This window comes from Ruegeria sp. K11, from assembly GCF_056531905.1.
The window spans coordinates 448,335-540,918 of the sequence record NZ_JBQFMP010000001.1; the positions used below are offsets into that span (position 1 = coordinate 448,335).

Here is a 92,584-nt window from a genome sequence, read left to right on the forward strand (position 1 = left end):
CGTCAGGATGTCGTCCGGTCGGAAGAACAGACTGAAAACGGGTTTGAAATCACCGTGCTGTGGACAGACAAGCAGGCCGCGCAGTTTGCCGCGATCTGATGTCTTAGGCCCGATAGCAAGGACCGTTCGTGACTGAAAAGAAAACTGCCAGAGTGTTTCTGAAAGGGCATATCACGGTGCCCGGTGACCGTCTGGAACAGGTGCGCGCTGCCTTACCTGCCCATATCGCGCTGACCCGCGCAGAACCCGGATGTCATCTGTTCGAAGTTACCGGGGATCCGGTTCACCCCGGACGGTTCAATGTCTCGGAAGTGTTTGAGGATCAGGCCGCTTTTGACGCTCATCAACAGCGCACGCAGGCCTCGGACTGGTTCAGGATCACGCAGGGCTTGCCCCGAAACTACAAGATGACAACCGAGTAGGCGCGTCAGTTTCCGTCGATCTGGCGTTGATAATCTTCTGCATCAAACCAGCCCAATGAGGTCTGAACCTTGAAATCCGGAGTCAGGTCCCATTCTTCCCAACCGCGCGCAACGACGTGATTGCCGGTTTCGGAATGGTGGCCTTCAAGGGTCCAGACAAAGATCGCATGTGTTCCTGCCCACCGCATCATATCGCAGCGAAATTCCATATCCGGCAGCTCTGCAAAGTTGCTTTGTGCCATTTCGGCGATCGCCGGGCGTCCGACGACGGGTTCGGCCCTGTTGATCGAGACTTGTCCGTCAGGCGCATAAAACCCGGCCACGGCATCAGGATCACCTGAACTCCACGCGATGGCATAGTCCCGTGCAAGATTGTTCAGCGTATCTTGAATGCTGGCCATTTGCGCCCCCGAAAAAGACCCTCTGCCTTTGGATCGTAGGCAAATCGCCGCGTTACGTCCACGACTGCGCCAAAAAGGGGCGGGGTCTTGCCGAACGGGGGAACACTACCGGGGCACGAGCGTGGTGACACCAACAGCGGCGGCGCGGGCCAGGTCAATATCCAGTGACATCGGTATGTATTCGCCGCGTCGCCACAGCTGTGCCTGATCGTCATAGTAGCGCGACAGGAAGTGGCCGGACTGGCCGGTTGCGGTGATGAACACCGAACTGTCGGGATCGGCAAAATCGTAGACCCCCCGATAGCCTGCGCCATGGACGTTTTGAAACGGATCCGGCCCTTCGCCCGAAGTGCGTCCCCGCAACAGCGTGTTGTCCCCGCCGCTGGTCGACTGGCGGATGTTGACGAAGAACCGCAATACCGGCACTTCGCCCAGAACGGGGTGATCGTGGGTCGCCTGATGGGCATCACCCCACCGCAGAGATTCCAGCGCGCTGCCATAGCGTTCGGAAATCCAGATCAGCGCGTCATCCAGCGCCAGCCGGGCCATGTCGGTGCAGGTCTCGACCGGCGCGCTTTGCTGGACATCGCACCAGGCGGATGCGCCGTCTATGTCGCGGTAGACACGTTCGATGAATAGCGGTTCGACATGTTTGTAATCGCTGGCCAACGGCCCCAGCTCATCAGCGATCAGACGGATTTGCAACGCGCGCAGCCACGCGGCGTAAATCAGAGGCTCGGGCAGATGTTCGTTCATCTCGCCATTCCAGTTGGCCAACAGGTCCAGCGCGATCTGACGTTGGCGTTCGGGCGTGCCGTCCGGCGCGGATTCGCCGGTGAACCACAGGTCGGCCCCGATGAGCGGAAGCAGCGAGCGGGCGGTGAAGCTGACCGTGTCCAGCTGCGCCTCGATAAAGCTGTCGCGGGTGTGGACCTCGCGGGATTGCATCAGCCGTTCCCATCGATTCACCCGTTGCGTGTCGCCCCATTCGAACGAGACGTGATTGGGAAACGGGCGGTCGATGATCTTATTGTTCGTGTTGCCCAAAACGCCGCCGACAGGGGCCACGAATTCGGGATTGTCGGCATAGGGCAGGCGGCCTTGCCAGCGGTTTCGGTTCAACCAGCCGGGTGTCGGAATGCGGCCCCGGCTTTGGTTGTTCAGATCCCGCTGCGGCATCGCGCCGATCAGCTTCATGCCGATCGTGGTCTTGTCCACCAGCGACAGGTTCTGTGATGGCGCAAGAAAATCCTCGGCCACCACAATGGCCTGCCGCACAGTATCGGCGTTCATCAGCGCCATCGATGCGGTCATCGAGGTGTCGCGCGGGCTGAGTGCGCTCCATGACAGCGAGACCACGTGGCCGGGCGGAGTGATCGTATCCAGATCGTAATGCGTGCCCGGCAGGACCGGGCCGTTTTCGGTCCAGCGCAGTGTCAGGGTCACCGGGGCAGCATCCTTGATCTCGATGATCGAGGGGCGGCTGCGGAAGGTCTTGTACCCTTCTGGCGTCAGGTATTCTTCGGGATTGTCGGGATTCAGCCGCTCAATATGGAGGTCCTGATCATCCAGATAGGATGAGGTCAGCCCCCATCCCAGACGGTCGCTGCGTCCGGTCATGATCGCCGGGACTCCCGGGATCGTCGCGCCGATCACGCCTCCCTTGGCCAGTTCCAGCCGGGCCAGATACCATGTGCCGGGGGCCGTGAATCCCAGATGCGGGTCATTGGCCAGAAGCGTGCCGCCGGTAGCAGATCGCGAGGGCGCTGCAGACCATGCGTTGGACGCGCCGGCCAGCCCGCGGCGGGGAAACGGTGACAAAGGCGTATCAGGCATAGGTGTCCCCGAAGCGTATCGGGGCAGGTTGGGAAACAAGGCTGCATATTCGGGCAGAGCAGCGATCCCTGGGCCGGGTACATCCGGAAGGATATCAACCAACCGGGCCGGGTCATCCAACATCAGCGACGTCCGCGCGCGCAGCACCTCATCCTGAAGATGGCCGGACAGCTGCAGACCCATCAGCTTGATGATCGCCAGACTGTCTCCGGGCTGCCAGGGCGGAACCGGGACGTTGAACAGGAACATCTCGGGTGCACCACGTCCAAGCGCCATCTCGTTGATCTCGTCCAGCCGGGCGTTCACTCCGGCGGCATAGCCGCGCAAAGCAGCCTTGGTGTAGTCGTCCTGAACCTCGACCGAGCGATGCGCCAATCCGTAAAGATCGAACCGCCGCAGCAATTTGTCGATGGGCACCGTGCGCTGGCCAAAAATCTCGGACAAGCGGCCCTGCGCCGTGCGCCTCAGAATGGTCATCTGCCACAACCGGTCCTGCGCATGGGCATATCCTAACCCGAAGAACACGTCGGGGTCATTCTGCGCCAGCACATGCGGGACGTTGGCTGTGTCTCGGACAATCTCGACGGGGGCGTTCAGGCCGGAAACCTCAAGCGACTGGTCGTAGTCGGGCAGGGATTGGCTGGCGAGGAAATAGACCAGACCCACCGCTGCCACGATCAGTAGGATCAGGCCGGTGGCAATACGTATCAGCCAGCGAAAGACAAGACCCATCGGTGTACCCAGTTCCCAGTTTGCTCTTGCCCGGAGGTTAGTGGATGCCCCGGCGGATCAAAAGGGGCTGCTACAGGAATTTGCGTCTGAAAGCCGGAAAAACGTAACCCCGCCACAAGATGTAGCGGGGCACTTTGAAAAGGGTGGCGATCAGGGAATGATGCGGGTGTATTTGGTTCCGTCGACGGTCGCGCCGATTTGAAGGCCGGCCTGACCAAAAACGGCCGCCAGAACGGGGTTCAGCAATGTCGTCGTGTCGGTCGATATGTTCTCGCCCTGATCGGTCAGCACATATCCAACATCTGCCCCGGCAGTCCAGCCGCTGGAGCGGCGGAAGTCGTTCAGCGCCTCTTCCGTCATGAAGAACAGCACATGGGCGTATTGCTGTGCGCCGATTTGCAGACCGGCGGTGCCTTTTACAGCCGAGTAATAATCGACCGTCGCGCCCTGAATGCGCAATGCGCCGCGCCCGTATCCGCCGCCGAACACGAACCCGGCTTCGGTGATCAGGGGCATGACCAGCATGCCGTTGGCTTTGTTCGCCAGCTCAACCGTGTTGGGATAGCGGCTGTACATCTCGTTCAGGGTGGAATCGACGCGCGCATCAATCGTGGCGGCGTTCGAGTTTCCGACGCCATTGCCGCAGGCGGCGGTCACTGTCAAACCGGCCATGCCGAAAGCAAAGCCGCGACGGCTCAGTCGAGGGGAAGTGGAACTGCTCATGGTTTTTATGTCTCTGTATATAGCTGCCTGAAGTGTCGGGTGGACCCGATCTTGTGTGCGAGATTACGCCGAATACGACCTCGTGTCACGGGAAACTGTGGTTTCACCCGCTCTCAATCGGCAAAAATTCGCAGGAAATTCAGCTTTTAACCCTGCATCAGCCGGGCGACTTCGGGTGCGAAATAGGTCAGGATACCGTCACAGCCCGCACGCTTGAAGGCCAGCAGGCTTTCCAGCATGACCTTTTCGCCATCGATCCAGCCATTCTGCGCCGCTGCCTGGATCATCGCGTATTCTCCGGATACCTGATAGGCATATGTCGGCGCGCCGAACGTGTCTTTTACTCGGCGACAGATGTCCAGATAGGGCATTCCGGGCTTGATCATGACCATATCGGCACCTTCGGTCAGATCACGCTCGATCAGCCGCAGCGCCTCGTTCGAATTTGCCGGATCCATCTGATAGGTTTTCTTGTCCCCCGTAAGCGCGCCGGATGCGCCGACCGCATCGCGGAACGGGCCATAAAAGGCGCTGGCATATTTCGCGGCATAGCTCAGGATCATTACATTCTTATGCCCGGCGGCTTCCAACGCGCGGCGCATCTGACCGATGCGACCGTCCATCATGTCCGATGGCCCGATGATATCGGCCCCGGCCTCGGCCTGTGCCAGCGTCATTTTCACCAGCGCATCGAGGGTCTGGTCATTCACAATCTCGCCATCGACCACATACCCGTCATGGCCATTAATGTTATAGGGGTCCAGGGCCACGTCGGTCATGACCGCGATGTCCGGAGTCGCGGCCTTGATCGCGCGGATCGCCCGGTTTGACAGGTTGTCGGGGTTCCACGCCTCGGCGCAGTCTTCGGTTTTCAGACTGGCATCGGTATAAGGAAAGATGCAGATCGCAGGGATTCCAAGCGCCTGCGCCTCGACCGCCGCCTTGGCAATCAGGTCAACTGACCGACGGACAACACCGGGCATCGAGGGGACGGGCTCCTCGATCCCTTCACCGTCGCGTACGAAAACCGGCCAGATCAGATCATCTGTGGTCAGGGTATTTTCGCGCACCAACCGCCGGATCGGATCAGACTGCCGCGCCCTGCGGAAGCGGGTCAGGGGATAGGGGGCAATGGTCGGTTTCATGGCGCGCTCTCCTTGAATATTCCTGCATTGGGTGGCATGAAATGCCGGTAGTCTCAAGGGTAACGATAGTCGCGTGTGTGCAAGGAAGCTCCCTAAAGACAAAATGCAAAAGGGCTGACGCTTGGACATTTACTCTTCGATTTTTGAAATCATCGACATGCGCAGTTTTTCGAATCTGTGGTTCTGGATCGGATTGGCGGTGTTGTGGTCTTCGGCAAGTCATTGGGCCATGGGGGTTCCCTATGACCTGGTGGTGCGCGCCCGCCGGGTTGGCGGGCAGACCGAGCGGGATTTGCTGGACATCGTGCGGATCAACGTGAACCGGCTGCTCTATATCGTGGATGCGTCCGGCTTGGTGATTCTGGCGATCTGCTGCTTTTTGTTCACCGGGCTGGCGACAATGGGTTTCTATTATGGCCTCGAATTTGCGCAGGCGGTGTTTTTGTTGCTGTTTCCGCTATGTTTGGTGACGTTGGTCAATATCGGTGCCGCCCGAAAGTTGCAGCGGCAGGAAGCCACGCTTGAGATCGTGTCCAAGACGCTGACGCGGTGTCGAATTTATACGCAAATCATCGGTATGATTTCGATTTTGATCACCTCACTGTGGGGCATGTATCAGAACTTTACGATTGGCGTTCTGGGGTTGTGAGATCAGAAAGGCTGAGCGATGACGGCTCCGAACCACGTAACAGTTGGCGGCGCCCCCGAGGGGTTTGACGCGCAGCTTGTCCTGACCGAGATCGCCCGTTCCGGCGGTCCTGTGTGCCATGTCGCGCGGGACGACAAACGGATGGAGGCGATGCGCGCCGCGCTGGCTTTCTTTGCCCCCGACATGCCGGTCTTTGTCTTTCCCGGCTGGGATTGTCTGCCCTATGACCGGGTGTCACCCAATGCCGATATCTCGGCCGCGCGGGTGGCGACACTGGCGGCGCTGGTGCATCAGATGCCCGATCGGTTCGTTCTGCTGACCACGCTGAACGCAGCAGCCCAGCGTGTGCCCGCGCGCGAGGTGCTGCGCGAGGCGGCGTTTACCGCGCGCGTGGATCACCGAATCGATGAAGAGGCGCTGCGGAATTTCCTTGTCCGCATGGGATTTATTCAAAGCCCAACGGTGATGGAGCCCGGCGATTATGCAATTCGCGGCGGCATCATCGACATCTTCCCTCCGGGCGATTCCGGGCCTGTGCGTCTGGACCTGTTCGGAGACGTTCTGGACGGTGTCCGCCGCTTTGACCCGGTGTCACAGCGCACCACCGAAAAGCTTGATGTTGTGGAACTGGCTCCGGTCTCCGAAGTCATTCTGGACGAAGCGGCCATTACCCGGTTCCGCCAGAATTATCGTATCGAATTCGGCGCTGCAGGCACGGACGATCCCCTGTACGAGGCGGTCAGCGCAGGTCGCAAGCATCAGGGCATCGAACACTGGCTGCCGTTTTTTCATGAAAAACTGGAAACCCTGTTCGATTATTTGCCCGATGCGACGATCACCGTGGATGATCAGGTGACACCTGCGCGGCTGGCGCGGTGGGACACGATTGCAGATCAGTATGAGACGCGAAAGCTGGCGCTCGAAAACCGCTCGCGCATGGATACGGTCTATAAACCGACCCCGCCCGGATTGCTGTATCTGGATGACGCCGCGTGGGAACAGGCGGTGGGCGACCGGCGGGTGCTGCAGTTCAGCCCTTTGCCGCAGGCCAGCGGGCCGGGAGTGATCGACGCTGGCGGACGGATTGGGCGCAACTTTGCGCCCGAACGCCAGCAGGAAAGCATCAGCCTGTTTGGTGCTTTGGCGGCGCATATCACGGACAAGATGGCCAAGGGGCCGGTGCTGATCGCCTCTTATTCCGAAGGCGCGCGGGAACGCCTGACAGGCTTGATCGAAGATGAGGGGCTGGCCGAGGCGATCCCCGTTTCGGATGGCACCCGCGTCGGCAAGCGGGGGCTGCATCTGGCTGTCTGGGCGTTGGAGCACGGCTTCGAAACGCCCGATTTGACGGTGATCTCAGAACAGGACGTTCTGGGCGACCGCCTGATCCGTCAGCCCAAAAAACGCCGCAAGGCCGAGAATTTCCTGACCGAAACGCAATCGCTATCCCCCGGTGATCTGGTGGTGCACGTGGATCACGGGATCGGGCGGTATCAGGGGATGGAGGTCGTCACCGCCGCCGGGGCCGCGCATGAATGCCTGCTGTTGGAATATGCGGAACAGGCCAAGCTGTACCTGCCGGTCGAGAATATCGAACTGCTGTCCAAGTATGGTCATGACGAAGGTCTGCTGGACCGGCTGGGCGGCGGCGCATGGCAGGCCAAGAAGGCCAAGCTGAAGGAACGCATCCGCGAGATGGCGGATAAGCTGATCCGCATCGCGGCCGAACGCGCCTTGCGCAAGGCCCCGGTCATGGACCCGCCGCCCCACGCATGGGAGGAGTTCAGCGCGCGCTTCCCCTATCAGGAAACCGACGACCAGTTGCGGGCGATTTCCGAGGTGATGGAGGACATGCACTCTGGCGCGCCGATGGACCGTCTGATCTGCGGTGATGTGGGCTTTGGCAAAACCGAAGTCGCCATGCGCGCCGCCTTTGTCGCCGCCATGTCTGGCGTGCAGGTAGCGGTGATTGCGCCGACAACGCTGCTGGCGCGCCAACACGCGGCCAGCTTCAAGGAACGTTTCCGGGGTTTCCCGCTTGAGGTCCGGCAATTGTCCCGTTTTGTGTCCGCGAAAGAGGCCCAGCAAACTCGCGACGGAATGGCGCGCGGAACGGTCGATATCGTGATTGGAACCCACGCGCTGCTGGCCAAGGGGGTTCGGTTTCAAAATCTCGGCCTGCTGATCATCGACGAAGAACAGCATTTTGGCGTTGGCCACAAGGAACGCCTGAAACAGCTGCGCTCAGATGTGCATGTTCTGACCCTGACCGCCACGCCGATCCCGCGCACGCTGCAACTGTCCCTGACCGGTGTGCGCGATCTGTCGATCATCGGCACACCGCCCATAGACCGTCTGGCGATCCGCACCTATGTCAGCGAGTTCGACGCGGTGACGATCCGCGAGGCGTTGCTGCGCGAGCATTACCGTGGTGGACAGAGCTTCTATGTGGTCCCGCGCATCTCGGATCTGCCCGAGATCGAGGAATTCCTGAAAGAACAACTGCCGGAACTGACCTATGTGGTTGCGCATGGACAGATGGCAGCGGGTGAACTCGATGACCGGATGAACGCCTTTTACGACGGTAAGTATGACGTTCTGCTGGCCACGACAATTGTGGAAAGCGGGCTGGATATTCCGACGGCAAACACGATGGTTGTGCACCGGGCGGATATGTTCGGGTTGGCACAGTTGTACCAAATCCGGGGCCGGGTGGGGCGGTCCAAGACGCGCGCCTACGCTTATCTTACCACCAAACCCCGTGCGCGGCTGACCGCGACCGCTGAGAAACGTCTGCGCGTTCTGGGCTCGCTGGATACGCTTGGGGCGGGGTTCACGCTGGCTTCGCAGGATCTGGACATTCGTGGCGCGGGTAACCTGCTGGGCGAGGAACAGTCGGGCCAGATGCGCGACGTGGGCTATGAACTCTACCAGTCGATGCTGGAAGAAGCGATTGCCAAGATCAAGGCGGGCGAGATGGAGGGTCTGTCTGATGCAGACGACCAATGGGCCCCGCAGATCAATCTGGGTGTTCCCGTGCTGATCCCCGAGGATTACGTGCCCGATCTTGACGTGCGTCTGGGGCTCTATCGCCGTCTGTCCTCGCTTTCGACCAAGGTCGAGTTGGAAGGCTTTGCTGCTGAACTGATCGACCGGTTCGGTACGCTGCCGAAAGAGGTGAACACCCTGATGTTGGTCGTGCGTATCAAAGCGATGTGCAAACGGGCGGGGATTGCCAAGCTGGACGGCGGGCCAAAAGGCGCGACGATTCAGTTTCACAACGACAAATTCGCCTCACCCGAAGGGCTGGTCGAGTTTATCCAGAACCAGCGCGGGCTGGCCAAGGTTAAGGACAACAAGATCGTGGTGCGGCGCGATTGGAAGAAGGACAGCGACAAGATTAAGGGGGCCTTTGCCATCGCCCGTGATCTGGCCGAGAAAGTTGTGGCCGTAAAGAAGAAGGCGAAAGCCTAGTCGCCAGTGACAAAGGTACACAGCTGCCAGTTACCAGCGTCCGATTTGACGAAGGCAGCGCGGTACCCAACCATGGACCAGAGCGAGTCGCTGAGCATATGTCCGGCTGTGCCGTCCGTCAGACGGACACTTTGGTATTCACTGTCCGGCACGTAATCTGGGATAATGACCACCTCATGGCTGATTAGCGCCAGGATGGGCCCAGCCCGGGATGGGGTCTGACGCAGGGTGACATTTTCGGCGGCGACAAAGAACGCAGTGAATGGATCCAGAGAGGCGGGCAGCGACAAGCGCCAATGATGGGGCATCCAGAACTCACCCTGATCATCAAAGTATCCCGGTTGGGACAGGGTTTTCTGCAATTCGCTCCAGTAAAACTCGCTTAGGTCGTCCGCTTCGGCCTGGTATTCTTCCGCCAGTGTTTCAGGGGGGACGGTCAGGTTCAGGCGAAATTCTTCAGGGCCACCATTGCTGCCGTGGCTCAGGTAAATCTCCGGGCAGGCCGCGGCCACAACGGCATCCGCGTTTCGGTCGGCGATATGTCTGAGCAATTCGCTGCGAAACGCCACCAGCGACGGGTCACGATCTGCTTCATCCACAGGAGGAAAAGTCTGTCGGTCTGCCAAAGCAGGTCCGCAGATGGCTATGGCACATAGAAAGGCCCAAACCCTCATTCCGCCGCCCTCATCGCGGCCTGTGCGCAAAAGCACGAGGCGCCAACCGCCCGGTCTGCCCGCGCCAGAGCAAGATCAAGACGCTGTTTGATCTGCCTGATCTCGACCGTTTCGCCACGGGATTTGAGACAATCATGCAGACCCTTCAGGCTCCAAACGTTATCAGGGTGGATCGAGGCGCGGCTGAGTGAGCCGCCAAGGCCCAGATCCTCGCGATAGACCTGTTCGGCTTCGTCCGTGTGCCCTTGTTCGAACAGCAGCGCGCCAAGGGCATGGCGCGTTGGCTGCATCCATCCCCAGGGCTCGTCATAGGGCAAATTGTCGTCCAGCTCGACCGAGCGCCGCAGATGCACAAATGCCGCCTCAAAGTTACCTTTGCGATATTCGATCTCGCCGCGCAGCATTTCACGGGCGATGTCGAGCAGGTCAATCACCCGGTTGTTGTGCAGCAGCCGGGTTTCGGGCACGCGGGCCTTGGCGGCCAGGAACACCTGTTCTTCGGCCTCGGCTTCAGCCACCTGATCTGTGGCGGCAAAAGCGATGGCGCGTGCATAATGCGTGGTGGCCGTGACCGTCAGGTAGAGGTCCGGGTCTTCTGGCAGCTCCAGCGCTTTGGCCTCTTCCCAGCGACCGAACCGGATTAGGATATGCGGCCCCATCGACATGTAGCTTTCAAAGTAATCGGCCATAGGCGGGCTTTCGATGCGCAGCATCTCCTCGGGTGTGGTGTCCCACAGCCCCTTGTTGGCGCGCAGCGCCGGTTCCATCTGGCCCAGAAACAGCGCGCCGTAGATGGCGAAGTGATAGTCGTGCTGGCGATACCCGGTGTAGATGTTGAACGCCCCTTCGCGCTCGTAATATTTCAAGTCTGCTTCGGTGGCTTTCTCGTTCCAGTAGACGACATCATGGTAATGGCCGCACAGAACGTCGATATGCGTGGGCATATGCACAAGATGCCCAGCATCGGGGACCAGAGTGCGCAAAATGTCTCCGGCTCTCAGGGCTTTTTCCGGTGTGGGCGACATCTCCATCAGATGAACGTACAGGTGCAGCAAACCCGGATGCTGCATCGCGTTCGGGTCGTCGGACATGGCGTCTTCCAGCGCCTTTTGCGCCTCAAGCGTCGCAGCCCCCTTGGCGGGCTGGCCGGATTTAAGATCCCACATCTGCCAGGGGGTCAGATTCATCAGCGCCTCGACAAAGATCGTGCGCAGGTCCAGATGATCGGGATGCCGGGCAAAAGCCGCGCGCATGGCATCGGCATAATTGTGATCCCAGCCGTTCATGTCCTCGATCGGGTCGCGCTGAGGATAACGGGCGGGCAGGGCGTTGATCAGGGCTTGTTCGACCTCAGTGCATCCTTCGGCGCAGACCAGCGCCTGTTGCGTGGCATCATAGGCCAGCGCCAAAGATTTCTGCTGTCCTTTGACGTCGCGCAGGTCCCAGGGCAGGTTGTAATTTGGCCCGGCTGCATAGGCGACGCCCCAATGAGCCATGGCACAAGCAGGGTCAAACTCCAGCGCGCGCTGAAAGCACACAACCGCCTCGTCATGGTTGTAGCCATAGGTCCAGACCAGCCCCCGGTCGAACCACAGCTGCGCCTCGGTCGAGGATGTCGTGACCGGGCAGGAATAGGTGCCCAGATCATAATAGTCGGTCATCTTTCATCTCCCCCACGTTCTGCGAGGCAGATTAGCGTGATTCACCGGGTCTGCACAGATCAGGCGGGCAGTCGGTTTTCCACACGGCCCATATGCAGCATGAGGCCAAACCCAACGATGCACATGATCAGGATGCCTGCGGTCAGCGGCGTGATCGAGCCGTCAAACAACAGCCCGATCGGCGCGGCAATGGCTGCGGCCAGCACGGTCGCGACCGACCCGATGACCGAGGCCGCCATGCCCGCAATATGGCCCATGGGCTCCATCGCGATGGCGTTGAGGTTGCCCATGGTGACGCCGGCCATGAAGAACACGGCGGTCTGCCAAGAGACAAACAGGGCAAATGAGGCGTCCGCCGACAGGGGGGCCATATTCAGCAAAATGACGCAGCTTGTTACCAATATCTGTATCCCCAGCGCCCATGTCACCATGCGTCGCATGCCAACACGCACCACTAGGGCGGCGTTCAGCAGGCTGGCCGATCCGGACATCAGGGCGACAAAGCCGAACCAGAACGGGAAGCTGTCGCCGCGATCATGGATCACGTCATAGACGGGCTGCACCATGGTCAACATGGTGAACAGAATGCCCATGCACAGCGTTTGTACCAGAATGGACAGGCGTACCGTGGGATGCGCGAACATCTCTTGCGCGGCCGAGATCATCAGCGGCAGACGGAACGGACGCCGGTTTTCACGCGGCAGAGACTCGGGCAGGCGGGTGCCCATCCACACAACGGTAATCAGGGCAAACAGGATGAACGAGATGAAGATTCCCCGCCAACCGACAAGGGCGATCACACCAGCACCCAGCATCGGGGCAGCGGCGGGGACCAGTGTGAAGATCATCATGGCAATTGAGATGATCCGGGCCATCTCGCGCCCGGAATACAGGTCGCGGATGATGGCCATGGCAACGACACGCGGACCAGCCGCGCCCAGACCTTGTGCGACGCGCGCGGCCAGAACGAGCTCGAGCGAGGAGCTCGCCCAGGCAACGATGGATGCCAGAATATAGAGGGCGGCGCCTCCATAAATCACCGGTTTGCGCCCGACCGCGTCTGAAATCGGGCCGGTAAAGAAGGTCCCGATCCCCATCCCCAGCACAAAAGATGTCAGGATCAACTGCGCCTTGTTCACATCATCCGGGCTCAGTTGCGCGCCGATTTCCGGCAGCGCAGGCAGCATGGAATCGATCGAAAACGCGATCGTGGCGAACATCATTGCGATCAGCGCAATGAACTCGCCGCGCGACATACGGTTGGACATGAGGGGCTCCTTCCCCGATGCGCTATCACGGCAACGGGTAAGGGGCTAGATCGGAAATTTGCACAAGGGTCTGTGCTATTCTGCAGGAGAAGTCTCAAGTTGAGACATAATTTCGTTGATCACTTTACCCCATAATTCAGGGGGTTGAGCACCCGGAACCGCGTGCTGGTTGGCAACGATGAAGGTCGGGACCGAGTTGATGCCCATCTGCCGCGAATGCGTGTCACGCCCCCGAATATCCTCGCGGTCGGCATCCGATTGCAACAGCTTCAACACAACTGCGGCGTCCATGCCAACACTGTCGGCAATGTCGGCCAGAACCTCGTGATCGCCGATATCGCGTGTTTCGACGAAATAGGCTTTGAACAGCGCGTCCACGACGGCGTTCTGCTTGCCCTCGATCCCGGCCCAGTGAATCAGACGGTGAGCATCCAGTGTGTTCGGGGTGCGTTTCATCCCTTCGAAATCAATGCTCAGCCCGGCAGTCTCGGCATGTTCGACAACCGGCGCATATGCGCGCACCGCCCCGTCCTTGCCGCCGAATTTCCGCTCAAGATATTCACGGCGATCCATGCCTGCATCGGGCATGTCAGGGTTCAGCTGGAACGGGTGCCATTCGATCACAAACGGATGGCCGGGCACTGCGGCCAGCGCCTTGTCCAAATGGGTCTTGCCGATATAGCACCACGGGCAGATCGGGTCGGACATGATGTCCAGCTTGACGGTTTGGGTCATTCGGGCGTCGCCTTGAAATAGGCCGGCAGGGCACGGCGCAGGAGTTTTCCGTTACCTCCGGTGGGCAACGTGGGAAGATGAACAAAGGCGCGCGGCTGTTTGTAGCGCGCCAGCTTGTCAGAGACATAGGTGTGCAGGGTCGCTTCGTCCAGTTTTTCCGGGCCGGTATAGAAGGCGGCGATTACGTATGTGTCCGGTTTGACCTCGACTGCGGCTGCTCCGGCCTGTGTGATCCCGGGGTGATGAGACAAAACGTTCTCGACCTCGACGGGGGACACACGATAGCCGCCCGCGTTCATCATGTCGTCGTCCCGGCCCAGATAGGTGATTTGCCCGTCGATGGCCATCGCGCCCTGATCACCGGTCAGAAACCAGTCACCCTGCATCCGCGCCTGCGCCTCGTCAGGCGCATTGAGGTAGGTTAGCATCAGCCCGGGGTCCGACCGATGCACCGCAATCGTCCCTTCCTGGCCCTGCGGCACCGGCCCGTCTGGTCCCAAGATCGCAACCCGACGACCCGGCTGTGGTTGCCCCAGGGCCATACTTCGAGCGGGGTGGTCGGGACTGGAAGAAATGAAGGTCGAGCATTCGGACATGCCATAAGCCTCGTACAGCTCGGTCCCCGTCGCGCGTATCCAGTCTTCGTGCAGGGATCGTGACAGTTTTTCACCCGCGCTCAGCCCGTGGCGCAGCGCCGGCAGGTCGATCCGATCCTTTCCATCCAGCATCTTGCGGTAGACACCCGGCGCGGCGGCAAAAATGGTTGCCTTGCTTTGGCGCAACAGGTCTGGCAGGTCCGCGGTGTCGGTTCCCGGTTGTGGGATCAGCGCGGTGGCGCCAATGGTCCAGGGGTCCATCAAACCGGTGCCCAACGTATAGGTCCAGTTGAACGCCCCCGCGTGGCACAAGCGATCCGTCGAGTGCAGCCCGTACCAGCCGTCCACCATCATCTGCCGCGCCCAGATCGCCCGATGTGCATGGGCCACCGCGCGTGGATTGCCAGAGGTGCCCGAGGTATAGACGACATAGGCCAGACGATCAGGATCACCGAACGTGTAGCGGGCGGGTGGCAGGCTGCGCATCGCCGCCAGTTCGTCCAGCATAATCTGCTTGGGGTGCGGGGCGCTTGTCACGTCCGGGTCGCGCAGGATGGCGGCGGGCGCGAGCTCTGCAATGAGCTTGGCGGTCTCCGGTTCGGTCAACTGCGATGATGTAGGCACCGGAACAAGGGCTACGGCGATAGCCGCCAGATAGGCGATGGGGAAATCAACGGTGTTGCCCAGACGTAAAAGGACAATGTCGCCGGGGATAAGGCCCGTGCGCAACAGTCCGGTCCCCGTCGCCAGAATCGACCTTTCCAGTTCCGCAAACGTCCAGTTCTGCGCCCCATTCTGCCCCAGGATAGACAGTGCGGTTTTCTCGGCGCAGTCCGAGGCATGGCGCAGCACATGTGCGGCCAAATTGAACGGGGATGGGCAGGGGGGCGGCGGGCCCTGATCGAAGATCGACAACATCCGAACTGGCTACCGTCGGCAGCGGTGCGTTGCAAGCCCGGCACCGCCGCCCTATAGAATGGCGCATGACCAGTCGAGATCACAAATCTATCGTCCGTATTGCCCGGGATAACGGTGTGGATACGGAATTGGAGCCCGTCGATCTGGGGGCACGGGTGCGTGAACTGCGCAAGGCCCGCAAATGGACGTTGGAGCAGGCCGCCAATCAGGCCGGGCTGGCGCGCTCGACGCTGAGCAAGATTGAGAACGGCCAGATGTCTCCCACATATGACGCGCTCAAGAAGCTGGCGGTGGGGCTTGAGATTTCCGTGCCGCAACTGTTCACACCGCCGCAGCGCGAACAGGTGATCGGGCGGATGGCCGTTACCAGAATGGGTGAGGGCGCTGCCCACCCCACGACGACATATGAGCATGAGCTTTTGGCTGAAACGCTGACCAAAAAGCAGATGCTACCCTACCGTGCCCGTGTTCGCGCCCGTTCCATGGAAGAATTCGAAGGCTGGGTGCGTCACGACGGCGAAGAATTTCTGTATGTGCTGACTGGCGTCGTGCGCCTGTTTACCGAATTCTATGAGCCCGTGGAGATGCGTCGCGGCGACAGTGCCTATTATGACGGCAGCATGGGCCACAACGTTATTTCGGTCAGTGATGAGGACGCGACGATCCTGTGGGTGACGTCACTTGCTTAAGGGTAGCCCGGCCTCGCGGTTCAGGCTTTCGGTGAACAGAAAATCCTCAAGTTCTTCGCGGGCTTCGTTTACCGTCAGCTGATGGCGTTCGGCCAGATAGGCCTCGAACTGTTTGCGGTCCCGTGGAACCAACGCCATGTCTGTGTCACGCAGGTTTGGAAAGCGTCGCTTGGCGCGCGCGTAAGACGCAGCCCAGTCCTGCGTCAGATCGTTCCAGTTCAACATCTGCGAGCCTCCCTTGTCAGGTTTCAGGATTGCTCTCCCCAACACCAGAGTACGAACGGGCCGTCGAGATCACGGACATGACAAAATGTCGCAGGTTGAGCACATGATTGGAGATGAAAAAACCCGCTGCGGCGTTGCGCAACGGGCTAACGGACATGCTTTGGAGTGAGTGGCGGCCTGTCCGTTTTGATCGCAGGCAAAAACAGCCCGGACTGAGTAGTGTCCAACCTTTAAGATCTTAAACCTTAAGAACTATTTGGTTAGTTCATTTGTTAGGAATTTATATGCTAAAGATCGGATATGTAAAGTTCTTTGTTTATGCATGTTTCAGTTTTACAAGATTTTCGATTTTCGCCCAAATATTGGGGATGACACAAGCAAGCCCACAGTTTGTGGTGGGCTCCGGCCGATGCGCCGAATTTCGCCGATTGTCCTTAACATGTCTTTGGAACAGACAATCATCGCCTGTGTCTGACGGTCGCATGACCGTAGATGATCCACCTATGTCAGCCGATCACTCCTCGTACCACCAAACCTGCGGCATGTACTCGGGGCCATCGCCGTAAATCGGCAAAGTCTGCGGCTGTTTAAGCTGCTTGGCATGGGCGATGCGACCGACATCAAAATTCCAGATCGGAATGACATACCGACCTGCTGTCAGAACCCGGTCCAGCGCGCGGGTTGCGGCCACGAAATCCGCGCGGCTTTCCGAAGCCAGCATCGCATCAATCAACCCGTCTACGGCGGGCGAGGCTACGCCCATCAGATTGCGCGTCCCCGGTGTATCAGCGTTTTCGCTGCCCCAATACAGGCGCTGTTCGTTACCGGGTGACAAGGACAGCGCGCGGCGGAAGAAGGTCACGTCGAAATCCAGATCGGACGTGCGACCGGTGAACTGAGCGCTGTCGACCTGTTCTGTCGATACGTTGATGCCCAGGCGTTCCAGCGCGCGGGCGTAGATTTCGATGGCCGTTTCACTTTCGGTATCACCCTGTTGCAGCAATACGGTGATTGTGAACGGCTCGCCATTCTGGTTGCGCAATTGCCCGTTCTGAATGGTCCAGCCCGCCTCGGCCAAAAGTTGCGTGGCCTTGCGGATGTTCGCACGGTTGCGCGCCGAGCCGTCGCTGACGGGCAGGGTGTACCCTTCCATCGCTCCCGGGGGCAGATCGTCCGCGAACCTGGTCAATAGCTCCTGCACCCGACCCGAGGCTGGTCCGGGTTGCATGGCGAGATCAGAACCCGAGAAATATGAGGTGATGCGCGGTTGCGCCCCGCCGGTGATCGTGTCGTTGATGAATTCGAAATTGAACGCTTGGGTCAGGGCCTCGCGCACGCGCCAGTCGTCAAAGGGCGCTTTGCGGGTGTTCATCACAAAGCCGGTCATGCCCGAGGGTTTGCCATGCGGTATCTCGGTCTTGATCACATCGCCACGGTCGATTGCCGGGAACCTGTATTGGGTGTCCCATTTATCGGCGTTGAATTCACGAACCGCGGTCAATTCCCCGGCCTTGAACGCTTCAAACAGAACCGTGCCATCGCCATAAAACTCGAGGCGGATTTCATCGAGGTTCATCGTGCCCTTGCGGAACGGTATATCGCTGCCCCAGTACTCTGGATTGCGACGCAGGGTGACATAGCGCCCGGCCTCATAATCGTCGATGACGTAAGGGCCGGTGCCGATTGGAATGTCTTGCAGGGGGGCGTCGGCAAAATCCTTACCCTCCCATTGCGCCTTTTGCAGGATGGGCCGCAATCCGGCGATCAGCGCGAGTTCTCGGTCGGGTTCATTAAAAGTGATCCGAACGCTGCGCGGACCGGTTTGCTCGATGCTGTCGATCTTGCCCCAAAGTCCGCGATAGCGCAGGTGACCTTCGGTGCCCAAAGTCTCGTACGACCAGATCACGTCATCGATGGTGACTGGCGTGCCATCCGAGAATCGGGCGTCTTCGCGCAGGGTGAATTCGACCCATGTCCGGTCCGAATCCGTCTCAACTGATTCGGCTAACAACCCGTAAAGAGTGAAAGGTTCGTCCCAGGATCGGCCCATCAGGCTTTCATGGGTCCAAAATCGCAATTGCCACGGAGGGGTGCCTTTTTGCACAAACGGGTTCAAACTGTTATAGCCGCCGATATTCCCGAAAACGACTTTGCCACCTTTCGGCGCATTCGGATTGGCGTAAGGTAGCGACACAAAATCCGGTGGTAGGGCCGGGTCGCCATACATAGCTATGCCATGAGCCGATTCTGCGTTAGCGATAGCACCCAGAAAAATGCAGTTGATTCCCGCGATCAGAGAACGAACGGGGCGGAGATAATAGGGGCTCATTTTGGAAACAATCCTGCTCTGGCCTTATTTTGTTGGGGATCACCGTAGCGATGATTTTTCTTATTATCAAACTTTTAGCTTGGACGAAGGCGTGGAATTGCTTATAAAGGGTGCACTGCTCGATAGGTTTCTTGCCTGTATGAAACCTGCCTCAATAACTTAACGCCCGCTTCGTGCGGGCGTTTTTTTTGGCCGTAATCGGGCCAGATGTCGCCCCCGGATCATTCCCCGTTTTCTTTGCAGGTGCAGCATGGCACTGTGCGGATGACGAGGTTTAGACAGAGAGGGCAGCCATGAGCGTGGCAGGCAAGACAGCGATCATCACGGGGTCGAACTCCGGCATCGGTTTGGGTATCGCGCGTGAATTGGCAAAGGCGGGGGCGCATGTCGTTTTGAACTCGTTCACCGACCGGGACGAGGATCATGCGCTGGCCGATGAGATATCGACAGAGACCGGAACCCGGGCGCGCTATATCAAGGCGGATATGTCGAAGGGCGAAGAGTGCCGGGCCCTGATCGAACAGGCCGGGTCTTGCGACATTCTGGTGAACAATGCGGGTATCCAGCATGTCTCGCCCATTGATCAGTTCCCGACGGACAAGTGGGATGCGATCATTGCGATCAACATGAACTCGGCCTTTCATACCACGGCGGCGGCCTTGCCGATGATGCGTGCGGCTGGCTGGGGACGGGTGGTGAACATCGCCTCGGCCCATGGGTTGACAGCATCGCCCTACAAGGCAGCCTATATCGCGGCCAAGCACGGTGTGGTGGGCATGACCAAGACCGTTGCGCTGGAAACCGCGCAGGAGCCGATCACCTGCAACGCCATCTGTCCGGGCTATGTGCTGACGCCTTTGATCGATTCCCAGATCCCCAACACGATGAAGGAATACGACATGACCCGGGACGAGGTCATAAAGAACGTGTTGCTGGAGCGGCAGCCGTCGAAAGAGTTTGCGACGATCGAGCAATTGGGTGGCACCACCATATTCCTGTGTTCCGATGCAGCAGCGCAGATCACCGGGACCACGATTTCGGTGGATGGCGGCTGGACCGCGCTGTGATGTTTTGTGGGGGCGCTGCCCCCACGCCCCCGGAGTATTTGGGAAAAGATGAAGGGGTTGGGACGTGAAGAAGGTTAATCTGGCATTGCAAGGTGGCGGCGCGCACGGCGCTTTTACCTGGGGGGTCCTGGACCGGTTTCTGGATGAAGAGGATATCGAGGTTGCGGCGATCACCGGCACCTCGGCCGGGGCGTTGAACGGGGCTGCGTTCAAATCCGGGATGGTGCGCGATGGGCGCGACGGAGCGCGGGCCAATCTGGAGGATCTGTGGGCGCGGATGGGCGCCGTCGGGGATATGCGTCTGGCCAATTGGATGCAGGCCATCGAGCCCGCGCAGATTGCCCAGGCCATGGAGTATTCGTTGCCGTTTTCCGTGGGCGATGCGTGGTCGCGGCTGGTTTCGCCTTATGCCTATGGCCCGTTTTATCGCAACCCGCTGGAGCCTGTTGTGGAGCGGTTCAATTTCGATGCGATTTGTGCGGATGAAGGACCGCAACTGTTCGTGTGCGCAACCTGCGTGCGCAGCGGCAAAATCCGTGTGTTTACGGGTGAGGATGTCTCGACGGCGGCGATTTTGGCTTCGGCCTGTTTGCCCAACCTGTTTCAGGCGGTTGAGATATTCGATCCGAAATCGGGTCGGACCGAGGCCTATTGGGATGGCGGATATACCGGGAATCCCGCGCTGTATCCCTTGTTTAACGGAGATTTGCCCGACGATCTGGTGATCGTGAATATCAATCCGCTGGAGCGGGATGAGGTGCCGAAAACCCCGCAGCAGATTCAGAATCGGATCAACGAGATCAGTTTCAACTCATCCCTGTTTCGTGAGTTGCGTGCGATCAGTTTCGTGCAGCGCCTGTTGGCGGAAGGTAAGCTGAAGGCGGGCGAGATGAGCCGGGTTCTGGTTCACATGATCGCCGATGATGCGTTAATGAACGACCTGTCGGTGGCAACCAAGACGGTGCCCAACCCGGTGATCCTGCACAAGCTCAAGGATGCCGGGCGCAGGGCTGCGGATCGGTTTCTGAAGGAAAATAAAGACGATCTGGGGGTGCGTAGTACCGTGGATCTGCCTGAAATGTTTGGATAATTATTCCGGCGGCTCGGTCGGGTCTTTTTCGTTGGGATAAACAAGACCTGCGGAAATCACCAGTTTTGCCGCCTCTTCGATGGACATGTCCAGCAGGATCACGTCCTCGGCGGGGAAAAACAGCAAAAAGCCTGAGGTCGGGTTGGGGGTTGTGGGGACAAAAACGCTCAGCAATTCGCCGCCGGTTTCGGCGCGTGCGCTCACCTCGCCCCGGGCTGTGGTCGATACAAATCCAATGGCCCAGATGCCGCGGCGGGGATATTGGATCAGGCAGGCTTTTTCAAAGGAGCGTTCTGTCTGTGCAAACACCGTTTCCGAGATTTGCTTGATGCCGGAATAGACCGAACGGACAACGGGCATCCGATCCACCAGGCTTTCGGCAAAATGGATCAGCGAGCGGCCCAGAATCCCTTTGGCGACCCAACCGACAATGATGGTGAACAGCAGGAAGATGACCACGCCAACGCCGCGCAGGTTGATGCCGACATATTGTTCGGGCTGAAAGCGTTGCGGAATCAATGGCAGAACGGCGCTGTCGATCCAGCCCACAACGGACCAGATCAGCCAGACGGTCAGCCAGACAGGTGCAATAACGACAATGCCCGTCAGAAAAGACGCGCGCAGCCGGGAAAACAGGCCCGGTCGGCGGTGGGGTTCTTCGTCAAACGGCGTGTTCATTATAGTCCTGAGTGGTTTGCGGAGTTAGTTAAGCAGTCGGATGCCGCGGTACAATAGGTTTATATCACGCAGGTCATTTGGCCAGCGCACGCGCGATTCCGGCGGCCAATTTTGCGTTATTACGTACCAACGCGATATTGGCGGTCAGCGAACGGCCCTCGGTTTGTTCATAGATGCGCTGTAGCAGGTAAGGGGTTACACCTTTGCCGGTAATCCGGTGAGTCTCTGCGTCGGCCTGGGCCGAGGCGATAATCGGGGCCAGTTCTTCGGCGGGGATCTGGTCGGCTTGCGGGATCGGGTTGGCGACCAGCTGTCCGCCCGGCAAGCCCAACGCGCGGCGTGTGGCGTGTGCTTTGGCGATATCGGTCGCGTCGTCCATCCGTAGCGGAGCGGCGAGGGGGGACTTTGCCGACCAGAAGGCCGGGAACTCGTCCTGTCCGTGGGCGATGACGGGCACGCCCAGCGTTTCCAGAACCTCAAGCGTTTTGGCGAGGTCGAGGATGGCTTTCGCCCCGGCTGCGACCACGGTTACCGGGGTCTGAGCAAGCTCGTGCAGATCGGCGGAGATGTCGAAAGAGGTTTCAGCGCCTTGATGTACGCCTCCGATGCCGCCGGTGGCGAAAACCTCGATACCTGCGTAATTTGCAGCGATCATCGTGGCGGCGACGGTGGTAGCCCCTGTGCCGCCAGTGGCAAGGCAGGCGGCCATGTCGGCGCGTGACAGCTTGGCGACGCCCTGCGCCTGACCCAGTGCTTTTAGCTGATCTGCCTCCAGACCGACTTTCAGAACCCCGTCAATGACCGCGATGGTGGCCGGAACTGCGCCCGCATCGCGGATGTCCTGTTCAACCTGCGCTGCGACCTCGATGTTCTGCGGGTAGGGCATGCCGTGGGTGATAATGGTGCTTTCCAACGCAACGATGGGTTGGCCTGCGTCCTTGGCGGCGCGCACCTCGGCGGAAGAGTGGATAGTGATCACAGTGGGGTTTCTCCGGAAACGTAAGTGGCGGCGGCGTGCAGCGCGCGGCCGAGCGCCGCGTCGCTGTCGGCCCCATTCGCCTCGGCGGCGATATGGGCGGCCATGAAAGTGTCCCCCGCGCCGGTCACGCGGGTGACCAGAACGGACGGGGGTGTTTGGGTCAGGAGGCTGTCAGCGTCCCCAACAGTGGCCGAGTTGCCGCCATCGGTGACCAGAACCCGCAGCGCGCCTCGGTCGAGCAGGCCTTTCGCGGCGCTTTCGGAATCGGTGAACTCGCGCTGGCACAGCAGTCCCGCTTCTTCGAGGTTCACATAGAGCGTGGCGCGGGCATGTTTGAGGAAAGGCAGCAAACGTTCCGCCTTGCCGGGCGAGGCCGGGGCGACACGCAGATCGGCTTTGGCAAAAGCAGGACTTTGCGCGATCTCTTCCAGCAGGGTCAGCGTCAGGTTGCCGTCCAGAGCAATAGGGCCTTCGAACGGTGTGTTCTCGTACCCCAGCGGCCCGTGCATGAGGGGGCGCAGGATTTTGGCTCCGGCGGCCTCAAGCGAATGGGCGTCGGCAATGGCGGCGATCAGGCCATTGGCCCCTTCGACGGCCATGTACCGGTCGGTTGGCAGGTCCTGCGAGCGATAGATGTGATCGGTGACCATCCCCAATCGCGCGCAGGACTGGACCAGTTCATCGCCCTCGGGGTCGCGGCCAATCGCGGTCAGCAGTGTTGGCGTCATGCCAAACCGCACCAGTGTCATGGCGATGTTCATGGCAACGCCACCGGGCAGCCGGGTTATCCGCCCCGGCACGTCCGAGCCCTGCCGCATGACGCTGGCAGACCGACCTATCACGTCCCACAGGACCGAGCCGATACACAGGATTGTGCTGTTGTAGTTCATGTCCCGTGTCATGCCGCAGCCCCGGCGCGGGTGCAAGGGTTAACGCCGCCTGCGCTCAACCCATGGCGGCAATCAGAGAGTTCAGCGTGTCCAGAGGGTTATCCTGCGACCAGATTTCCTCGCCAATGCCGAAGAAATCGGTGCAGGGGGCGAGATCCCGGATCAGGTCGGGCGTCAGGCCGCCTTCGGCCACGACGGGAACCTCGATCATCTCGGACCACCATTGGAACAGGTCCTTTTCCGCCTGCGTGCCGTCGCCGAGCGTTGCCGTGCCAACCGGTCCGAAGGCCACGTAATCCGCGCCGTTCTCGCCAGCTGTCATACCATCATGGCTGGACGCACCGCAAAAGCTGCCGACAATCGCATCCGCGCCCAGTTCCTTGCGCGCGGCGCGCACCGAGCGCGCGGCGTCGTCCAGATGTACCCCGTCCAGGCCCAACCGCTGCGCCAGCAGAACATGGTTCGAGATCACGATGGCCACGTCACGCGCATGGGCCACCTCGCGGCAGACATCGGCGGCACGGGCGATGGTGTCTTCGTCGCTGCCCGCCAGAGCAAGGCGGATGCAGGCGATCTCGGCCCCATCTAGCACGCGGCCCAGTTGGTCTGGAAAGGTGCTCAGCGCGATGGTCGGGGGCGTGATCAGGTAAATCTGCGGCTGCTCTTGGGTGTCCATGGCGCGTCCTTTGGGTGTTCCGTCTTGGGCGCGGTTTAGCGGATTGGGCGGGGGAAGCAAACTTTTATGCCTGCCGCGCGGGTATTTGGGAACAGAAGAAGGGGATCGGGTTGCTCTGACCCCGCAGGCGGATTAGAGCGGGCGCAGTTTTTTGGAGTGTGCCATGCCCAGCCAGACATCCCAGCCTTCTTTCGTGCTCGTGCGCCCGCAGATGGGCGAGAATATCGGCGCCGCCGCGCGCGCGATGTGGAATTTCGGGCTGGACCGGATGCGGATCGTGGCTCCTCGGGATGGGTGGCCCAACCCCAAGGCAGTGGCCATGTCCAGCGGCGCGGGGCGACTGTTGGATGAGGCGCAGCTGTTTGACGATCTGGCCGGGTCGTTGGCCGACTGCACCTTTGTTTTTGCGACCACGGCGCGGCAACGCGGATTGACCAAACCGGTCTACAGCCCAGAACGCGCCATGCAGATCGCCGCCGAAAAAGTTGCGACCGGCGAAAAGGTCGCCGTGTTGTTCGGCCCCGAACGCGCGGGGTTGGAGAATGAGGACATCGCCAAGGCCAACGCGATCATCTCAGTACCGGTGAACCCTGAATATGCTTCGCTTAACCTCGGGCAATGCGTGCTTCTGACCGCTTATGAATGGATGCGCCAGACCGGAGATGTTGTCCATGAGGCCACCGATCTGGGCAAGGGCGACTGGGCCACGGGGATCGAGGTCGAGAAACTGGTCGAACATTACGAAGACCGGCTGGAGGAGGCGGGGTTCTTCTACCCGCCCGAAAAGGCCGAAGGCATGAAGGTGAACCTGCGCAATCTGTGGTCGCGGATGCGGATGACGCGGGCGGATGTTCAGATGATGCATGGCGTCATGCGGCAGATGGTCCGCTGGAAGGATAGGGGCTGAGGCTGGACCTATCTGCCTTCACACCCTAGCTTGCGACGAAATCAGGACATGAGGACAGCATGAGCGCCAAGCGCAGCATCTTCGAAGAGGTCTCGGACACAGAAAAACAACAGGCCGCGCAACCCGGTATGATCGACCGGGGACGCGGTGGCGCGCGGTCGGCGATCCGCGTCTGGCTGATGATCCTGTTTGCTCTGGTCGTTGTGATGATCGCCGTGGGAGGGCTGACACGGCTCACCGACAGCGGGTTATCGATCACCGAATGGCGCCCGATCACCGGGGCGATCCCGCCGATGAACGAGGCCGACTGGCAGGCCGAGTTCGACAAGTATAAAGAGATCGACCAGTGGCGCATTCAGAACCAATGGATGGAACTGGATGATTTCAAAACAATCTATTGGTGGGAATGGGGCCACCGCCAACTGGGCCGCGTGATTGGTCTGGTCTGGGCGGTCGGATTCTTCGGATTCCTCGCCATGCGCAAAATCCCGACCGGTTGGACCGGCAAACTGCTGATCCCCGGCCTGTTGGGCGGCGTGCAGGGCGCGGTCGGGTGGTGGATGGTCGCCTCGGGCGTTACGCAGGGCGAAGGTATGACGGCCGTTGCCAGCTATCGCCTCGCGACCCATCTGGGACTGGCCTTTGTAATCCTGGGCTTTCTGGCGTGGTACATCTTTGAGCTAGGCCGCGACGAAAGGGACCTGATGCAGGCCCGCCGCGCGAAGGAGGCAAAGCTGTTCTCACTCTCGACCGGCCTGCTGCACTTCACCTTTTTACAAATACTCATCGGCGCGCTTGTCGCCGGGATCGACGCCGGGAGGTCGTACACGGACTGGCCCCTGATCGGAGGCCAACTGCTGCCACCGGACGCGACGATACTGGAGCCGATGTGGCGCAACTTTTTCGAAAGCCCCGGTTTGGTGCAGTTCATCCACCGCTGTGCGGGCTATCTGCTGCTGATCTTCGCTGTCATCGTCTGGCGGCGCGGCAGCACCAGCGCGCATCCGCAGACGCGGTTCGCGTTCAACGCGGCTTTCGCGGCCCTGTCGCTGCAAGTCGTCATCGGCATTGTCACAGTGGTCTACGCAGCCCCATGGCAGATCGCCATCTTCCATCAATTCATGGCCGTCGTCGTCTGGACGCTGATCCTGCGCGCCCGGTTCCTGACAGCCTATCCTATCGCAACCTCACTGCGCGGAGTTTGATCCCTATGACTGCATTCAACGACCTGATGGCCTTTCAGCGCGAAACCTCGGCCTTGGGCCAGATCGCCGGACGGTTGGGCTGGGATCAGGAAACAGTGATGCCGCGCGGGGCCGCCGCGCAACGGGCCGAGGAGATGGCGGCAATCGAGGCTGTTCTGCACGCGCGCCGGTCGGACCGCCGGGTGGCGGAATGGCTGGATCAGGCCGCGCCGCAGGATGAGGTTGGCAAGGCGCAACTGCGCGAAATCCGCCGGGCCTATGACCGAGCCGTCAAGGTACCCGCCGATCTGGCGACCGCGATTGCCCGGGTGACCTCGGGGGCGCAAGGCACATGGGCGCAGGCACGCGCGGATGAGGATGTCTCGGCCTTCCTGCCTGTTCTGGAAGAGGTCGTCTCGCTGAAACGTCAAGAAGGTGAGGCGCTTGCGCAGGGCGGCGACATCTATGACGCGATGGTCGAGGATTATGAGCCCTACACGACCGGCGCGCAGATCGCGGCGATCTTCGACCACATGCGCCCGCGTCTGGTTGCCCTGCGCGCGGCCGTTCTGGACTGCCCGGAACCCGCCGCTTTGCATGGCAATTTCGACGAACTCACCCAGATGCGCCTGTCGCAGAAACTGGCGGTGGCCTTTGGCTATGACCTCAACAATGGCCGTGTGGACAAGGCCGTGCACCCGTTCAGCTCGGGCAGCGGTCTGGATGTCCGCATCACCACGCGCACCAGCGAGACCGACCCGTTCAACTGTTTCTACTCGACCATTCACGAGGTCGGCCACGCCGCCTATGAACAGGGCATCAACCGGGATTACCTGCTGACCCCATTGGGTTGCGGCGTTTCGATGGGCGTGCATGAAAGTCAAAGCCGGATCTATGAAAACCAGTTGGGTCGCTCGCGCGCTTTCACGGGCTGGCTGTTCGAGCAGATGAAAGACGCGTTCGGCGATTTCGGCATTGGTGACGCGGATGCGTTCTATTCCACAGTCAACCGTGTCCATAACGGCTATATCCGGACCGAGGCGGATGAGGTGCAGTATAACCTGCACATCATGCTGCGCTTCGATCTGGAACGGGCGCTGATGGCTGGGGACTTGCAGGTTGGTGATGTTGAGGCCGCGTGGAATGACCGGTTCAAGGCGGATTTCGGCTATGCGGTTGATAAACCGTCCAATGGCTGTTTGCAGGATGTGCACTGGTCGGTGGGGCTGTTTGGATACTTTCCGACCTATTCGCTGGGCAATGTGTATGCCGGGTGTCTTTATCAAGCATTGCGCGCAGCTGTTCCCGGATTGGATGCTCAATTGGCGGATGGCGATACCTCGGGCGCGACCACGTGGCTGCGCGAAAAGGTACAGCAGCACGGCGGCTTGTATGCCCCGCGCGATGTGATCCAGCGTGCCAGTGGCGTGGAACCGGGACCCGGCCCTTTGCTGGACTATCTTGAACAGAAATTCGGCGCGCTTTACGGGCTGTAACGTCCGCTCTCACATTGCTGTGCATGCGCGTGGCATTCGGAACGGCGGCGGCTAAAATGGGGACGACTGAACCATTCGGAGGCGCGCTTGTCCTTTGACAGCCAAGTGAAATCCCGGCTGGCCGCCTTGGTGACCAGCCAACACCTGCAGAGTGTGCAGCGACGGGCACAAGAGGTCCGTCGCCGATTGCGCGGCGCTGATCACGAGGTACATTATTTCCACGATGTCGCAGACCCGTATTGCCACCTGACCGCCCAGGTGCTGGAGGGATTTCAGGCGCGCTACAATGTCCGGCTGCGCCCACATCTGATCTTGGGACCACCGGCAGATGCGGTGCCCGAGCCGCACGCTCATCGCCAAAACGCACTGACCGACGCGGTGCGTTTGGCGCAAAAGCTGGGGTTGAAGGCGCCGCAACACCCTAACGAAGATGCGATTGGCCGAGCGATGGGAGCGGTCGCGGCCATCCTGGATACGCCTGACTTTCCCAAGCGCCTAAGCGCGATCAGCGTTGCCCTTTGGTCAGGTCAGAAGAGTCCGGATCAGGACGTCGTCGACCCCTCGCACGCGTTGCAAGAGGGTGACCAGACGCTGGCTGCGCTGGGTCACTATCTGGGCGGGACCTTTTTCTACGGCGGGGAATGGTATTGGGGTGTTGATCGGCTGCACTATCTGGAAGGCCGGTTGCAGCAGGCGGGGTTGGGTGCACACACCGCACCTCTGGTCGCTGTGCCCCAATTGTCGTCAGATGCGGCTGACGTCGCAGGCAAGGAGCTGGAGTTCTTTTTCTCATTCCGCAGCCCGTATTCCTATCTGGCCTTCGATCGGGTTCAAACCCTGGCAAGCCGTCTTGGTGCGCGTCTGAACCTGCGCCCGGTCCTGCCGATGCTGATGCGCGGGCTGCCGGTTCCGAAAGACAAATCAGGGTACATCCTGCATGATTGCGTGCGCGAGGCGCGGCGGCTGGGGATTCCGTTCGGACGTATTTGCGACCCGTTGGGCGCAGGGGTCGAGCGGGGTTATGCCTTGTTTGACTATGCCGATGATCAGGACCAGATGGCCGCGTATTGCTCGGCCTTCATGCGGTGCGTGTGGTCCGAAGGGGTTGACGCCGCGACGGACAAGGGCATGGCGCGCATCGTGTCCGAGGCGGGTCTGGACTGGGATCACGCACGCCCGCTGCTGACCGGGCAAGACTGGCGCAGTCGGGTCGAGATCAATCAGAACAGGCTGCAACAGATCGGCTTGTGGGGAGTGCCCAGTTTTCACGTCAATGGTCACAGCGTCTGGGGGCAGGATCGGCTGTGGGTCGTCGATGATGTTCTGAGGACATGAAAAAGGCGCCGCACCGTGTCCGGGCAGCGCCTTTGAACCTGAGGCCGGGTCCTATTCCTCGGCTTCCTCGTCACCCTGATCGGCGATCCACGCGACGCTGACGACCTCTTCGCCTTTGCCGGTGTTGAACACTTTCACTCCGCCCGCACTGCGTGACCGGAACGAGATGCCGTCGACAGGCACCCGAATCGACTGCCCTTTTGAAGTGGCCAGCATGATCTGGTCGTCAATTTCGACCGGGAACGAGGCCACAAGCGCGCCGCCGCGCATCGCCTTGTCCATCGCGGCCACGCCCATCCCGCCGCGCCCGCGAACGGGATAATCATGGCTGGAACTCAGCTTGCCCGCGCCGCCCGACGTGATGGTCAGGATCAGGTTCTCGGCAGCCGACATCTCGGCATATCGTTCCTGCGTGATGGTGCCCGGTGTGGCTTCGTCCTCGTCTGTTTCGCCATCGTCAGCGATCCCGGCAACGGCGCGGCGCATCTTGAGATAGGCGGCGCGTTCATCCGGGTCGGCCTCGAAGTGTCGGATCACGGACATTGAGACAACGCGGTCTCCGTTGGTCAGCTTGATACCGCGGACACCGGTGGATTCGCGCGAGTTGAACACACGCACGTCGGTGGTTCGGAAGCGGATCGCGCGACCCGAATTGGTCACCAGCATCACATCTTCATCTTCCGAACAGATGCGGGCGTTTACCAGTTCCACATCCTCGGGCAATTTCATTGCAATTTTGCCGTTGCGGCGGACATTGGTGAAGTCCGACAGGCGGTTGCGCCGCACGTCACCTGCGCTGGTGGCAAAGACGATCTGCAGGTTTTCCCATTCTTCATCGGGTACATCCACGGGCATGATCGCGGCAATGGACACCCCGGTCGGGATCGGCAGGATGTTGACGATGGCCTTGCCCTTGCCGGTGCGGCTTGACTGCGGCAGACGCCAGGTCTTGAGCTTGTAGACCATGCCTTCGGTGGTGAAGAACAGCAGTTGGGTATGGGTGTTGGCGACGAAGAGGTTGGTGACCACATCCTCTTCCTTGGTCTGCATCCCCGACAGGCCCTTGCCGCCGCGCTTCTGAGCGCGGAAATCGGCCAGCGGCGTACGCTTGATGTAACCGCCAGATGTCACGGTCACGACCATATCTTCACGTTCGATCAGGTCCTCGTCTTCCATATCGCCGGACCAGTCGACGATCTCGGTGCGGCGCGGCACGGCGAACTGATCGCGGACTTCGCGCAATTCATTGCCGATGATCGACATGATGCTTTCGCGCGAGGACAGAATGTCCAGATATTCCTTGATCTTGGCCGCCAGTTGCTCCAGCTCGTCCGTGACCTCTTTGACGCCCAGTTGGGTCAGACGCTGCAGGCGCAGTTCCAGGATTGCACGGGCCTGAACCTCGGTCAGGTTATAGGTGCCATCGTCGTTCATCTTGGACAGAGGATCATCGATCAGGCGCAGATAACCTTCGATCTCAGCGGCAGGCCAGCGACGCGTCATCAGTTTCTCGCGCGCCTCGGCGGCGTCCGCTGAGGATCGAATGGTGGCAACCACTTCGTCCACGTTCGACACGGCCACGGCCAGGCCACACAGGATATGGCTGCGTTCGCGCGCTTTGCGCAGATCGTATGCGGTGCGTCGGGCGACCACGTCCTCACGGAAGTCAATGAACGAGGTCAGGAACCGGCGTAAGGTCAGTTGCTCGGGCCGGCCACCATTCAACGCCAGCATGTTACAACCGAAGGAAGTTTGCATCGGTGAGAAACGATAAAGCTGGTTCAGCACCACCTCGGGCGTTGCGTCACGTTTCAGTTCCACAACCACGCGCACGCCGTTCCGGTCGGATTCGTCCTGCACGTGGGCGACACCTTCGATGCGTTTTTCACGCACGGCTTCGGCAATCTTTTCGATCATCGAGGCCTTGTTCACCTGATAAGGGATCTCGTCGACGACGATAGCATACCGATCCTTGCGCAGTTCCTCGACACGGGTCTTGGCGCGGATGATGACGCTGCCACGACCCTCAAGATAGGCCTTGCGCGCGCCCGAACGGCCCAGCATCACACCGCCGGTCGGGAAGTCGGGGCCGGGGACGTATTCGATCAGCTGCTCGGAGGTCAGGTCCGGGTCGTCGATCAACGCCAGTGTGGCATCGACCACCTCGCCCAGATTGTGCGGCGGAATGTTCGTCGCCATACCCACGGCGATACCACCGGCACCATTGACCAGCATGTTCGGGAATCGGGCGGGCAGGACGGTTGGTTCCTGATCCTTGCCGTCATAGTTGTCCTGAAAATCGACCGTCTCTTTTTCGATATCGGCCAGCAAGGATGCGGCGGGTTTGTCCATCCGCACTTCGGTATACCGCATGGCCGCCGGGTTATCGCCGTCCATTGAGCCGAAGTTGCCCTGACCGTCCAGCAGCGGCAGCGACATCGAGAAATCCTGCGCCATCCGCACCAGCGCGTCATAGATTGCGCTGTCACCGTGCGGGTGGTACTTACCCATCACATCACCCACTGGACGGGCCGACTTGCGATAGGCCTTGTCATGGGTGTTGCCGGTTTCGTGCATGGCGTACAGAATCCGGCGGTGCACCGGCTTCAGCCCGTCGCGCAGATCGGGGATTGCGCGGGAGACGATAACCGACATCGCATAGTCCAGATAGGACGTGCGCATCTCGGATTCGATCGAAACCGTCGGACCGTCATAAACGGGGCGCTCGGGCGGGGTTTCATCCATGTTTTCTGGGGTTTCTGGCGTATCGCTCACGTAAACGGCCCGATCTTTGGCTTGGGTCTATATCTTGTGGATGCACCTTATCAGACCCGGCATATAAGGTGCAAGCAAGCTGATCATTTCACGAAAAATACTGCGGTAACACCGGGGTAACATATTGTTATCCAAGTATTAGGTGGTTCGCATGTTATGCTGAAGAGACCTTGTAACCAAATCGGAGGTCTGAATGACGCAAAGTGAAACCGAGCTGATGCTGAAAGGGTACGGGCTGACCACGGCGGAATTCTTCTATCACATGCCCGACTATATCCACGTCCTGAATACGTTCATCTGGCAGGAATACGATCTTGCCCCGGACCATCCAAAGCTGTTCAATTTCATCGATTTCTGGAAGCGTGAGATCGAGGGCCCTTTGCACTCGGTCCGGTTCACCCATCGCAAGATGATTGCTCCTGGCGAATGGCGCAACATGGTGGGTGAGTTCCGGGTGAACTGAAGAACCCGTTTCCATTGGGCTGATATCGGTTAGAGTAGCGGCCAGATATTGGTCATTTGGAGCCGTTTCATGCCCCGAGGAGTGTTTATAGCCGTTACTGCGGCGTTGATTTGCGGCCCTGTCGCGGCTGAAGGAGTTCTCGACAAGATCAAGAAAGGCGCCGAGAGCACCGCAGACGCAATTGGTCGTGGTGCAGAGAGCGTTGGCAAGACTGTAGGAAAAGGCGTGGATGCGGTTGACAATACGGTCACCTCTACTGCCGATCTGGTAAAAAACGAAGCCACCCCAGAAGAGACCCGCGCAAAGCTGAACGTCATGGCCGATGAGGTTCTGAACCAGCTTATGACCGAAAACCCCGAGGCGTCAGAATTATACGAGGTCAGCGCTGGCTATGCAGTCTTCGATTCCCGCAAAGTGACCGTGTTTCCGGTCTCGGCAGGATATGGGCGCGGCGTCGCGGTGTCGAAGGACACCGAACAGCATACATACATGAACATGGGCACCGGAGGTGTCGGCGGTGCAATCGGGATTGGAGGGTTCGAATCCAAGTTCGTCATCCTGTTCGAAACGCCTGCCGATCTTGAGAAATTCATAACCCGTGGATATGACGCCACGGCCGAAACCGGCGCAATGTATGGCGACGAACGCAGTGACGAAACGCTGAGATTTACCGATGGCCGGTCTTTCTTTGTCCTGAGCAAAAAAGGGTGGCGCGTCTCGGCTGGCGCGTCGGGAACAAAATACTGGACCGCGCCCGAATTGAACTGATCAGCCCGAGCAACTGGCCCCGCCCAGCACGCAGAACTTGGCGCAGTGGGGGTGGTTCAGATGCACGTCGGCTTCGGCCTCGGCCAGGGTGGTACCCATTTCGAACTCGGGCTCATAGGCCAGAAGGGTGCAGGCCAAAACCGCCGGACGGTCGGCCCCTTTGCGCTTGACCACCATCCGGGCGTTCGAACACATGACCGCCTCGGGTGATTTGTCCAGTATGTCCCAACAGGCGGTGGTTATTTCGGGCACTTCGACGGTTTCATCCATTTCGGGGAACAGAACTGTCTGGCCCGGGTTCTGCGGATCAATGTCGAAATCATGCGCCTTGAAAAATGCCGCGTACCCTGCGCGGCTTTCTGCATCGCTGTCACCCCAGACGGTGCGCCCGGCAATTGCCATTTTGAACCCGTTGTCACGCAGCCATTCCATACCGGCGATTGTCTTCTCAAAACTGCCTTTCCCGCGTTCCTCGTCATGTAACTCGGGCCGGTAGTGATCAACCGACACACGTAAGGTCAGCTTGTCTCCAAACGCGTGATTGAGCGACAGCAAACCTTCGCGCATGTTTTTTCGCATCATGGGGCGCATTGCGTTGGTCAGAATCAGAACTTCATATCCACGCTCCAGCGCAGCGCGGGCCATCTCGATCATTTCGGGATTCATGAACGGTTCGCCACCGGTAAAGCCGATTTCGCGAACGGGCCAGTTGCGGGCTTCGATCTGATTCAGATAATCGCGCACTTCATCGGCACTGATATAGACCAGCGCATCATTGGTGGGGCTGCTGGCAATGTAACAGTTGACGCATTCGATATTACAAAGGGTGCCGGTGTTGAACCACAGCGTTTCCGGGTTCTTTAACGCCACGGATGCGCGGGTCTGCCCGTCTGCTGTCACCAATTTGTCCTGAAACTTGCCGATATTGGCGCTCTGAGGGGCGTTGTCTTTCATTCCGGTATCCGGTTTTGTGCAGCGACTGACCTCATCTAGTCTTTTGATTGACAAGAGTTAAGAGGCCGAAATGATCCTGACAGAGTTTTGATGAAGGGAAAAATCACAATCATGATTGCGCTAACATTGGACATGTCTGATCGGGCAAGGTAAGGAAAACGCATGGTTTCTCGCGTTATACCAGTTGATCCATTTGATCTGGTCATTTTTGGCGGCACCGGTGATCTTGCGCAGCGCAAGATTCTGCCTGCGCTGTTTCGCCGCTTTAGTGCGGGGCAATGGCCTGACGACGTGCGGATCATCGGTGCCGCCCGGGCAGCGCATGACCAGGAATCGTTTCAAACCATCGTTGCCGAATCGTTGCGAGATCACGCAGCCACGTCCTGCCAGGACGCTGGCAGGCTGGCTGCGTTCTTGCGACGGGTCGATTATGTGCCGTTGGATGCGTCCTCGGAATCTGGGTGGACGGAACTGGCCAGTAAGCTGAGTGTGGATCGGGTGCGGGCGTTTTATTTCTCGGTCGGGCCGCGACTGTTCGGGCCATTGGCGGAAAGTATCAAATCGCATGATCTGGCAACACCAAGTACACGCATTGTTGTCGAAAAACCCTTTGGTCACGATCTGGACAGCGCACGCGCGTTGAACGCGACTCTGGCCGCACATTTCAGCGAAAACCAGATCTATCGGATCGATCATTATCTGGGCAAGGAAACGGTTCAAAACCTCATGGCGGTCCGGTTTGGGAATATGCTGTTCGAGCCGTTGTGGAACAGCCAATATGTCGATCACATCCAGATCACCGTGGCCGAATCCGTAGGAATCGACGGGCGGGAAGAATATTATGAGCGCGCAGGGGCGATGCGCGACATGATGCAGAACCATCTAATGCAGCTGTTATGCCTGATCGCGATGGAGCCTCCGGCCAAGTTCGACCCGGATGCGGTGCGGGATGAAAAGCTGAAAGTGATCCGCGCACTGGACCCGGTCGAGCCGCATCACATCGTGCGCGGCCAGTTCGAAGGCGATGGGCCAAGCTATCGCGATGCGGTTGGAAATCCACGCTCGACCACCGAAAGTTATGTCGCTCTGCGGGCGCATGTCAGCAACTGGCGATGGGCCGGAACGCCGTTTTATCTGCGCACGGGTAAGCGGCTGGTGGCGCGGTCTTCGGTGATTAACGTGATGTTCAAGGACGCGCCGCATTCGATTTTCGGCGAAGAGGCCGGTCGCCACGCGAATGTGCTTTCGATTCGCTTGCAGCCCAACGAGGGCATCACCCTCAAAGTCACCATCAAAGAGCCGGGACCGGGTGGAATGCGTCTGGTCGATGTGCCTCTGGACATGAGCTTTGCCGAGGCGTTGGGCCCGGAAAGCCAGAACCCGCCGGACGCGTATGAGCGCCTGGTGATGGATGTGATCCGGGGCAACCAGACCCTGTTCATGCGGGGTGACGAGGTCGAGGCCGCTTGGGCCTGGACCGATCCGATCATTGCAGGCTGGCAGGCGCGCGGCGATGTGCCAAAACCATATGAAAGTGGCAGCACAGGTCCGGGCGACGCCGAGCTGCTGATGAAACGGGACGGTCGCCGCTGGCAGGGGATCAACCCATGAATATCAAAGAATACGCCGACCGGGATATGCTGGCCATCGATGTGGCAAATGATTTGGCCGGAGACCTTGAGGCCGCGCTCTTGCACCATGACACGGTTTCGCTGGCGGTGCCGGGTGGAACCACTCCGGGCCCGGTGTTCGACGGGTTATGTGCCGCTGATTTGGAGTGGGACCGTATCACGGTTCTGCCCACCGATGAACGCTGTGTGCCCGGGGATCACGAGCGTTCGAATGAACGCCTGATCCGTGACAGGTTACTGACGAACCGCGCCTCGGTGGCGCAGTACATTCCGCTATACGTGCCCGGCAAGGACCCCGAAGAAGTGTTGCCCGAGATCGAAAGCCTGATTACCCCGATCCGTCCTTTGTCGGTGCTGGTGTTGGGGATGGGCGAAGACATGCATACGGCATCGCTGTTTCCGGGCATGGACGGGATCGAAGCCGCGCTGGACAGCCACGCGCGGCCTTTGGCCGTTGCGCGCCCTGATGTTCAACCGGAACCGCGCATTACCCTGACCGCACCTGTGCTGGACGGCGCGCTATCAAAGCATCTCATCATCTTCGGATCGGCCAAGCGCGACGCCCTCGAACGCGCGATGTCCCTGCCACCCGAGGATGCACCAATCGCCGCGGTGCTGAGCGGAATGACCGTACATTGGGCGGAGTGACACGTATGAACCTCGATACCCTCACATCTCTGGCGGCGAAAAGTCAGACCCGGGCCATTCTGGACCTGTTCGAAGCAGACCCGGGCAGGGCGCAAAACTTTGCCGCCTCAACTGGTGATCTGCTGTTCGATTATTCCAAAACCCGGATCGACGCGGAGATCCGCCAAGCTCTGACCCGGCTGTGTGATGAAGCTGGTCTTGCCGAGCGGCGCGAGGCGATGTTTGCCGGGGAAAAGATCAACGAAACCGAAAGACGGGCGGTTCTTCATACCGCTTTGCGCAATCTTGATGGCGGCCCGGTCGAGGTTGATGGGCTGGATGTGATGCCCGATGTTCTGGGCACACTGCAGCGTATGCGTGTCTTTGCCGAGGAGGTGCGCGGGGGCGCCATCGTCGGGGCAGGGGGCAGCTTTACCGATGTGGTCAATATCGGCATCGGAGGGTCCGACCTTGGGCCAGTCATGGCGACCCATGCGCTGTCGCCTTATCATGACGGGCCCCGGCTGCATTATGTGTCGAACGTCGATGGCGCGCATATTGCCGATACTCTGCGTCAGCTTGATCCCACCCGTACGCTGGTGATTGTGGCGTCCAAGACGTTTACCACCATAGAAACCATGACAAACGCGCGTACTGCGCGGGCATGGATGAGTGATGGCGGTGGTGATCCGTCCCGGCAGTTTGCGGCCGTATCCAGTGCGGTCGACAAAACCGCTGCGTTTGGCATCCCTGTCGAGCGTGTGTTCGGGTTCGCCGATTGGGTCGGAGGGCGCTATTCCGTCTGGGGGCCTGTTGGTCTGCCGGTGATGATCGCGGTTGGGTCAACCGCGTTTGACGCCTTCCTGCGCGGCGGTCAGGCGATGGACGTGCATTTCCGGGCCGCAGACTGGGTCGAGAATATGCCGGTGATGCTGGCCTTGGTTGGGGTTTGGCATCGGCAGGTTCTGGGCCATGCCAGCCGGGCCGTGCTGCCATACGATCAGCGCTTGCTGCGATTGCCCGCCTATTTCCAACAGCTCGAGATGGAGTCGAACGGAAAATCCGTGGCAATGGACGGGAGCGATTTGACCCTGCCATCAGGACCGGTGGTCTGGGGCGAACCCGGTACCAACGGGCAGCACGCCTTTTACCAGCTGATCCATCAGGGCACCGATGTTATCCCTTGCGAATTCATGGTCGCGGCCGAAGGTCATGAGCCCGAGCTGACGCACCATCACCGCCTGCTGCTCGCCAATTGCTTCGCTCAATCCGAGGCGCTGATGCGGGGTCGCACACTGGACGAGGCGCGGCACCGTATGGCTGAGAAAGGCTTGCAGGGCGATGAGTTAGAACGGCAGGCGCGTCACCGGGTATTTGTGGGCAACCGGCCTTCGACAACTCTGATCTATCCCAAACTTACCCCGTTTGTTCTGGGCCAGATCATCGCTTTGTATGAACATCGCGTTTTTGTCGAAGGGGTTTTGCTGGGTATCAACTCGTTTGATCAATGGGGCGTCGAATTGGGCAAGGAACTGGCGACCTCACTGGGCCCCATCGTTGACGGAGAGGCCAGCGCCGCGGCCAAGGATGGATCAACCGCTGCACTGGTCGCGTTTGCGATGCTTCACCGGGATTGAAGGCGGATACATCCGGCTTGCGGGGCGGCAAAGTGCAATCTTTTATTGTCAGACAATTGATTGCTTGGCAGGATTTGAAACTAGAATATGTCGTAAAGCGTCACGGCGGTCATTTGGCCGTGTGCTGACGACAATCACGCGCACCGCCGATCAGAAGTGGTGCCGACCAAGGGAGGATACCCATGCTGGGACAGATGATGACGCAGCCGCTGCTGATCTCGTCGCTGATCGAACACGCGGATCGGTTTCACGGCCAGACCGAGATTGTCTCGGTCGAAACCGACGGGACGGTTACCGAAACCAATTGGTCCGGGATCGCGCGCAACGCGCGCAAACTGGCCTCGGCCCTCACCAAATTGGGGTTGGAGCCGCAGGATCGAGTGGGAACGCTGGCCTGGAACAACCGGCGACATCTTGAGATTTATTATGCCACCTCGGGTGCGGGCTATGTCTGCCACACTGTAAATCCGCGCCTGTTTCCCGAACAGCTGACCTACATCATCAATCACGCCAAGGACCGGGTGCTGTTCTTTGACGCGACCTTCATCCCGCTGGTTGCAGCACTGCAGGAGTCACTGACCGAGGTTCAGCACTTCGTCCTCATGGGACCCGATAACGCGGACGCTGCGGCGCAGATTCCGGGCGTACAGTTTTTTGACACGCTGATCGAGACCGGGGACGCAGATTTCCAATGGCCCAGCTTCGACGAAAACATCGCTTCCAGCCTGTGCTACACCTCGGGTACGACCGGGCATCCGAAGGGCGTGCTGTATTCTCACCGCTCGACCTTGTTGCACAGCTTTGCGTCCAATACCCGCGACGTGATCGGGTATTCTGCGATGGATGTGGTGATGCCGGTGGTGCCGATGTTCCACGTGAACGCCTGGGGATCGCCTTATGCCTGTGCCATGTCGGGATCGCGCATGGTGCTGCCCGGGCCGGATTTGCATGGTGAGGCTTTGGTCAAGCTGATCGACACCTATGGCGTGACGCTGGCCATGGGGGTTCCGACCATCTGGCAAGGCCTGCTGGCGTTTGCTGAAAGTTCTGGCAGCAAACTGGACAGTCTGGATCGCACCGTGATCGGCGGAGCGGCTTGTCCGCCATCGATGATCGAAACCTTCCGTGAAACCTATGGCGTGGATACCGTGCACGCCTGGGGGATGAGCGAAATGAGCCCTCTGGGCACCGCAAACTATCCGCTGGCAAAGCACCTGGACCTGCCCTTGGCCGAACAGCACCGAGTGAGGGAAAGCCAGGGGCGTCCTCCCTTTGGTGTCGACCTGAAGATCGTCGATGATGACGGCAAGGCTCTGCCGCATGACGGAGAGACACAGGGCGACCTGATGGTAAGAGGGCCATGGGTTCTGGACAGCTATTTTCAGATGCAGGATCAGGACCTGCTGCAGGATGATTGGTTCGCCACAGGTGACGTCGCCACGGTGGACGCGGATGGCTATATGACGATCCGCGACCGGTCCAAGGACATCATCAAATCAGGCGGCGAGTGGATCAGTTCCGTCGAGCTGGAAAACATCGCCGTGGCGCATCCGCAACTGGCGACGGCCGCTGTGGTGGGTGTTCCACATCCGAAGTGGGATGAACGCCCGCTGCTGGTCGCTGTAAAAGCAGAAGGTCAGGACCCTTCCGAGCAGGAGCTGCTATCCTTCTTTGATGGAAAAATCGCCAAGTGGCAGGTGCCGGACAAGGTGGTGTTTGTCGATGCGTTGCCCTTGAATGCCACAGGCAAAGTTCTCAAGCGCACATTGCGCGCCGACTTCAAAGACACACTGATGGGGTGACCTTGGATGAGAAGATTGGCTCCGGCGGTAGGGATCGAACCTACGACCAATTGATTAACAGTCAACTGCTCTACCGCTGAGCTACGCCGGAACGGTTTGCGCCGTATAGCAACCGGATTTGTCGCCGTCCAGAGGGCACGGTGACATTTTTTAACTAATCGATTCAAGGCCGAGAGTGACCCAAATCAGTGATGTGTCTGGGCCCGGGATTTAGCGGTTTACGACGCTGAGTTATCCATTTCGGCGGCTTTTTGTTCTTCGCGTTCCTGCCTGGTAAAGACGGGGGCTGCATCGGTGTCGATATTGTGTTTGTTAAGAAGCGTTTCCAGATAACTGCCCGGTTCAGGCAGGCCACCGATCGTTGCAAGAAACTGCCGCACCCTGCGCCCATAAAAATGCACTGAAAAGGTGTCATCCGTTACAGCGCGCGCCACTTTACGCGCCATTTTCGTCCGCATTAAGTGGCGGCGGTTTTTGAAACTGATCGGGTAGAGCGCTTCAATCGGCAGCGCATATTTAGACTCACCCGTTTTTTCAAGGTAATGCGTGATCGCGTGAGGCCCCCAAACGCCCCAGGGCATCTCTCCGACATGGACGGGAGTTCCTTGGTCTTTAAGTGTTTTCAGTCGGACCTGATCTCGTTGCGGGTACCATTCCGGGATGCCATATTCGTCTCGGGACATTTCAAGCAATTGTCCCAATGCGTCGCTGTCAGAAGGAAGACCCAGCACACCTCCGTTGATGTGGAATTCGGATTCCCATCCAAAGAAATGACCGGTTTCCGAAGTAAATGGTCTGACGCAATAGGCGTCCAGATCGGCCCAGATCATTCGGTCATACTTCTGAAGCAGATGGTATCGAAATATGTCAGAAAACAGCGCCAAGCTGCCTGTGCGCTCATGCTTGATTAATTTGTCACTTTTCAGGACCTCATCGCCGTGGACGAGTTCAACGCCGTCGGGAACGTTCTGAACATCTTCGTAGTGAAAAAGCTTGACGTGATGACCAGCGTCCAGAAAAGACTGCGCGCAAAGGACTTCGACGTAGCTAAGCGGTCCTTCGACCCACAACATTCCGATTTCGTATTCCCGGCCCATAACCCAAGTGTTTCCTGCTCGTGGAGTGACGGCCGTTAGGCGCAATCAAATTGACTATTTTTTGATTATTATTTTCCATTTCTGATCGCAGCAAGCAATTGCGGGATCAGAAATCAAACTGTGGCAGTTCCGCCCTTGAGGCGAATCCAGCTACGGACCAGAAAGCCCGAGCCTGAAGTATGGCTTTTGCGATCGGTAAGGTTGATTTTTTGGTGGATTTGGCTCCGGCGGTAGGGATCGAACCTACGACCAATTGATTAACAGTCAACTGCTCTACCGCTGAGCTACGCCGGAACTGAGGGGCATATAACAATCCGGATTTTCGGCGTCCAGAGGGGAACCGCATTCCGCATGGATTTTTTCACGGTCAGTCAAGACGGTGAAACGTAACCGTATCCGACAGTTTGCCGAGGGCGGCTGTTTTGGATCGTCGGGTCAAATCAATCAGATGGGCAAAAACATTGCGCTCTGCCGCGGGCAAAAGCGCGTTTGGCGTGTCGGTGTAGATCATGCGGGCAAGGCGTTGTGCGGTGGCTGGTCCTTGCGCCAGTGCATCCAGAATCTGCGCTTCGCGGGTCAGCCGGTGCTGAATCAGCCAATCAAGCCGGGTGGCGGGATCTGCGACCGGGGCCCCGTGGCCGGGATGAAAGACGGACCACTGGCGTTTGCGCAACTTGCGGCAGGACATCATAAAATCGGTCAGATTTCCGTCTGGCGGAGACACCAGAGAACTCGCCCATCCCATGACATGGTCTGCGGTGAAACAGACATCGTCCCAGGCCAAGGCAATGTGGTTACCCAAATGGCCAGGTGTGTGGATGACCTCGAAGTCCCAGCCATCTGTGGTGATGCGCTGACCGTCCTTCAGCTCGATATCGGGTTTGAAATCCACATCTATACCTTCGCCGCCGCCCGACAGCCCGTCTTGCGCCAACTGATGCATGATATCACTGCGGCCGGCCTCGGGACCACCAAAGGCCAGTATCGGCGCGCCCGTACGTTGCGATAGAGGAGCCGCAAGAGGCGAATGATCCAGATGGCTGTGCGTGACAAAGATATGGCTGATGTTCTGGTCCGGGCCCAGAGCATTCAGGATCGCCTCGAGGTGCTCGTCGCTCATTGGGCCGGGATCGATGATGGCGATTTCTTTAGAGCCGACAAGATACGTGTTTGTGCCGCGATAGGTCATCGGCGAGGGGTTGGGCGCCACGATGCGCCGAATCCCTTCGGACAGGTCCACAATCACACCCGGGGTCGGGTTGAATTCGTCAGGTGGCCGCATTCTGTCCTCTTTCTCTTCGCTGGGCAGCCCGCTAGGTTTAGACCATGACGACCCAATGGCTCAAACCTTATATGCCACGCAGCTTGTATACCCGGGCGGCGCTGATCCTTGCGTTGCCGGTTATCGTGGTTTTGTTGGTCGTGTCGATCGCCTTTCTGCAAAAGCACCTGGAAGATGTAACCGGGCAAATGACCCGTGCCGCTGCGCGCGAGGTTGAGTTGATACTGGACGCGATCGATGGCACCGAAACGCATCAACAGGCCTTTGCCGCATTTCGTATGGATCTGTCTGCACTTGAGATGCAGGCGCGGTTCCTACCGTTTGGTGAAATGCCCGTTCCGGATCGCCGTCGCTGGTACGATTTCATTGCCCCGCGGGTTGAAACGGACATGCGGGCGCTTTTGCCGTCACTGCTGGAAATCTCGTTACCCAGTAGCCAGGTGGCCGAGTTGTATCTGGATACCGATCTGGGCGTTTTGGAATTGTCCTTCGACCGGCGGCGCTTGTCCCCGACCGCCCCGCACCAGTTGATCGTGACGATGGTGTTTTTTGCTGCGCTGATGACGACGATTTCGTTCTTGTATATGCGCAATCAGCTACGTCCGATCTCGCGCCTTGCGGATGCTGCGCAGGCTTTCGGGCGCGGGCGAACTGTGCCTTACACTCCGGGCGGCGCGACCGAGGTCCGCGCTGCGGGCAGTGCGTTTGTCGACATGCGGGCCCGGATCGAGCGGCAAATCGAACAGCGCACGCTGATGCTGTCGGGCGTCAGTCACGATTTGCGAACACCGCTGACGCGGCTGAAACTGGGGTTGTCTTTGTTGCCCGAAGACGACGCCGCACCGCTGTTGAAAGACGTTGATGAGATGCAATCCTTGTTGGACGCGTTTCTGGAGTTTTCACGGGGGGCCGCGGAAGGAGTTCCCGAAGAAATTGAGCCCGATGCCTGGTTGGGCCAAATCGTCAGCGACGCAAAAAGGGCAGGGCATAATGTGGAGTTGCGCACGGTCGAGGGCACCGGTTCGACCCTGCTGCGCCCGATGTCCATGCGCCGCGCGGTTGAAAATCTGATCGGGAATGCCGTGCGGTATGGCACCCGCGCAGAGGTCAGCCTGAACCTGTCGCCCAAATCCCTGCGTATCCGGGTCGAGGATGACGGGCCCGGCATTCCTCCGGACCAGCGCACCGAGGCCGTCAAGCCCTTTACCCGTCTCGACCCTGCGCGCAATCAGAACAAGGGCAGTGGGGTGGGCTTGGGGCTGGCCATCGTCGCAGATATTGCCCGGGTCCATGGCGGTGTGTTGAGGCTGGGCCAGAGTGAGCGCTTGGGTGGTTTATGCGCCGATATCGTTGTGGCGCGGTAACTTCATCAAGTTGGAAAACGTGCTTTGCAGACCGACAATTGATGTATTGCGCTGTCGATCACCCTGGCTGATTATCGTGCCGGAAACGGCCAATGTGCACGAAATCGTTAAAATGTGCTATGATACCCTCATTTATTTCGAAAGAGGGTATAATTATGGCGTTGAAACGAATTGTAATGCACTGGTCTGCCGGCTCACATCGGGCCAGCGCTTCGGACAGGAAGCATTATCATGAAATCGTTGAAGGTGACGGAAACAGAGTTGAGGGTGACAAGTTGCCCGAGGCGAATAATTCGACGTCCGACGGACATTATGCGGCGCATATCAAAGGCTTCAACACCGGCTCAATCGGTTTGGCAATGGCGGCCATGGCAGGTGCCCAGCACAGCCCGTTTTCTGCCGGTTCCCATCCGATCACGCCGGTTCAGCTAGAGGCTTTCACGCAGATGGTCGCGGAATATGCGGACACCTATGGCTTTGATGTGAATCGAAAAACGGTCTTTACCCATTGCGAGGCCCCGATCACACATGACAAACCGCAGGCTGGCAAATGGGATATCACCTGGTTGCCCGGCATGGTCAAACCCGGCGATCCCATCGCAATCGGAGATCGCCTGCGTGAGATGGTGCAAGCCAAACTGGATCAGCTGCGTGGTGAAGCCGCACCTGTCATGGCGTCCGCAGAAGAAGATGATTTCGCGATCAAACTGGCCGCCCATATCAGTGAGTTCATCAAGGAGTATCGGGCCTAGCGATCAGGCGAAATGAACAACTGACTTTACGGCGGTTATCAGTGAATAAACGCCGTACTTACGCGGTGTCAGCAACAGGCCCGGATTACTTGGTCGATCCACTTGACGCCAAGCCGGGTGTCGCTGCAACCGTTGCGGATGGCTCAACTGGGTTTGCGACGACGCGAAACCAAACCCAAGGCAGTCAGCCCTACAAGAAGCAGAGGTAAGGTGGCCGGTAGCGGGACAGGAGCGACCGTGACATCTGACCAAACCACATTTGTCGATCCCAAGTATGTACCATTTGGACCATTCAGAGAGAAAATTCTGGTTGTGAATGAATTCAACACAGGCACGGATATCGCCGTATACCGAGACCAAGTTGTTTCATCAGCCGCGCGTTGTGAAATCTGGACTTGGGGAATGCCACTTAAGGCCCTCGAAAAGAATGTCAGCCCATCAGGATTTACAACGGCGTCCACTGTCGCCAATCCTGTTGAGTTTCTGTCACTTACCGAAGCGGTCTGGGGGAAGTGATGGTAGGCCCGGAGGGACTCGAACCCCCAACCAAAGCGTTATGAGCGCTCTGCTCTAACCAATTGAGCTACAGGCCCGCCTGAGGGCTTTGCCTATCACGGTGAACGCTCGCGTCAAGCCTGACCGTTGCAAGAACCGGCACAATCGACTAACCCGCGCGGGACAGCATTACGAAGGGTTGGCCATGACAGCGGGCAAGAACGGAATCACCTATGCAGATGCAGGTGTTGATATTGATGCGGGCAATGCTCTGGTCGACCGGATCAAGCCTGCGGCCAAGCGGACCGACCGTTCCGGCGTGATGAGCGGATTGGGCGGATTTGGAGCCTTGTTTGATCTGAAGGCAGCCGGGTATCGGGACCCGGTTCTGGTGGGGGCAACTGACGGGGTCGGCACCAAGCTGCGGATTGCGATTGATACAGGTGTGGTCGATGGCGTGGGCATCGATCTGGTGGCCATGTGCGTCAATGACCTGATCTGTCAGGGGGCTGAACCGCTGTTCTTTCTGGATTATTTTGCCACCGGAAAACTGGATACCGACACCGCTGCGCGGATCATTGAAAGCATTGCCGAAGGCTGCGTTCAGTCCGGCTGCGCGCTGATCGGTGGTGAAACCGCTGAAATGCCGGGCATGTACCCGGATGGCGATTTCGATCTGGCCGGATTCTCGGTCGGCGCGATGGAGCGCGGCACGGCGTTGCCCGAGGGTGTGCAGCAAGGCGACGTTTTGCTGGGGCTGGCTTCGAACGGGGTGCATTCCAACGGCTATTCACTGGTGCGTAAACTGGTCGAAATGTCGGGGCTGGGCTGGGACGCCGATTCTCCATTTGGCGGAGGTACGCTCGGGGATGCGCTGCTGACGCCGACGCGGCTTTATGTACGGCCAGCACTGCAGGCGATCCGGGCTGGGGGCGTGCACGCGCTGGCTCATATCACAGGTGGCGGTCTGACCGAGAATTTGCCGCGCGTTCTACCTGAGGGTCTGGGCGCCCAAATCGACCTGAATGCCTGGGAATTGCCGCCCGTATTCCGATGGATGTCGGAGACTGGCGGGATTGCCGAAGCTGAGATGCTCAAGACTTTCAACTGCGGCATCGGGATGATCGTTGTCTGTGCCGAAGACCGCGCCGAGGCGTTGGCCGCTTTGCTGACCGGGTCCGGAGAGACCGTAGCGCGCCTTGGGACTGTGACTGACGAGCCTGGCGTGGCCTACGCAGGCAAGTTGCTGTGAGTCACAAGAGCGTTGCCATTCTGATCTCGGGTGGAGGCTCCAACATGGTGTCGCTGGTCGAGAGCATGACCGGCGACCATCCGGCGCGGCCCTGTCTCGTGTTGTCCAATGACCCGCGGGCTGGTGGGCTGAAAAAAGCGGCGGCACGCGGCATCCCGACGGCGGCCATCGATCATCGTCCGTTCAAAGGCGACCGGGCGGCGTTTGAGGCCGAATTGCTGAAACCACTGGAAGCTGCGCAACCTGATATCGTTTGCCTGGCGGGCTTCATGCGGGTCCTGACCGGAGATTTCGTTTCGCGATTTCAGGGGCGGATGCTGAATATCCACCCCTCACTGTTGCCGAAATACAAGGGTCTGAACACCCACACCCGCGCCATCGAGGCGGGGGATGCGCAGCACGGATGCTCGGTTCATGAGGTCACTGCTGCGCTGGATGACGGGCCAATTCTGGGGCAGGCGCGTTTGGATATTGAACCGGATGACACGCCCGAAGCTTTGGCAGCCCGCGTTCTGGTGTGGGAACATCGCCTGTATCCGGCGGTTTTGCGCAGGTTTGCCGAAGGTAAGCGGACACCGGTGCTTTTGCCCTGATGGGTGCGGGGTGATTTACAGCTGCCTGTTGTTCGGCCTATGATTTGCACTAAGGCTCGGGATAGTAAGAATTGACGGGCAGTCACCAAGAACGAAAAGCAAGAATACACCAACGCATGAAAACCCTCACGACGACGCAAGAGTTGGCCGATTTCTGCGCGGCTGCCACCCAGTATCCCTATGTCACAGTCGACACCGAGTTTCTGAGGGAACGGACCTATTACTCCAAGCTTTGCCTGATCCAGTTGGCGGTTCCGTCCGAAGGTAAGGACAGCGCTGTGCTGGTTGATCCTTTGGTCGATGGGATGTCGCTTGATCCGCTTTATGCGCTGTTCAGTGATGAAAGCGTGGTCAAAGTGTTCCACGCGGCGCGGCAGGATCTTGAGATTTTCTGGGTCGAAGCCGGGGTATTTCCGACACCGCTGTTTGACACCCAGGTCGCGGCAATGGTCTGCGGTTTCGGCGAGCAGGTCGGTTATGAAACGCTTGTGCGCAAGATCTGCAAGGAAGGGGTAGACAAGACATCCCGATTTACCGACTGGTCACGCCGCCCGCTGAGTGACGCGCAAAAGACATATGCGCTGGCGGATGTGACGCATCTGCGGAAAATCTATGAACATCTTGCTTCCGAGCTGGACAAAACCCGACGCAGCCATTGGGTGGCCGAGGAATTGCGTATTCTGACGCGACCCGAAACCTACGATATTCTCCCTCAGGACGCCTGGAAACGGGTCAAGACACGGACAAATTCGTCCAAGTTTCTGGCCGTTGTGCGCGAGCTTGCCCAATTCCGAGAGTTGTATGCCCAGGAAAACAACGTTCCACGCAATCGCGTGTTCAAGGATGATGCGTTGATCGAGATGGCGTCGATCAAGCCCAAATCTCCGTCGGATCTTGGCGGATCGCGTTTGCTGCTGCGCGAGGCGCGAAAAGGCGCGATTGCGGATGGTATTCTGGCCGCGGTTAAACGCGGCGTGAATTGCCCACCCGACCAGATGCCAAAGGTGGACAACAGCCGCGACAAGCTGAAGGTCAATCCGGCCCTGGCCGATCTTCTGCGTGTTTTGTTGAAGTCCAAGACCGAAAGCGCAGGCGTTGCCGCCAAACTGATCGCATCCAGCGCCGAACTGGATCAAATCGCGGCGGGCGAGCGCGAGGTGCCCGCAATGTCGGGATGGCGCTTTGAGGTTTTTGGCGAAGATGCGCTGAAACTGTGTGATGGCAAAATCGCGCTGGCCGCCAAGGGGCAGTCGGTAAACGTCGTCAACCTTTGACCTGCTTTAACGGCGACGGGACTCCAGCGCGTTTTGCGCGCCGGTGACTCGCACCAATCGCACACCCGCCAGCTGTTGGCGGCTGAGATTCACCGCATCTGACACCATTCGGCTACGGGCGTTGCCCTGAGCCGTGGCGTAGCTGGGATACTCAACGCGGAACGAATACTCGATCACGCCATTTTGGGTGTTTTCCTCAGATTCGACGCGCTGCAGTCTTGCGTTGAACGCCCCCTGACGGCTTGCGGTGCCAGTGACATAGACGATCGCACCATTTGGGGTTGGATCAATCCGCAGTTCGTCAATCATGGCAATCGGAACGCTGGTGTCTTCTTCTTCCCCGCGCGAGAACAGGCCAACCCCTTCGCTTTGCTGTGGGACAAGGGCGTTGGCGTCATCAGGCGAGACATCGACCGGGGCCGGTGTGCTGCTGCCAAACCAGTTGGACGGATTCACGCGCGATTCGCTCCACCTGCTGCAGGCCGAAAGCGTCATAGTCGCGATCAAAAGAACAGAGAGTGATTTGTGCATGGACCCAACATTTTACGCAATGGTACCTGAAAGGGGTTAACGCAAATTCAACCGGTTGAAAAGCCACGCATAGGGGTGGACAGGCGCTTGCGCCGGGCATAGGTCACAATTGTGATCGCGCAGCTCGAAGGACCCATCTGCCATGGCAACGCCAGCCTTTGAAGAAATTGTAGAAGATTTCGAATTCCTTGAGGATTGGGAAGACCGCTATCGGCATGTCATCGAGCAGGGAAAGGCGATGTCGCCGCTGGACGATGCATTCAAGGTACCCGCGACCAAGGTTCATGGTTGCGCCAGTCAGGTTTGGCTTCATCCCACTATCGACCAGGGTAAGTTCCACTTCGATGGCGACAGCGATGCGATGATCGTGCGAGGGCTGATTGCTGTGTTGCGAGCGCTTTACAATGATCTGCCGGTTGCTGAGGTCTCGAAAGTGGACGCGGCGGGCGAACTTGGGCGTCTCGGGCTGAATGATCATCTTTCAGCGCAACGTTCAAACGGCTTGCGCGCCATGGTCGAGCGTATCCGTGAGGTTGCGCTGGCAAACGCGTAATCGTCAGGCTTTGGGGTTGTTGGACGTCCGCATTGCCCAATCGGACAAGGTCACTGCCAGATCGCCATAACCGGTCAGCCTGCGTTCAAACGCCAACCCCATCCGATCCGCGCAGTCCTGCGCCCGCCTGGTCAGCTCCGGGTCGTCGGTTTGCGCCTGATAGACCAGTTTGGTGTAATTGCCGAAATACATGTCGCGCAATTCCGGGTGGCGATCCAGCCCAAGCGGTTTCCAGACAAAAGCATCAAACTGGCGCGCCAAAAAATCGGTGAGGTAAAAGGCGGTGGTCTCATCCTCGGCCTGCGCGGCGAATGAGGTATTCCCCTCGAAGAATGAATAGCAATGCGGGCCCTTGATCATCTCGACCTCAAGACGATCACAGGCCTGTTGCAGCAAACCTCCGGTCCCGCAATCGGCATAGACCACAAAGACCTGATCGTAGTTGCCTTGATGCTTGGTCACCGCGTCTTCGACGGCCTGTGTGATCCGTTCGGGGTGTACATGCAGAATGGCTGGAAGGCAGGTCAGCGCAATATGATCCCAGCCATTGCGAGCCTTGAGATCCAGAATCTCGCGCGCCAACGCCCCGCAGGCAATCAGAAGAATGGATTCGGCAGCGCGTGGCGTGGCGTAGCCCTGGCGTGTCAGGCGTTCATCATCTGGCAGGGGGGCATCGGTCATCTGATCTCTCCTCCGGGCTGACTTCATATAGGTACGCGCACTTCTGACGAAAAAGGCCGCCCCTTTGCAGGACGGCCTGTCTCACAGCATGGTCTGTGGCTCAGCCGGCCAGCGAGTTGTGCTTGCGCGACATGAAGTCCTTGGCCATTTCCACGGCCACAGCGGCGTCGCGGCAGTAACCGTCGGCACCAATGGCTTTGCCGAATTCTTCATTCAGCGGCGCGCCACCAACCAGAACCACGTATTCTTCACGCAGGCCTTGTTCCACCATCGTGTCGATCACGACTTTCATGTAAGGCATGGTGGTGGTTAGCAGGGCGGACATGCCCAGAATGTCCGGCTTTTCGTTTTCCAGCGCTTCCAGATAGTTCTCGACAGGGTTGTTGATGCCGATATCGACAACTTCGAAACCTGCGCCTTCCATCATCATCGACACGAGGTTCTTGCCGATGTCGTGGATGTCGCCCTTGACGGTGCCGATCACCATTTTGCCGACGCGTGGCGCGCCGGTTTCGGCCAGCAAGGGCTTCAGGATCGCCATGCCGCCTTTCATCGCGTTGGCGGCCAGCAGCACTTCGGGAACGAACAGGATGCCGTCGCGGAAGTCATGGCCCACGATGGTCATGCCACCGACGAGGGCCTTGGTCAGAATGTCGTAAGGCATCCACCCGCGTTCCAGCAGGATGTTCACACCTTCCTCGATTTCCTCTTTCAGGCCGTCATAAAGGTCATCGAACATCTGTTCGACAAGTTCGTCGTCATTCAGTTCGGACAGGACGATGTCTTCTTCGTCGGACATGGGGCGTTTCCCTGAGCTGTGCGGGCACGCGGCCCGTGGTGGCATTTTTTCCGTTTTGGCTATTTCGTCGCAGGTCTACTGTGACGATTGCGACCTAGGTCGATCCGAGACCGACCTATAGGCGGAAATGTGAGCCCTCGCGATATCAAAATTTGCAAGAACATCGTGCGTTTGTCTCATTTTAACTGAGTTGCTGCCATGGTCGCCGCTTTGCTTTCCGGGTCTGAAGCGCGGGCCAAGCTTGCTTGGCGGCGTTGGCTGGATTAGTGTCGAGCAATGGAACAAAAAGCGAACAAATATACGGACAACCGGAGTCGCGCACGTGGTTCGGCATCGAACGCGGCGGGCCGGTTCGAGCGGTTCGTGACGGTGGCCGACGCGGATGGCTGGGACATTCCCGAAGACTTATCTCTGCTCAGAACAGAAGTACGGGAGGAGGTCGCGCGCAGCGTGATCTCATATAACACGTCGCCTGATCTGCCGTTTGACCGCTCGATCAATCCGTACCGCGGGTGCGAGCACGGGTGCGTCTATTGTTTTGCGCGCCCCTCACATGCCTATCTGGGGTTGTCGCCGGGGCTGGATTTCGAAACCCGCCTGATCGCACGGCCGAATGCGGCTGCGGTCTTGCGGCAAGAATTGTCCAGGGCCAGCTACAAGGTGGCGACGCTGGCCCTGGGGACCAACACCGATCCTTATCAGCCGGTCGAGAAAACACGTTGTATAACAAGGGAATGCCTTAAAGTTCTTAGCGCTTTTTCCCATCCGATTGGTATCGTCACCAAGGGTGCGCTGGTCGAGCGTGACATCGATATTCTGGCGCCGATGGCGCAGAAAGGACTGGTGCGGGTCGGGATTTCACTCACAACGCTGGACGCTGGTCTGTCGCGTCGGATGGAGCCTCGGGCGCCCTCGCCCAGACGGCGGTTGCAGACCATCCAAACCTTGTCACAGGCAGGCATTCCGGTGCGCGTCATGACATCTCCGGTTATTCCGGGTCTGACCGATCATGAACTTGAAAGTTTGCTGGAGGCAGGCAAAGAGGCGGGGGCAGACGCGGCCAGCTGGATCATGCTGCGGCTGCCACGCGAAGTGTCCGAGCTTTGGCAGGATTGGCTGGCACGGAACGAGCCAAATCGCGCGGAAAAGATCATGAGCCATTTGCGCGACATGCATGGCGGCCGCGATTATGACCCGCGTTGGGGGCATCGAATGCGAGGTGAGGGCGTCTATGCCGACCTGATCGCGCGACGCTTCAGAGCAGCGGTCAAACGGCTTGATCTGGCCGTGAAGTCTCCGCCTCTGCGGTGTGACCTGTTCAGTCGGCCAGCGCAGGCGGGTGATCAACTCAGCCTGTTTTGAAAAGGAAACCCCCGCCATGGGGCAGGGGTTCATTGGCAAGCCGAAGTGGCTTAGCGGTTTTCGATGTCCACGTAATCGCGGTTGGTCTCGCCCAGATACAGCTGGCGCGGACGGCCGATCTTGTTCTGTGGATCGGCAATCATCTCTTTCCACTGACTGACCCAGCCAACCGTGCGCGACAACGCGAAGATCGGTGTGAACATGGATGTCGGAAAGCCCATCGCTTCGAGGATGATGCCTGAATAGAAGTCCACATTCGGGAACAGCTTTTTCTCGGCAAAATACGGATCTTCCAACGCTTGCTTTTCCAACGCCTTGGCGACCTGCAGCTTTGGATTGTCTTCAATCCCGAGAAGATCCAGAACCTCGTCAGCCGACTGTTTCATGACCTTCGCGCGTGGGTCAAAGTTCTTGTAGACGCGGTGACCAAAGCCCATCAGACGGAACGGATCGTTCTTGTCCTTGGCGCGAGCGATATATTCGGGGATGCGATCGACCGAGCCGATCTCTTCCAGCATTTCCAGACAGGCCTGATTGGCGCCGCCATGCGCCGGTCCCCACAAACAGGCGATCCCGGCCGCGATACAGGCGAACGGGTTTGCGCCCGAGGACGACGCCAGACGCACCGTCGAGGTCGAGGCGTTCTGTTCGTGATCAGCATGCAGGGTCAGGATGCGGTCCATCGCGCGGCTGAGGATCGGATTGACCTCATATTCCTCGGCCGGAACGCTGAAACACATGCGCAGGAAGTTGGAGGCATAATCCAGATCGTTTCGCGGATACACGAATGGCTGACCGGTGTGATACTTGTAAGCCCAGGCTGCAATGGTCGGCATCTTGGCGATCAGGCGATGCGAAGCGACCTCGCGCTGATGCGAATCGGTGATATCGGTCGAATCGTGATAGAAGGCCGACATGGCACCCACGACGCCGACCATGATGGCCATCGGATGCGCGTCCCGGCGGAAACCACGATAGAAATACTGCATCTGCTCATGCAGCATCGTGTGACGGGTGATCGTGGTTTCGAACTTTTCCAGCACGGATGCGGACGGCAATTCTCCGTACAGCAGCAGGTAGCACACTTCGAGGAAATGCGACTTCTCGGCCAGTTGATCAATTGGATATCCCCGATGCAGCAACTCGCCTTTTTCACCGTCGATGAAGGTGATTGTGCTGTCGCAGCTGGCAGTCGAGGTAAAGCCCGGATCATATGTAAACACACCAGCCTGGCCATAGAGCTTGCGGATGTCGATTACATCCGGGCCCAGAGTTGGTGAATGAATCGGCAACTCGTAGGTTTCGCCATGGACTGTCAGAGTGGCAGGTTTATTGCTGTCGGTCATAGTGTCCCTTCCTCATTCATGCGCAAACCGGTTCGCTGTCCGATGTTGCGACCAACGGACGCGCGGGCGCGCAGTCCGGGTGTTAGCTGAGCAGGGTTACCCAAATATGAAACTTTGGTTCAAACCGCTGCGTCAGAAAGCCGGGCCAGGGTTTCCTCCCGCCCCAGCACCAGCATCATGTCAAAAACCGAAGGTGTAACAGCCCGGCCTGCCAATGCGGCGCGCAAAGGCCCCGCCAGCTTGCCGAACTTGACGCCCTTGGATTCCGCAAAGGAATTCAGGGCATCCTCCAGTTCGTTCCGCGTCCAGCTAGCATTTTGCACATGCGGCGTCAATTCTTTCAGTATACCGTCGGATACAGAGGCCAGCGCCTTCGCGGCCTTCTCATCGGGCTCAATGGGGCGCGACGTCAGAACGAATTCCGCTTTTTCAAGGAGTTCAGGGAATGTGCGCGCCCGATCCTTGAGGCAATACATCGCACGCTCCAGATCACCGGATTGTGTGTCAGTCAGGGCTGACAAACCGGCTGCAGCCCGATATTCTTCGATTTCTTGCCGCAGTGCAGCATCATCTGAGATGGCAATGTGCTGCCCGCATAGATTTTCCAGTTTTTTCAGATCGAAGCGGGCGGGGCTTTTGCCGATTCCGTCCAGATCGAACCAGGAACGAGCCTGTTCATCTGTGAAAAACTCATCATCGCCATGGCTCCAACCCAGGCGGGCCAGATAATTGCGCATACCGGCGGCTGGATACCCCATCGCCTGATATTCCTGTGCGCCCAATGCGCCATGACGCTTCGACAGCTTCTTACCGTCCGGACCGTGAATCAGTGGGATATGGGCCCAAACCGGAACATCCCAGCCCATCGCCTCATAGATCATCATCTGACGCGCTGCATTGTTCAGATGGTCATCACCACGGATCACATGGGTCACGCCCATATCGTGGTCGTCCACCACCACAGCCAGCATATAGACCGGTGTCCCATCCGAGCGGAGCAACACCATATCATCCAATTGGTCGTTGCGGATACTCACATCGCCCTGCACCTGATCGCGGATGATGGTCGTTCCATCTTGCGGTGCTTTTATGCGAACGACGTAAGGAGCATCCGGGAGGGTCGCTGGATCCGCGTCGCGCCAGGGACTGCGGAACAAGGTGGACTTACTCTCTGCGCGGGCCTGTTCCCGGAAGGATGCGATTTCATCCTGCGTGGAAAAACACTTGTAGGCTTTGCCTTCGGCCAGCAGCTGATGGGCCACTTCGGCGTGGCGGGTGGCTCCTTCAAACTGGCTGACGACATCTCCATCGTGATCCAGGCCCAGCCACGCCATGCCCTTTAGAATGGCTGCCGTTGCTTCGGGGGTAGAGCGTTCGCGATCTGTGTCCTCGATCCGCAACAGGAACTTACCGCCGCGACCGCGTGCGAACAGCCAGTTGAACAATGCGGTGCGCGCGCCGCCGATATGCAGGAAACCGGTAGGAGAGGGGGCAAAACGAGTGACGACCTGATCGGACATTGTTGGGATTAACCTTTTGGTAACCGTGTCGGGCATAGAGTGGCGCCTGTCTAACGAGCCGGAAGGACGGGGGCAACCATGCGTGTTCTGGCAGGTGCTGCTGCAGGGCTGCTGAACCAGCGCGGGCACTTGTTCGCCTGGGCTCCGGTATTCCTGGCGGTCGGGATTGGTCTGTATTTCAGCCTGCGGTTTGAGCCGGAAACGGATCATTACCTTTGGGTTGGTGCCCTGATGGTCGTCGCGTTTGGTACGGCGTGGCGTCTGTCTTCCGCCTGGGCTCCGTTGGCGATGGGTGCAGTGTTGGTTTGTGGTGGGTTTCTGCTGGCTGGCGCGCGCGCTCATATGGTTGCAGAACCGGTCTTGCAATGGCGTTTTTACGGCCCGGTCGAGGGGAGGGTCGTGGCGCTGGACCGCTCTGCGTCGGATGCGCTGCGGGTTACATTGGATCAGGTTCGGATCGGGGACGTTCCTGCTGACCAGCGACCCCAGCGCATCCGGCTGTCGATTCACGGCGATGCCGTCCCCCTGCACCCCGGTCAAAGGGTCATGACAACGGCGCATCTGTCACCGCCGCAAGGTCCGGTCGAACCGGGTGGGTTCGACTTCCGACGCCACGCCTGGTTTCAGCATCTGGGCGCCGTGGGCTATACGCGAGTGCCGGTTGTCAGGCTTGCCCCGGCGCATGAGGGTCTGGCAGGCGTGCGCGTGAATGCCGTGCGTATGGCGATCTCTGAGCGGGTACGGATGCTGCTGCCCGGCGAGGTCGGAGGATTCGCAGCCGCGGTAACCACCGGCGACCGAAGTGGTATGGGGCAACAAACCTTCAAGGACCTGAGGGCGTCTAATCTGGCGCATTTGCTGGCGATCTCCGGGCTCCATATGGGGTTGTTAACGGGCTTTGTGTTTCTGACCTGCCGGATTGGTCTTTCGGCCATTCCCGCACTTGCATTGCGGATCTCGGTCAGAAAAATCGCCGCGATCTGCGCCTTGGCGGCCGCCACGATGTATTTGTTGATGTCCGGGGGTAATGTGGCGACCGAGCGGGCCTTTGTGATGGTTTGCGTCATGTTAGGGGCTGTCCTGATCGACCGTCGCGCCATCTCGTTACGGGCGGTTGCGGTTGCCGCGTTGATCGTCCTGGTGTTGAGGCCTGAAAGCCTGCTCAGCCCTGGGTTCCAAATGTCTTTTGCCGCGACCACGGCTTTGGTGGCGGTCTTTGGTGCCTTGTGCGATGTCCGCCCAATGCCGGGTCCGAAATGGTTGCACCCGGTCGCAGCGCTGGTCATGTCTTCGGCCATCGCCGGGCTGTCGACGGCTCCGATCGGGGCCGCGCATTTCAACACCATGTCGCATTACGGGTTGCTGGCCAACCTTCTATCGGTGCCGATCATGGGCACCATCGTGGTTCCGTCTGCTGTTGTCGCGGCCCTGCTGGCTCCGGTTGGTTTGGAGTGGATTGCACTCACGGTCATGGGGCTGGGTCTTAGATGGGTATTGTGGGTAGCTGATCACGTGTCGGGGCTGGATGGCTCGCTTGGCTATATTGCCAGCCCCCCGGGTTTCGTTCTGCCGGTTCTGGCCATCGGGGTCTTATGGCTTATCCTGTGGCAGGGACGGGCGCGGTGGCTGGGCCTTGCACCGGCCATCATTGCGCTGACCTTGTGGGGGCAGGGGCAACGTCCGGATATCCTGATTGCCGATAGTGGCGGATTGGTCGGTGTGATGACGGAAAAAGGCCGCGCCCTGAGCAAACCCAAGGGCAGTGGATTTGTCGCGACGGTCTGGCTGGAAAACGACGGGGACGGGGTGGCACAGCCTCTTGCCGCCGACCGTTGGCCCGCATCGGACAAATGGGTTCAGCGCCATTCAGTGGGCGACAAAGAGATTGTGCACCTGACGGGAAAGCGCGCAGCGCAGAGCTTTGACGAATGCAAAGGCGATCAGATTGTGGTGGCCCCGATCGCATTGACCTTGAACGGGGAATGCATGGTTCTTGATCTGAACAGGCTGCAAGGCACCGGCAGCCTTGCATTCGGCAATGGCAAATGGGTCACAAGCACAACCATTTCGGGTCAGCGTTTGTGGTCACCGGGCGGATCGGACGGCGGTTACGCTCAGTAGCTGCGTATCAACCCAACCAGACGACCCTGAACCTTGACCTTGTCTTCCGGCAGGACGCGGGTTTCATAGGCCGGGTTCGCGGCCTCCAGCGCGATGGCGTGGCCGCGTCGAAAGAACCGTTTCAGCGTGGCTTCCTGATCTTCGACCAGCGCTACGACGATGTCACCATTGTCAGCGGCCGAGGTTTCGCGGATCACCACAACATCGCCGTCGTTGATGCCTGCGTCGATCATCGAATCTCCGCGAACCTCAAGCGCATAGTGATCGCCTTTCCCGGACACCATGGTTCCCGGAACAGCGACGTGATGCGAGACATGGCTGATGGCTTCGATCGGAACACCAGCGGCGATCCGGCCCATCACGGGCAGTTCCATGGCGTCCACGGTAACCGGCTCGAAATTTGCGGGGCGCGGGCCATCCGGCTTGTCGCCTTCGATCACGCGCGGTTTGAAGCTTGCCGTCGGCTCCCCGCCCAGACTTTCGGGCAATTTCACAACCTCGATGGCGCGGGCCCTGTGGGCCAGACGCCGAATGAACCCGCGCTCTTCCAATGCGGTGATCAGACGATGGATGCCGGACTTGGATCGAAGATCCAATGCGGCCTTCATTTCGTCGAAACTGGGCGGAACACCGTCCGCCTGCACGCGTTTATGGATGAATTCCAGCAAATCCAACTGCTTCTTGGTCAGCATCGCTCACACCTCGTCGCTCATGCGTTTTCTTTTGTTCTACGCATGTTCACGTTTTGTGTCAACGGATTTGCCGTGCAACTAGATCGGCAGATACTGAACTTCGTCGCCCGCGGCCCGTTGGGGGTCATGCGGCGCGCGCACCAAAAGCGCATTGGCCTGCGCCAAAACGCTAAGCAATGAGCTGTCCTGATCGTCGCAAGCCCGAATACCGTTTTGGTCAAGGACAGCGCGCATGTAATGTTCGCGCGGACCGTTTTTGCCGATAGGTTCAGCCAGCCTGGCGCGATGGAACGGCGGCAGGACCTGTTCTACCCCCAGCATTTTACGCACCATGGGCAACAGGAACAGATAACCGCAGACCATCGCGCTGACCGGATTGCCGGGCAGGCCGACCATTGCCGCGCCCCCCAGACGCCCCGCCATCAGAGGCTTTCCGGGTCGCATCCGGATTTTGTAGAATGAACGTTCCATGCCCAACCCGTGCGAGACATCCGCGACGAGATCGTATTCTCCAACCGAGGCGCCGCCGATGGTCACCACAAGATCGGCTCCCTGCGCCAGCTCAAACGCCGTCTCAAGCGAGGCCACGGTATCGCGGGCAATCGGTAGGACACGGACATGTGCCCCCTCGTTTTCCAGCAACGCTTTCAGACCAAATGTGTTCGATGCGATGATCTGGTCGGGGCCGGGCGTTTCACCGGGCATGACCAGCTCATCTCCGGTTGAGATTAACGCCACCACTGGTTTGCGAGAGACGGGCACCAAGGCGATGTTCATCGCTGCCATCAACGCGACATCTTCGGGGCGCAAGGTGCGTGGTGCGGTGATGGTTGATCCGCTTTTAAAATCGACACCGGCGGGGCGAATATTGGTTTTTGAACCCGGATCGTCCGTGATCGTCAGCAGATCACCGCGACGCTCCGTGTCTTCCTGAATGACAACGAAATCAGTGCCTTGAGGAACAGGCGCACCAGTGAAAATGCGCACGGCCTGACCCGGCCCTACTGTCCCGTCATAGCGCCGCCCCGCGGCTGCTTCGCCGACCACCTTGAACATGGCATGCAGTTCGACCTCGGTGGATTTGACCGCATAGCCATCCATGGACGAGGCTGCAAAGGGCGGTTGATCCCGCGTCGCCGCAACGTCATGCGCCAACACGCGCCCGGCGGCGTCGGCAAGCGGCACCATTTCGTCGGGCAGAGGTGTTACCAGATCAAAAAGAAGGGCGCGGGCGTCTTCTACGGTGATCATTTTGCCTCGTAAAGTCCGGACTTGCCGCCATCTTTCAAAAGGACGCGAATTCCGCCGATTTCCATCGCCTTGTCCACAGCCTTGGTCATGTCATAAACGGTTAACGCAGCGGTCGAGACTGCTGTAAGAGCTTCCATCTCGACCCCGGTCTGTCCGGTCGTCTTGACTGTGGCTTCGATCTGCACACCGGGAAGGCTTGGGTCCAGCGTCAGTTCGACCGCCACACGTGTGACGGGCAGAGGATGGCAAAGCGGGATCAGATCGGGTGTTTTCTTGGCCCCCATGATCCCCGCCAGTCGGGCGACGCCCAGAACATCGCCTTTCTTGGCGCGTCCTTCTGAAATGATTTCAAAGGTTTCCCGGGCCATTTTGATGTGGCCTGCTGCCACGGCAACACGATCGGTTACCGCCTTGTCCGACACATCGACCATATGCGCCTGTCCCTGCGCATCGAAATGGGTCAGGGTCATCACATCACTCCTGGAATCAGGGGGTTGGCCAGCAAAGTGTGGGTGGCTGCGGCGACGTCATCCTGACGCATCAGGCTTTCACCGATCAGGAAACAGCGCGCGCCATAACGCGCGATATCGGCCAGATCTGCGGGCGTGCTCAGCCCGCTTTCACAGACGATGGTCCGGTCAGCGGGAACCAGCTTGGACAGTCGTCGGGTCGTATCCAGAGTGGTTTCGAAGGTCTTGAGATTGCGGTTGTTGATGCCGATGAGTGCGCTTTTTAGGGCGGTTGCACGCTCCAGCTCGACCTCGTCATGCACCTCGATCAGAACGTCCATGCCCCAATCGAACGCTGTCTGCTCCAACTCGGCGGCCTGCGCGTCACTGACCGATGCCATGATGATCAGGATACAATCAGCCCCCAGCGCGCGCGCTTCGACGACCTGATAAGGGTCATACATGAAGTCCTTTCGCAGTGCGGGCAACGAACAGGCGTCGCGCGCGTCGGTCAGAAAGCTTTTGGCGCCCTGAAAACTGGGCGTGTCGGTCAGGACAGACAGACAGGCCGCGCCGCCATCTTCATAGGCTTTCGCCAACATCGGAGGGTCAAAATCTTCACGGATCAGACCCTTTGAAGGGCTGGCCTTCTTGACCTCGGCAATCAAGCCATATCCACCGCGCGCCGCAGTTTGCAGAGCGTTGGCAAATCCGCGTGGCTCTGACGCGTTTCTTGCTTCGGCCTCAAGGGTTTCCAGCGGGGTTTCTGTCTTATCCGCCGCGACCTCTTCCAGTTTGTAGGCTTTGATTTTGTCCAGAACGGTCTCGGTCATGCGGCTTCCTGTGTTATGCGCGCCAAGGCGGTGATTTTGTCCCGTGCCCGGCCGCTGTCGATACTGTCGGCCGCCATGGCGACACCTTCTCGCAAATCGCCTGCAGCCTCGGCAACCACCAACGCGGCGGCGGCGTTCAGCAGAACGGCGTCACGATAAGCCGAAGGCGCGCCATCCAGTAGCGCGCGGAAAGCCACGGCGTTGTCCTCGGGGGTGCCCCCGAGAATGTCTTCAAAAGGATGAACGGGCAGCCCGGCGTCTTCGGGGTGCAGCTCAACCTCTTTCACGGTTCCATCCTCGACCGAGGCCACCCAGCTTACACCGGTGATGGTCAGTTCATCCGTGCCGTCCGACCCGTGGACCAGCCAGGCACGTTCAGCCCCAAGCAGGCCCAGCGTTTCTGCCATCGGGCGTATCAGATCGCGGCTGAACGCGCCGGTAAGCTGACGTTTGACGCCCGCAGGATTGGTCAGAGGGCCGAGGATGTTGAAGATCGTACGCGTGCCCAGCTCTTGCCGCGAGGGCATAACATGAGCGACCGCGGGATGGTGCATCGGCGCCATCATAAAACCGATACCGACCTCTTTCAGAGCCTTTTCAACGACCTGAGGCCCGACCATCACGTTGATCCCAAGCTGACCCAGCGCATCTGCCGCACCGGATTTCGAACTCAGGTTCCGGTTGCCGTGCTTGGCGACGATTACTCCGGCACCTGCCACGACAAAGGCGGTCGCGGTCGAGATGTTCAGCGTGCCTTTTCCGTCCCCACCGGTGCCGACGATATCCATCGCCCCTTCAGGTGCCGTCACCGCATTGCATTTTGACCGCATCACACCTGCCGCTGCGGCATATTCCTCGACCGTTTCACCGCGCGTGCGCAGGGCCATCAGCAGACCGCCGATCTGGCTGGGCGTCGCGGCACCATCAAACAGAATACCAAAGGCCTGTTCGGCCTCGGCGCGAGTCAGGGGCCGGTCGGCGGCGGCACCGATCAGCGGTTTCAATGCGTCGCTCATGCAGGGACTTTCATCTCATTCAGGAAATTCTTGAGCAGGGCATGACCATGCTTGGACGCGATGGATTCCGGGTGGAACTGAACACCGTGGATTGGCAGTTCTTTGTGCTGCAATCCCATGATCGTGCCGTCCTCAAGTTCGGCGGTGATCTCGAGGCAATCGGGCAGGGTGGCCCGGTCCACGACCAGCGAGTGATATCGCGTGGCCTCGAACGGCGACGGCAGGCCTGCAAACACGCCTTTGCCGGTATGATGCATCTGTCCCATCTTGCCGTGCACGATCTCATGACAGCGCACAACGTTGCCACCGAAGGCCTGGCCGATGGTTTGATGACCCAGGCAAACGCCCATCAGCGGTGTCTGTGTCTCGGCAGCGGCCTCGGTCAGCGCCAGGCAAATACCGGCCTGATCCGGGTCGCAGGGGCCGGGGCTGAGCAGAATGCCTGCGGGGTTCATCGCCATCGCCTCTTGCACGTTCAGCGCGTCGTTGCGGCGCACGACCATTTCGGCCCCCAACTCGCCCAGATAGTGAACCAGGTTGTAGGTAAACGAGTCATAGTTGTCGATCAGCAGCAGCATTGGGGCACTTGTCTTTGCTTGGGCATTTGGGGCTGGCGATGCAGACCCGAGCCGCGATATAATGTCGGGACATACATGCTCAGGCTTGTGCGTCAGCGTCAAGAGGACATCCCCAACTTGACGCCCGTTCGAGTGAGTGCCACAGCAGATGGCGCTTTGGGTGTGTGAGGCAAGAAACAACGCGAAAGGCGAGTTTTCGATGGGCGGATTTTTCGGTGGTCTGATCGCCGGGGCGGTCGCTGTTCTGACAGTGGGGGCGGTCATATCGATGACCTCGCCCCTGACAAGCAAGCCCGAAGTGGTGACACAAGCGCCCGAGGTTGCGGCGACGCCTGAACCCGTAAATGCCGGAAATGTAGATGATTCCGGGGCAGACGCGGATCTGGTCGAGCTGCCGCCCCATGCGCCGGAAACACCCGAAGCGCAATCTGATACGCTGGACAGCCTTGGAACAGCGGGCCTGCAGACCGATGCCCGGCCCGATACCGGCGTAACGCCTGACAGCCCGGATGTTCCAACAGTTCCTGCGTCGCTGTCGGTCTCTTTGGACACGGACGCGCCTGCCGCACCGCCGATGCCGATTCCCGCACCCGCGTCGCCACAGACCGAAGTCGCGCCCGAGGTTGTGACAGACACGCCCCCTGCACCCGAACCGCAACCGGTCGGCGAAACCCCGCCGCAGGACCAGCAGGTCGCGGCCCTCGTGCCCGAGCAACCTGTGCTTCCGGCTGAACCGGTTGGAACCGAAGACACGGAAGAGCCTGATCTCCAGCCTGAGGTGCAGACAAGCCCCATCGTGGTAGAGGGTGAGGAAGACACTCAGCCACGTACTCAGCCCCGCGTGTTGACCTTGCCCAGAATTGAGACCGATCAGCCGGCGACGTCGGGTACGTTGGTCGGCAAGCGCGTCGTGCCCATTCATGAGCGTAACAAAAAACCGGTTGAGGCCGCAGCGGCTCCGGTCCAGAGCTCGGCCAAACCGATCGAGGATTTTGCGGCGTCTTTCGAGAACCCCGAGGCCAAACCCCTGATGTCGATCATCCTGATCGACGAAGAGGGCGCATATGGGGCTGAGGCGTTACAGGAATTCCCGTACCCGCTGAGCTTTGCGGTCAGCCCGTCCGATCCGGAAGCGGCCGAGAAGATGGCGCGGTATCGTGCCGCCGGGTTCGAAGTGCTGGCGATGGCCGACCTGCCGAAAGCAGCCAGTGCGCAGGATGCCGAGGTTTCGCTTTCCGTCTGGCTGGATGAGCTGCCCGAAACCGTCGGCATTCTGGAAGGCGTCGACGGCGGCATTCAGGGCAACCGCAAGCTGGCCGATCAGGTGGCCGCGATTGCTGCCGGAACGGGGCGCGGGCTGATTACGCAGGACAATGGGCTGAACACGGTACAGAAACTGGCCGCGCGAAACGGTGTGCCATCCAGCGTCGTCTTTCGGGACTTCGACGGCGCCCGGCAAGACTCCAAGAGCATGCGCCGTTTTCTGGATCAGGCCGCTTTTCGCGCCGGACAGGAAGGGGCGGTCGTGATGTTGGGGCGGCTGCGTCCCGAAACGATCTCGGCTCTGCTGTTGTGGGGGCTGGAAGATCGCGGAAACCGGGTTGCCATGGCTCCGATCTCGGCCGTGATGATGCAGGAAATCCAGTAGCGCGAACCCTCAGGCAACCTGTGTGACGCGGGTTCGTCAGGTGTTTCCGTTGCCAGTAAACCGGGCCGCGTCGGCGGCGGCGCGCCGGATTGCGTTGGATTTGTGGACGGTCTCCATAAACTCGGCTTCTGGGTCGCTGTCATAGACGACGCCGCCCCCGGCCTGAATATAGAGCTTGTGATCCTTCACGATGGCCGTGCGCAGGGCTATGCACATGTCCATGTCGCCCCCTGCGCTGAAATAGCCTACGCCACCGCCATAAACACCGCGCTTTTCAGGCTCCAGCTCATCAATGATCTCCATCGCGCGCACTTTAGGTGCGCCCGAGACCGTACCCGCAGGCATCCCGGCAAAGAACGCGTCCAGAGCGTCTTTATCTTCGGCCAGTTCGCCCACCACGTTCGAGACGATATGCATCACGTGGCTGTAGCGTTCGATGATGAATTCTTCGGTGGGGCGCACAGTGCCGATCTTTGACACGCGACCGGTGTCATTGCGGCCCAGATCCAGCAGCATCAGATGTTCGGCCAGCTCTTTCTTGTCGGCCATCAGATCGACCTCGTTCGCCTTGTCTTCTTCGGGGGTTGCACCCCGGGGACGCGTGCCTGCGATGGGACGAATGGTGACCTCGTTGCCAAAGACGCGTACAAGGATTTCAGGGCTTGCACCTACCACCTGAAACCCGCCGAAATTGAAATAGAACATGAACGGCGACGGGTTGGTGCGCCGAAGCGAGCGATAGAGTGCAAAGGGCGGTTGCGGGAAATCCTGTGTCCAGCGCTGCGCGGGAACGACCTGAAAGATGTCACCGGCCCGGATGTATTCCTTGGCCTTCTCAACCGCCTCCATATAGCCGGATTTGGTGAAATTTGAGACTGGTGGTGCAACCTCGGACGCGTCGCCCAGATCGCGGGTTTCCGCCGGCATGGCACGCTCCAGATCGCGCACCGCGTCCATGACACGTTCGGCGGCTTGCGCATAAGCGGCCTTGGCCGACTGGCCGTCGCTGACCCATGCGGGCGATACAACGGTCACTTCACCTTTGACACCATCCAGCACAGCCACCACGGACGGGCGCAACATGATCGCGTCCGGCAGGCCCAGCGGGTCCGGGTTTACATCCGGCAGGTATTCGACCAACCGCACCATGTCATACCCGAGATACCCAAACAGACCAGCTGCAGCCTGGGGAAGATCGTCAGGCAGCGCGATCCGGCTTTCAGCCAGCAACGTCCGCAGGTTGTCCATCGGGTTGCCATCCTGAGTGGCAAAATCGTCGGCATCAAAGCGGGCCGAGCGATTGAGCTCGGAGGTTTCCCCCCGGCATCTCCAGATCAGGTCAGGCTTCATCCCGATGATCGAATAGCGCCCCCTGACCTCGCCGCCGGTAACCGATTCCAGCATGAACGCGTCTTTTTGTGCGCCCGTCAGCTTGAGCATCAGCGAGACCGGCGTGTCCAGATCCGCCGCGAGCCGGGTGTAAACCACCTGGTTTTCGCCCGCTTCATAGGCGCGGGCGAAGGTGTCGAAATCTGGGGTCAGGGCCATGCTGCTACTCTTTAAAAGCTCGACTGGACCGCGTTCAGCGCCTGTTGGTCCAGAACGGGGCGGGCGCGAGTCTGGGCGTCGCGCACATAGATGTTGAAGATATCCTGTGCCAGCGCCTGATTGAGCTGCGCGGCCAGTGCATCCTGCATCTGACGTTGCTCATCAGTTTCCGCCGGAGGCAATTCCTCATCCAAGCGCACAATCAACGCCGATTCAGTGCCGGAGATCACGCGGAGCTCTCCGGGCTCCATCTCGAAAACCTGCACCATGAAATCCGCAGGCACGTCGTCCAGAAAAGCCGTGCGGGTCAAGGCGTTTTCAACGCGGAAAGGAAGTCCGGTAGCAGTAAAATCGCCATCGGTTGCCAGTTGTGTCAGCGTGGTATTGGCCTGCTCCTGCAGCGCCTTGGCTATCTCCTGCTGCACCCAGGCTCCGGCGACTCGCGCGCGGGCGCTTTCCAGTGGTTCGGGACGCGGCGGCAGAACTTCGTTCACGCGCAAAGCAAAGATCGAGCCGTCTTCCAGAAAAGCGATTTCCGGGAAATCGCCTTCGTTCACCGCCTGCGCAGCCATGCGGAAGCCATCATAGGCCGCGACACCCTCGTCACTTAGTTGCGTCCAGTCGATGCTGCCAAGCTCCATCTCGGTCTCGCCGACCAGTTCTTCCAGCGTCGCGCCACCGGCAAGCAGGTCATTGATGTCTTCGGCCTGTGCCTCGATCTGGCGGCGTGCCCGTTCGGCTGCAAGTTCTTCGCGCAGTTCCGGCTCGGCCTGATCAAAGGTGACGTTGTTGGCGGCCAGCGATCCGTTGATGCGGAACAGCGCGGGGCCAAATGTGCTGGGCAGGGGGCCGACCACATCGTCGATTTCCGCCGCGAATATTGCATCCGCCGCGTCGCCGAGGTCTTCGCGGGTCACGTCGCCGAGGTCGATATCGCTCAGTTCCAGTTCGCGGTCACGCACCAGCTGTTCAAACGTCGTGCCGCCGACTTCAAGCTGGGCCAGCGCTTCGGTCGCCTCGGCCTCGGTGGGATACGTCAAACGCTCGACCAGACGGCGTTCGGGTTGTTGGTATTGAGCCGCGCGGTCGTCGTAGAGACGGCGCAGCGTGTCCTCATCCACATCCACGCTGTCTTGCAGCATGCCGGGCGACAGGATGGCATAGGTCAGACGTTTGGTGCGGGGCAGGGTGAATTGATCGGTGTTCTCGTCGTAATATGTCTGAACCTGAGCGTCGGTAGGGGCAAGAATCGGTACCTCCAGCGCGCCAGCGGACAGGGTGGCGACGGTAAAGCTGCGCCGGGCGAGCACGTAATTGGCCAGCGCATCGGTCATTGTCAGGGGCATTTCCACCCCGCTCATCAGCGCGCCCTGAACGATGGTGCGGGCCGATTCCTTGCGCAGATCGTCCTCGAATTCGGAATCAGACATGCCGACCTGTTCCAGCTGAAAGCGATAGGCTTCACGGTCGAAGGTGCCGTTCACGCCCTGAAAGGCAGGGATTTGCACGATTTCCTGCTGCAGGTTCTCGTCGCCTATCGAGATGCCCAACTGACCGACTTCGTTGTTGAGGGCGGCCAGTGAGATCAGGCGGGACAGGGCCAGTTGATCGAGCCCCAGATCGCGCGCCTGCGAGATTTGCAGCGGTTGGCCGGTTTGCGCTTCAACGGCACGAATTTCGCGTTGTAGCTCGCGGAAGTACTCATCGACCGAGACGTTTTCGTCTCCTACCTGCGCGACAGTGCGAACAGTGCCGGACAGGCTTGTCGCGCCGAACCCCGCCAGACCCAGCATCAAAAGACCCATGAGAATCCAGACAAAGGTTTTGGATAGGTTTTTCATGCCTACGGCCATGGGTGCCCTCTTTCGTGCGTTTTGGCAGGTGTCTGCCCTGTCAGTTGCGGCCCTGAATACGACGGGCACCGCCGGGGGGCAAGCTCAGAAGGTCAGCGCAAGCAGACGGTCGAACATTTGACCGATTCCGGCACGGTCGAGATTGGCGAACGCAATGCGTACCTGCCGTTTCCCCGCCGGATCGTGGTCAGGCATGAACATGGTTCCGGGCAACAGCAAAATGCCCGCCTCTGGCACCAGCCGCCGGGCCAGCTCGTCTGACGGGATGTCGAACGGGTGTTCCATATAGGCAAAATACGCACCCAGCCCCAGCAAACGCCAGCCTTTGTCGGTCAGCCGGGGCATTGCCTCGGAAATCGCGGCGCGCCGGTCCAGGATTTCGTCGCGTTCCCCTGCCACCCATTGCGACAGGTTCTGCATGCCCCAGCGGGCCGCATACTGGCCAATCTGGCCCGGGCAGATTGCGACGGTATCCAGGAACTTTTCGGTCTCGGCCAGCAAGGCGGGACTGGTGGCAATCGCGCCGACTCGGTGCCCGGTCAGGCGGTACGCTTTTGAGAAGGAATAGAGGTGAACCAGCGTATCCTGCCAGTCCGGTTGCTGGAACAGCGCGTGCGGCGGGCCGCTGCGGCTGTCGAAATCCCGGTAGGTTTCATCCACCAAAAGACGAATGCCCGTTTCGCGCGCAAGATCAAAGAAGGCGCGAACCAGCTCAGATGGATACTCCACACCGCCGGGATTGTTCGGCGTGACCAGCGCAATCGCGCGGGTCCTATCAGTGATCAGCGCGCGGGCTTTGTCCGGGTTCGGCAGAAGGTCGTCACCGGTTGGCAGGTCGACAGTGTTTACCCCTGCCATATCCAGCCACATTTTGTGGTTGAAATACCATGGCGTAGGCAGGATGACCTCATCTTCCTGATCTGTGATGGCCGAGATCGTTGCCGCAAATGCCTGATTGCATCCCGAGGTGATGGCGACCTGGTCGGTGGTCACGTCTGCGTGGTAGTGTTGTCCGATCTGTTTCGCCAGTTCCTCACGAAGATCGTTGTTCCCCAGAACCGGGCCGTAGAGATGCGCACTGTCCTGGGTGACGGCAAACTCGGCCATGGCCTGCCGCATCGGCAGCGGGGGCGGATCGACGGGGGCCGCCTGACTGACATTGATCAGAGGGCGGTCGATCAGAAATGTCACACCGTCAAGCCAGCGCCGTGCCTCCATCACCGGAGGGGGAAATGTGGCGCTGGTGCGGGTCTGGGTCATGGCAATCGCAATCTTTTTGCGAGGCTCTGCCTCGCGCTCCGAGGTATTTTTGAACAGAAGAAGATGGAGTCAGTCTGTGCCCCGGTAGGGTTCGACATATTGCAGAGCCATGTCCCATGGGAAAAAGATCCATGTATCCTGGCTGACCTCGGTGATAAATGTATCGACCATCGGGCGGCCTTTGGGCTTGGCGTAAACGGTGGCGAAATGGGCGTTGGGATACATATCGCGGACCAGTTCCAGCGTTTTGCCGCTGTCGACCAGATCGTCGATGATGAGAATGCCTTCGCCGTCGCCCATCAGTTTGTCGTCGGGCGCCTTGAGCACTTCCGCCTCGCCCTGGGCCTGATGGTGGTAGGATTTGACGCTGACGGTATCGACGGTGCGGATGTCGAGTTCGCGGCTGACGATCATCGCCGGGGCCATTCCGCCACGGGTGATGGCCACAACGGCGCGCCATGCGCCATCGTCGGGGCCTTGCCCGTCCAGCCGCCAGGCCAGCGCACGCGAGTCGCGGTGAATCTGATCCCAGCTGATGTGAAAGCCTTTTTCGTGGGGCAGGCGGTCCTTGGCGCTCATGGTTTTACCCCTTTTCAACGTCTGGTGCGTCAACAGCTTTCATGCCGACGATATGATACCCCGAGTCCACGTGCAGGTTTTCACCGGTCACGCCGCTGCTGAGGTCGGACAGAAGGTAGAGCGCCGATTTACCCACATCGTCGATGGTTACGTTGCGGCGCAAGGGCGAGTTGTATTCGTTCCACTTCATGATGTAGCGGAAATCACCGATACCGCTGGCGGCCAGTGTCTTGATCGGGCCTGCCGAGATCGCGTTGACGCGGATGCCGTCCTTGCCGAGATCCTCGGCCAGATACTTAACCGACGCCTCCAGCGCGGCCTTGGCGACACCCATGACATTATAATGTGGCATGACTTGTTCCGCGCCATAATAGGTCAGAGTGATTGCGGAGCCACCTTCGGTCATCAATTTCTCGGCCCGTTGCATGACGGCGGTGAAGGAGTAGACCGAGACATCCATGGTCAGGTTGAAATTGGCACGACTTGTGTCGACATAACGTCCGCGCAGCTCATTCTTGTCGGAAAACCCGATGGCGTGGACGATGAAGTCCAGTTTGCCCCATGTTTCGGACAGTGCGGTGAACAGAGCGTCGATCGACGCTTCGTCGCTGACGTCGCAGGGCAGAACCACTTCGCTGCCCAATTGCGCTGCCAGCGGGTCGACCCGCTTTTTCAGAGCGTCGCCCTGATAGGAAAATGCAAGCTCGGCCCCGGCGTCGGACAAGGCGCGCGCAATGCCCCATGCGATTGATTTGTCATTGGCCAGTCCCATGATGAGGCCGCGTTTCCCGGCCATCAACTGATTTGACATGTTTGTTTCTCCGCATGTCGTCGCGTTATGTCCGGTTGGTTTATGCCATTGATTGCCTTGCTTCAAGGCCATGCGCTCTTGCCCATAGCAGGTTCTCGCCTTAGGGTTGGCCGTAAGTCTTTCCAGGGGATGGAAATGAGCGAGCGCAGTGGCATCTTTGCCGGGGCCGATCCGTTTGAAATAGCGGGGCGGTGGTTGGCCGAAGCCGAGAAGACCGAGCCCAATGATCCGAACGCGGTCGCGCTGGCAACCGTGGACACGGATGGATTGCCAAATGTCAGAATGGTACTTCTGAAAGAGATCGAGGCCGATGCCTTTGTGTTTTATACGAACTACCACAGTGCGAAGGCGACCGAGCTGGAGATGGCCGGCAAGGCGGCTTTTGTCTTGCATTGGAAATCTTTGCGGCGTCAGCTGCGCGTTCGTGGTATAATATCGCGGGAAGAAGGACCGCAGGCGGATGAGTATTATGCGTCACGTTCGCTCAAAAGCCGGTTGGGGGCGTGGGCCTCGCATCAGTCGCAACCTTTGGAAAGCAGGGCCGCACTGATGGCCGAGGTTGCAAAGGTGACAGCCAAACTTGGCCCTAACCCGCCGCGCCCTAAATTCTGGGGTGGGTACCGATTGGTCCCGGTAGAGATCGAGTTTTGGGCCGATGGCGCATTCCGGTTGCATGACCGCTTCCGTTGGAGCCGGACGCAGGCAGACTCGGATTGGCGGGTGCAGAGGTTGAATCCATGACGTTCGCGTATCGTGAAATGCAACACATAGTAAACAAAGGGTTTTTTCGGCTTGAATTTGTGGACCAATCCCATAAACAACTAGCCTTCTATGAAGCGCTCACTATCGTGATGAGAAAACAGTGCCAGATGACATGAACAGCATGTATCGCGTCCGAGGACACGTAAAGTGGTTCGACCCTGCCAAAGGGTACGGATTTGTTGTGTCCGAAACGGGTGGTCCGGATATTTTGCTGCACGTCAATGTCTTGCGCAATTTCGGGCAAAGCTCGGTTGCGGATGGCGCTGGCATCGAAATCATGACGCATAAGACCGACCGCGGTGTTCAGGCGGTCGAAGTGATCAGTGTCGATCCGCCCGCCCGCGCCGAGACCATGATGCTGGCGGATTTTGCAGAACTTGACCCGGACGTGATCTCTCATGCGCCGCTTGAGGCCGCACGGGTCAAATGGTTCGACAAGGGCAAGGGCTTTGGGTTCGCCAATGTCTTTGGCAGCAGTGAGGATGTGTTCCTGCATATCGAAGTTCTGCGTCGGTCGGGCTTGGCGGATTTGCAGCCGGGTGAGGCGTTGGCGATGCGGGTGATCGATGGCAAGCGGGGCCGGATGGCGGCTCAGGTTCTGGCTTGGGAAGCCGCTCTTAACGGTTGAGACTCTTATGGTCAGGTTGTTCTCGGTACTGGTGATTCTGACACTGTGGTTCAGTGGGATCGCGCAGGCCGAGTGCCGTCCTGACCGGGTTGAACTTAGAAACGACGCGGCTCAGATCAGATTTGATATCGAACTTGCGGTCACGCCGCAGGAAAAATCCCGAGGTTTGATGTTTCGCGAGAGCATGCCGTCCCGGGCGGGTATGTTGTTCGTGTATGACCGGCCTCAGCCCGTTGCCTTCTGGATGAAGAATACGCTGATTCCGCTGGATATGATCTTTGTCGATCAGACCGGGTTGGTGTCGCATGTGCATGAAGGCGCCATCCCGGGTGATTTGACTCCGATCGAAGGAGGGGATTCGGTGTTTGCGGTTCTGGAAATCAATGCCGGGTTGGCTGCACGCTATGGCATTCGTCCCGGAACTCAGATGCGCCACGAAGTTTTTTCGCAAGGCCCCGCAATTTGGCCCTGTTAGGGCTTTTCAAATCAGAACGGCACGTTTAGGAAGGCGCACGGTCCGGGGCGTGGCGCAGTCTGGTAGCGCACCTGTTTTGGGTACAGGGGGTCGTAGGTTCGAATCCTGCCGCCCCGACCACTTTCCTCACTCAACGGGGTTTCCACCGAAATTGGTATAGAGTTGTGAGAAATCCCGATCCAGGCTTTGGCTGCGGACGGGAACTTTTAACGTATTTCCGCTTTTCTGTGGCACCAAGAAAAACAAATCGGCATCGACGCGGTAGCCTTGCGGGTTCTTGCTGGAACTCAGGCGAGTCACGATCCGGGGCAGCTCTTGCGGGTAACCGTCATAGTTCAGAATCAGGAAAGCCGTTGTATCCGGCGGCAACAGTTCGCGGCATTCGAAACTGCTCTGGCCTGTGATCTCGTAATCATCCCCGGGTCCGGCGCAGTCGGTTTTGAACGAGTTGAACAGAGTCTGGGGGTATTCAGGGAATTGAGCGCTGCGCGAGCCGACCACAGGTTCTTGTGTCGTGCAGGACACGATCATTGCGATCACCGGAAAAAATCGAAGACATCCCATACTGAAAACAACCCTGCATCGCAGATTTCGATCTTTTCTGAGTATGGCATGGCATGTCGCGGCCGTACGATGATTCTCTGACCTCATCGTTAATCACATCTTGGTTGATCATCGGCCGGTAAGCATGGGGACATAAACAGGAATCAAGATGCAACTGGTTCGGTGCCGCGGGGGCGTGGCGGATGCACTTCAAGACAAAGAATCGAGCATTGGCTGGTTCCCGCTTATCTGCGGCTGGAGGTCAACAAAAAAGATTTCAAAAATGAGGGAAAAACCCCGTTGACCTACTATGGCAATATACGCCAGATTGTATAAGCCGAACGATGAGCCACAAAATCTGGTAGGCAATGACCAGAACGGCCCATGGGCAAGGGACGGAAACAAACCAGTGTAAACGTGCAACCGTATTGGCGGTTTCGCGCTGTGACAGGCAGCGTCCGGTCCTTTGTGCCTGAAAATGATCGGCTGTGCGGGCGGCACCCCGCACCCCAACATTTAGTGCCGGGAACTTTGAAATTAGCTGGGGCAGCGGACATGAAGATTGAGAGAAAATTCACCAAGTCAGGCCAGGATGCATATGCAGAGCTGGATTTTGTGTCCGCAACTTCTGAAATCCGCAATCCGGATGGCACCATTGTTTTTCGTCTGGACAACATTGAAGTGCCCGCAAAGTGGAGCCAGGTCGCGAGCGATGTCATCGCTCAGAAGTATTTCCGGAAGGCGGGTGTCCCGTCCGCTCTGAAAAAGGTCAAAGAAAAGGATGTGCCCGAGTTCCTGTGGCGCTCGGTCCCGGCGGATGGCGCTGAATTCGACGGCGAGACCTCGTCAAAGCAGGTGTTTGACCGTCTGGCCGGTGCCTGGGCCTATTGGGGTTGGAAGGGTGGCTATTTCTCGACCGAGGAGGACGCACGCGCCTATTTCGACGAGATGCGCTATATGCTGGCAACACAGCGCGCCGCGCCGAACTCGCCTCAGTGGTTCAACACGGGTCTGCATTGGGCTTATGGCATCGACGGTCCCGCACAGGGGCATCATTATGTCGATTACAAAACCGGCAAGCTGACCAAATCGAAATCCGCATACGAACATCCGCAGCCGCACGCGTGCTTCATCCAATCCGTCGATGATGATCTGGTGAACGAAGGTGGCATCATGGACCTGTGGGTCCGCGAAGCGCGCCTGTTCAAATACGGCTCGGGCACTGGTACGAACTTCAGCCATCTGCGCGCGGAAGGGGAGGCGCTGTCGGGTGGCGGCAAATCCTCGGGCCTGATGGGCTTTCTCAAGATCGGCGACCGCGCCGCTGGCGCGATCAAATCAGGCGGGACAACCCGTCGAGCAGCAAAGATGGTAATCGTCGATGCAGATCACCCGGATATCGAGCAATTCATCGAATGGAAGGTGCTTGAAGAGCAGAAGGTGGCCTCGATCGTTGCCGGATCGAAGATGCACGAGAAGATGCTGAATGGCATTTTCGAGGCCATTCGGTCTTGGGACGGGTCTGCGGACGATGCGTACGATCCGAACAAGAACGACGCGCTGAAGAAGGCTGTTCGTGAGGCCAAAAAGGTCGCAATCCCCGAAACGTACATCAAACGCGTGCTGGACTATGCAAAGCAGGGCCACGACAGCATCGAATTCCCGACTTATGATACGGACTGGGATTCGGAAGCCTATAGCTCGGTTTCAGGCCAGAACTCGAACAACTCGATCCGCGTGACCAACGCGTTCCTAACGGCCGTTGAAAAAGACGCCGATTGGGAGCTGATCAACCGCACCGATGGCAAGGTCGCCAAGACCGTTAAGGCGCGGGATCTGTGGGAAAAGGTTGGCCATGCCGCATGGGCCTGCGCCGATCCGGGCATCCAATTCCACGACACGGTCAATGAATGGCACACATGCCCCGAAGATGGTGAGATTCGCGGATCGAACCCGTGCTCGGAATACATGTTCCTTGATGATACGGCCTGTAACCTGGCGTCGATGAACCTGCTGACCTTCCTCAAGGACGGTGAGTTCCAGGCTGCGGACTACATGCACGCCTCGCGCCTGTGGACTCTGACGCTGGAAATCTCGGTGACGATGGCGCAGTTCCCGTCGAAGGAAATCGCGCAGCTGTCCTATGACTTCCGCACCTTGGGTCTGGGCTATGCCAATATCGGCGGCCTGCTGATGAACATGGGCTACAGCTATGACTCGGATGAGGGCAGGGCCATCTGTGGCGCGCTGACCGCGATTATGACCGGTGTGGCTTATGCGACCTCGGCCGAAATTGCCGGGGAGCTTGGTCCGTTCAAAGGGTACGAACGCAACGCGGATCACATGCTGCGCGTCATCCGCAACCACCGCCGTGCGTCGCAGGGCGTGACCGAAGGCTATGAGAAACTGGCTGTGAAGCCGGTGCCTCTGGACCACGGCAACTGCCCAGACAAACGTCTGGTTGATCTCGCAATGTCAGCCTGGGATGAGGCACTGAGCCTTGGTGAAAAAAATGGCTACCGCAACGCGCAGGCTACTGTGATTGCGCCCACCGGCACCATCGGTCTGGTGATGGATTGCGACACGACCGGGATCGAGCCAGACTTTGCGCTGGTCAAATTCAAGAAGCTGGCCGGTGGCGGTTACTTCAAGATCATCAACCGCTCGGTACCGTCGGCGCTGGAAAAGCTGGGCTATTCCTCGGCTCAGATCGAAGAGATCGTCAGCTATGCGGTTGGTCACGGCACCATCGGCAACGCGCCGGGGATCAACCATACCTCGCTGACCGGTCATGGCTTTGGCCCGAATGAGTTGGCCAAGGTAGACGCCGCGCTGGAAAGCGCCTTCGACATCCGGTTCGTTTTCAACCAGTGGACGCTGGGCGAGGATTTCTGCACTGGCGTTCTGGGCATCCCCGCGACCAAGCTGAACGACCCGACATTCGACCTGCTGCGCCACTTGGGCTTTACCAAAGCGGATATCGACGCGGCCAACGACCACGTCTGCGGAACCATGACGTTGGAAGGGGCTCCGCACCTGAAGGAAGAGCACTATTCGATCTTCGACTGCGCCAACCCGTGCGGCAAGAAAGGTAAGCGTTTCCTTGGGGTTGACAGCCACATCACCATGATGGCCGCTGCGCAAAGCTTCATCTCGGGCGCGATTTCGAAGACGATCAACATGCCGAATGACGCGACCATCGAGGATTGCCAGAAGGCTTATGAACTGTCGTGGTCGCTGGGTGTGAAAGCGAACGCGCTGTACCGCGACGGCTCGAAACTGTCGCAGCCTTTGGCGGCGGCATTGGTTGAGGACGACGACGAAGCAGCAGAAGTGCTGGAAAGCGGTTCGACGCAGGAAAAAGCCGTCGTTCTGGCCGAGAAGGTGATCGAGAAGGTTGTGGTCAAGGAAATGATCCGCAGCCATCGTGAGAAACTGCCCCATCGCCGCAAGGGCTATACCCAGAAAGCAATCGTCGGCGGCCACAAAGTTTATCTGCGCACCGGTGAGTTCGAAGACGGCAAGCTGGGCGAGATCTTCATCGACATGCACAAGGAAGGCGCTGGCTTCCGGGCGATGATGAACAACTTTGCCATCGCGGTCTCGGTTGGTCTGCAATACGGCGTGCCGCTGGAAGAATTCGTGGACGCCTTCACCTTCACCAAGTTCGAACCGGCAGGGATGGTGCAGGGCAACGACTCGATCAAGAACGCGACGTCCATCCTGGACTACATCTTCCGCGAACTGGCTGTGTCCTATCTGGACCGCACCGATCTGGCGCATGTTAAACCCGAGGGTGCAACCTTTGACGATCTGGGCCGCGGCGAAGAGGACGGCCTGTCGAATGTCTCGGAAATCAGTGAAAGTGCGGCCACTAAGTCCTTGGAAGTACTGAAACAAATCAGCTCGACCGGGTATCTGCGTAAGCGCCTGCCGCAAGACCTGATGGTGTTCAATGGCGGCCAGGGTGACGTGACGGGCATGGCGGAAACGGCCGCTACGTTCGAAACATCTGCTGAAACGTCAGTCGCAACCGGAATGGACGCGCGTACGAAAGCCAAGATGCAGGGCTATGAGGGTGATCCATGCGGCGAGTGCGGAAACTACACGCTGGTGCGTAACGGCACCTGCATGAAGTGCAACACCTGCGGTGCGACAAGCGGGTGTAGCTGAGAAATTGAAGGTTGGGGACCGGTGTTGGCGCACCGATCCCCGGCTTTTCCCCCGCTTTACCAGTGCGGGCGAGGGATAAACCGACTCGGTTCGAAAGACCGATAGAAAGGAGAAAACACGTAAGAGTTCGGCGATCAACGACGCGCTGCCAACTCACAGGAAATACATGAGTTGTCCTCAACTCACCTGTGGATAAGGAGGGACTGAATATGTCTCGACGTAAGAACTCGGAAGTAACGAGTGCCAAGGCTGCATCTGCCGCAGCCAAGGTTCTTCGTAATCCGAAGTCCTCCAAAGCTGCCAAAACGGCAGCGGCGTCGGCGCTAACACAGCGGCCGAACAAGAAGAAGTAAGTTCTTCTCTTAGCGCCCCGGCAACCCGGGGTGCAGGGGTCGGATAGCTGCCACAGGTACCGACCCCGACGAATACGGAGCGAAGCGCCAAGACTTACCAAGCGCGGTGCTCCACTCGGTCGACATGCCCGTGTTGGCCGGGAACAGGGTGGGGCGGAAGATTGCTCTTTCCCACTCTTTTTGGGGACGGGTGCGCTCGTCCCATACGACGTCCAGGCCGCAGGCAAAAAAACACCGGGCGGTCAACGAGATGAGCCTGGATGGCGAAACTGACAGGGGGCTTCGGCCCCCTTTCTTTTTCAATAACTTACGTCGGCAAGTGAATGTTGAACCTTGATCGTAACGCGGCATCCAGCATCGGGTCGAACCGTGCCGGAGAAGGCGACGACAGAATCTCGTCTTTTCGTGCTTTCGCTTTTTCAACCAGATCGGGCTTGTCCAGCTCTGCCCATTCTTTGGGCGAGGTACGATCCCCCAAGGTTGGATAAACATAGTCCGCCTGCATCCGGCTCAGCGTCGCATCCGTGCCCAGATAGTGGCCGGGTCCGCCCAGACAAACCTCGGCCATCTGATCCAGAGCCAGCGTCTCGTCCGAAACTTCGATCCCGCGCACGCAGCGCTGCGCTTGACCGATCAGATCATCGCCAAGGATCAGGGATTCGTGGCAAAACCCCAGAAGCGACGAGTGCATACCGGCAGCTTCGTAGATCATGTTGGCCCCCGAAAGCCCGGCCATGATGTTCGAGCACATTTGTTCCCATCCGGCTTGCATGTCGGGCAGTTTTGCATCCGAGGCGCCGGCAGCAGTTCCGCCCGGCAAGTCATAAAACGCATGCATTTGCGCGCAGCCTGCGCTGAGCAGTGCCTGCTCGCCAGAACCCACCGACATGGCTCCGGTACGCAGGTCCAGACCAAAAGGCCATGTGCCGAAAATGGCGGGTGCTCCGGGGCTTACGGCGTTGACATAAACCAGGCCAGCAAGGCATTCGGCGGTCGCCTGAGTGATGGCTCCGGCAACGGTGGACGGGGCCGTCGCGCCGGCCATTCCCGCCGATAACAACAGAACCGGCATCCCGGCTTTGATGCACCGCTCCATCACCTCGCAGCTTTCAGTGGCGAACTTCATCGGAGGAACAACGAAGCAATTGGAATTCGACACAAATGGCCGCGCACGCCACGCGTCTTCTCCACCCGCAATCATGTGAAGCATTTCAACCGCTTGCGCCACATAGTTCGGATCGCTGAACGAGGTTCCGATATGTTTGAATGTGCCTGAACAGCAGGCGTAGATGGTGTTCAGATCCATTTCGAGGTTATCTGTGATATCGCGGCAAACCATGGGGCGCTGTACGAAATGGATATTGTCGAGCTGCTCGCAGATGCGGGCCGCATCGTGGAGATCCTGCAGTGTCGAGTCGCGATAGTTGCGCCCATCGACGTCGACCATGTGAACGGCGGCTCCGGCTGTGCCGTAGTGCACACGATTTCCCGAAAGGATCAGGTCGGTTTGACCATCCCGGCTGCACAGGGTGACCGACCGGTTTGCACGGGCCAGCGTATCCTCGACCAGCGCGGCGGGAAACCGAATGCGGCCGTCCTCCCCCAGCACGCACCCGGCTTTTACCAGATAATCGACGCCGCTTTGCGGCGCATCGGCAAGTCCAATGGTTTCAAGCGCCTGCAGCGCGGCTCGGTGAATGCGTTCGACATCAGTTTGGCTGAGCGGGCGATAGGTGCCGCTTTCCATCCCCGGGCGCACCGGGCGAAGGTGATCGGGTAGGGCCGCGGCACGCGCGGCGCGGCGCGCAGCGCGTCCGCCACTGCGAGAGGTGGTACGGGTTTGTTCGGTCATGGGTAAAGTCCGGATTGGGAATCGGGTGTCAGGGTAACGCTCGGGTTAAACCTCAGTCGGGCGTCCCCGCGCAGCGCGCCCGCGATCTGCACCGATTGTTCGGCTAATCAAACGGATTTTCCAGACATCGTTTGGCATGCGATCCCCATGTTGGTAATTCGCGATTATCCAATCTGCTGCTGCACAATCTGTCCTGTTTGCGACCTGGTGCCTAAATTCTTTGCGTCTCAGGTCTGGGATGACGGAAGCCCAACAATGCGTGATAAAATGTTTTTCTCCCGATTTGATGACTTTCTGTTAAGCTGTCATTAGGTATTTGAAACTAGGTCGTAAGTTAATGTTGATTTCATTGCGCCCGAACCAATTTGAAAGGGGCTCGCGCCGGTTCTGCGGACTGGGGTTTTGTATGTGGGGGTCTACATGAAGGCACTTAAGGCCATATGGGTCGCAGTTCTGATAGCAGGGGCCGGTCCTGCATTGTCAGAAGACTGGACTGGGGCCTATGCCGGATTCAGCCTGGGTTATGCGGATGCCGACGGCCCGTCAGGCTCGGGCGGTGGCGACCTCAGCTTTGGACCGCTCATCGGTTACGACTATGACTTCGGCAATTTCGTTCTGGGGGGTGAGTTGGAATATAATCGCCTTAACCTTGATCTGGGTCGTGGCGAAGGCAGTCTGGACAGCATGTCGCGCGTGAAAATCAAAGGCGGCTATGATTTTGGCTCGGCGCTTGGATATGTGGTTGTCGGTACATCGCGGGCCGAGACCTCGGGCGACAATGATACGGCGGCGGTTTACGGGATCGGCGTGGCCTACCCTCTGGGGGATCGGTTCGTGATCAGTGGCGAGGCATTGCGCCAGGATTTTGATGATCTGCCGGATTCCGGCGGCGGGCTGGATACAAACGTGTTCAACCTGCGCACAACCTTCCGATTCTGAATCAACCTACTCCGCAGCGCGCTGCGTAGCCAATTTTGCGGCAAAATCGCAAACCGTGCGCAATGCGGCCTCAAACTTTTCGTCCGCAACAGTCATGGCGATCCTTATATGTCCTGCCGCCGCTGCACCAAAGCTTTCACCAGGCATGACCGCAATGGCATGCGTGTCCAGCAGCGCATCGGCAAAAGCCTCGCCGCTGAGCCCTGTAGCGCGAATATCAAGCATCAGATACATCGCGCCCTGTGCGGGGATGACGCCAACGGTTTGTTGGCTCTTTAGAACATTCAGCGCCAGAGCCCGCCGACGGCGGAACGGTTCAGAAATTTCGGCTTCCAAGGTTGGCCCGGCGGCGAGAGCATAGCTTGCGGCATCCTGAATAAATCCGGGCACCCCGTAAGTGGTATGGGTGGCCAGATTGATCAGATGGGCAACGACCTCTTCCGGTCCGACGATCCAGCCGCAACGCGATCCGGTCATTGCGTGGGATTTCGACATCGACCCGACCACCAGCGTCCGGTCGATCATATCCGGCAGGGCCCGGGGCGAGATATGGCGGCCTTCCCAGACCTGTGTGTCATAGACTTCGTCCGAAATCAGCCAAAGGTCGCGGGCGCGGCAGACTTGGGCGATGTCGTTCAATGTGTCCTGAGAGTAGATCACGCCAGTAGGGTTATTCGGGCTGTTGATCAGCAGCGATGCTGCGCCTTCAGCGACGGCATCGATATCTGCCGCGCGGGGCTGAAACGCATCCTCGGCCCGCAGCTGGATCTCTTTGGCGACAGCACCCGCGCCACGGATGGTGCCGGGGTAGGTGGCATAATAGGGGGCCAGATAGAGACCAATATCGCCTGGATTACAAACCGCCATATGAGACGCGAACAGCGCGGCTTGTCCACCAGGCGTGATCAGAACATTGTCTCGTGTTGTCTTTACCCCGGTCCGCAGTTGCACCCGCGCCGCTACCGTGTCGCGCAACAGATCGGTTCCGGGCACCATTGCATATCCGGTATGCCCATCGCGAGCCGAGGCATCCATCGCCTTCAGGATCGAGGCATCCGTGCCGATATCGTGTTCTCCGATAGTCAATTCGGTGATGGCGTGACCCTCTGCGACCAAACGCCGGGCACGGTAGAACACACCCCAACCATCCGAGCCGCCCTCGGTCAGATGTGTGATGCGATGCGACAATTTCATGGCCGTCTCCGTAGCCTGCGTTTGGGGAATGGGGCAGAGGCGGACGGGTTTGTCAATCACAACAAAGGGTCGTCAAGGGATGGGCAAATGAAACCTTGGCTCGGGTGGCATCCGATGTTATCAACAGCGCATGAACCGGATGACCTGCATCATTATCTGCTGCATTTCCTGCTGAATTCTCAAGCGGGCCGGTTTCTTTCGTTTTCATCTCTGAGACAAGTTGCTAAGCCCGCGCCAACGCGACCGCGCTTGCTGTTTTTTGGAGCTGAACCGATGACGACGATCAAACTGCACAACACTCGGACACGGACGAAAGAGGATTTCGTGCCGATCGATCCCGATAATGTGCGGATGTATGTCTGCGGGCCAACGGTTTATGACCGTGCCCATCTGGGCAATGCGCGTCCGGTGGTGGTGTTTGATGTGCTTTATCGTTTGTTACGCCATGTTTATGGCGCTAATCACGTAACGTATGTACGCAATTTCACGGATGTCGATGACAAGATCAATGCAACCGCATTGGCGCGAAAACAGGCCGGTGCAGCAGGGTCGCTGGAGCAGCTGGTAAAAGAGCGCTCGGATGAGACCATCGGCTGGTATCTGCATGACATGGGCGCGCTTGGGGCGATGGAGCCCGACCAGATGCCGCGTGCGACGCAGTATATCGCGCAGATGATCGCGATGATCGAGGACTTGATCTTAAAATCACACGCTTATGCCGCCGAGGGTCATGTTCTGTTCGCTGTGGACAGCTGGAAAGACGAATACGGCAAGCTGTCGGGTCGGTCGGTCGATGACATGATTGCCGGCGCGCGGGTCGAGGTGGCGCCGTACAAGAAAAACCCGATGGATTTCGTGCTTTGGAAGCCATCGACCGATGAGTTGCCGGGCTGGGACAGCCCTTGGGGGCGGGGGCGTCCGGGCTGGCATATTGAATGCTCGGCCATGAGCTATGAGCTGCTGGGCGAGAGCTTTGACATTCATGGCGGCGGCAACGATCTGATGTTCCCGCATCATGAGAACGAGATCGCCCAGAGCCGCTGCGCGCATCCGCATGGTGAGTTCGCAAGGGTCTGGCTGCATAATGAGATGCTGCAAGTCGAAGGCAAGAAGATGTCCAAGTCGCTGGGCAATTTCTTTACCGTTCATGATCTGTTGGACAAAGGTGTACCGGGTGAGGTGATCCGTTTCGTGTTCCTACAAACCCATTATCGCAAGCCGATGGACTGGACAGAGAAGAAGGCGCGTGAGGCCGAAGCGACATTGCGCAAGTGGCGGGCGCTGACAGCGGGCATCGAGCCCGCCGCCAGCGCGGCACCTGCGGTGATCGGCGCGCTGGCGGATGATCTGAACACTGCCGGTGCCATTGCGGAACTCCACCGGCTTGCGGCGGATGGAGATGCGGCTGGGTTGCTGGCAAGTGCCCGGGTTCTTGGTTTGTTGTCCGATGACATGGGGGGCTGGGCCGATGCAGGGTCTTCTGATCTGTCCGCTTTTGCGGCCCGGCTGGCGGCCGCCCGTGCCGATGCGATGCAAAGCAAGGATTTCTCCGAAGTTGACCGTTTGAAAGCCGCCTTTGTTGAGGCCGGTCTTGAAGTGCGCATGAGCAAGGACGGTGTTGAACTGGTTCCTGGTGCCGGGTTCGACGCGGCCAAGCTGGAGGGTGTCACATGACCAAAGAACGCCTCTATCTTTATGACACCACGTTGCGGGACGGCCAGCAAACGCAGGGTGTGCAATTCTCGACGGCGGAAAAAGTTCAGATCGCGCAGGCGCTGGATGCTTTGGGGGTGGACTATATCGAGGGCGGATGGCCGGGCGCCAACCCCACGGACAGCGCGTTTTTCGACGTTACCCCAAAGACTTCAGCGGTTTTGACCGCTTTCGGAATGACAAAGCGCTCTGGCCGGTCAGCCGAAAATGACGATGTTCTGGCCGCGGTAATGAACGCCGGCACGCCAGCGGTGTGTCTGGTTGGCAAGTCGCATGATTATCATGTCACCCATGCGCTTGGTGTTTCGCTGGAGGAGAATGTCGAGAACGTCCGCGCCTCGGTCGCGCATATCGTGGCGCAGGGGCGCGAGGCGCTTTTCGATGCCGAGCATTTCTTTGACGGCTACAAAGACAACCCGGAATACGCGGTACAGGTGTGTCGCGCGGCGCTGTACGCGGGTGCGCGTTGGGTGGTTTTGTGTGACACCAATGGCGGCGCGCTGCCTGCCGAAGTGGGACGGATCGTGTCCGAGGTTATTGCAGCCGGGCTGCCGGGCGACCGTCTGGGCATTCATACGCATAATGACACTGAAAACGCGGTTGCCTGTTCACTGGCTGCTGTGGACGCGGGTGCGCGGCAGGTGCAGGGCACTCTGAACGGATTGGGAGAACGCTGTGGCAACGCCAATCTGACCTCGCTGATCCCGACATTGCTGCTGAAGGATCCATATGCCGGTCAGTTTGACATTGGTGTGACCGTCGAAGCGCTGGAGGGTCTGACACAGATCAGCCGGATGCTGGACGATATCCTCAACCGCGTGCCAAGTAAGCAATCGGCCTATGTCGGGGCGTCAGCGTTTGCCCATAAGGCAGGACTGCATGCCAGTGCAATCCTCAAGGACCCTTCGACCTACGAACATGTGGATCCCGGCAGTGTGGGCAACGCCCGGATCATTCCGATGTCCAACCAGGCCGGGCAATCCAACCTGCGTAAGCGGCTGACCGATGCGGGTCTGGCGGTCGAGGCTGGTGATCCGGCGTTGGGTCGCATTCTGGAACGGATCAAACTGCGCGAGGCCGAAGGCTATTCCTATGACACCGCACAAGCGAGTTTCGAGCTGCTGGCCCGGGATGAACTGGGGCAACTGCCCGCCTTTTTCGAGGTGAAGCGCTATAAGGTGACCGTCGAACGGCGGAAGAACAAATACAACAGGATGGTCAGTCTGTCCGAGGCCGTCGTGGTCGTGAAAGTGGACGGTGAAAAGAAACTGTCCGTCAGTGAATCGCTGGACGGGGAAGGCAGTGACCGGGGGCCGGTGAATGCGTTGGCCAAGGCTCTGTCCAAGGATCTGGGGCAGTATTCTCCGATCTTGGACGATATGCATCTGGTGGATTTCAAGGTGCGGATCACGCAGGGCGGGACCGAGGCCGTAACACGTGTGATCATCGACAGCGAAGATGGGCAGGGCCGTCGATGGTCCACGGTGGGCGTCAGCGCCAACATAGTGGACGCGTCCTTCGAGGCGCTGCTGGATGCGATTCAGTGGAAACTGGTGCGTGACTGCGTGCCGCGCAGTGAAGCGGCTGAATAAGGTGCAGTTCGACGAGGACGTCAAGGCCTGCGCCGCGCTGGTGCATCGCGCCGATCCTGACCGGTTCATGGCGGTTATGGCGGCACCGGTGAGCGCGCGCGCAGTGTTGTTCCCGATCTATGCGCTCAACGTCGAAGTGGCGCGGGCACCTTGGGTGACCCAAGAGACGATGATTGCTGAAATGCGCCTGCAGTGGTGGCGGGATGCCTTGCAAGAGATCGCCGAAGGTCCGACGGTGCGACGGCACGAGGTTGTCACGCCACTGTCACGGATCCTTTCTCCGCATCTTGCGGCACAGATGGATGAATATATCGCCGTAAGGCGCTGGGATATCTATAAGGACCCGTTTGAAGACCGAGAGCACTTTGACGCCTACATTGATCAAAGTGCCGGGACGTTGATGGTCGCCTCGGCGCAATCGCTGGGCGAGGCCGAAGAGGCGGTGGTGCGGGATTACGGCTATGCCGTGGGGGTTGCCAACTGGTTTCGGGCCATCCCCGATCTTGAGGCGCGCGGTCGCGTTCCATTGTTGGACGGCACACCCGACGGCGTTCAGAGCCTGGCGCAAGATGCGCTGCACCGTCTGGAACTGGCGCGATCGCAGCGATCATCGGTTTCGGCGGCGGCGCGACCTGCGTTGTATGCCGGATGGCAGGCCGAATGGGTTCTGCGCAAAGCCTTATCACAGCCCGGGCGGGTCGCCGCAGGCGCATTGGCGCAGGGTGAGATACGTCGTCGATGGTCTCTGATGCGCGTGGCGGCAACAGGGCGCTGGTGATATCCGCTCAGGCTGTTTGCGCGTCCGAGGGCCGCAGCAGCAGCCACAAAAGCGCACCACCTGCCAAAGTCAGAAGCGGGATCATGGCAAGGTTCACCGCCGTCCACCCCTCGACCGCGGAACCGCCGGAACAATTCATCAGTCCGCCCGAAGCCAGCGAGGCGAGGGTTACCCCTCCGAACACCAGAAGGTCGTTCAAACCCTGCATACGCCCACGCTCATGCACCGCGTGCGAGGCGGCCAGCATCGATGTGGCGCCGATGAACCCGAAGTTCCAGCCGACACCCAGCAGGATCAGGGCGACAAAGAAGTTCTCAAGCTCGATCCCCTGAAGGGCAACAACCCCGGCGGCGGCGAGAATGGCCAGTCCAATGGCCACGATCTTCTCGGCCCCGAAACGCGCGATCAGATGACCGGTGAAAAAGCTGGGCACATACATGGCCAGCACGTGGCCCGTCACCACATCAGCGGCGTCATTGGCGGTATAGCCGCATCCGACCACCGCCAGCGGGGTCGAGGTCATGACAAGGTTCATCAGCGCATAGGAGACCATGGCGCAGATAACCGCGACGGCAATTCGGGGTGTCTTGAGCAGTTCCAGCCGGGTGCGCCCCTTGGGGGTATCCTCGGTCGGGCGCGCCGGCGTCGGAATGTCGAGGAAAAAGAAAAGGGCCGCGCCCAGAACGTTCAGTGCGATAACGGCCAGGTAGGTGCCGAGAAAGGGGATAACATAAGCGGTTGAGGTCAGCTTGACGATCTGCGGCCCAATGATCGCGGCGGCAAGCCCACCTGCCATCACGTAAGAAATCGCTTTGGGTTTGAACGCATCTGACGCGGTATCGGCGGCTGCGAAACGATAAAAACCATGGGCACTCATATAGATGCCGGTCAGCAGGCTTCCCAGCAGGAATACCGGGAATGACCCCAGATAAAGGCCGTACGCGCCGACAAGGCCGCCACATGCCCCGGCTGTAGCTCCGATCAGAAATCCTGTGCGACGTCCCCAGCGCTGCATAATCGCCGAAACCGGCGTCGCCGCCAGCATCGACCCCAGAACGATCAGCGAGATGGGCAGTGTCGCCAGGCAAGGGTTACTGGCCAGCGACTGTCCGGCCAATCCGCCGACGATGAACTTCATCGGCAGCTGCGCACCCAGAATGGACTGTGCGGCAACCAGAACCGCAACATTACGTTTGGCCTGAGAGTTGTCGGGTGTGGCAGAGGTCATCGTCATGCGCCAATGGGTATCGGTGAACAGCTACGGACACAAGCCGCTTGCATCGCCGGTGCATCTGCCTAACGTGCGAATAATCGTCACTTTTGGGAAGCGTGCATGTCCGTCGGTCGTATCATCGAAACACCTGATTGCGTGTCCGAAGGGGCCGAGTGGCTGGCCAAGGCTTGTCCGCGTATGGCCCATGCGATGGAACAAACCGGACCTTTGCCCCTGCGCCGTCGCCCGGACGGGTTCGCACAATTGCTGAGTGCGATCGTCAGTCAGCAGGTCAGCGTGGCCTCGGCCAATGCGATCTGGGCGCGTCTGAAGGATGCCAAACTGACCGGACCACGCAAAATCATATGGGCCACGGATGAGGATTTGCGGGCCGTCGGGTTAAGCCGACAGAAGATGCGATACGCCCGGGCTTTGGCCGAAGCGCGTATTGATTACAAGGCGTTGCGCGATGCGTCTGATGCAGAGGTCGTGGCCGTTTTGACTCAGGTCCCCGGCATCGGCGTTTGGACGGCCGAGATTTATGCCATGTTCTCGCTGGGCCGCGCGGATGTGATCGCGCCGGGCGATCTGGCGCTACAGGAAGCGGCGCGTATTTTGTATGACCTGCCCAAGCGACCGACCGACAAGGAATTGCGCCAGATGGCCGAGGCGTGGTCGCCCTGGCGCTCGGTTGCGGCGCGGGTGCTGTGGGCCTATTACCGGGTAGCCAAGGAACGAGAAGGGATCAGATGACTCGAGTATTGAATGCGCTCCGAAAAGAGCCGGTTTCGGGCGACACGCGCTCGGTCGTTGTGTTTGTGCATGGTTACGGAGCCAACGGGGCCGATCTGCTGGGATTGGCGGATGTCCTGGGCGAACATCTGCCCGATACGCTTTTTGTCGCCCCGGACGCGCCCGAGCAAATACCCGGTATGCCCAACGGTTTCCAATGGTTCCCGATTCCCTGGATCGACGGCTCGTCCGAGGAAGAGGCGCGTCGCGGAATGGAAATGGCCGTCGAGGATTTCAACGCGTTTCTCGACGCGCTGATGGTCGACGAAGATGTGCTGCCCGAGCAGGTGGTTCTGTTCGGCTTTTCGCAAGGCACAATGATGAGCCTGCACGTCGCCCCCCGGCGCGAGGACCCCGTCGCCGGGATCGTTGCCTTCTCGGGCCGGTTGCTCGAGCCGGACCTGCTGCCGGATGAAACTGTCAGCCGGATGCCGGTGCTGCTGGTGCATGGTGACGCAGATGACGTGGTACCGCCACAATCATTGCCCGAAGCTGCCGAAGCGCTACAGGCCGCTGAGTTCAAAGAGGTCTACGCACATGTCATGAAGGGCACCGGTCACGGAATTGCGCCTGATGGGCTGAGTGTCGCGCTGGCTTTCATGCGCGACAAGCTGAGCCTTTAGGCCGTGATCACCATCCGCCCGATGATGCGAGAGGATGTGGCCTCAGCGTGTCGCATTTTGAACGAGATCATCGAGATTGGCGGCTCGACGGCCTTTGAAATCCCCTTTTCCGAGGCTTTGTTTGCCCAAAGCTATCTGAACGGGCCGGACAAGGTCTGCACCCATGTCGCGCTGGACCCGAACGGAGAGGTTGCCGGGTTCCAGTGGCTTGGAACGAATGTGAAACTGCCGGAGGATTGCGCCGACATCGCAACATTCACGCGACGTGACCCGGTGCTGAAAGGCGCGGGCAGGGCCTTGTTTTCCAAGACTGTAATAATGGCGAAATCACTCGGGTTCTGCGCCATCAACGCCACGATCCGGGCGGATAACGGTATGGGCCTGAGCTACTATGATAAAATGGGCTTTCAGGATTATTCGGTGGCGTACGGGGTGCCGCTGCGCGACGGAACACCCATGAACAGAATTTCCAAACGTTTTGACCTGAGAAAGGGGGACTGATGCTGATCGTAACCGGAACTGTTGAGGTATCGCCCGAGGGCGTGGAAAAGGCCAGCGCAGCGGCGCAGGCCATGGTGGCTGAGACGGTCAAAGAGGTGGGGTGTCTGGTTTACGAATTCAGTCAGATTCTCGGCCAGCCGAACCGGTTTCGTGTCTATGAGGAATGGGCTGATCAGGCCGCGCTGGAGGCCCATTTTCAAGCACCCCACATGGCGACGTTCCGTGCGGCACTGGCCGAGATTGGCGTGGTTTCGCGCGATATTTGCCGTGTGGTTGGGGGCGAAAAACAGCCGCTTTAGGGTCGGCGTTCAGCTCCACAACCGCCCTTCGGCAAACTCGACCGAATTCCCGGCCGGATCGCGCACATAAAGAGAATGTGCGCCGTTGGGCCAGTCAAATTCGGCATCCACCGGGATGTTCCAGTCCAGCAGATGCTTGCGCAGACCGTCGATCCGTTCACGCGTCATCGTCAGACACACATGCCCAGCACCACGGGCACCGTGCGGAGGCACCGGCAGGTCCGGATTTCCGGGTGGTTTTTCCGTTTCGTCGGCGACAAACAACAACAGAACCGAGCTTCCGACCCGGTAAAAGACATGTCGGTTCGCCACACGCTGGATTTTCTCAAGCGCCAGAACCGCGCCATAGAACTGCTCGGCTGCATCCAGGTCATCTACATAAAGTGCGGCTTCCAGAATGCCTGTTGGGGCAGGGATGTCCGGCGTAAGTTTCATGGCCTAAGCCTATCACATTTCGCCGTTTTTGTCACCTGCGCGGACGGCGGTCCCGTTTGCGATGCGGTGCCGCGTTGACCTGCGGTTCGGGCAGGCTGTCCCAATCGCCAGACGCCAGTCCGTCGAGGTTCCAATCCCCAATGCGGGCGCGGATCAGGCGCAGGGTCGGATGCCCCACCGCCGCCGTCATGCGGCGCACCTGCCGGTTGCGCCCCTCACGGATCGTAAGCTCGATCCAGGTGTCGGGAATGGTCTGACGTTCGCGTATGGGCGGTGTGCGGGGCCAAAGATCAGTGGGCTCGTCCATCAACCGCGCCTTGGCGGGTCGGGTCACGCCGTCCTTAAGTTCGATCCCGTCCCGCAACGCTTTCAATGCAGCTGCATCGGGAACACCTTCGACCTGAACCCAATAGGTCTTTGGCATCTTGTGCTTGGGATCTGAAATCTGCGCCTGCAGGCGGCCGTTGTCGGTCAGCAGCATCAGGCCTTCACTGTCGCGGTCCAGCCGTCCGGCCGGATAGACGCCTGGCAGATCGATGAAATCCGACAGGGTGCGGCGCGGTGTGTCCGCGTTGGCCCAATCAGTGAATTGCGGCAACACATCAAAAGGTTTGTTGAAACGGATGAACCAGGACATGTCCCCGCCATAACCTGCAGATCACAACCGCGCAAGCTGTGGATAACTGTCACATGGCCGTTACGGATCGCGCGTAACAAGTGCCCGAGATGTTGTGTAAAATCGGGACTTGTCAGAGTTTTAACACGATATATAGTTGAGGTAAGGCCGGGGCGGGTGTTCCCGCTCTGATGTCAAAAAACGGGCAGTGCAGAGCGAGGAGCGATTCTGTTATGGACGGAGACTTCAGGACCGAATTTGTCAGGGAACCCGGTGCGCTCAGGCATCATCCGGCATTGGTTCTGAACGCCGATTACCGCCCTTTATCCTATTATCCGCTGTCCCTCTGGCCGTGGCAAGAGGCCATCAAGGCCGCCTGGCTGGATCGGGTGGACATCGTCGCGGAATATGACGAAGTGGTCCGAAGCCCCAGTACCGAAATCCGAATACCCTCGGTCGTTGTATTGAAGGACTATGTAAAACCCAGAAAGCGCGTGGCCTTCACGCGCTTTAATTTATTTCTGCGGGACGAATTCAAATGCCAGTATTGCGGCAGCCGGGGAGAGCTGACATTTGATCACGTGGTCCCTCGGGCCGCCGGAGGGGTCACAAGCTGGCAAAACGTGGTCGCGGCCTGCAGCCCGTGTAATCTGCGCAAGGGGTCCAAGTCGCTGCGGCAGGCGGGTATGTCGCTGAACAAACCGCCGCGCCAGCCGGATGCCGAGGCGTTGCGCAATATTGGCCGGAAGTTCCCGCCCAACCACCTGCATGACAGCTGGATCGACTTCCTTTATTGGGATGCAGAGCTGGATCAGCAGTAACTTTCAGCGCGCGCGCCACGCCGCCAGCCAGATCAACACCAGCGCTGCCGAAATCAGCGCGTTCCATCCGGCCATTGAAATCCCGAACATCTCCCACGGAATCTCGTCGCATCGTACCAATGGTGCGGACATGATCTGATTGAGCAACTCTTCGGGCGTTAGACCGCCAATATCGCCAGAGGTACAGGTCGAGGGGCCCTCCCACCAGCCTTTCTCAACCCCGGCATGAAACGCGCCGATGCCTGCCGTCGTTGCTGCCGCCAGTGCCCCGAACGCGGGCAGAATGCGGACAGCCGGAAAGGCAAAAGCGAACACTCCCAAAACCACAGCAATCCCATGGGGATACCGTTGCCAGATGCACATCTTGCAAGGGGCAAGCCCACCCAGATACTGGAATCCCCAAGCGCCCAGCAGCATCGCCGCTGACCCGACTGAGGCGATCAGAATCAAGGATCTTTTGGACGTCATAGGTACTTCACGACAAAAAAGCCGCCAAACAGCAGAATGATGAACAAAGTGAACATCAAACCCAGGCGTTTTTCAATAAAGTCGCGGATCGGCTCTCCGAATTTCCAAAGCAGACCGGCGACAAGGAAAAATCGCATCGCGCGGGCCAGAATCGAGGTTGCAATGAACGTGCCCAACGGCATCCCCGTCCAGCCCGACATGATGGTGATGACTTTGTAGGGAAGCGGAGTGACGCCAGCGGTCAGCACCGCCCAGAAGCCGAAATCGTTGAAGCGCGTGTTGAACTCTTCCATAGCATGGGCCTTGCCCATCGCCTCGAGGATCGGCTGCCCAACGCTTTCGTAAAAGAACGCCCCGATCGCATAGCCGAGCATGCCTCCCAAAACGGACGCGACCAGAGCGACCGTTGCGATCAGCCAAGCCCGCGACGGGCGCGCCAGGATCATCGGAATCATCAGAACGTCCGGCGGGATCGGAAAAAACGAGCTTTCGACGAAGGCGACGGCGGCCAAAGCCCACAGCGCATGGGGGTGTTCGGCCAGGCGAATGGTCCAGTCATAAAGCGATCGCAACATAAGAAACTCAAATCCCAATCTCAGACCGTGCAAGCCAAATCATGTGGTCACCAAGCCGTCAACCGCCGGGGCGGAAACAAACAGGGCACTGGGTGTTTTTTGCCTCTGGACCTTCCCGGAATTGAACGATACTTCAAGGCGTGTGGCCCAAGTGGCGGAATGGTAGACGCAGGGGATTCAAAATCCCCCGCCTTCACGGGCGTGAGAGTTCGAGTCTCTCCTTGGGCACCACCACACGTGACTCGTTAAAAATGGCTGAGAATTCGGTAGTTCTAGCCACTTAATTGCAAGTTTCTGACTAAGTCGGTGAATGCTTCATAGTCGCGCAAGTCGTTGTCCGAAAATACTTCGATTTGATTTTTCTTAAGTCCCGCTTCCAAGTCTTTCCGCGCCTGGCCGGTGACCTTTTCCAAGCCGATGGGATGGTATTTGAGCAACCAATCCAGCTTCGTCTGACGCACCGAGGCCAGGATGTCGTCAGGGATATCGACTGCAAGTGACAGCCACTCCGGATCACAGAATTTGGCAAAAACCATAAAGGCAAAGTCGACATACGATTCTTTACCCAAAACAACCTTTTCACGTGGAGGGGCGATGTTAAAGCGATCTGTGGGTTGGTTTTTCATCAGGCTATTTACCAGATGCAATGCCAGCGCTTTCCTGAATGATTTTTCTGAACCGATTGCGGCCAAGGACACCAGTGAGTTTTCAACAGCTTCTTTCTCGTTAACTAAAACAATACGACTACCAAGAAATTCCGAACATCCAAAAAGCAAGGTCTCATTTTTTAACCCGCCGGCCTCCAGAATCGGCAGGTCAGGAGGCGTCCAGTCCAAACCGTACAAGGTCTCTGGGTTTGATTCCAAAGTTGTGCCAAAGGCTGCGCTTCCCCAGCCGAAATGGTCAGCGACCAAAAGCATGGGAGCAGCCATAAAGATCCAACTGTTACGGTCATATTTCTTTCTTCGAAAATTCGTGGAACAAACCGAAGTAATCTGATCGTATTCTTTTAGAAACAAGTATTCGCGTTCAAACCATCCGCCGAAGTCTATCCCGATCAGATCATAGTTGCGATCCGGGGCGATGTGCTTGCTGGCCAACGAGTCCATTCCGCCCGAAAACCCTAGACAATGACCGTTCCCTGCAAGCCTTGGGGGGCAAACTTCAGACGCGGTAACTGTGGCTTGGCACCCTTTGGCGATTAGGGCTTGCGCTTCGGCTGAAACCAGAAACTCAAAGTGAATGAACTGGTAGTTTTTGCCGCAAAGACAAGCGAGCGCAGCAGCGAGGCAATTGCCTTCTATTTTGAATTTTCTTGGGACGGTAAACTGAATTTGATCCTTTTGGAGTTGGGTCGTGACATCTATCGTGAGATTCTGGCGTGATAGACGCCGAATAGCAAATGTGATTGAGCTGCTTTCCGTATCTTGGAAAGGTTCTATGAGGTGAGGTTTGTGTTTGTGGTTCTGCTTAACGCGCAAAAGCTTGTCAAAGTCAGCATCGTTGGTATCAGTACGAAATTTGTTTAAAATTTCTTTTAACATCGTGCCTCTGCTTTTTATTTTTTGCATCGATAAATTCTGAGATGCATCGGCTTTTCCAGTCACAGGACCAGACTCGTGATCTGGCATGAAATGCAACCAAATTCAATCTGAAGCATTTCGACAAAAATAGGTGCATAAGCTGGTGTTTGAACCAGAAGATCGTGGTCGATTGAACCGAGATCAAGGTGACTACCTTTTTGACTTCATGGCTCCAAGTTCGGAATATTAGTGGATTTTTGGCACCAGCGAAAGACTGCCTCGCCAATTTTCGTGAGCCGTCGCGGTCCGTTTTGATATCGCGCGGTGTACGCTCTGTCAGGCTTGGTTTGTGCTGGTAATTGAGCTCTGATTGCTTGTCAGAACTGGGAATTGTGCCCTAGCTCCTGTCCACTGGACTTGACAAGTGCAGTGTCTGAATGAAACCTCTTAGTGGTCGGGAGACTTCGGAAAAAATCAAGTATTGAGATACCTTACGTTGCCGGGTTGGCGCAGTAGCTGATTTCAGGTGTCGTCAAGTCTGCCAAAGAAGACAACAGGGAGAACAGATATGAAGAATTCAGGAAAACTCAGCCTTACTGCATTTGCAGCGGCCGCCTTTCTAGCGCCTGCGGCTTATGCTGAGGAGTTCATCACGATTGGGACGGGTGGTGTAACGGGTGTTTATTATCCGACGGGTGGTGCGATTTGCCGTTTGGTGAACAAGGGCCGGAAGGAGCACG

85 protein-coding genes and 5 tRNA genes (1 of these 90 running past the window's edge) are annotated in these 92,584 nt (G+C 58.9%); 42 read left to right on the forward strand and 48 right to left on the reverse strand.

Annotation, left to right across the window (positions count from 1 at the left end; all coding sequences use genetic code 11):
* Together hflX and ACR0K4_RS02265 are read left to right on the forward strand one after the other, a co-directional pair.
* Positions 1-99: the end of a GTPase HflX gene (gene hflX, locus ACR0K4_RS02260; RefSeq protein ID WP_480852640.1), read on the forward strand. It extends 1,173 nt beyond the left edge of the window; 99 of the gene's 1,272 nt are visible here — the last part of the coding sequence; its start codon lies off the left edge, out of view; the stop codon is at positions 97-99.
* 29 nt (positions 100-128) lie between these two features.
* Complete coding sequence (locus ACR0K4_RS02265; RefSeq protein WP_480852641.1) at positions 129-422, forward strand: putative quinol monooxygenase; 294 nt, start codon at positions 129-131, stop codon at positions 420-422.
* A 5-nt stretch (positions 423-427) separates the two neighbouring features.
* Here ACR0K4_RS02265 and ACR0K4_RS02270 read toward each other — a convergent pair whose 3' ends face one another.
* From ACR0K4_RS02270 to hemB, 4 genes are all read right to left on the reverse strand, one after another.
* Entirely contained in the window at positions 428-823 is a 396-nt protein-coding gene (locus ACR0K4_RS02270) for a nuclear transport factor 2 family protein (RefSeq protein WP_480515120.1), read from the reverse strand.
* A 105-nt stretch (positions 824-928) separates the two neighbouring features.
* Positions 929-3,391: a penicillin acylase family protein gene (locus tag ACR0K4_RS02275; RefSeq protein ID WP_480852642.1), complete on the reverse strand. Its 2,463-nt coding sequence runs from the start codon at positions 3,389-3,391 to the stop codon at positions 929-931.
* A gap of 150 nt (positions 3,392-3,541) precedes the next feature.
* Positions 3,542-4,114 carry a lipid-binding SYLF domain-containing protein gene (locus ACR0K4_RS02280; protein ID WP_480852643.1) on the reverse strand — a complete coding sequence of 191 codons (573 nt, stop codon included), beginning with the start codon at positions 4,112-4,114 and terminating at the stop codon, positions 3,542-3,544.
* Between the two features lie 146 nt (positions 4,115-4,260).
* Entirely contained in the window at positions 4,261-5,259 is a 999-nt protein-coding gene (gene hemB, locus ACR0K4_RS02285; protein WP_480852645.1) for a porphobilinogen synthase, read from the reverse strand.
* Positions 5,260-5,380: 121 nt separating this feature from the next.
* Between hemB and ACR0K4_RS02290 the strand changes: the two genes are divergently transcribed.
* Both ACR0K4_RS02290 and mfd read left to right on the forward strand, forming a co-directional pair.
* Complete coding sequence (locus ACR0K4_RS02290) at positions 5,381-5,908, forward strand: component of SufBCD complex (RefSeq protein ID WP_480515113.1); 528 nt, start codon at positions 5,381-5,383, stop codon at positions 5,906-5,908.
* Positions 5,909-5,926: 18 nt separating this feature from the next.
* The gene (gene mfd / locus ACR0K4_RS02295) at positions 5,927-9,382 is read left to right on the forward strand and encodes a transcription-repair coupling factor (protein WP_480852646.1); all 3,456 of its coding nucleotides are present in this window, start codon (positions 5,927-5,929) and stop codon (positions 9,380-9,382) included.
* On the opposite strand, the gene ACR0K4_RS02300 is transcribed toward mfd, so the two are convergent.
* The 5 genes from ACR0K4_RS02300 to ACR0K4_RS02320 all read right to left on the reverse strand — a co-directional run bounded on the left by ACR0K4_RS02300 (position 9,379) and on the right by ACR0K4_RS02320 (position 15,234).
* Positions 9,379-10,008 carry an SH3 domain-containing protein gene (locus ACR0K4_RS02300; RefSeq protein WP_480852647.1) on the reverse strand — a complete coding sequence of 210 codons (630 nt, stop codon included), beginning with the start codon at positions 10,006-10,008 and terminating at the stop codon, positions 9,379-9,381. The two genes, mfd and ACR0K4_RS02300, sit on opposite strands and share 4 nt — an antisense overlap.
* Before the next feature lie 44 nt (positions 10,009-10,052).
* On the reverse strand, positions 10,053-11,717 hold the full coding sequence (locus tag ACR0K4_RS02305; RefSeq protein ID WP_480852648.1) for a tetratricopeptide repeat protein: 1,665 nt from the start codon (positions 11,715-11,717) through the stop codon (positions 10,053-10,055).
* 59 nt (positions 11,718-11,776) lie between these two features.
* On the reverse strand, positions 11,777-12,985 hold the full coding sequence (locus ACR0K4_RS02310; protein ID WP_480852649.1) for a multidrug effflux MFS transporter: 1,209 nt from the start codon (positions 12,983-12,985) through the stop codon (positions 11,777-11,779).
* A 75-nt stretch (positions 12,986-13,060) separates the two neighbouring features.
* Positions 13,061-13,720 carry a DsbA family oxidoreductase gene (locus ACR0K4_RS02315; RefSeq protein WP_480852650.1) on the reverse strand — a complete coding sequence of 220 codons (660 nt, stop codon included), beginning with the start codon at positions 13,718-13,720 and terminating at the stop codon, positions 13,061-13,063.
* Positions 13,717-15,234: a class I adenylate-forming enzyme family protein gene (locus tag ACR0K4_RS02320; RefSeq protein ID WP_480852651.1), complete on the reverse strand. Its 1,518-nt coding sequence runs from the start codon at positions 15,232-15,234 to the stop codon at positions 13,717-13,719. Before ACR0K4_RS02320 ends, ACR0K4_RS02315 begins: the two co-directional genes overlap by 4 nt.
* A 65-nt stretch (positions 15,235-15,299) precedes the next feature.
* On the opposite strand from ACR0K4_RS02320, the gene ACR0K4_RS02325 reads away from it, so the two are divergent.
* Complete coding sequence (locus ACR0K4_RS02325; protein ID WP_480515100.1) at positions 15,300-15,923, forward strand: helix-turn-helix domain-containing protein; 624 nt, start codon at positions 15,300-15,302, stop codon at positions 15,921-15,923.
* On the opposite strand, the gene ACR0K4_RS02330 is transcribed toward ACR0K4_RS02325, so the two are convergent.
* A complete protein-coding gene (locus ACR0K4_RS02330) occupies positions 15,912-16,148 on the reverse strand; it encodes a hypothetical protein (protein ID WP_480515098.1) in 237 nt (78 codons plus the stop codon). The genes ACR0K4_RS02325 and ACR0K4_RS02330 overlap by 12 nt on opposite strands.
* 514 nt (positions 16,149-16,662) lie before the next feature.
* Positions 16,663-18,477, reverse strand: coding sequence for an extracellular solute-binding protein (locus ACR0K4_RS02335; protein WP_480852652.1), 1,815 nt, complete (start codon positions 18,475-18,477; stop codon positions 16,663-16,665).
* A gap of 293 nt (positions 18,478-18,770) precedes the next feature.
* Here ACR0K4_RS02335 and ACR0K4_RS02340 point away from each other — a divergent pair, with 293 nt between their 5' ends.
* Both ACR0K4_RS02340 and ACR0K4_RS02345 read left to right on the forward strand, forming a co-directional pair.
* A complete protein-coding gene (locus ACR0K4_RS02340) occupies positions 18,771-19,544 on the forward strand; it encodes a 3-hydroxybutyrate dehydrogenase (protein WP_480852653.1) in 774 nt (257 codons plus the stop codon).
* A 64-nt stretch (positions 19,545-19,608) separates the two neighbouring features.
* Positions 19,609-20,634, forward strand: a complete 1,026-nt coding sequence (locus ACR0K4_RS02345; protein WP_480852654.1) for a patatin-like phospholipase family protein — start codon at positions 19,609-19,611, stop codon at positions 20,632-20,634.
* Here ACR0K4_RS02345 and ACR0K4_RS02350 read toward each other — a convergent pair whose 3' ends face one another.
* The 4 genes from ACR0K4_RS02350 to ACR0K4_RS02365 form a co-directional block, all read right to left on the reverse strand.
* Complete coding sequence (locus tag ACR0K4_RS02350; protein WP_480852655.1) at positions 20,635-21,312, reverse strand: DUF502 domain-containing protein; 678 nt, start codon at positions 21,310-21,312, stop codon at positions 20,635-20,637.
* A 73-nt stretch (positions 21,313-21,385) separates the two neighbouring features.
* Positions 21,386-22,291: a pseudouridine-5'-phosphate glycosidase gene (locus ACR0K4_RS02355; protein WP_480852656.1), complete on the reverse strand. Its 906-nt coding sequence runs from the start codon at positions 22,289-22,291 to the stop codon at positions 21,386-21,388.
* Entirely contained in the window at positions 22,288-23,181 is an 894-nt protein-coding gene (locus tag ACR0K4_RS02360) for a PfkB family carbohydrate kinase (protein ID WP_480852713.1), read from the reverse strand. The genes ACR0K4_RS02355 and ACR0K4_RS02360 overlap by 4 nt, the downstream gene beginning before the upstream one ends.
* Positions 23,182-23,236: 55 nt before the next feature.
* Positions 23,237-23,857: a thiamine phosphate synthase gene (locus tag ACR0K4_RS02365; protein WP_480515086.1), complete on the reverse strand. Its 621-nt coding sequence runs from the start codon at positions 23,855-23,857 to the stop codon at positions 23,237-23,239.
* Between the two features lie 163 nt (positions 23,858-24,020).
* Here ACR0K4_RS02365 and ACR0K4_RS02370 point away from each other — a divergent pair, with 163 nt between their 5' ends.
* From ACR0K4_RS02370 to ACR0K4_RS02385, 4 genes are all read left to right on the forward strand, one after another.
* Positions 24,021-24,764: an RNA methyltransferase gene (locus tag ACR0K4_RS02370; protein WP_480852657.1), complete on the forward strand. Its 744-nt coding sequence runs from the start codon at positions 24,021-24,023 to the stop codon at positions 24,762-24,764.
* A 59-nt stretch (positions 24,765-24,823) separates the two neighbouring features.
* Positions 24,824-25,969, forward strand: a complete 1,146-nt coding sequence (gene ctaA / locus ACR0K4_RS02375) for a heme A synthase (RefSeq protein WP_480852658.1) — start codon at positions 24,824-24,826, stop codon at positions 25,967-25,969.
* A gap of 5 nt (positions 25,970-25,974) precedes the next feature.
* Positions 25,975-27,444, forward strand: a complete 1,470-nt coding sequence (locus ACR0K4_RS02380) for a carboxypeptidase M32 (protein WP_480852659.1) — start codon at positions 25,975-25,977, stop codon at positions 27,442-27,444.
* 87 nt (positions 27,445-27,531) lie between these two features.
* Entirely contained in the window at positions 27,532-28,779 is a 1,248-nt protein-coding gene (locus ACR0K4_RS02385; RefSeq protein WP_480852660.1) for a DsbA family protein, read from the forward strand.
* 51 nt (positions 28,780-28,830) lie between these two features.
* On the opposite strand, the gene gyrA is transcribed toward ACR0K4_RS02385, so the two are convergent.
* Positions 28,831-31,554 carry a DNA gyrase subunit A gene (gene gyrA / locus ACR0K4_RS02390; RefSeq protein ID WP_480852661.1) on the reverse strand — a complete coding sequence of 908 codons (2,724 nt, stop codon included), beginning with the start codon at positions 31,552-31,554 and terminating at the stop codon, positions 28,831-28,833.
* A 193-nt stretch (positions 31,555-31,747) separates the two neighbouring features.
* Here gyrA and ACR0K4_RS02395 point away from each other — a divergent pair, with 193 nt between their 5' ends.
* Positions 31,748-32,017, forward strand: coding sequence for an usg protein (locus tag ACR0K4_RS02395; protein ID WP_480515075.1), 270 nt, complete (start codon positions 31,748-31,750; stop codon positions 32,015-32,017).
* 69 nt (positions 32,018-32,086) lie between these two features.
* Positions 32,087-32,785 (forward strand): lipid-binding SYLF domain-containing protein, encoded by a 699-nt coding sequence (locus ACR0K4_RS02400; protein ID WP_480852662.1) that lies wholly within the window; start codon positions 32,087-32,089, stop codon positions 32,783-32,785.
* Here the strand turns inward: ACR0K4_RS02400 and ACR0K4_RS02405 are convergent, their stop codons facing one another.
* A complete protein-coding gene (locus ACR0K4_RS02405; RefSeq protein ID WP_480852663.1) occupies positions 32,786-33,739 on the reverse strand; it encodes a radical SAM protein in 954 nt (317 codons plus the stop codon).
* A gap of 162 nt (positions 33,740-33,901) precedes the next feature.
* Between ACR0K4_RS02405 and zwf the strand changes: the two genes are divergently transcribed.
* The 4 genes from zwf to ACR0K4_RS02425 all read left to right on the forward strand — a co-directional run bounded on the left by zwf (position 33,902) and on the right by ACR0K4_RS02425 (position 39,436).
* Positions 33,902-35,350 (forward strand): glucose-6-phosphate dehydrogenase, encoded by a 1,449-nt coding sequence (zwf, locus tag ACR0K4_RS02410; protein ID WP_480852664.1) that lies wholly within the window; start codon positions 33,902-33,904, stop codon positions 35,348-35,350.
* Positions 35,347-36,018, forward strand: a complete 672-nt coding sequence (pgl, locus tag ACR0K4_RS02415) for a 6-phosphogluconolactonase (protein WP_480852665.1) — start codon at positions 35,347-35,349, stop codon at positions 36,016-36,018. Before zwf ends, pgl begins: the two co-directional genes overlap by 4 nt.
* 5 nt (positions 36,019-36,023) lie before the next feature.
* Complete coding sequence (pgi, locus tag ACR0K4_RS02420; protein ID WP_480852666.1) at positions 36,024-37,634, forward strand: glucose-6-phosphate isomerase; 1,611 nt, start codon at positions 36,024-36,026, stop codon at positions 37,632-37,634.
* A gap of 182 nt (positions 37,635-37,816) precedes the next feature.
* Positions 37,817-39,436 carry a long-chain-fatty-acid--CoA ligase gene (locus ACR0K4_RS02425; RefSeq protein ID WP_480852667.1) on the forward strand — a complete coding sequence of 540 codons (1,620 nt, stop codon included), beginning with the start codon at positions 37,817-37,819 and terminating at the stop codon, positions 39,434-39,436.
* Between the two features lie 16 nt (positions 39,437-39,452).
* Here the strand turns inward: ACR0K4_RS02425 and ACR0K4_RS02430 are convergent.
* From ACR0K4_RS02430 to ACR0K4_RS02445, 4 genes are all read right to left on the reverse strand, one after another.
* Positions 39,453-39,527: transfer RNA gene (locus ACR0K4_RS02430), tRNA-Asn, on the reverse strand.
* 127 nt (positions 39,528-39,654) lie between these two features.
* A complete protein-coding gene (locus ACR0K4_RS02435) occupies positions 39,655-40,509 on the reverse strand; it encodes a glycosyltransferase family 32 protein (protein ID WP_480852668.1) in 855 nt (284 codons plus the stop codon).
* A gap of 243 nt (positions 40,510-40,752) precedes the next feature.
* A tRNA-Asn gene (locus ACR0K4_RS02440) sits at positions 40,753-40,827 on the reverse strand.
* 73 nt (positions 40,828-40,900) lie between these two features.
* Positions 40,901-41,815, reverse strand: a complete 915-nt coding sequence (locus ACR0K4_RS02445; RefSeq protein WP_480852669.1) for an MBL fold metallo-hydrolase — start codon at positions 41,813-41,815, stop codon at positions 40,901-40,903.
* A 44-nt stretch (positions 41,816-41,859) separates the two neighbouring features.
* Between ACR0K4_RS02445 and ACR0K4_RS02450 the strand changes: the two genes are divergently transcribed.
* Both ACR0K4_RS02450 and ACR0K4_RS02455 read left to right on the forward strand, forming a co-directional pair.
* The gene (locus ACR0K4_RS02450) at positions 41,860-43,179 is read left to right on the forward strand and encodes an ATP-binding protein (protein ID WP_480852670.1); all 1,320 of its coding nucleotides are present in this window, start codon (positions 41,860-41,862) and stop codon (positions 43,177-43,179) included.
* Between the two features lie 155 nt (positions 43,180-43,334).
* Positions 43,335-43,931 carry an N-acetylmuramoyl-L-alanine amidase gene (locus tag ACR0K4_RS02455; protein WP_480852671.1) on the forward strand — a complete coding sequence of 199 codons (597 nt, stop codon included), beginning with the start codon at positions 43,335-43,337 and terminating at the stop codon, positions 43,929-43,931.
* Between the two features lie 143 nt (positions 43,932-44,074).
* On the opposite strand, the gene ACR0K4_RS02460 is transcribed toward ACR0K4_RS02455, so the two are convergent.
* Positions 44,075-44,188 (reverse strand): VPLPA-CTERM sorting domain-containing protein, encoded by a 114-nt coding sequence (locus ACR0K4_RS02460; protein WP_480852714.1) that lies wholly within the window; start codon positions 44,186-44,188, stop codon positions 44,075-44,077.
* Here ACR0K4_RS02460 and ACR0K4_RS02465 point away from each other — a divergent pair.
* Positions 44,169-44,447 carry a hypothetical protein gene (locus tag ACR0K4_RS02465; protein ID WP_480852716.1) on the forward strand — a complete coding sequence of 93 codons (279 nt, stop codon included), beginning with the start codon at positions 44,169-44,171 and terminating at the stop codon, positions 44,445-44,447. The two genes, ACR0K4_RS02460 and ACR0K4_RS02465, sit on opposite strands and share 20 nt — an antisense overlap.
* Here ACR0K4_RS02465 and ACR0K4_RS02470 read toward each other — a convergent pair.
* Positions 44,448-44,524, reverse strand: a tRNA-Ile gene (locus ACR0K4_RS02470).
* Between the two features lie 107 nt (positions 44,525-44,631).
* Here ACR0K4_RS02470 and purM point away from each other — a divergent pair.
* The 3 genes from purM to rnd all read left to right on the forward strand — a co-directional run bounded on the left by purM (position 44,632) and on the right by rnd (position 47,545).
* Entirely contained in the window at positions 44,632-45,678 is a 1,047-nt protein-coding gene (purM, locus tag ACR0K4_RS02475; RefSeq protein WP_480852672.1) for a phosphoribosylformylglycinamidine cyclo-ligase, read from the forward strand.
* Entirely contained in the window at positions 45,675-46,271 is a 597-nt protein-coding gene (gene purN, locus ACR0K4_RS02480; protein WP_480852673.1) for a phosphoribosylglycinamide formyltransferase, read from the forward strand. The genes purM and purN overlap by 4 nt, the downstream gene beginning before the upstream one ends.
* Positions 46,272-46,387: 116 nt before the next feature.
* Positions 46,388-47,545: a ribonuclease D gene (rnd, locus tag ACR0K4_RS02485; RefSeq protein ID WP_480515044.1), complete on the forward strand. Its 1,158-nt coding sequence runs from the start codon at positions 46,388-46,390 to the stop codon at positions 47,543-47,545.
* A 6-nt stretch (positions 47,546-47,551) separates the two neighbouring features.
* On the opposite strand, the gene ACR0K4_RS02490 is transcribed toward rnd, so the two are convergent.
* On the reverse strand, positions 47,552-48,001 hold the full coding sequence (locus ACR0K4_RS02490) for a hypothetical protein (protein WP_480515043.1): 450 nt from the start codon (positions 47,999-48,001) through the stop codon (positions 47,552-47,554).
* 217 nt (positions 48,002-48,218) lie between these two features.
* Here ACR0K4_RS02490 and ACR0K4_RS02495 point away from each other — a divergent pair, with 217 nt between their 5' ends.
* The gene (locus ACR0K4_RS02495) at positions 48,219-48,629 is read left to right on the forward strand and encodes a SufE family protein (protein WP_480515041.1); all 411 of its coding nucleotides are present in this window, start codon (positions 48,219-48,221) and stop codon (positions 48,627-48,629) included.
* Between the two features lie 3 nt (positions 48,630-48,632).
* Here ACR0K4_RS02495 and ACR0K4_RS02500 read toward each other — a convergent pair whose 3' ends face one another.
* Complete coding sequence (locus ACR0K4_RS02500; protein ID WP_480852674.1) at positions 48,633-49,310, reverse strand: DUF1638 domain-containing protein; 678 nt, start codon at positions 49,308-49,310, stop codon at positions 48,633-48,635.
* A 100-nt stretch (positions 49,311-49,410) separates the two neighbouring features.
* Positions 49,411-50,109 carry a corrinoid protein gene (locus ACR0K4_RS02505; protein WP_480529751.1) on the reverse strand — a complete coding sequence of 233 codons (699 nt, stop codon included), beginning with the start codon at positions 50,107-50,109 and terminating at the stop codon, positions 49,411-49,413.
* Positions 50,110-50,385: 276 nt separating this feature from the next.
* Here ACR0K4_RS02505 and ACR0K4_RS02510 point away from each other — a divergent pair, with 276 nt between their 5' ends.
* On the forward strand, positions 50,386-51,471 hold the full coding sequence (locus tag ACR0K4_RS02510; protein ID WP_480852675.1) for a PA0069 family radical SAM protein: 1,086 nt from the start codon (positions 50,386-50,388) through the stop codon (positions 51,469-51,471).
* A 50-nt stretch (positions 51,472-51,521) separates the two neighbouring features.
* Here ACR0K4_RS02510 and gltA read toward each other — a convergent pair whose 3' ends face one another.
* Positions 51,522-52,817 carry a citrate synthase gene (gltA, locus tag ACR0K4_RS02515; RefSeq protein ID WP_480515033.1) on the reverse strand — a complete coding sequence of 432 codons (1,296 nt, stop codon included), beginning with the start codon at positions 52,815-52,817 and terminating at the stop codon, positions 51,522-51,524.
* 119 nt (positions 52,818-52,936) lie between these two features.
* Positions 52,937-54,337 carry a glutamate--tRNA ligase gene (gltX, locus tag ACR0K4_RS02520; RefSeq protein WP_480852676.1) on the reverse strand — a complete coding sequence of 467 codons (1,401 nt, stop codon included), beginning with the start codon at positions 54,335-54,337 and terminating at the stop codon, positions 52,937-52,939.
* A 78-nt stretch (positions 54,338-54,415) separates the two neighbouring features.
* Here gltX and ACR0K4_RS02525 point away from each other — a divergent pair, with 78 nt between their 5' ends.
* Positions 54,416-56,458 carry a ComEC/Rec2 family competence protein gene (locus ACR0K4_RS02525; RefSeq protein ID WP_480852677.1) on the forward strand — a complete coding sequence of 681 codons (2,043 nt, stop codon included), beginning with the start codon at positions 54,416-54,418 and terminating at the stop codon, positions 56,456-56,458.
* Here the strand turns inward: ACR0K4_RS02525 and lexA are convergent.
* The 6 genes from lexA to ACR0K4_RS02555 form a co-directional block, all read right to left on the reverse strand.
* Positions 56,452-57,150, reverse strand: coding sequence for a transcriptional repressor LexA (gene lexA / locus ACR0K4_RS02530; protein ID WP_480852678.1), 699 nt, complete (start codon positions 57,148-57,150; stop codon positions 56,452-56,454). The two genes, ACR0K4_RS02525 and lexA, sit on opposite strands and share 7 nt — an antisense overlap.
* Positions 57,151-57,228: 78 nt before the next feature.
* Positions 57,229-58,401 carry a molybdopterin molybdotransferase MoeA gene (locus ACR0K4_RS02535; RefSeq protein WP_480852679.1) on the reverse strand — a complete coding sequence of 391 codons (1,173 nt, stop codon included), beginning with the start codon at positions 58,399-58,401 and terminating at the stop codon, positions 57,229-57,231.
* On the reverse strand, positions 58,398-58,871 hold the full coding sequence (moaC, locus tag ACR0K4_RS02540; RefSeq protein ID WP_480515025.1) for a cyclic pyranopterin monophosphate synthase MoaC: 474 nt from the start codon (positions 58,869-58,871) through the stop codon (positions 58,398-58,400). The genes ACR0K4_RS02535 and moaC overlap by 4 nt, the downstream gene beginning before the upstream one ends.
* Positions 58,871-59,683 carry an indole-3-glycerol phosphate synthase TrpC gene (trpC, locus tag ACR0K4_RS02545; RefSeq protein WP_480852680.1) on the reverse strand — a complete coding sequence of 271 codons (813 nt, stop codon included), beginning with the start codon at positions 59,681-59,683 and terminating at the stop codon, positions 58,871-58,873. The genes moaC and trpC overlap by 1 nt, the downstream gene beginning before the upstream one ends.
* Complete coding sequence (gene trpD, locus ACR0K4_RS02550; protein ID WP_480852681.1) at positions 59,680-60,699, reverse strand: anthranilate phosphoribosyltransferase; 1,020 nt, start codon at positions 60,697-60,699, stop codon at positions 59,680-59,682. The genes trpC and trpD overlap by 4 nt, the downstream gene beginning before the upstream one ends.
* The gene (locus ACR0K4_RS02555; RefSeq protein ID WP_480852682.1) at positions 60,696-61,277 is read right to left on the reverse strand and encodes an anthranilate synthase component II; all 582 of its coding nucleotides are present in this window, start codon (positions 61,275-61,277) and stop codon (positions 60,696-60,698) included. The genes trpD and ACR0K4_RS02555 overlap by 4 nt, the downstream gene beginning before the upstream one ends.
* A gap of 199 nt (positions 61,278-61,476) precedes the next feature.
* On the opposite strand from ACR0K4_RS02555, the gene ACR0K4_RS02560 reads away from it, so the two are divergent.
* A complete protein-coding gene (locus ACR0K4_RS02560) occupies positions 61,477-62,925 on the forward strand; it encodes a divergent polysaccharide deacetylase family protein (protein WP_480852683.1) in 1,449 nt (482 codons plus the stop codon).
* A gap of 36 nt (positions 62,926-62,961) precedes the next feature.
* On the opposite strand, the gene trpE is transcribed toward ACR0K4_RS02560, so the two are convergent.
* The 5 genes from trpE to fabI all read right to left on the reverse strand — a co-directional run bounded on the left by trpE (position 62,962) and on the right by fabI (position 68,976).
* Positions 62,962-64,473, reverse strand: a complete 1,512-nt coding sequence (trpE, locus tag ACR0K4_RS02565) for an anthranilate synthase component I (RefSeq protein WP_480852684.1) — start codon at positions 64,471-64,473, stop codon at positions 62,962-62,964.
* Positions 64,474-64,484: 11 nt separating this feature from the next.
* The gene (locus ACR0K4_RS02570) at positions 64,485-66,326 is read right to left on the reverse strand and encodes a peptidyl-prolyl cis-trans isomerase (protein WP_480852685.1); all 1,842 of its coding nucleotides are present in this window, start codon (positions 66,324-66,326) and stop codon (positions 64,485-64,487) included.
* Positions 66,327-66,410: 84 nt separating this feature from the next.
* Positions 66,411-67,586: an aminotransferase gene (locus tag ACR0K4_RS02575; RefSeq protein WP_480515013.1), complete on the reverse strand. Its 1,176-nt coding sequence runs from the start codon at positions 67,584-67,586 to the stop codon at positions 66,411-66,413.
* A 69-nt stretch (positions 67,587-67,655) separates the two neighbouring features.
* Entirely contained in the window at positions 67,656-68,165 is a 510-nt protein-coding gene (gpt, locus tag ACR0K4_RS02580) for a xanthine phosphoribosyltransferase (protein WP_480515011.1), read from the reverse strand.
* Between the two features lie 4 nt (positions 68,166-68,169).
* Positions 68,170-68,976: an enoyl-ACP reductase FabI gene (gene fabI / locus ACR0K4_RS02585; RefSeq protein WP_480515009.1), complete on the reverse strand. Its 807-nt coding sequence runs from the start codon at positions 68,974-68,976 to the stop codon at positions 68,170-68,172.
* Between the two features lie 135 nt (positions 68,977-69,111).
* On the opposite strand from fabI, the gene pdxH reads away from it, so the two are divergent.
* The 4 genes from pdxH (at position 69,112) to ACR0K4_RS02605 (ending at position 70,961) form a co-directional block, all read left to right on the forward strand.
* Positions 69,112-69,717: a pyridoxamine 5'-phosphate oxidase gene (gene pdxH / locus ACR0K4_RS02590; protein ID WP_480852686.1), complete on the forward strand. Its 606-nt coding sequence runs from the start codon at positions 69,112-69,114 to the stop codon at positions 69,715-69,717.
* 142 nt (positions 69,718-69,859) lie between these two features.
* The gene (locus ACR0K4_RS02595) at positions 69,860-70,366 is read left to right on the forward strand and encodes a cold-shock protein (protein WP_480515882.1); all 507 of its coding nucleotides are present in this window, start codon (positions 69,860-69,862) and stop codon (positions 70,364-70,366) included.
* A gap of 7 nt (positions 70,367-70,373) precedes the next feature.
* The gene (locus tag ACR0K4_RS02600; protein ID WP_480515005.1) at positions 70,374-70,841 is read left to right on the forward strand and encodes a DUF192 domain-containing protein; all 468 of its coding nucleotides are present in this window, start codon (positions 70,374-70,376) and stop codon (positions 70,839-70,841) included.
* A gap of 43 nt (positions 70,842-70,884) precedes the next feature.
* Positions 70,885-70,961: transfer RNA gene (locus ACR0K4_RS02605), tRNA-Pro, on the forward strand.
* Between the two features lie 6 nt (positions 70,962-70,967).
* On the opposite strand, the gene ACR0K4_RS02610 is transcribed toward ACR0K4_RS02605, so the two are convergent.
* Positions 70,968-71,372 carry a hypothetical protein gene (locus tag ACR0K4_RS02610; RefSeq protein ID WP_480515003.1) on the reverse strand — a complete coding sequence of 135 codons (405 nt, stop codon included), beginning with the start codon at positions 71,370-71,372 and terminating at the stop codon, positions 70,968-70,970.
* 567 nt (positions 71,373-71,939) lie between these two features.
* Between ACR0K4_RS02610 and ACR0K4_RS02615 the strand changes: the two genes are divergently transcribed.
* A complete protein-coding gene (locus tag ACR0K4_RS02615; RefSeq protein WP_480852687.1) occupies positions 71,940-75,557 on the forward strand; it encodes a vitamin B12-dependent ribonucleotide reductase in 3,618 nt (1,205 codons plus the stop codon).
* 660 nt (positions 75,558-76,217) lie between these two features.
* Here ACR0K4_RS02615 and ACR0K4_RS02620 read toward each other — a convergent pair.
* Positions 76,218-77,762 carry a trimethylamine methyltransferase family protein gene (locus tag ACR0K4_RS02620; RefSeq protein ID WP_480852688.1) on the reverse strand — a complete coding sequence of 515 codons (1,545 nt, stop codon included), beginning with the start codon at positions 77,760-77,762 and terminating at the stop codon, positions 76,218-76,220.
* A 420-nt stretch (positions 77,763-78,182) separates the two neighbouring features.
* On the opposite strand from ACR0K4_RS02620, the gene ACR0K4_RS02625 reads away from it, so the two are divergent.
* The gene (locus tag ACR0K4_RS02625) at positions 78,183-78,701 is read left to right on the forward strand and encodes an outer membrane protein (protein ID WP_480514998.1); all 519 of its coding nucleotides are present in this window, start codon (positions 78,183-78,185) and stop codon (positions 78,699-78,701) included.
* Positions 78,702-78,707: 6 nt separating this feature from the next.
* Here the strand turns inward: ACR0K4_RS02625 and ACR0K4_RS02630 are convergent, their stop codons facing one another.
* Positions 78,708-79,895, reverse strand: coding sequence for a pyridoxal phosphate-dependent aminotransferase (locus ACR0K4_RS02630; RefSeq protein ID WP_480852689.1), 1,188 nt, complete (start codon positions 79,893-79,895; stop codon positions 78,708-78,710).
* Between the two features lie 273 nt (positions 79,896-80,168).
* Here ACR0K4_RS02630 and cysS point away from each other — a divergent pair, with 273 nt between their 5' ends.
* From cysS to ACR0K4_RS02645, 3 genes are read left to right on the forward strand one after another with little or no spacing between them, the layout of a single operon-like run.
* Positions 80,169-81,569 (forward strand): cysteine--tRNA ligase, encoded by a 1,401-nt coding sequence (gene cysS, locus ACR0K4_RS02635; protein WP_480852690.1) that lies wholly within the window; start codon positions 80,169-80,171, stop codon positions 81,567-81,569.
* A complete protein-coding gene (cimA, locus tag ACR0K4_RS02640) occupies positions 81,566-83,200 on the forward strand; it encodes a citramalate synthase (protein WP_480852691.1) in 1,635 nt (544 codons plus the stop codon). The genes cysS and cimA overlap by 4 nt, the downstream gene beginning before the upstream one ends.
* Position 83,201: 1 nt before the next feature.
* Positions 83,202-83,978: a squalene/phytoene synthase family protein gene (locus ACR0K4_RS02645; RefSeq protein WP_480852715.1), complete on the forward strand. Its 777-nt coding sequence runs from the start codon at positions 83,202-83,204 to the stop codon at positions 83,976-83,978.
* A 7-nt stretch (positions 83,979-83,985) separates the two neighbouring features.
* On the opposite strand, the gene ACR0K4_RS02650 is transcribed toward ACR0K4_RS02645, so the two are convergent.
* A complete protein-coding gene (locus ACR0K4_RS02650; RefSeq protein ID WP_480852692.1) occupies positions 83,986-85,212 on the reverse strand; it encodes an MFS transporter in 1,227 nt (408 codons plus the stop codon).
* 99 nt (positions 85,213-85,311) lie between these two features.
* Here ACR0K4_RS02650 and ACR0K4_RS02655 point away from each other — a divergent pair, with 99 nt between their 5' ends.
* The 4 genes from ACR0K4_RS02655 to ACR0K4_RS02670 are packed head-to-tail and all read left to right on the forward strand — an operon-like array spanning position 85,312 to position 87,406.
* Positions 85,312-85,944: a DNA-3-methyladenine glycosylase family protein gene (locus ACR0K4_RS02655; RefSeq protein WP_480852693.1), complete on the forward strand. Its 633-nt coding sequence runs from the start codon at positions 85,312-85,314 to the stop codon at positions 85,942-85,944.
* On the forward strand, positions 85,941-86,606 hold the full coding sequence (locus ACR0K4_RS02660; RefSeq protein WP_480514989.1) for an alpha/beta hydrolase: 666 nt from the start codon (positions 85,941-85,943) through the stop codon (positions 86,604-86,606). The genes ACR0K4_RS02655 and ACR0K4_RS02660 overlap by 4 nt, the downstream gene beginning before the upstream one ends.
* 3 nt (positions 86,607-86,609) lie before the next feature.
* Complete coding sequence (locus ACR0K4_RS02665; protein ID WP_480852694.1) at positions 86,610-87,107, forward strand: N-acetyltransferase family protein; 498 nt, start codon at positions 86,610-86,612, stop codon at positions 87,105-87,107.
* Entirely contained in the window at positions 87,107-87,406 is a 300-nt protein-coding gene (locus ACR0K4_RS02670; RefSeq protein WP_480852695.1) for a putative quinol monooxygenase, read from the forward strand. The genes ACR0K4_RS02665 and ACR0K4_RS02670 overlap by 1 nt, the downstream gene beginning before the upstream one ends.
* A gap of 9 nt (positions 87,407-87,415) precedes the next feature.
* On the opposite strand, the gene ACR0K4_RS02675 is transcribed toward ACR0K4_RS02670, so the two are convergent.
* Together ACR0K4_RS02675 and ACR0K4_RS02680 are read right to left on the reverse strand one after the other, a co-directional pair.
* Positions 87,416-87,841 (reverse strand): VOC family protein, encoded by a 426-nt coding sequence (locus ACR0K4_RS02675; protein ID WP_480852696.1) that lies wholly within the window; start codon positions 87,839-87,841, stop codon positions 87,416-87,418.
* 31 nt (positions 87,842-87,872) lie between these two features.
* Positions 87,873-88,478 (reverse strand): pseudouridine synthase, encoded by a 606-nt coding sequence (locus ACR0K4_RS02680; protein ID WP_480852698.1) that lies wholly within the window; start codon positions 88,476-88,478, stop codon positions 87,873-87,875.
* Between the two features lie 212 nt (positions 88,479-88,690).
* Here ACR0K4_RS02680 and ACR0K4_RS02685 point away from each other — a divergent pair, with 212 nt between their 5' ends.
* Entirely contained in the window at positions 88,691-89,278 is a 588-nt protein-coding gene (locus tag ACR0K4_RS02685) for an HNH endonuclease (protein ID WP_170653521.1), read from the forward strand.
* A 3-nt stretch (positions 89,279-89,281) separates the two neighbouring features.
* Here the strand turns inward: ACR0K4_RS02685 and ACR0K4_RS02690 are convergent, their stop codons facing one another.
* Together ACR0K4_RS02690 and ACR0K4_RS02695 are read right to left on the reverse strand one after the other, a co-directional pair.
* Entirely contained in the window at positions 89,282-89,746 is a 465-nt protein-coding gene (locus ACR0K4_RS02690; protein WP_480852699.1) for a disulfide bond formation protein B, read from the reverse strand.
* Positions 89,743-90,321 carry a YqaA family protein gene (locus ACR0K4_RS02695; protein ID WP_480852700.1) on the reverse strand — a complete coding sequence of 193 codons (579 nt, stop codon included), beginning with the start codon at positions 90,319-90,321 and terminating at the stop codon, positions 89,743-89,745. The genes ACR0K4_RS02690 and ACR0K4_RS02695 overlap by 4 nt, the downstream gene beginning before the upstream one ends.
* 145 nt (positions 90,322-90,466) lie before the next feature.
* On the opposite strand from ACR0K4_RS02695, the gene ACR0K4_RS02700 reads away from it, so the two are divergent.
* Positions 90,467-90,552, forward strand: a tRNA-Leu gene (locus tag ACR0K4_RS02700).
* Between the two features lie 41 nt (positions 90,553-90,593).
* On the opposite strand, the gene ACR0K4_RS02705 is transcribed toward ACR0K4_RS02700, so the two are convergent.
* Positions 90,594-91,952: a hypothetical protein gene (locus tag ACR0K4_RS02705; RefSeq protein WP_480852701.1), complete on the reverse strand. Its 1,359-nt coding sequence runs from the start codon at positions 91,950-91,952 to the stop codon at positions 90,594-90,596.
* Positions 91,953-92,584 lie beyond the last annotated feature (632 nt).

Excerpts from the sequence above, each read along its gene's own strand:
- ACR0K4_RS02270 (WP_480515120.1), bottom strand. The coding sequence starts at position 823 with ATGGCCAGCATTCAAGATACGCTGAACAATCTTGCACGGGACTATGCC.
- ACR0K4_RS02275 (WP_480852642.1), bottom strand. The coding sequence starts at position 3,391 with ATGGGTCTTGTCTTTCGCTGGCTGATACGTATTGCCACCGGCCTGATC.
- ACR0K4_RS02280 (WP_480852643.1), bottom strand. The coding sequence starts at position 4,114 with ATGAGCAGTTCCACTTCCCCTCGACTGAGCCGTCGCGGCTTTGCTTTC.
- hemB (WP_480852645.1), bottom strand. The coding sequence starts at position 5,259 with ATGAAACCGACCATTGCCCCCTATCCCCTGACCCGCTTCCGCAGGGCG.
- mfd (WP_480852646.1), top strand. The coding sequence starts at position 5,927 with ATGACGGCTCCGAACCACGTAACAGTTGGCGGCGCCCCCGAGGGGTTT.
- ACR0K4_RS02305 (WP_480852648.1), bottom strand. The coding sequence starts at position 11,717 with ATGACCGACTATTATGATCTGGGCACCTATTCCTGCCCGGTCACGACA.
- ACR0K4_RS02310 (WP_480852649.1), bottom strand. The coding sequence starts at position 12,985 with ATGTCCAACCGTATGTCGCGCGGCGAGTTCATTGCGCTGATCGCAATG.
- ACR0K4_RS02315 (WP_480852650.1), bottom strand. The coding sequence starts at position 13,720 with ATGACCCAAACCGTCAAGCTGGACATCATGTCCGACCCGATCTGCCCG.
- ACR0K4_RS02320 (WP_480852651.1), bottom strand. The coding sequence starts at position 15,234 with ATGTTGTCGATCTTCGATCAGGGCCCGCCGCCCCCCTGCCCATCCCCG.
- ACR0K4_RS02325 (WP_480515100.1), top strand. The coding sequence starts at position 15,300 with ATGACCAGTCGAGATCACAAATCTATCGTCCGTATTGCCCGGGATAAC.
- ACR0K4_RS02330 (WP_480515098.1), bottom strand. The coding sequence starts at position 16,148 with ATGTTGAACTGGAACGATCTGACGCAGGACTGGGCTGCGTCTTACGCG.
- ACR0K4_RS02335 (WP_480852652.1), bottom strand. The coding sequence starts at position 18,477 with ATGAGCCCCTATTATCTCCGCCCCGTTCGTTCTCTGATCGCGGGAATC.
- ACR0K4_RS02340 (WP_480852653.1), top strand. The coding sequence starts at position 18,771 with ATGAGCGTGGCAGGCAAGACAGCGATCATCACGGGGTCGAACTCCGGC.
- ACR0K4_RS02350 (WP_480852655.1), bottom strand. The coding sequence starts at position 21,312 with ATGAACACGCCGTTTGACGAAGAACCCCACCGCCGACCGGGCCTGTTT.
- ACR0K4_RS02360 (WP_480852713.1), bottom strand. The coding sequence starts at position 23,181 with ATGAACTACAACAGCACAATCCTGTGTATCGGCTCGGTCCTGTGGGAC.
- ACR0K4_RS02365 (WP_480515086.1), bottom strand. The coding sequence starts at position 23,857 with ATGGACACCCAAGAGCAGCCGCAGATTTACCTGATCACGCCCCCGACC.
- ACR0K4_RS02370 (WP_480852657.1), top strand. The coding sequence starts at position 24,021 with ATGCCCAGCCAGACATCCCAGCCTTCTTTCGTGCTCGTGCGCCCGCAG.
- ctaA (WP_480852658.1), top strand. The coding sequence starts at position 24,824 with ATGAGCGCCAAGCGCAGCATCTTCGAAGAGGTCTCGGACACAGAAAAA.
- ACR0K4_RS02380 (WP_480852659.1), top strand. The coding sequence starts at position 25,975 with ATGACTGCATTCAACGACCTGATGGCCTTTCAGCGCGAAACCTCGGCC.
- ACR0K4_RS02395 (WP_480515075.1), top strand. The coding sequence starts at position 31,748 with ATGACGCAAAGTGAAACCGAGCTGATGCTGAAAGGGTACGGGCTGACC.
- ACR0K4_RS02400 (WP_480852662.1), top strand. The coding sequence starts at position 32,087 with ATGCCCCGAGGAGTGTTTATAGCCGTTACTGCGGCGTTGATTTGCGGC.
- ACR0K4_RS02405 (WP_480852663.1), bottom strand. The coding sequence starts at position 33,739 with ATGAAAGACAACGCCCCTCAGAGCGCCAATATCGGCAAGTTTCAGGAC.
- zwf (WP_480852664.1), top strand. The coding sequence starts at position 33,902 with ATGGTTTCTCGCGTTATACCAGTTGATCCATTTGATCTGGTCATTTTT.
- pgl (WP_480852665.1), top strand. The coding sequence starts at position 35,347 with ATGAATATCAAAGAATACGCCGACCGGGATATGCTGGCCATCGATGTG.
- pgi (WP_480852666.1), top strand. The coding sequence starts at position 36,024 with ATGAACCTCGATACCCTCACATCTCTGGCGGCGAAAAGTCAGACCCGG.
- ACR0K4_RS02425 (WP_480852667.1), top strand. The coding sequence starts at position 37,817 with ATGCTGGGACAGATGATGACGCAGCCGCTGCTGATCTCGTCGCTGATC.
- ACR0K4_RS02435 (WP_480852668.1), bottom strand. The coding sequence starts at position 40,509 with ATGTTGTGGGTCGAAGGACCGCTTAGCTACGTCGAAGTCCTTTGCGCG.
- ACR0K4_RS02445 (WP_480852669.1), bottom strand. The coding sequence starts at position 41,815 with ATGCGGCCACCTGACGAATTCAACCCGACCCCGGGTGTGATTGTGGAC.
- ACR0K4_RS02450 (WP_480852670.1), top strand. The coding sequence starts at position 41,860 with ATGACGACCCAATGGCTCAAACCTTATATGCCACGCAGCTTGTATACC.
- ACR0K4_RS02455 (WP_480852671.1), top strand. The coding sequence starts at position 43,335 with ATGGCGTTGAAACGAATTGTAATGCACTGGTCTGCCGGCTCACATCGG.
- purM (WP_480852672.1), top strand. The coding sequence starts at position 44,632 with ATGACAGCGGGCAAGAACGGAATCACCTATGCAGATGCAGGTGTTGAT.
- rnd (WP_480515044.1), top strand. The coding sequence starts at position 46,388 with ATGAAAACCCTCACGACGACGCAAGAGTTGGCCGATTTCTGCGCGGCT.
- ACR0K4_RS02495 (WP_480515041.1), top strand. The coding sequence starts at position 48,219 with ATGGCAACGCCAGCCTTTGAAGAAATTGTAGAAGATTTCGAATTCCTT.
- ACR0K4_RS02500 (WP_480852674.1), bottom strand. The coding sequence starts at position 49,310 with ATGACCGATGCCCCCCTGCCAGATGATGAACGCCTGACACGCCAGGGC.
- ACR0K4_RS02505 (WP_480529751.1), bottom strand. The coding sequence starts at position 50,109 with ATGTCCGACGAAGAAGACATCGTCCTGTCCGAACTGAATGACGACGAA.
- ACR0K4_RS02510 (WP_480852675.1), top strand. The coding sequence starts at position 50,386 with ATGGAACAAAAAGCGAACAAATATACGGACAACCGGAGTCGCGCACGT.
- gltA (WP_480515033.1), bottom strand. The coding sequence starts at position 52,817 with ATGACCGACAGCAATAAACCTGCCACTCTGACAGTCCATGGCGAAACC.
- gltX (WP_480852676.1), bottom strand. The coding sequence starts at position 54,337 with ATGTCCGATCAGGTCGTCACTCGTTTTGCCCCCTCTCCTACCGGTTTC.
- ACR0K4_RS02525 (WP_480852677.1), top strand. The coding sequence starts at position 54,416 with ATGCGTGTTCTGGCAGGTGCTGCTGCAGGGCTGCTGAACCAGCGCGGG.
- lexA (WP_480852678.1), bottom strand. The coding sequence starts at position 57,150 with ATGCTGACCAAGAAGCAGTTGGATTTGCTGGAATTCATCCATAAACGC.
- ACR0K4_RS02535 (WP_480852679.1), bottom strand. The coding sequence starts at position 58,401 with ATGATCACCGTAGAAGACGCCCGCGCCCTTCTTTTTGATCTGGTAACA.
- moaC (WP_480515025.1), bottom strand. The coding sequence starts at position 58,871 with ATGACCCTGACCCATTTCGATGCGCAGGGACAGGCGCATATGGTCGAT.
- trpC (WP_480852680.1), bottom strand. The coding sequence starts at position 59,683 with ATGACCGAGACCGTTCTGGACAAAATCAAAGCCTACAAACTGGAAGAG.
- trpD (WP_480852681.1), bottom strand. The coding sequence starts at position 60,699 with ATGAGCGACGCATTGAAACCGCTGATCGGTGCCGCCGCCGACCGGCCC.
- ACR0K4_RS02555 (WP_480852682.1), bottom strand. The coding sequence starts at position 61,277 with ATGCTGCTGCTGATCGACAACTATGACTCGTTTACCTACAACCTGGTT.
- ACR0K4_RS02560 (WP_480852683.1), top strand. The coding sequence starts at position 61,477 with ATGGGCGGATTTTTCGGTGGTCTGATCGCCGGGGCGGTCGCTGTTCTG.
- trpE (WP_480852684.1), bottom strand. The coding sequence starts at position 64,473 with ATGGCCCTGACCCCAGATTTCGACACCTTCGCCCGCGCCTATGAAGCG.
- ACR0K4_RS02570 (WP_480852685.1), bottom strand. The coding sequence starts at position 66,326 with ATGGCCGTAGGCATGAAAAACCTATCCAAAACCTTTGTCTGGATTCTC.
- ACR0K4_RS02575 (WP_480515013.1), bottom strand. The coding sequence starts at position 67,586 with ATGACCCAGACCCGCACCAGCGCCACATTTCCCCCTCCGGTGATGGAG.
- gpt (WP_480515011.1), bottom strand. The coding sequence starts at position 68,165 with ATGAGCGCCAAGGACCGCCTGCCCCACGAAAAAGGCTTTCACATCAGC.
- fabI (WP_480515009.1), bottom strand. The coding sequence starts at position 68,976 with ATGTCAAATCAGTTGATGGCCGGGAAACGCGGCCTCATCATGGGACTG.
- pdxH (WP_480852686.1), top strand. The coding sequence starts at position 69,112 with ATGAGCGAGCGCAGTGGCATCTTTGCCGGGGCCGATCCGTTTGAAATA.
- ACR0K4_RS02595 (WP_480515882.1), top strand. The coding sequence starts at position 69,860 with ATGTATCGCGTCCGAGGACACGTAAAGTGGTTCGACCCTGCCAAAGGG.
- ACR0K4_RS02600 (WP_480515005.1), top strand. The coding sequence starts at position 70,374 with ATGGTCAGGTTGTTCTCGGTACTGGTGATTCTGACACTGTGGTTCAGT.
- ACR0K4_RS02610 (WP_480515003.1), bottom strand. The coding sequence starts at position 71,372 with ATGATCGTGTCCTGCACGACACAAGAACCTGTGGTCGGCTCGCGCAGC.
- ACR0K4_RS02615 (WP_480852687.1), top strand. The coding sequence starts at position 71,940 with ATGAAGATTGAGAGAAAATTCACCAAGTCAGGCCAGGATGCATATGCA.
- ACR0K4_RS02620 (WP_480852688.1), bottom strand. The coding sequence starts at position 77,762 with ATGACCGAACAAACCCGTACCACCTCTCGCAGTGGCGGACGCGCTGCG.
- ACR0K4_RS02625 (WP_480514998.1), top strand. The coding sequence starts at position 78,183 with ATGAAGGCACTTAAGGCCATATGGGTCGCAGTTCTGATAGCAGGGGCC.
- ACR0K4_RS02630 (WP_480852689.1), bottom strand. The coding sequence starts at position 79,895 with ATGAAATTGTCGCATCGCATCACACATCTGACCGAGGGCGGCTCGGAT.
- cysS (WP_480852690.1), top strand. The coding sequence starts at position 80,169 with ATGACGACGATCAAACTGCACAACACTCGGACACGGACGAAAGAGGAT.
- cimA (WP_480852691.1), top strand. The coding sequence starts at position 81,566 with ATGACCAAAGAACGCCTCTATCTTTATGACACCACGTTGCGGGACGGC.
- ACR0K4_RS02650 (WP_480852692.1), bottom strand. The coding sequence starts at position 85,212 with ATGACGATGACCTCTGCCACACCCGACAACTCTCAGGCCAAACGTAAT.
- ACR0K4_RS02655 (WP_480852693.1), top strand. The coding sequence starts at position 85,312 with ATGTCCGTCGGTCGTATCATCGAAACACCTGATTGCGTGTCCGAAGGG.
- ACR0K4_RS02660 (WP_480514989.1), top strand. The coding sequence starts at position 85,941 with ATGACTCGAGTATTGAATGCGCTCCGAAAAGAGCCGGTTTCGGGCGAC.
- ACR0K4_RS02670 (WP_480852695.1), top strand. The coding sequence starts at position 87,107 with ATGCTGATCGTAACCGGAACTGTTGAGGTATCGCCCGAGGGCGTGGAA.
- ACR0K4_RS02675 (WP_480852696.1), bottom strand. The coding sequence starts at position 87,841 with ATGAAACTTACGCCGGACATCCCTGCCCCAACAGGCATTCTGGAAGCC.
- ACR0K4_RS02680 (WP_480852698.1), bottom strand. The coding sequence starts at position 88,478 with ATGTCCTGGTTCATCCGTTTCAACAAACCTTTTGATGTGTTGCCGCAA.
- ACR0K4_RS02685 (WP_170653521.1), top strand. The coding sequence starts at position 88,691 with ATGGACGGAGACTTCAGGACCGAATTTGTCAGGGAACCCGGTGCGCTC.
- ACR0K4_RS02690 (WP_480852699.1), bottom strand. The coding sequence starts at position 89,746 with ATGACGTCCAAAAGATCCTTGATTCTGATCGCCTCAGTCGGGTCAGCG.
- ACR0K4_RS02695 (WP_480852700.1), bottom strand. The coding sequence starts at position 90,321 with ATGTTGCGATCGCTTTATGACTGGACCATTCGCCTGGCCGAACACCCC.
- ACR0K4_RS02705 (WP_480852701.1), bottom strand. The coding sequence starts at position 91,952 with ATGCCAGATCACGAGTCTGGTCCTGTGACTGGAAAAGCCGATGCATCT.